Annotated in this window: 100 protein-coding genes, 1 pseudogene and 1 other annotated feature; of the genes and pseudogenes, 25 read left to right on the top strand and 76 right to left on the bottom strand. The window is 41.4% G+C overall.

The genetic code is table 11. The annotated features are described in order from the left end of the window. Positions 1–60: 60 nt before the first annotated feature. The 6 genes from BUB77_RS10180 to BUB77_RS10155 all read right to left on the bottom strand — a co-directional run bounded on the left by BUB77_RS10180 (position 61) and on the right by BUB77_RS10155 (position 10,942). A complete protein-coding gene (locus BUB77_RS10180) occupies positions 61–1,605 on the bottom strand; it encodes an ABC transporter substrate-binding protein (RefSeq protein WP_073275457.1) in 1,545 nt (514 codons plus the stop codon). 38 nt (positions 1,606–1,643) lie between these two features. After that, positions 1,644–2,555, bottom strand: coding sequence for a carbohydrate ABC transporter permease (locus tag BUB77_RS10175; protein ID WP_073275455.1), 912 nt, complete (start codon positions 2,553–2,555; stop codon positions 1,644–1,646). A gap of 18 nt (positions 2,556–2,573) precedes the next feature. After that, the gene (locus tag BUB77_RS10170) at positions 2,574–3,500 is read right to left on the bottom strand and encodes an ABC transporter permease (protein WP_073275453.1); all 927 of its coding nucleotides are present in this window, start codon (positions 3,498–3,500) and stop codon (positions 2,574–2,576) included. 669 nt (positions 3,501–4,169) lie between these two features. Beyond that, positions 4,170–6,005 (bottom strand): cache domain-containing sensor histidine kinase, encoded by a 1,836-nt coding sequence (locus BUB77_RS10165; protein ID WP_073275451.1) that lies wholly within the window; start codon positions 6,003–6,005, stop codon positions 4,170–4,172. Then, entirely contained in the window at positions 6,002–7,546 is a 1,545-nt protein-coding gene (locus BUB77_RS10160; RefSeq protein ID WP_073275449.1) for a response regulator transcription factor, read from the bottom strand. Before BUB77_RS10160 ends, BUB77_RS10165 begins: the two co-directional genes overlap by 4 nt. 300 nt (positions 7,547–7,846) lie before the next feature. After that, positions 7,847–10,942 carry a glycoside hydrolase family 2 TIM barrel-domain containing protein gene (locus BUB77_RS10155; protein WP_073275447.1) on the bottom strand — a complete coding sequence of 1,032 codons (3,096 nt, stop codon included), beginning with the start codon at positions 10,940–10,942 and terminating at the stop codon, positions 7,847–7,849. A gap of 464 nt (positions 10,943–11,406) precedes the next feature. On the opposite strand from BUB77_RS10155, the gene BUB77_RS10145 reads away from it, so the two are divergent. Next, positions 11,407–12,237 (top strand): helix-turn-helix domain-containing protein, encoded by an 831-nt coding sequence (locus BUB77_RS10145; protein WP_073275444.1) that lies wholly within the window; start codon positions 11,407–11,409, stop codon positions 12,235–12,237. 8 nt (positions 12,238–12,245) lie between these two features. Here the strand turns inward: BUB77_RS10145 and BUB77_RS10140 are convergent, their stop codons facing one another. Both BUB77_RS10140 and BUB77_RS10135 read right to left on the bottom strand, forming a co-directional pair. Next, positions 12,246–13,061, bottom strand: coding sequence for an amidohydrolase family protein (locus BUB77_RS10140; protein ID WP_073275442.1), 816 nt, complete (start codon positions 13,059–13,061; stop codon positions 12,246–12,248). Between the two features lie 42 nt (positions 13,062–13,103). Continuing rightward, entirely contained in the window at positions 13,104–13,712 is a 609-nt protein-coding gene (locus BUB77_RS10135; RefSeq protein ID WP_073275440.1) for a TetR/AcrR family transcriptional regulator, read from the bottom strand. A gap of 162 nt (positions 13,713–13,874) precedes the next feature. Between BUB77_RS10135 and BUB77_RS10130 the strand changes: the two genes are divergently transcribed. The 3 genes from BUB77_RS10130 to BUB77_RS10120 all read left to right on the top strand — a co-directional run bounded on the left by BUB77_RS10130 (position 13,875) and on the right by BUB77_RS10120 (position 14,975). Next, positions 13,875–14,087 carry a helix-turn-helix transcriptional regulator gene (locus BUB77_RS10130; protein ID WP_073275438.1) on the top strand — a complete coding sequence of 71 codons (213 nt, stop codon included), beginning with the start codon at positions 13,875–13,877 and terminating at the stop codon, positions 14,085–14,087. After that, positions 14,080–14,403 (top strand): hypothetical protein, encoded by a 324-nt coding sequence (locus BUB77_RS10125; RefSeq protein WP_073275436.1) that lies wholly within the window; start codon positions 14,080–14,082, stop codon positions 14,401–14,403. The genes BUB77_RS10130 and BUB77_RS10125 overlap by 8 nt, the downstream gene beginning before the upstream one ends. Positions 14,404–14,534: 131 nt before the next feature. Further along, the gene (locus tag BUB77_RS10120) at positions 14,535–14,975 is read left to right on the top strand and encodes a hypothetical protein (protein WP_073275433.1); all 441 of its coding nucleotides are present in this window, start codon (positions 14,535–14,537) and stop codon (positions 14,973–14,975) included. 237 nt (positions 14,976–15,212) lie between these two features. Here the strand turns inward: BUB77_RS10120 and BUB77_RS10115 are convergent, their stop codons facing one another. From BUB77_RS10115 to BUB77_RS10070, 9 genes are all read right to left on the bottom strand, one after another. Further along, complete coding sequence (locus tag BUB77_RS10115) at positions 15,213–15,662, bottom strand: CPCC family cysteine-rich protein (RefSeq protein ID WP_073275431.1); 450 nt, start codon at positions 15,660–15,662, stop codon at positions 15,213–15,215. Positions 15,663–15,767: 105 nt separating this feature from the next. Next, positions 15,768–16,631 carry a hypothetical protein gene (locus tag BUB77_RS10110; RefSeq protein WP_073275429.1) on the bottom strand — a complete coding sequence of 288 codons (864 nt, stop codon included), beginning with the start codon at positions 16,629–16,631 and terminating at the stop codon, positions 15,768–15,770. After that, positions 16,618–17,175, bottom strand: coding sequence for an RNA polymerase sigma factor (locus BUB77_RS10105; protein ID WP_073275427.1), 558 nt, complete (start codon positions 17,173–17,175; stop codon positions 16,618–16,620). The genes BUB77_RS10110 and BUB77_RS10105 overlap by 14 nt, the downstream gene beginning before the upstream one ends. A 473-nt stretch (positions 17,176–17,648) precedes the next feature. Beyond that, the gene (locus tag BUB77_RS10095) at positions 17,649–18,401 is read right to left on the bottom strand and encodes a hypothetical protein (RefSeq protein ID WP_073275423.1); all 753 of its coding nucleotides are present in this window, start codon (positions 18,399–18,401) and stop codon (positions 17,649–17,651) included. Between the two features lie 59 nt (positions 18,402–18,460). Continuing rightward, positions 18,461–19,759, bottom strand: a complete 1,299-nt coding sequence (locus BUB77_RS10090) for a M56 family metallopeptidase (RefSeq protein ID WP_073275421.1) — start codon at positions 19,757–19,759, stop codon at positions 18,461–18,463. 10 nt (positions 19,760–19,769) lie between these two features. Next, positions 19,770–20,123 carry a BlaI/MecI/CopY family transcriptional regulator gene (locus BUB77_RS10085; protein ID WP_073275419.1) on the bottom strand — a complete coding sequence of 118 codons (354 nt, stop codon included), beginning with the start codon at positions 20,121–20,123 and terminating at the stop codon, positions 19,770–19,772. A gap of 147 nt (positions 20,124–20,270) precedes the next feature. Continuing rightward, complete coding sequence (locus BUB77_RS10080; RefSeq protein WP_073275417.1) at positions 20,271–21,044, bottom strand: ABC transporter ATP-binding protein; 774 nt, start codon at positions 21,042–21,044, stop codon at positions 20,271–20,273. Further along, positions 21,037–21,960 (bottom strand): ABC transporter permease, encoded by a 924-nt coding sequence (locus BUB77_RS10075; protein ID WP_170866628.1) that lies wholly within the window; start codon positions 21,958–21,960, stop codon positions 21,037–21,039. Before BUB77_RS10075 ends, BUB77_RS10080 begins: the two co-directional genes overlap by 8 nt. A gap of 40 nt (positions 21,961–22,000) precedes the next feature. Further along, positions 22,001–22,954, bottom strand: coding sequence for an ABC transporter substrate-binding protein (locus tag BUB77_RS10070; protein ID WP_408606392.1), 954 nt, complete (start codon positions 22,952–22,954; stop codon positions 22,001–22,003). A 173-nt stretch (positions 22,955–23,127) separates the two neighbouring features. After that, positions 23,128–23,356, bottom strand: a binding site (T-box leader). Between the two features lie 1,193 nt (positions 23,357–24,549). Between BUB77_RS10070 and BUB77_RS10065 the strand changes: the two genes are divergently transcribed. Further along, positions 24,550–26,706, top strand: a complete 2,157-nt coding sequence (locus BUB77_RS10065; protein ID WP_073275413.1) for a penicillin-binding transpeptidase domain-containing protein — start codon at positions 24,550–24,552, stop codon at positions 26,704–26,706. Positions 26,707–26,740: 34 nt separating this feature from the next. Next, positions 26,741–29,551 (top strand): penicillin-binding transpeptidase domain-containing protein, encoded by a 2,811-nt coding sequence (locus tag BUB77_RS10060; RefSeq protein ID WP_073275411.1) that lies wholly within the window; start codon positions 26,741–26,743, stop codon positions 29,549–29,551. A gap of 3 nt (positions 29,552–29,554) precedes the next feature. Here BUB77_RS10060 and BUB77_RS10055 read toward each other — a convergent pair whose 3' ends face one another. Together BUB77_RS10055 and BUB77_RS10050 are read right to left on the bottom strand one after the other, a co-directional pair. Further along, a complete protein-coding gene (locus BUB77_RS10055; RefSeq protein WP_084124086.1) occupies positions 29,555–31,351 on the bottom strand; it encodes a BlaR1 family beta-lactam sensor/signal transducer in 1,797 nt (598 codons plus the stop codon). Further along, complete coding sequence (locus tag BUB77_RS10050) at positions 31,348–31,731, bottom strand: BlaI/MecI/CopY family transcriptional regulator (protein WP_073275409.1); 384 nt, start codon at positions 31,729–31,731, stop codon at positions 31,348–31,350. The genes BUB77_RS10055 and BUB77_RS10050 overlap by 4 nt, the downstream gene beginning before the upstream one ends. Positions 31,732–32,014: 283 nt before the next feature. On the opposite strand from BUB77_RS10050, the gene BUB77_RS10045 reads away from it, so the two are divergent. Next, a complete protein-coding gene (locus tag BUB77_RS10045) occupies positions 32,015–32,383 on the top strand; it encodes a VOC family protein (protein ID WP_073275407.1) in 369 nt (122 codons plus the stop codon). Positions 32,384–32,450: 67 nt separating this feature from the next. On the opposite strand, the gene BUB77_RS10040 is transcribed toward BUB77_RS10045, so the two are convergent. The 3 genes from BUB77_RS10040 to trxA all read right to left on the bottom strand — a co-directional run bounded on the left by BUB77_RS10040 (position 32,451) and on the right by trxA (position 35,241). Then, positions 32,451–34,151, bottom strand: a complete 1,701-nt coding sequence (locus BUB77_RS10040) for a S8 family peptidase (RefSeq protein ID WP_073275782.1) — start codon at positions 34,149–34,151, stop codon at positions 32,451–32,453. 89 nt (positions 34,152–34,240) lie between these two features. Further along, positions 34,241–34,735 (bottom strand): cytochrome b5 domain-containing protein, encoded by a 495-nt coding sequence (locus BUB77_RS10035; RefSeq protein WP_242962448.1) that lies wholly within the window; start codon positions 34,733–34,735, stop codon positions 34,241–34,243. 191 nt (positions 34,736–34,926) lie between these two features. Further along, positions 34,927–35,241, bottom strand: a complete 315-nt coding sequence (gene trxA, locus BUB77_RS10030) for a thioredoxin (RefSeq protein ID WP_073275405.1) — start codon at positions 35,239–35,241, stop codon at positions 34,927–34,929. 215 nt (positions 35,242–35,456) lie between these two features. On the opposite strand from trxA, the gene BUB77_RS10025 reads away from it, so the two are divergent. After that, the gene (locus BUB77_RS10025; RefSeq protein ID WP_073275403.1) at positions 35,457–35,777 is read left to right on the top strand and encodes a hypothetical protein; all 321 of its coding nucleotides are present in this window, start codon (positions 35,457–35,459) and stop codon (positions 35,775–35,777) included. Positions 35,778–35,803: 26 nt separating this feature from the next. Further along, a complete protein-coding gene (locus BUB77_RS29865; RefSeq protein WP_170866627.1) occupies positions 35,804–36,316 on the top strand; it encodes a hypothetical protein in 513 nt (170 codons plus the stop codon). A 94-nt stretch (positions 36,317–36,410) separates the two neighbouring features. On the opposite strand, the gene BUB77_RS10015 is transcribed toward BUB77_RS29865, so the two are convergent. The 5 genes from BUB77_RS10015 to BUB77_RS09995 form a co-directional block, all read right to left on the bottom strand. After that, positions 36,411–37,235, bottom strand: a complete 825-nt coding sequence (locus BUB77_RS10015) for a response regulator transcription factor (protein WP_073275399.1) — start codon at positions 37,233–37,235, stop codon at positions 36,411–36,413. Positions 37,236–37,272: 37 nt separating this feature from the next. Further along, entirely contained in the window at positions 37,273–38,127 is an 855-nt protein-coding gene (locus BUB77_RS10010) for a carbohydrate ABC transporter permease (RefSeq protein WP_084124082.1), read from the bottom strand. A gap of 12 nt (positions 38,128–38,139) precedes the next feature. Further along, positions 38,140–39,021 (bottom strand): carbohydrate ABC transporter permease, encoded by an 882-nt coding sequence (locus BUB77_RS10005; protein WP_073275397.1) that lies wholly within the window; start codon positions 39,019–39,021, stop codon positions 38,140–38,142. Positions 39,022–39,176: 155 nt separating this feature from the next. Further along, entirely contained in the window at positions 39,177–40,484 is a 1,308-nt protein-coding gene (locus BUB77_RS10000) for an ABC transporter substrate-binding protein (RefSeq protein ID WP_073275395.1), read from the bottom strand. Positions 40,485–40,604: 120 nt separating this feature from the next. Continuing rightward, on the bottom strand, positions 40,605–42,449 hold the full coding sequence (locus BUB77_RS09995) for a sensor histidine kinase (RefSeq protein WP_073275393.1): 1,845 nt from the start codon (positions 42,447–42,449) through the stop codon (positions 40,605–40,607). A gap of 398 nt (positions 42,450–42,847) precedes the next feature. Here BUB77_RS09995 and BUB77_RS09990 point away from each other — a divergent pair, with 398 nt between their 5' ends. The 3 genes from BUB77_RS09990 (at position 42,848) to BUB77_RS09980 (ending at position 45,586) form a co-directional block, all read left to right on the top strand. Continuing rightward, a complete protein-coding gene (locus BUB77_RS09990) occupies positions 42,848–43,105 on the top strand; it encodes an HPr family phosphocarrier protein (protein WP_073275391.1) in 258 nt (85 codons plus the stop codon). 21 nt (positions 43,106–43,126) lie between these two features. Beyond that, on the top strand, positions 43,127–44,779 hold the full coding sequence (gene ptsP, locus BUB77_RS09985) for a phosphoenolpyruvate--protein phosphotransferase (RefSeq protein WP_073275389.1): 1,653 nt from the start codon (positions 43,127–43,129) through the stop codon (positions 44,777–44,779). A gap of 174 nt (positions 44,780–44,953) precedes the next feature. Beyond that, on the top strand, positions 44,954–45,586 hold the full coding sequence (locus BUB77_RS09980; protein WP_073275387.1) for a histidine phosphatase family protein: 633 nt from the start codon (positions 44,954–44,956) through the stop codon (positions 45,584–45,586). On the opposite strand, the gene BUB77_RS09975 is transcribed toward BUB77_RS09980, so the two are convergent. From BUB77_RS09975 to BUB77_RS09965, 3 genes are all read right to left on the bottom strand, one after another. After that, entirely contained in the window at positions 45,569–47,065 is a 1,497-nt protein-coding gene (locus tag BUB77_RS09975; RefSeq protein WP_073275386.1) for a methyl-accepting chemotaxis protein, read from the bottom strand. The two genes, BUB77_RS09980 and BUB77_RS09975, sit on opposite strands and share 18 nt — an antisense overlap. Positions 47,066–47,247: 182 nt before the next feature. Continuing rightward, entirely contained in the window at positions 47,248–47,829 is a 582-nt protein-coding gene (locus BUB77_RS09970) for a nitroreductase family protein (RefSeq protein ID WP_073275384.1), read from the bottom strand. Positions 47,830–48,013: 184 nt separating this feature from the next. Beyond that, the gene (locus BUB77_RS09965) at positions 48,014–49,048 is read right to left on the bottom strand and encodes a lactonase family protein (RefSeq protein WP_073275382.1); all 1,035 of its coding nucleotides are present in this window, start codon (positions 49,046–49,048) and stop codon (positions 48,014–48,016) included. Positions 49,049–49,629: 581 nt separating this feature from the next. On the opposite strand from BUB77_RS09965, the gene BUB77_RS09960 reads away from it, so the two are divergent. Continuing rightward, positions 49,630–50,034 carry a hypothetical protein gene (locus tag BUB77_RS09960; protein WP_073275380.1) on the top strand — a complete coding sequence of 135 codons (405 nt, stop codon included), beginning with the start codon at positions 49,630–49,632 and terminating at the stop codon, positions 50,032–50,034. Between the two features lie 7 nt (positions 50,035–50,041). Here BUB77_RS09960 and pfkB read toward each other — a convergent pair whose 3' ends face one another. From pfkB to BUB77_RS09925, 7 genes are all read right to left on the bottom strand, one after another. Next, positions 50,042–50,971: a 1-phosphofructokinase gene (gene pfkB, locus BUB77_RS09955; RefSeq protein WP_073275378.1), complete on the bottom strand. Its 930-nt coding sequence runs from the start codon at positions 50,969–50,971 to the stop codon at positions 50,042–50,044. 78 nt (positions 50,972–51,049) lie between these two features. Beyond that, positions 51,050–51,454 (bottom strand): DUF1284 domain-containing protein, encoded by a 405-nt coding sequence (locus BUB77_RS09950; RefSeq protein ID WP_073275376.1) that lies wholly within the window; start codon positions 51,452–51,454, stop codon positions 51,050–51,052. A 4-nt stretch (positions 51,455–51,458) separates the two neighbouring features. Then, entirely contained in the window at positions 51,459–51,962 is a 504-nt protein-coding gene (locus BUB77_RS09945) for an HD domain-containing protein (RefSeq protein ID WP_073275374.1), read from the bottom strand. Between the two features lie 86 nt (positions 51,963–52,048). Continuing rightward, positions 52,049–52,816, bottom strand: coding sequence for a lytic transglycosylase domain-containing protein (locus BUB77_RS09940; protein WP_073275372.1), 768 nt, complete (start codon positions 52,814–52,816; stop codon positions 52,049–52,051). Between the two features lie 132 nt (positions 52,817–52,948). Continuing rightward, complete coding sequence (locus BUB77_RS09935; RefSeq protein ID WP_073275370.1) at positions 52,949–54,277, bottom strand: glycoside hydrolase family 30 protein; 1,329 nt, start codon at positions 54,275–54,277, stop codon at positions 52,949–52,951. A gap of 250 nt (positions 54,278–54,527) precedes the next feature. Further along, positions 54,528–57,710, bottom strand: a complete 3,183-nt coding sequence (locus tag BUB77_RS09930) for a hypothetical protein (RefSeq protein ID WP_073275368.1) — start codon at positions 57,708–57,710, stop codon at positions 54,528–54,530. Positions 57,711–58,382: 672 nt separating this feature from the next. Beyond that, the gene (locus BUB77_RS09925) at positions 58,383–59,609 is read right to left on the bottom strand and encodes an FprA family A-type flavoprotein (protein WP_073275366.1); all 1,227 of its coding nucleotides are present in this window, start codon (positions 59,607–59,609) and stop codon (positions 58,383–58,385) included. Positions 59,610–59,817: 208 nt separating this feature from the next. Between BUB77_RS09925 and BUB77_RS09920 the strand changes: the two genes are divergently transcribed. Next, positions 59,818–60,081 carry a thioredoxin family protein gene (locus BUB77_RS09920; protein WP_073275364.1) on the top strand — a complete coding sequence of 88 codons (264 nt, stop codon included), beginning with the start codon at positions 59,818–59,820 and terminating at the stop codon, positions 60,079–60,081. Positions 60,082–60,183: 102 nt separating this feature from the next. Here BUB77_RS09920 and BUB77_RS09915 read toward each other — a convergent pair whose 3' ends face one another. The 6 genes from BUB77_RS09915 to BUB77_RS09890 form a co-directional block, all read right to left on the bottom strand. Continuing rightward, entirely contained in the window at positions 60,184–60,861 is a 678-nt protein-coding gene (locus BUB77_RS09915) for a Crp/Fnr family transcriptional regulator (protein ID WP_073275776.1), read from the bottom strand. Between the two features lie 129 nt (positions 60,862–60,990). Then, positions 60,991–61,374: a desulfoferrodoxin family protein gene (locus BUB77_RS09910; RefSeq protein WP_073275362.1), complete on the bottom strand. Its 384-nt coding sequence runs from the start codon at positions 61,372–61,374 to the stop codon at positions 60,991–60,993. A gap of 39 nt (positions 61,375–61,413) precedes the next feature. Then, positions 61,414–61,953, bottom strand: coding sequence for a rubrerythrin (gene rbr / locus BUB77_RS09905; RefSeq protein WP_073275360.1), 540 nt, complete (start codon positions 61,951–61,953; stop codon positions 61,414–61,416). Between the two features lie 77 nt (positions 61,954–62,030). Continuing rightward, positions 62,031–62,186, bottom strand: coding sequence for a rubredoxin (rd, locus tag BUB77_RS09900; RefSeq protein ID WP_073275358.1), 156 nt, complete (start codon positions 62,184–62,186; stop codon positions 62,031–62,033). A 97-nt stretch (positions 62,187–62,283) separates the two neighbouring features. Continuing rightward, positions 62,284–63,318 carry a 2-hydroxyacid dehydrogenase gene (locus BUB77_RS09895; protein WP_073275356.1) on the bottom strand — a complete coding sequence of 345 codons (1,035 nt, stop codon included), beginning with the start codon at positions 63,316–63,318 and terminating at the stop codon, positions 62,284–62,286. An 89-nt stretch (positions 63,319–63,407) separates the two neighbouring features. Continuing rightward, positions 63,408–63,893, bottom strand: coding sequence for a methylglyoxal synthase (locus BUB77_RS09890; protein ID WP_073275354.1), 486 nt, complete (start codon positions 63,891–63,893; stop codon positions 63,408–63,410). Positions 63,894–64,175: 282 nt separating this feature from the next. Here BUB77_RS09890 and BUB77_RS09885 point away from each other — a divergent pair, with 282 nt between their 5' ends. The 3 genes from BUB77_RS09885 (at position 64,176) to BUB77_RS09875 (ending at position 67,821) form a co-directional block, all read left to right on the top strand. Next, positions 64,176–64,622 (top strand): MerR family transcriptional regulator, encoded by a 447-nt coding sequence (locus BUB77_RS09885; protein WP_073275352.1) that lies wholly within the window; start codon positions 64,176–64,178, stop codon positions 64,620–64,622. A gap of 69 nt (positions 64,623–64,691) precedes the next feature. After that, positions 64,692–66,320: a MutS-related protein gene (locus BUB77_RS09880; RefSeq protein WP_073275350.1), complete on the top strand. Its 1,629-nt coding sequence runs from the start codon at positions 64,692–64,694 to the stop codon at positions 66,318–66,320. Then, positions 66,310–67,821, top strand: a complete 1,512-nt coding sequence (locus BUB77_RS09875; protein ID WP_073275348.1) for a MutS-related protein — start codon at positions 66,310–66,312, stop codon at positions 67,819–67,821. Before BUB77_RS09880 ends, BUB77_RS09875 begins: the two co-directional genes overlap by 11 nt. 194 nt (positions 67,822–68,015) lie before the next feature. On the opposite strand, the gene BUB77_RS09870 is transcribed toward BUB77_RS09875, so the two are convergent. After that, positions 68,016–68,378 (bottom strand): helix-turn-helix domain-containing protein, encoded by a 363-nt coding sequence (locus tag BUB77_RS09870; protein ID WP_170866626.1) that lies wholly within the window; start codon positions 68,376–68,378, stop codon positions 68,016–68,018. A 253-nt stretch (positions 68,379–68,631) separates the two neighbouring features. Here BUB77_RS09870 and BUB77_RS29860 point away from each other — a divergent pair, with 253 nt between their 5' ends. After that, positions 68,632–68,799 carry a hypothetical protein gene (locus tag BUB77_RS29860; protein ID WP_170866625.1) on the top strand — a complete coding sequence of 56 codons (168 nt, stop codon included), beginning with the start codon at positions 68,632–68,634 and terminating at the stop codon, positions 68,797–68,799. A gap of 343 nt (positions 68,800–69,142) precedes the next feature. Further along, positions 69,143–70,510, top strand: a complete 1,368-nt coding sequence (locus tag BUB77_RS09865) for a citrate/2-methylcitrate synthase (RefSeq protein ID WP_073275344.1) — start codon at positions 69,143–69,145, stop codon at positions 70,508–70,510. A gap of 194 nt (positions 70,511–70,704) precedes the next feature. Here BUB77_RS09865 and BUB77_RS09860 read toward each other — a convergent pair whose 3' ends face one another. The 16 genes and pseudogenes from BUB77_RS09860 to BUB77_RS09780 all read right to left on the bottom strand — a co-directional run bounded on the left by BUB77_RS09860 (position 70,705) and on the right by BUB77_RS09780 (position 83,585). Continuing rightward, on the bottom strand, positions 70,705–70,971 hold the full coding sequence (locus BUB77_RS09860) for a GlsB/YeaQ/YmgE family stress response membrane protein (protein ID WP_073275342.1): 267 nt from the start codon (positions 70,969–70,971) through the stop codon (positions 70,705–70,707). Positions 70,972–70,975: 4 nt separating this feature from the next. Further along, on the bottom strand, positions 70,976–71,188 hold the full coding sequence (locus BUB77_RS09855; protein WP_073275340.1) for a CsbD family protein: 213 nt from the start codon (positions 71,186–71,188) through the stop codon (positions 70,976–70,978). A gap of 116 nt (positions 71,189–71,304) precedes the next feature. Next, positions 71,305–71,958 (bottom strand): 4'-phosphopantetheinyl transferase family protein, encoded by a 654-nt coding sequence (locus BUB77_RS09850; protein ID WP_073275338.1) that lies wholly within the window; start codon positions 71,956–71,958, stop codon positions 71,305–71,307. Between the two features lie 125 nt (positions 71,959–72,083). Continuing rightward, the gene (locus tag BUB77_RS09845; RefSeq protein WP_073275336.1) at positions 72,084–72,263 is read right to left on the bottom strand and encodes a hypothetical protein; all 180 of its coding nucleotides are present in this window, start codon (positions 72,261–72,263) and stop codon (positions 72,084–72,086) included. 59 nt (positions 72,264–72,322) lie between these two features. Continuing rightward, positions 72,323–74,052 (bottom strand): annotated as a pseudogene (locus BUB77_RS30995) (acetyl-CoA carboxylase carboxyltransferase subunit alpha). Between the two features lie 113 nt (positions 74,053–74,165). Beyond that, positions 74,166–75,545: an acetyl-CoA carboxylase biotin carboxylase subunit gene (locus BUB77_RS09830; RefSeq protein ID WP_073275330.1), complete on the bottom strand. Its 1,380-nt coding sequence runs from the start codon at positions 75,543–75,545 to the stop codon at positions 74,166–74,168. Positions 75,546–75,567: 22 nt separating this feature from the next. Then, positions 75,568–75,990 carry a 3-hydroxyacyl-ACP dehydratase FabZ gene (fabZ, locus tag BUB77_RS09825; RefSeq protein WP_073275328.1) on the bottom strand — a complete coding sequence of 141 codons (423 nt, stop codon included), beginning with the start codon at positions 75,988–75,990 and terminating at the stop codon, positions 75,568–75,570. Positions 75,991–76,060: 70 nt separating this feature from the next. Next, on the bottom strand, positions 76,061–76,483 hold the full coding sequence (accB, locus tag BUB77_RS09820) for an acetyl-CoA carboxylase biotin carboxyl carrier protein (protein WP_073275326.1): 423 nt from the start codon (positions 76,481–76,483) through the stop codon (positions 76,061–76,063). A 57-nt stretch (positions 76,484–76,540) separates the two neighbouring features. Beyond that, positions 76,541–77,779: a beta-ketoacyl-ACP synthase II gene (fabF, locus tag BUB77_RS09815; protein ID WP_073275324.1), complete on the bottom strand. Its 1,239-nt coding sequence runs from the start codon at positions 77,777–77,779 to the stop codon at positions 76,541–76,543. A gap of 217 nt (positions 77,780–77,996) precedes the next feature. After that, complete coding sequence (fabG, locus tag BUB77_RS09810) at positions 77,997–78,737, bottom strand: 3-oxoacyl-[acyl-carrier-protein] reductase (RefSeq protein WP_073275322.1); 741 nt, start codon at positions 78,735–78,737, stop codon at positions 77,997–77,999. After that, positions 78,724–79,656, bottom strand: coding sequence for an ACP S-malonyltransferase (gene fabD / locus BUB77_RS09805; RefSeq protein WP_073275320.1), 933 nt, complete (start codon positions 79,654–79,656; stop codon positions 78,724–78,726). Before fabD ends, fabG begins: the two co-directional genes overlap by 14 nt. 6 nt (positions 79,657–79,662) lie before the next feature. Next, positions 79,663–80,592: an enoyl-[acyl-carrier-protein] reductase FabK gene (gene fabK / locus BUB77_RS09800; RefSeq protein ID WP_073275774.1), complete on the bottom strand. Its 930-nt coding sequence runs from the start codon at positions 80,590–80,592 to the stop codon at positions 79,663–79,665. 17 nt (positions 80,593–80,609) lie between these two features. Continuing rightward, positions 80,610–80,840, bottom strand: coding sequence for an acyl carrier protein (gene acpP / locus BUB77_RS09795; RefSeq protein WP_073275771.1), 231 nt, complete (start codon positions 80,838–80,840; stop codon positions 80,610–80,612). Positions 80,841–81,080: 240 nt separating this feature from the next. Next, the gene (locus BUB77_RS09790; protein ID WP_073275318.1) at positions 81,081–81,524 is read right to left on the bottom strand and encodes a hypothetical protein; all 444 of its coding nucleotides are present in this window, start codon (positions 81,522–81,524) and stop codon (positions 81,081–81,083) included. Beyond that, entirely contained in the window at positions 81,521–82,126 is a 606-nt protein-coding gene (locus tag BUB77_RS09785) for an RNA polymerase sigma factor (protein ID WP_073275315.1), read from the bottom strand. The genes BUB77_RS09790 and BUB77_RS09785 overlap by 4 nt, the downstream gene beginning before the upstream one ends. Positions 82,127–82,208: 82 nt before the next feature. Then, positions 82,209–83,585 carry a putative glycoside hydrolase gene (locus tag BUB77_RS09780; RefSeq protein ID WP_073275313.1) on the bottom strand — a complete coding sequence of 459 codons (1,377 nt, stop codon included), beginning with the start codon at positions 83,583–83,585 and terminating at the stop codon, positions 82,209–82,211. Positions 83,586–84,041: 456 nt separating this feature from the next. On the opposite strand from BUB77_RS09780, the gene BUB77_RS09775 reads away from it, so the two are divergent. Beyond that, positions 84,042–84,389: a helix-turn-helix domain-containing protein gene (locus tag BUB77_RS09775; protein ID WP_073275311.1), complete on the top strand. Its 348-nt coding sequence runs from the start codon at positions 84,042–84,044 to the stop codon at positions 84,387–84,389. A gap of 250 nt (positions 84,390–84,639) precedes the next feature. Here BUB77_RS09775 and BUB77_RS09770 read toward each other — a convergent pair whose 3' ends face one another. From BUB77_RS09770 to BUB77_RS09725, 10 genes are all read right to left on the bottom strand, one after another. After that, entirely contained in the window at positions 84,640–85,578 is a 939-nt protein-coding gene (locus tag BUB77_RS09770; RefSeq protein ID WP_073275309.1) for an ATP-dependent DNA ligase, read from the bottom strand. Next, positions 85,578–86,348 carry a non-homologous end joining protein Ku gene (gene ku / locus BUB77_RS09765; protein ID WP_073275307.1) on the bottom strand — a complete coding sequence of 257 codons (771 nt, stop codon included), beginning with the start codon at positions 86,346–86,348 and terminating at the stop codon, positions 85,578–85,580. Before ku ends, BUB77_RS09770 begins: the two co-directional genes overlap by 1 nt. Positions 86,349–86,414: 66 nt before the next feature. Then, a complete protein-coding gene (locus BUB77_RS09760) occupies positions 86,415–87,632 on the bottom strand; it encodes an ABC-2 family transporter permease (RefSeq protein WP_073275305.1) in 1,218 nt (405 codons plus the stop codon). After that, positions 87,629–88,495 carry an ABC transporter ATP-binding protein gene (locus BUB77_RS09755; RefSeq protein WP_073275303.1) on the bottom strand — a complete coding sequence of 289 codons (867 nt, stop codon included), beginning with the start codon at positions 88,493–88,495 and terminating at the stop codon, positions 87,629–87,631. The genes BUB77_RS09760 and BUB77_RS09755 overlap by 4 nt, the downstream gene beginning before the upstream one ends. After that, positions 88,471–89,220 (bottom strand): hypothetical protein, encoded by a 750-nt coding sequence (locus BUB77_RS09750; protein ID WP_073275300.1) that lies wholly within the window; start codon positions 89,218–89,220, stop codon positions 88,471–88,473. The genes BUB77_RS09755 and BUB77_RS09750 overlap by 25 nt, the downstream gene beginning before the upstream one ends. Further along, on the bottom strand, positions 89,217–89,678 hold the full coding sequence (locus tag BUB77_RS09745) for an RNA polymerase sigma factor (protein ID WP_073275298.1): 462 nt from the start codon (positions 89,676–89,678) through the stop codon (positions 89,217–89,219). Before BUB77_RS09745 ends, BUB77_RS09750 begins: the two co-directional genes overlap by 4 nt. Before the next feature lie 280 nt (positions 89,679–89,958). Next, positions 89,959–95,943, bottom strand: a complete 5,985-nt coding sequence (locus tag BUB77_RS09740; protein WP_073275296.1) for a X2-like carbohydrate binding domain-containing protein — start codon at positions 95,941–95,943, stop codon at positions 89,959–89,961. A gap of 249 nt (positions 95,944–96,192) precedes the next feature. Next, complete coding sequence (locus BUB77_RS09735) at positions 96,193–98,145, bottom strand: sensor histidine kinase (protein ID WP_073275294.1); 1,953 nt, start codon at positions 98,143–98,145, stop codon at positions 96,193–96,195. Continuing rightward, positions 98,142–98,870 carry a LytR/AlgR family response regulator transcription factor gene (locus BUB77_RS09730; protein WP_073275292.1) on the bottom strand — a complete coding sequence of 243 codons (729 nt, stop codon included), beginning with the start codon at positions 98,868–98,870 and terminating at the stop codon, positions 98,142–98,144. The genes BUB77_RS09735 and BUB77_RS09730 overlap by 4 nt, the downstream gene beginning before the upstream one ends. A 325-nt stretch (positions 98,871–99,195) precedes the next feature. Continuing rightward, entirely contained in the window at positions 99,196–99,702 is a 507-nt protein-coding gene (locus BUB77_RS09725; RefSeq protein ID WP_073275291.1) for a GNAT family N-acetyltransferase, read from the bottom strand. A 354-nt stretch (positions 99,703–100,056) separates the two neighbouring features. Here BUB77_RS09725 and BUB77_RS09720 point away from each other — a divergent pair, with 354 nt between their 5' ends. Further along, positions 100,057–102,537 carry a hypothetical protein gene (locus BUB77_RS09720; protein ID WP_073275288.1) on the top strand — a complete coding sequence of 827 codons (2,481 nt, stop codon included), beginning with the start codon at positions 100,057–100,059 and terminating at the stop codon, positions 102,535–102,537. 160 nt (positions 102,538–102,697) lie between these two features. Here BUB77_RS09720 and BUB77_RS09715 read toward each other — a convergent pair whose 3' ends face one another. From BUB77_RS09715 to BUB77_RS09690, 6 genes are all read right to left on the bottom strand, one after another. Next, entirely contained in the window at positions 102,698–103,201 is a 504-nt protein-coding gene (locus tag BUB77_RS09715; RefSeq protein ID WP_073275286.1) for an SEC-C metal-binding domain-containing protein, read from the bottom strand. A 590-nt stretch (positions 103,202–103,791) separates the two neighbouring features. Further along, positions 103,792–105,282, bottom strand: a complete 1,491-nt coding sequence (locus BUB77_RS09710; RefSeq protein WP_073275284.1) for an alpha/beta hydrolase domain-containing protein — start codon at positions 105,280–105,282, stop codon at positions 103,792–103,794. Positions 105,283–105,349: 67 nt separating this feature from the next. Further along, positions 105,350–106,285, bottom strand: coding sequence for a nucleoside hydrolase (locus BUB77_RS09705; protein ID WP_073275282.1), 936 nt, complete (start codon positions 106,283–106,285; stop codon positions 105,350–105,352). Positions 106,286–106,326: 41 nt separating this feature from the next. Next, entirely contained in the window at positions 106,327–107,223 is an 897-nt protein-coding gene (locus tag BUB77_RS09700; RefSeq protein ID WP_242962447.1) for a carbohydrate ABC transporter permease, read from the bottom strand. Between the two features lie 16 nt (positions 107,224–107,239). Beyond that, positions 107,240–108,187: an ABC transporter permease gene (locus BUB77_RS09695; RefSeq protein ID WP_073275278.1), complete on the bottom strand. Its 948-nt coding sequence runs from the start codon at positions 108,185–108,187 to the stop codon at positions 107,240–107,242. 76 nt (positions 108,188–108,263) lie between these two features. After that, on the bottom strand, positions 108,264–109,796 hold the full coding sequence (locus tag BUB77_RS09690) for an ABC transporter substrate-binding protein (RefSeq protein ID WP_073275276.1): 1,533 nt from the start codon (positions 109,794–109,796) through the stop codon (positions 108,264–108,266). A 239-nt stretch (positions 109,797–110,035) separates the two neighbouring features. On the opposite strand from BUB77_RS09690, the gene BUB77_RS09685 reads away from it, so the two are divergent. The 4 genes from BUB77_RS09685 to BUB77_RS09670 all read left to right on the top strand — a co-directional run bounded on the left by BUB77_RS09685 (position 110,036) and on the right by BUB77_RS09670 (position 115,046). Further along, a complete protein-coding gene (locus tag BUB77_RS09685) occupies positions 110,036–111,751 on the top strand; it encodes a sensor histidine kinase (RefSeq protein WP_073275274.1) in 1,716 nt (571 codons plus the stop codon). Positions 111,752–111,764: 13 nt separating this feature from the next. Then, positions 111,765–113,387: a response regulator transcription factor gene (locus BUB77_RS09680; RefSeq protein ID WP_073275272.1), complete on the top strand. Its 1,623-nt coding sequence runs from the start codon at positions 111,765–111,767 to the stop codon at positions 113,385–113,387. Positions 113,388–113,559: 172 nt separating this feature from the next. Continuing rightward, positions 113,560–113,838 carry a hypothetical protein gene (locus BUB77_RS09675; protein WP_073275270.1) on the top strand — a complete coding sequence of 93 codons (279 nt, stop codon included), beginning with the start codon at positions 113,560–113,562 and terminating at the stop codon, positions 113,836–113,838. A gap of 254 nt (positions 113,839–114,092) precedes the next feature. After that, positions 114,093–115,046: an alpha-helical endospore appendage domain-containing protein gene (locus tag BUB77_RS09670; protein ID WP_073275268.1), complete on the top strand. Its 954-nt coding sequence runs from the start codon at positions 114,093–114,095 to the stop codon at positions 115,044–115,046. The last annotated feature ends 297 nt before the right edge of the window (positions 115,047–115,343 follow it).

The following is a 115,343-nucleotide window of genomic DNA, read 5'->3' as shown; positions in this document are numbered from 1 at the left end:
TTTCATTCTTTACTCCTGTTACATACCCCAGACGAGTCTGCGCTACTGCCACGGTTATCTCTACTTCTTCAGACCGGCAATATACTCATCCAGCTGCCTCTGAACTTCCTTCCGTACATTTTCAATGCCGGCTGCTTCCATCTTCTTCTGGTAATCTGCAAGTCCGGTTTTGGCATCCGTATATCCTAATTCTAGCGGCCACCAATACTGCTGGTGCACACTCTGGCATGCCGCATATTCTGTTTCTATGGAGGATATATCAATGGTAAATGCGGAGAACTTTTCGGCGCCTACACCCTCTTTGATGCCAGCTTCAAAGCCTTCCTTTATTGTCTTATAATCCTCCGGAGTTCCGGCAATGCTCCTGTTAAATTCAGTGGTACGGACTGCCCACATATTGGAGGCCGCATAATTATTAGCGTCTGTTATTTTAAATTCCCCTTTATCATTCAGATTATAGGTCTTGTCTAATACTCCATAGAAAAAGGCATCATAAACAGCCTGGTCATTGGTGAGCAGATCCCATAAAGCCATGGCTCTTTCCGGATTCTTAGAGGTATTTGAAATAACCATTGCATCCTGTGTATAAGGCAGGTGGCTTACATTTTTATTGTAATTGGAATATTGGAAGCCCCATTCAGGATGTAACGTATAATAATTTGCATAGGTATCGATATTATGCACTCTCAGGGCTGCTTTTCCATTCTGGGTCTTGGTGGAATCCGTATCTGACAAGGCAGATTTGGAGAAGAAGCCTTTTTTATTCCAGCTTGCCATCATATCCAGAAAGGCCGGTATTTCCTTTGCTTCATAATAAGTAAACAGCTTTGGATTTTCCTCATTGGGATTATAGAAGAGGAAATCATTTGTAGCACCTTTGCTGGGCTGATATCCTGAATTCCACATCCAGACGTCATCCAATTCGGAACCTGCCGAATAAATATCAATGGGCTCCATTTCCGGATTATTTTTCTTTACTATGTCACAGTACTTTTCCAAATCCTCGAAGGTTTCCAGCTTCCCATTCCAATCGGTACCTTTCATAATATCCGTACGATAGATAGGGCCATAGGCTCCGTAAGTAGAAAGAAGGGTCGGTACACAATAATAGTGACCGTCCAGGGAAGCCTCCATTAAAGCAGTTTTTGACTGTCTTCCGTAATTTTTCGGCGCATAAGCCGGCCAAAGCTCATCCAGACTCATAAAGGCACCTTTTCTGGCTAAGGAAGAGAAATTCAGCCAGCCTGACGTATATGCCATGTCAAACACCTCTCCGGAAGAGAACAGCAGAGGATATTTATTCGCATAATCTGCCCAGGGAATCCAGTTAATTTTCAGAGTACAATTCAATTTTTCTTTTAGAATCTTGTTTAAATTTTCATCCACTGCATCCTGTCCGGCTGGCCTGTCCCCAATAATATACATTACAAGCTCAACTTCCTCGGATGTATCCAGTTTACCGTCACTTTTTCCTTCCGTTTTTCCAGTCCCGTCACCGCCCGGGGTATTGGACTTTGTAGAGCTGCTTTTGCCGCATCCCCCCAATAAGCTTCCAATCATAACCAGGATCAGAACCACACATAGCAAGCTTTTTCTTTTTCCCATAAAAACCTCCTTCTTAGAATTGATTTATATCTGACCGGTCAGCCTTTTACTGAACCGATTGTGATACCCTTTACAAAATATTTCTGCACAAAGGGATAGACCAGAATAATGGGTCCCGTTGCTACGACAGCCATAGCCATCTTTAAACTGCTGGAAGGCAGATTCTGTACCAGAATTCCTGCCTGGCTGGCGATTTTTGCAAGTGCCTGTGTCTGCTGCAGCATATTGTAAAGCATATACTGCAATGGATATTTTTCTTCGGAATTAATATAAAGCATGGCATTGTACCAGTCATTCCAATATCCCAGTGCCAGGAACAGACCAATGGTCGCAAGCCCGGATTTTAACAGGGGAATTATTATCTGAAAGAAAATCCGGTATTCTCCGGCACCGTCAATTTTTGCAGATTCGATTAAAGCTGACGGAATGGCAGCTACAAAGCTTCTCATAATCAACAGATAGAATACATTAAACATGCCTGGCAATATCAATGCCCAGATATTATCCTTTAAATGCAGGTATTGAATATAAAATATATAGGTACATACCATACCGCCGTTGAACAAGGTCGTAAAATAAAAGTAAAAGGAAAAGGCATTCCGGTATCTGAAATCCTTACGGCTGATAACATAGGAGGTCATTGTAATCAGCAGCAAGCCTAGCACCGTACCTATGATTGAAATATAAATGGATACTCCATAGGCATGCAGAATCGTCATGGGGTTCTTAAAAATCAATTCATAAGCCTCCCATGTAAACTGCTTTGGCAGCAAGCCATATCCGCTAAAACGGATAGCCTGCTCTGAAGTAAAGGAGCCTGAGACCATCATAATAAAAGGAAGCAGGCACAGCAATGCCATAAACCCGATAAAGATATAGCTTATCATATAAAATAATCTGGTAGAAGAACTCATTCTAATTTTACCAGCTCTTGCAGCAGCCTTGACCATGTTTACACCTCTCTTTCCCTAAAATAATGCATAGTCTTCATCAATGTGCTTCACAACGGCATTTACCACCATGATAATGGCAAAACACAGAACAGATTGATAAAAGGACGCTGCTGCCGTCATACCAAGATTCGAATTCTGAATAAGAGAGCGGAACACATAGGTATCAACCACATCCGTCTTATTAAACAGCTGCCCGTTATTACCGACGATCTGGTAAAACATTTCAAAATCCCCCCTGAGAATTCTTCCAACCTGTAAAAGCAGCATAGTAATAACAGTGGGCTTAATGCACGGCAGTGTAATATGCCTTATTCTCTGGAAAATAGTCGCTCCGTCAACAGCTGCCGCTTCATAGGTTTCCGTGTCGACACCTGTAATAGCCGCAATATAAATAACCGAATTGTAGCCGCACCATTTCCATGCATTAAAGATACAGATAATCCAGGGCCATACCCCCGGCATCGAGTAAACATTAACCGTCTTAAAACCCAGTGAATTCAGTACATTGTTCAAAACGCCGGTTTCATAGTTAAAGATATTATAGATAAAAGTACCAACAATTACCCAGGAAATAAAATAGGGCAGAAAAATAATAGACTGCGTCACTTTCTTAAATATTCTGGCATTGATATCTGTGATAAAAATAGCTACCAGAATAGCCAGTGCCTGTGACGTAAACAAATTCAGCAAGTTATAAACAATGGTATTCCGCGTAATCAGCCACCCGGTTCCGGACTGAAATAAATACCGGAAATTATCCAGCCCATTAAAATCGCTTCCAAAGACCCCCTTATCAAAGCGATAATTCTTAAATGCCAGCACCAGTCCTGACATAGGCATATATGCAAAGACCAGTACAAGCAGTACCGCAGGTGCCAGCATTACAAACAACGGACGGTTCCTTTTAAATTCATGTCCAAAAGCACTTAAATGTTTTCTCATTTACTTTCTCTCTTTCTTTCATTTATGTAAGTAACTGATGAACATATTGTAAGTTATTTAAAGTTCCATTCATAGATAATAAGACTAAGATAATAAGGAAAATCTTACGTTTTTTACTCATATTGCACAAATTTTCTACTGAATCCTATTGTTTTTATAAATACAGCTATACTTTGTGTAAAAAATCCTGTGCTTTTATACAATTTCCTCAAAGCATAAGCAATGTCAATATTCCACTAAATATCTATAAAAATACCTGATTACATTTCCTCCATGCCCATCCATTCACGAAAATTTTAAAGCAAAGTTCAGATGGTTTCTGGTTCCGTTCAGGCATTTTCTATTGAGCGGTTCCTTATGACACTTAAATGGCAGCCGTTATGACTAGGATAAATTACACCAGTGTCTGAGCTCACAGAGTTAATATAACCAGTAATTGTGAAGCGAGTTTGGTGCAATTTATCCTTCCAGGAATAACGGCTGGCATTTTAGTGGAATTGGAACCGTGAATAGAAAATGCCTGAACGGAACCAGAAACCATCGTCCGTTTCCCAAAGACTTAAATACAAGCAAGTCTCAACTGTTTCAAATACACTAAGTTATTTCTAAAATGCAAAAAACAGCTTTAAATTTATTAATAAAATTTAAAGCTGTCCACAAACAGTTTATTTACTTTAAAATTTCCTCTAACTCCTCATATTCCATAAGCGGTATCCGTATATGAACCGTAGTACCTGTCCCAGGTATACTGTCATAGGAAATACCATATTTATCACCATAACAGAGCTTAATTCTAAAATTAATATTCTTGACCCCATACCCGTTGTATCCATTGGAAGAACTATTGTCTAAAATCTGTGCCACCTGCTCCTCCTCCATGCCGTATCCATCATCTTCAATATGGAATATAAGCTCCTGAGCTTCTTTCACCGCACTGATTTTTATATTGCATTCCTTAATTTCCGGATGCTTTGCAATACCATGAAGGATGGCATTTTCAACAAAGGGCTGTAAAATAATACTTAGGCAGGCTTTCGAGCGGATTTCCTCGGACACCTCTATTTTCAGGCGGATAGCTCCGTCAAAATGCACATTTTCGATTTTTACATATGCTTCTACATGCTTTAGCTCGTTCTCAATCAGGATGGCATTTTTCCCGTGGTTCAGGCTGAGGCGGTAAAACTGTCCCAGGTTCTGAGCAATCTCCGCTATTTGCTGTGCTCCATAGTCCATGGCCCCCCAGTTAATCAAATCGAGGGTATTATATAAGAAATGGGGATTAATCTGCGCCTGTAATGCTTTTAGCTCAGCTGACATAACATTCTTGCCCAGCTTATAATGCTCTCGCATTAACCGCCTTACTTCCTCTGTCATGTAATTAAAATTAACAAATATCTCATCAATTTCATCCCCCGGCAGTTCCGGCTGCATGGGAAAGCCCACATTAAGGTCCCCGCTCTTAAGGGTCTTCATCTTATGGTTCAGCTTGGCCAGCCGCCCGACATAATAACGGGAAAGCAGAAAGGAAATAATAATTACCGCAATTGATATGACAACTATGATGATAAGTATAATCAACCAGATAAAGCTGATCTGCTGATGGAATTTGCTGACCGGTATCATGGAGAACATCTGCCAGCTGGATTCATCGACTGTTTGCCATACCACGTAGTAGTCAGTTCCTCCTGCCTTCCACTCTGACCAGGATTTAACCTTGGAGTCTGGTAATACGCCGGCATCATACATTTCCTTTATGGAATTTTCATCGGAGGATACCAGTAAATTTCCCCCTGCATCCAAAATATATGCCAGGCCGCTTTGAGTATTTTTTGACTTTTGAAGTATTTTTTCTAAATCGGTGACCGGTATCTCGACCTTACAGATATAAGCTTTCTCTTTTCCCTGTTCATCCAATATATTGATTGCCTTAAAAAGAGCAACATTGGTTTCCAGCCGGCTTGGATTGGAAGGCACCGTTTCATCAATCAAAGAAAAATACGCCTTTTCCTTCGCAACTTTTTTCATCAGCTCCTTATAATCCTTCCGGCTCTTGAGAGACGATTCGGGATAAAAATAATAATTATTGCTGGAGTAAATTAAGCTGTCCGGTACATACAAGCCGATTCGGAAAGAAGGGTTTGACAATGCAATTGCCTGAAAGATATCATTGAGCTTCCAGAACTCCCTGTACTGCTCATCCAGCTCCCGCTCTGCTCCAAAATCACTTGAGGAAAGCACATCCTCTACCTTGTTGTTATTTGATATTAAAGCAGAGGTATAATACATGTTTTCAATGTAATTCAAGACAAAGGCTCCGGCCTGTTCGCAGGATTGGTTAACGGAATACCGCAGGCGCTCTTCATAATTCCTGGATATGATATGATAGCAGACCAGGTTGATCATGATACATATGATAATGACCGGAATAGAAAAAGCATAGATCATTTTTTTCTGCATGGATAAATTCTTGAAAACCAATAGCATATCAGCTGCCCATTTCTTCATCCCAGTTTATTCTCCCTGTATTCTGATGGTATCATTCCGGTTTTCTTTTTAAACAGCTTTGCAAAATAATTGGCATCCTCATAACCTACCATATCTGCAATCTGGTACAGTTTAAGCTTAGGGTCACCCAATAGCTCCCCGGCTTTTTTCAGCCTGTATTCCGTCAGATATCCGCCAATTGTCATTCCGGTCTTTTCTTTAAAAAGGTTGCTCAGATAGGTGGGAGTCAAATAAACCACCTCAGCCAGTACCTGTATTGTGAGCCCCTTGTCTCCGTAATTTTCCCATATATATTCAATAACATGCTTTACAATAAAATTATTCTTACGCTCCTTGTCATTTTCCTCCAGCACCTCCGTCACATGCCTGCTTACAAAAGCATGCATCTCCCACAGGGTCTTCACGCCGTCCAGGAATTTAGCATTCTCTGTCTTTCTTTTTTCCTCCTTTGAGAAAATACCCAGATAAAGCTCCCTGTCAGACTGGACTATAACACTGTCAAGGGTATAATAAATATTCCTTACATTAAAATTTAATACTGCATGGTTGTCAATCAGCATCTGATAGGTGTCATTTAATATATCTGTGGCTGCCTTCAAGTCCTTATGAAGCAGCGCTTTATGAAATTCATTCTGCAGTGCTTCCGGCAGCTTGTCCTGATAATAGGAATAGGGTTCATCATAAGCTGCCCAATGGTTCCATCCTTTAAAAGAAAGAAACTGCAGGCTGGATAATGCACTTTGATAAGAATCGGGAAGCATTTTAAGAGACTCCACCTCTTTTCCGATTCCCCAAAAACAGTCCTCGTCTTCCCTGGGCATGGCTGAAACAGCAGACCATAAGGCGGACATGACCTCTTCATTACCGGAAATGGTTTCCTTCTGTCCATACAATAATAATACAAATAAATCTTTCTCCACAAAATCTGTTAAAAAATGAATTCCTGCCGAAGCCAGCATCCCGGAAATGCTGCCCTGGCACCGGTTACTGAATTCTGCTGCATTGGAAATACTTTTCCTGGTATGCAGGATAAAAATGCAGAAAACCGAAGCTTGCTTTAAGATTTTTCCCTCTTGGGATAATTCAATGGTATTGAGAAGGTTGCCTGTTTCTTCTCCTGACATCCCTAGCAGTGAGTGCAGTAAATAGGTGCTCTGCCTTTTTGATTTTTCCACGGACTGTATTGCCCTTATAATTGCTTCCTTTAATTCAGGAATGGATATTGGCTTCTCCACATAGCTAACCGCTCTCAGCTCAATGGCAGCTTTCAGATATTCTTTATCCGAGTAACCGCTGATAAAAATTATCTGGCACTCAGGCAATACTTCCTTAAATTTTTGGCAGAGCTGGATGCCATTCATTCCGGGCATCATAATATCCGAAATAATGATATCCGGCTTAAATGCTTCGCAGATTTTAAATGCTTCATCCGCATTTTCTGCTGTACGTACCAAATCTACACCTAGCTCTTCAAAAGGAACATGCTTTTCAATCCCTTGCCTTATCACTCTTTCATCTTCTACGATAATCAGACGAATCATGGTATTCCCCCTGTATAATTTTTGCTGGTTTAATTATAATGCTATTTCATGTAAACGTACAAGCCTTTACTGCTTCTATTCTTCAAAAGCTGCCATTCTTCTAACGTTATCCTGCTTTAGAAACTTCTCTTTTCAAAACTGCCATTCTTCAAAGCTTCCCATCTTCCAAACTTTCTAGTCATAAAAAGCTTCTCTTCTACAAAGCTGCTATTCTCAAAACTTCCTCGCCTTTAAAGCTTCCCATCTTCAAAAGCTGCTATTCATCAAAAGTTTCTCTGCTATTCTTCAAAGATACTACTCTTAAAGGATTTCAATAGCTATCTGATAATGATAATGTCCCTTTCCGATGAAATATTCCGGATGAATTGTTTTCGTCCATCCGTTATCACCGCCCACGCCAGCATGAATAAAGTCAACATTCAGATAAACATTCTTATCCCTTCTTAATTCCTCCTCATAATCGGCCTTATCACAGGACAGGACCGAATAATCATGAATATCAAAATGGAAGGGCACGGCTCCGGTAATACGAATTCCCTGTTCTGCTCCATCCTTTATTATAAGGTATCTTACCTCCTCTTTTCCGCCGCATTCCACCGGCTTGATATAAGGTGTATACTGCTCTGCAACGGTGCTGCTGTAACAACCGATATGGGCTGCCATTTTCCTGTCACTGTAATTTTCCCATGGACCTCTTCCATACCAGGTGATTTTATTTTTATCCTCAGGAAGTAGAAGGGACATTCCGATTCTGGGGATGGTCTTTGAATTGCAATTATTTATGACAGTCTTACTAATCGTAAGCCCTCTGCTGCCAATGCGGTACTGAGTAGCCACCTTAATCTTTCCCTTGTTATAGGCTACTTCCGTGAAAATAAATATCTGCGTATCCGATACGGCCGAACTGACGCTCACCACCTGCTTCTCCAGGTTATTTAACCCTTCTTCCTTCCACTCTCCAGCATAATTTCTGCCCGGCTCTCCCGTTCCTTCATCAATACCAGTCACCGGCCGGTAAAAATTATCACTGCCGCCGATAAACATTTCCTCTGAGGCCAGAACCACCTTAGTGAAAAGGCATTCATCCTTATCAAACTGAATATCGGTATCCTTACCCTCTATGATTATCCTGTTCCCTGTCTCACGAAGTGACAGCTTCTCTCCGGAAATCATTACCTCTTTCCCATATAATTCGGACTGCTCCAACGGAAGCTGGTAAGTATAGATTACATGTCCGGCTTCTGCATAAGCTGTTTTTTCCCGTAAAGAAAACCGGAATGTCACAAAGGCTTCTCCTTCGATTTTTCCTTCATCAAGCTGAAAATCCAGTACTTCAGACTGCCCCGGCAGCGTAAAATACTGCCTTAATTCTCCGGCATCAGCTATCCTGCCATCGCATTGAAGCTCCCAGGTGATGCTAAGATGGCTAAGGTCCCTGTATTGATAGTAATTCTGTATCCTATATACTGCTTTATCAAAATACGGCGGCACATCATAGCATACCTTCACAGGCGCCTGGCTATTCCGCACTTCGTAAGCTGCGGGCTTCCAGCTCAAGTCCGGAAATACAATTCCGTTCAGGCACATATCCTTTACCGGGTCCAGCACCGGCTCCTCAAAGGCGCCGCCGTAAACATATTTAACCGAACCGTCCTCCCGTACTTTTGTCAGGGCTTTATCCTGGAAATCCCAGAGAAACCCTCCCTGAAAACGGGGATACTTCTCTACCAAATCCCAGTACTCCGCAAAGTTCCCGTTGCTGTTACTCTTAGCATAGGCATACTCGCACATAATAAAGGGCCTGATATCCTGTAAATCTGCCATTTTATTTTCTATCCAGGCTCTGGTGGGATACATGGGGGCAATAATATCCGTAATATTGCCTTTTGGGTCACAGGATTCATACTGGACGTATCTGGTCTTATCATATTCCTTTATCCAGCCGTACATGGCTGCGTGGTTCATACCCGCCCCGGACTCATTTCCCAACGACCACAGGATAACGGAGGGATGGTTTTTATCCCGGAGGACCATTCTGGAGGCACGCTCTATGTAAGCCGCTGTCCACTCCGCAGATGAGCTTAACTGGCCGCCGTAGCCATGGGTTTCAAGATTTGTTTCATCCACCAGATAAACTCCCAGCTCATCACACAAATCATACCAGTCATTTCCATGAGGATAGTGGCTGGTCCGTACAGCATTAAAATTCAGCTGCTTGATGCACTCAAGCTGCTTTCTCATATATTCCGTTGTAACGCACCTGCCCGTTTCCGGACAGAATTCATGCAGATTAACTCCCCGGACAATCAGGCGTTTTCCATTGAGATAAAGTATCCCGTCTGATTTTATTTCAACCTTGCGAAAGCCCACCCTTGTACTTTCAATGTCCGTGATATTTCCTGCTCCATCCATGGTTTCCAATACTAGGGTATACAGATAAGGGTCTTCAGCCGACCATAAATGGGGACGTAATACCTTTACCGACGGAAATGCCGTAAATTTAGGCAGCAGATAATAACCGCAGACCGCATAGGGCTCACTGTTAAAAGTAGTTATAAGCTCTTCATTGCTATCATAAAGGCTTAACCTTACCTTGCTTTCCCCATATCCTTCCACTGTGTTATTGGGAAGAAGCATTACCTTTAATTCCGCTTCCTCAAAATTATCTCCCTGGAACAGAGTTTCCACCTTATAATCTAAAAGTCTTTGCTTTTCCTTCGCATAAAGCCGCACCTCCCGATGGATGCCGGATAAATGCCAGTAGTCCTGATCTTCCAGGTAAGTTCCGTCACAGAATTGGAGAACTTTAACGGCAAGTTCATTTTTTCCCCTTCTGACTGCATGGGTAATATCAAAGGCTGCCTCCAGCTTACTGTCCTGGGAATAGCCAATTTCCACGCCATTTACCCAGAGATAGAAGCAGGCTTCAACGCCGCCGAACTCGATAAAGATATCCCTTCCTTCATAATAGTCCGGTATCTCAAAGGCCGTATGGTAATAACCGGTCAGATTTTTTTCCGGCACATTGGGGGCATTAAGCTCCACCTGGCCTTTGGCTGTCTCCAGTTCAAAATGGGAAGTCTTATTCCCTCTTTGAAAGGGATAAAGCATATTGGTATAAACAGGCTTTCCATAGCCCTGCAGTTCCCAATTGGACGGCACTGGAATATCTGCCCAGTCTTCCTCCTTAAAATTAAAAGTTTCAAAGCCCTCCGGCACTTTCTCAGGACTGTCTGTCATACGGAATTTCCAGCTTCCACTGATATTTTGTACATATCGGGATGCGTTACGGTCACCTGCTAAGGCTTGGGGGATTGATTCATAAGCCCCGTAAACAGCATGCATGGGGTAACGGTTCCTCTGTGTTACATATTGATTTTCCCATAGGTTTTTCATATAAATACTCCTTTCCTTCTACGGCAAACGCATAAAGGAATTAATTGTAATTAACCAGATGAGTTTGGCTTACATTTAAGAATTTTCCATTGAAGGGTTCTTAATGACACTTAACTGGCAGCAGTTGTTCCTAGCAGAAAGGATACCATTGTTTGAGCGTATTTCAGCGAGTTTGGTATCCTTTCTGCTGCCAGGAACAACCGCTGCCGGTTTAGTGGATTTTAGAACCCTGAACAGGAAAATTCTTAAATGTAAGCCAAACTCATCGGAAGCTTCCATAATTACCTTTCATGCGTTTGCCGTGCTTTCCTTCTAACCGCTATTGACAATTTTCCTTTTTATATTGTATTAATTTTATACATATTATACAATGAATTAGAAGGCCGCCTAAATGGTTTAGTTGGTCGAATTTTTATCCGTTTTGGTAGTAATATGAGAGTTCTAAAAAGTGATAAGGGGATATTATGAAGGTTGAAATGAAGAAAGATGTCATTTACCGTTGTATCGGTTCTGACTTTGATAACGGAATAATTGCATGTGGTTTTATGACCAAGCCCACCGCCAGCCATTCCCAATATAATTTCCGCATTGATTATTACAGCTGCTTTTTACTTCTCTCCGGCAGTGGAATTTATCATACAGCCGATAACAAAAAAATACCAATAAATCCGGGAGCCTTTGTACAGCGCCTGCCAGGGGTCTGTCACTCAACGGAAATTATTCCTGACGGAAACTGGCTGGAATTCTTTATCAGTTTCGGGCACTCGACCTATGATTATCTGTGCAGCCTGAGCCTGCTTCCCGTTGATACTCCTGTCCTGAATATACCTTATGATGAAATTACAATCCAGACCCTCTCCCGGCTTTTAAGAAAGCTGAAAGAAGCGAATGACGGCAGCCTGCCCCATATATTATTGCAGGCGCAGGAAATTGTACTGTCCCTGAGTTCTTCCGCAGAAAAAACTTCCTTTCAGGATCCCAGGAATAAAATAATGGAAGAAGCCTGCCATTTATTATCCTCTGACGCCAATCAAAGCAGAAGCCTGGAAGAACTCGCGGATAGCCTGAATATAAGCTATGAGAACTTCCGAAAACAATTTCTGAAATACACCGGTGTTTCCCCTAACAGATACCGTATCGAACAGAGGATGAAGCATGCGAAGCTCATGCTTTTATCCGGCATTTCCATTAAGGAAACTGCTTTGCTTACTGGTTACAGCGATACCTATTCCTTTACCAGGCAATTCACCAATACAGTTGGAATTCCGCCGGGACGTTATATAAAAGAAAGATAGTATTTATATTAATTTATCCCTAATATTTTCTGGATATTTTTACTGCTGACAAGTTCAATTTCCTTATCATTCATACCAATTTCACGCAATTGGCTTATCCCCAGATTAATATTATCTGCTCCATAAGGACTGTCGCTGCCAAGTAATATTCTCTCTGCGCCGAAGTTATCTTTTGCCCTTTTTAACATTTTAATAGAATGCAGCAAAGGACATGAAATGTCAAAATAAACATTTTTTCCAATGGTATTGTCAAACTCTTCAATGCCAATCAAATGTGCAAGTATAAAGGTAACTCCCGGATATTCTTTTGTAAGTTTTATAAACTTTTTTACCTGGTCTTTCGATTTTAAATGGATAAATATAGGTGTTTTATTTTTTTCCGCCCATTCGACAATAAACTTTATATTGTCCATGTCAAATTTTGTCCAGCACTGATGCATTTTTAACATATAAAATGAATGCTTTTTCAGAAAGTCATTCATTTTCTGAAGGCAATTCTCTTCTAATGGATTTATCCAATATGTATTCAAAATATATTCAGGGCATTCTTCCGCCATCAATGCTACCTTTTCATTTCCTTGATCTAAATACCTATTCATTTTACTTACACTAATCACGATTGTTGTCAATAAATTATTTGAGTAGATTAACCTTGAGCTTTTAAATATTTTTGCTAAATATGGCAATTTATATATCTTTTTACTATTTGGTTCGCCTGCTGAAAGTATTATTTTATAAATATTATTTCTCTTCATATAATCAATAACATTATTCGTATTTAAAAACATTCCGCAAGCATGAGCATGCCCATCTATAATTATCATTATTATTTCTCCCATAAACTGAATTTATATATAAAGTCGAATTTAATCCTTTATAAATAGCTTATCAAAAGCAGCTTTCATCATAAACTCTAATGCATTATCTCCTGATTCACCAACCATACTTTGATTTATGTATATCATAAAAAAACTTAATAAGGCCGCATTGAATACAGATGATGATTCTGTTAGCTTATATCCCTTTTTTTTCGCAATCTCAACAAAATCCTGCACTCTGCTTTGATCTTGACAGATGCCTCGCTGCCTTTCATTTTCATTCATCTTTGACCATATTTCATTAAGTAATTGCGGATTGTTAAGAACATGCAGCAGAGGTTCCTCATCCATATAATTTAGAGATTTCCAAACAGTATACTTTAATGCCTCAGGATATTCAAATTTTTGCAAAAAGCTATGTAAGTTCTTCATTTCTTCATCATGCATTTTTACCTCAATATCCAGAATAAGATCATATGCCATAGATTCTTTCGATTCATAAAAAGTATAAAATGAACCTTTGGCTATACCGACACTTTCAACAATTTTATCAATACTTGTTTTCTTTATTCCATATTTTTCAAATAGTTTTTTACCTTCTTTTAGCATATTTAATTTTATTATTTGCTTTTCATATTCAGAAAAATGTTTTGCCATATCTCCCTCTATCAATGACTATTATTTTGTTTTAGTCATTGTAACACTTCTATAAATTACTGTCAATTATAAAAAATAGTAATTCTCTCTTGACAAAATGTAACTAGTAAATTACAATGAAAATGTAACCAACAGATTACATTTTGTAAAGGAGATAATACCTTGATACAGAATCGGATTAAAGTTCTGAGGGCAGAGCGTGATTGGACACAGGCTGATTTAGCTGAAAAGGCAGGTATTTCCCGCCAAGCGGTTATATCAATTGAGAAGTATAAATACATTCCCTCATTGGAATTAGCTTTTAAAATTGCAGAAGTTTTTAATGTTTCAATCAACGAAGTTTTTGAACACAAGGAGGGCAAAGGCGATGAATGAACAAACTATTATTCTATTTTTCCTTATTATTGCTACTAGCGTTACTCTTTTTCTTTATATTTGGAAGGCTAAAAAGACGGTCGAATACAAAAATGATGAACGTTGGCAGCTGCTCCAGAACAAAGCAAATAATGCGGCAAATTATTCAAACTCTATCTTGATAATATTATTAGCTATTGGAAGTACGGTAACGCTATTTTCCGATATTCAAATAACCTTTACCTTTGATCGTGTCTTAATATATGGTATACTTTTCATAGGTTTGCGCAACGTTATAGAATTGTGTGCATTAGGATATTTCGATAAACGGCTTTAACTTCTGGAAACAACGAATAGAGCTTCCGCCAGGAGAAAAGGACCTTGATGAATTTTGATGTTTTGAAGAAATAAACTGAGCAGCTGGAAAATTATTAAATAGAGGGATAATGCACAGCTATGGAGGACGGTATGGAATTTGAAAAACTATATAAAAAACTTGAAGCAACAGATATAAGTGATTTTTACCGGGTCGATACTGATTTCATGTTAGAGATAATAAGTATGACTGATATTCCTGACACTCTTCGAATATACAGCACAATCTCTCAGTGGCTGGGGAACTCCTTGCGAAGTGGGGTCTGGACTTATTATGAAATTGCAGATACACAAGATCTAAAGGTAACAGCTCAATATTTATCACGCAGTTCATGGAAAGAGTTCCATAATATGTTCTGTCTGGGGATGCATGATTACCAGTCCCCTCAATTTATTGAGAATTTCGATTATCCGCAGGAATGGATTGATGAATCTGAATCCATTGATAAATGGATTTGGGACAATGAGCAAAAACTATATGAGTGGCAAAGAGAATTTTTACTAACTCACCGGGATGAAGTATGTTCCCTATAAAATACGGTTAAACCTTTCAAAATATCATTACATTGGATAATTCTCTCCGAAAAAAGATATCCAAAAAGGAGATGCATTTTTATATCAGCATGGATTTCTTGAAATTTATTTTAACGCTCTAATATATGTCAAAAGCACAGTCGTATAAATTTGATTGTGCTTTTAGCCCTCTGATTAGATATTAGATATCATCAGCCCTGCTGATATAATTTTTGCAGCCAACAATTTCAAAGATCGTTATTTAATAAACCATTTATTTATATAATATTTATTTAAATTTGCCTGAATATTATTACGATAATCTTGTAAAGACCCTTTATTAATAGGCCTATACATATTTATTTCAGTAGTTCCATCATCTTCCCATTTACAATATGGGCAAATATCATAACCTGTTCCTTCATTTAAATCATATAATTCTGTTAAGGTTTTAAATCCACAACAAGGACAAGGAAATAATTCTTCCACCTCACCAATAACTTCAACTTCATATCCTATAATAGCATGAACTATTTCTGATAAAAATCCATTACTAATGCCTTGAGAATACGCTTCCAACTCAGTTTGTTCTATATTGTTCTCTAAAAAACTCTCTTCTAAATATTTTGATAAATCTATTTCCTTTTCAACAGTACTGCGTATTTCATCAATCAATTTTAATGCATTTTCTCTAGATATATTCTTCATTTTAATTTCCCAAGTCTTTTTAATGTTTCAATTACTAAATCATCAGGACGACCATCTCATTTATAAAAAGACTTCATACTTCCTCCTTTCACTGTTCACTTACCTTTATCGGAAAGATTCTATAATCTTCTTTAATTCTGATAATTCAATTGTTCCTTCTAAAATATACTTTATATTATCCTTATAAAATATTGCCGTATAATTATTTAATCTGGCAGAATTCTTCCCGATAATCTGTGCTTCGATTCCGTTAGAGCCCTTAAATTTTTCATGGTATGCGTATGCTAGCCCCGAATAATCCGCATTGGCTTCGTTTATTTTCTTTTTTGTGCCTGTGATATAAAACTCAAGTCTTAGACTTACCGGTGAATTATATTTATCATCCTCGGATTGAGGTCCTTTATAAAATGCTCCTGTGCCCTGCCTCTCAAAATCCTTCAGGTCTCCAATAATATACATGTTATCGTATATTGACACCAAATTCATTCCAAACTTCTCGTCACCATCAAGGGGATAAAGCAGTGATATCTTCTCCTCATATTTCTCATTATATTCCAAATCACTGGTCAATACATGTATCCCAAGCTCGTCGGTACAATCTTTTAAGGATGTATAATACTTAGTGCCGCTATACACACCATAATGATCCAATTTTTCCGGCTTGTTTACTGTAATAAGCTCCATTTTAACGTCAGGCAGTTTAAAATCCTGTATTTTAGCCGTATCTTTTGTAAAAAAGCCTGCTGCAATTGTATAAATACCTTGCCAGTTAAATGCGATAATCAACATTGCACATACTGCCACAGCAAAAGAGAAGCCTCTTTTTCTCACAGATTTTTTCTTTTCAGTAATTATTTTATCATTGAATATTTTCCATATGTTATCTGTCGATAGCTGAAGCTGGTCCTCCAATAAATTAATTTGCGGTGACTCATCCCTTTTAATTTGATCAAGCTCATAAGTTTTCATAAGAGTATCCCCTTTCTAATAGACTTTTTTTTAACTTCTTTCTGGCTCTTAGAAGCTTAGCTTTTACTGTATTCGGATTCAACTGCATATCCTCTGCTATCTTTTTCACGGTCTCTCCTTCCATATAATATTTTGTGATTATTTCCTTATCCAAAGATTTCAAAGTGTTAACTTCATGCAGGAGAATATCTCTGGTTTCTCTGTTCATCACTTCATATTCCGGAGAAACATCACCGGTTATTTCCATGTCGTCATCAATGGATAATAAATTATAGTTCCCGCGGATTTTATTAATTGCTAAATTTCTTGCAATTATCCCAATATAATTTTTCAAATTTCCCTTCTTTGCATCCAGCCTGTCACTCTGTTTCCAAAGAGCAACGAATACATCGGCAACTACCTCCTCAATATCCTCATTCCTCATGGATACCGATATTCTACTTTTCACGATTGCTCCAACATAATTCTTATAAGTGTCAATAACCTCCTCATAAGCCTTCATATCGCGTTGCTTTAACCTTTTTATCAGAACTTCATCCTGCACTTATCTCCCTCCCGTAAATTATTTACTAAGTAAATTCATTTATTTGAGCTTATATTAATACAATCACATTTTTACAGCTTTGGGTTGCTTATTAGAGAGTTTTTTTATTTAATAATTTGATTTTATCAAAATCTTCTATTATTAACAATTTATATTAATGCCCTGGCATATCATTTCAATGACATCAAGCACTATATGGAAGAATGACTATAAGTTCGGTAAGAAATCCTGTTTAAATGGGAAATTTTAAAGAAATTAAGAATCCTTTAATACTTTGGATGATAGAAGAAAAAACAAGAAGGAAGAATCGGGGAATAGAGTCTCTATTGCTCTTCCTTAACAAATACAGAAAGGCTGCTATTCCTAGCAGCCTTATTCTGTACATGTATTTTAACTATTCCCCTCAGTTAAAATTATGATTTATTCTAATGATATAAATTTTTTGTTTCCCCGTTCAATACTTATTATTTATTTTACTTGGATACGATTTCTGTTGTAAACTGGAAGGTTCCTACAATTGTAGTTCCATCAACAGCATAAACAGGTATCGTTGGATTAGTGGCAGCCTGTGCGTTCAAAGCAAGAGCTTCCTCTGGATTAGAGGGTGTAGCAAACTGTAAGTCCTCTGAATAAACATATCCCAGTGTACCATCTGTCGCAACAGCGCTTACTAATTCAGGCATATTTCCTGTAACTTGAGCCACATAAGCACTGCCATAGGTCTGGTCATTCACATTCTCCTGTAATAAAGATTCAGGTACCTGTAATGCTGCAAAGTAAGGGGAACTGAGATATACCGTAGGAGATGCCTTCGTAAAATAATTATCATAACCACTTCCGTTATAATATGTTGCAATACCTACGCTATAATAGCCTACAGAGCCAGTTTGTCTATCCGTGCTAACGCTCAATGTTGATGACGAGCTACTGTTATAGAGCATAGCAGAGGATTTACATAAAGCTCCATCTGCCCTGAATAGTTGTGATGCTGCTCCCATATGACCAGCTGGAACATTAGCATAACCTGATGTATAGATATCCGTATTTCCCCATCCTGCAGAAGTATCTGTATAGGCAGTTGCCCTATCATAATAGCCACGTGAATTGGCAACTCTATATGTATAGCTTCCAGATGCTTGTCCTGCCTGGGCGTAAGGTACATTAACAAAAACAAGAGCCATAACCGCAATTATAGAAAAACATAATCTGAACTTTTTATTAAACATAAAGTCTCCTTTCTCTATGCCGAGAAGTTATTAACCATTATTAAGCCATTACCCACTTTTTAATTATAAGTCCCTATCATTGTTTCTCCATCACTCAGGTAAATATTACATACTCTATTAGCTTCTTGCTGTTGCTTATTATAGCTATCTAAATCCTGTGTATTCAAATCTGGCCTATTATTTAGGATAGTGTTAAGATATTCATCAGCATATACATAACCATCTTTGCCCTTTATTACTTCAATATAAACCAAATCAGGCATCACACCAAGATTACTATCATATTTACCATAAGTATATCCATTTTTATTCACCGGAAAATAGTTTACAGATTCCGGATTCTTCGTATGTACAGTACCGTTCTCCCCAACGGTACCTTTTGCAATATTAAATCCACCAAAATTATTGCCAGCTGACACTGTCGTAAAGAAAACCATAGTAGATAATAAAAGAACCATCCCGGAAGCAAAGAAACTCTTCTTTGTTGTCTTACCCAGTTTCATAATAGAAACGATTCTTTCCTCTACCGGTTTTTCTCCAAAACCGCTGTACATAAATGCAACCTGCGGTTTCTTTTCCATAAGCTGGATGATTGCGTAGGCATAATCCGGCTTGGCATCCGTACCGAAAAGCTTTATTACCTTTTCATCACAGGCGGTCTCAATATCCTGATTGAATTGCTTATACATAAGCCATATCAGAGGATTGAACCAGTATAAGCACACCATGACCATAGATAACAGCTTCCATACAATATCAAGACGTCTTATGTGTACCATTTCATGGCATAGTACATATTCCAGACGCTTGCCTCTGTCCATTTCCATATTCTTTGGAAGTATTATCTTAGGTTTTAGTACCCCGACTGTTACCGGTGACATAATTCTATCAAAGGTAAGAATTCTGACCGAACGCCTAATGCGCTGGCTGCTAACCCAGTTCTTTGCATAATCATTTGCGGAAGGCATTGCTTCGTTGACCTTCCTTCGGCTCATTATATACTTGAACAGGAATAAGCATAGTAAAATGGATGCTACTGTAATCCAAATAATGAATAATATGTACGCTCCTGAAATTTTATAAGAACCGGACTCTGCCGGGTTTACCACACCCTCTGTTCCTCCTGTCAAAGCAAGGTTCAAAAGAGCTTCCCCTGTCAGATTCACTTTTTTCTTGGCTGTTATCCATAAGTCCGGTATCGGAACCTTTATGGTAACTGGTACCAGGAGCCTGATTAATACAATCTTCCACAATAATGTAAAAGTCTTTCTGGGCAGTCTATATCCACTAAAGGCTTTTAGAATCAGAATGAAGATAATAAGTATGGAAGACGAAAATGATATATGGTATAGATCCATGCCTACTACCTCATTTAGCTTCGTCGACTATTTTCTTTAGTTTCTCAACTTCTTCCTGAGATAAATACCCTTCATTTAAAAAGGCAGCAAAAAACTTCTCATAAGACCCTTCGAACATCTTCTCCACCAGCTCATTTGTTTCATTCTGCTGGGCTTCTTCACGGCTTACAAGCGCTTTGCACATAAACTTGGTACCGTATCGGGAAATTGCTCCCTTATCTATACATTTCTTAATTACTGTATAGGTCGTATTACGGTTCCATCCGGTTTCCTCTTTCAGTATCTTGGCCATCTGCCCTGCTGATAAGTCCCCCCTCTTCCATAAAGCATCCATAACCTTTAATTCTGAATCAAAAAGCTTCATTAAATTTCCATCTCCTATAATAACTATTGCAATAGTTTACAAGAAAAACATTATCATAAATGCTATTAATTGTCAACAATTTTTTTAGTAATATGGTAGTATTTTTGACATTTTTGTCATATAAACTTAATATTTGTCTAAAATCAATTAGTTCCCGCATTCTATGCTTATTTGATTGAATTTGCCAAGAATATCTTCTATTTTTAAGATTTCTTTCTCCGGTCCTTTTTTATCCAGGACAGCTTCCCCTTTATGAAGCATTAAAAGCCTGTTGCCATATTCAATGGCATACCTGAGGTTATGAGTAACCATTATGGTTGTCAATGCCTTTTCCTTTACAATACGGCCCGTCAGCTCCATGATGGTCTCAGCGGTTTTCGGATCAAGGGCGGCGGTATGCTCATCCAGTATCAGAAATTCAATCGGTGTCATAGTTGTCATCAGCAGTGCCAGTGCCTGTCTCTGTCCGCCTGAAAGGGAGCCCACTGTTATATTCAGCTTATCCTCCAAGCCAAGATTCAGCACTTTTAAGCTTTCTTTGTAATAATCAATTCTTCTTTTATCCGTTCCTTTTCCAAGGTGAAAGCTCTTCCCTTTGTTGTCAGCCAGTGAAAGATTCTCCAGGATGGTCATGGAAGGACAGGTACCCATTGCCGGATTCTGAAATACCCTGCCGATGTTCCTGATGCGCTTGTATTCCGGTTTCTTCGTGATATTCGTTCCATTTATTAGTATGGTCCCACTATCTAAAGGTATACTTCCGCAGATAAGATTTAGCAGAGAGGTCTTGCCGGAGCCATTGCTGCCCACAATGGAAAGGAATTCTCCCTTTTCCACTTTCAGGTTAAAATTGTGAAAAAGGCACATTTCGTTAATGGTCCCGGGATTATAGTATTTTGAAATATCATTTAGTTCAAGCACGGGAATTCACCTTCCTTTTCCTGTCATTGCTCAGTATTAAAATAATAAGAAACAACGCTGCCGTTATGAGCTTCATGTCCGTAGGAGAGAGTCCTAAGGCAATTGCCAATGAGACGCAGGCCTTATAGATTATGGTACCGATTATCACGGCTGTGGTAGCCTTTACCTTTACCATTCTCTTAAACAGGTTAATTCCAATGATAACGCTGGCAAGGCCGATTACGATGGAGCCGGTGCCTGTCGATATCTCAAAGAAGCCGCTTTTCTGGGTATAAATGCACCCTGAAAGTGCTACAAAGCCATTTGCCAGGGCAAGGCCGATTATTTTGACAATACCCTTATCCTTTGCCAAGGAGGTTACAAGTACATCATTATCCCCTACTGCCCGAAGCAGATAGCCCGATTTCGTTTTCAGATAGAAGTCCAGCAGCAGCTTCATGAACAGGGTAATAAGAAGCAGAATAATGACTGTTTCATAGCGCTTTATTATATCATAATACTTTGCTGTTTCCGGTATCAGTTTACTTAAAAATGCATTTTCAAAGATGGTGTCCTTATCAAATATTGCCACATTGGATCTTCCGGCTATTCTTAAGTTTATGGAATACAGGGCAGTCATCATAATAATACCGGACAGCAAATCCCTTACTTTGAATTTTACATGGATGATTCCGGTCAAGGTTCCGGCCAGCGTTCCTGCTATAAAGGCTAAAACAAGAGTTAAGACCGGATTTACTCCCTTTAATATCAGAACTGCCGCTACAGCACCTCCCAAAGGGAAAGTGCCGTCCACGGATAAATCGGGAAAGTCCAGTATTCGATAGGTGATATAAACACCAAAGGCCAATATTGCATATACCAGGCCTTCTTCTATAACGCCGGTGGCAAGGTCCAGAAGGATATTTAAATATGCCATTTTCATTTCCTTTCTATGGCTTTTTCTATTGTGATATTTCTTATTCTGCTATGGAATCATACATTTCCTTTGCGGAATCGGTAAGGTCCTTGGGCAATTCGATTCCAAGGTCCTTCGCAGCGGCGGTATTGCCATAGAAAGCTGCCTGATCTATTACTTCAAAGTTCATCTCGGAGGCTTTTTTCTCACCCTTTAGAACCTTGGCTGCCATCTTGCCGGTCTTAACTCCCAGGTCATAATAGTCAATTCCAACCGTTGCAAGACAACCTTTTTTCACCTGTTCCACCTCACTGCCAAAGACAGGAATCTTCTTTTCTCCTGCTTTTTTTAAGATTACAGGCAGGGAGCTTACGACGGTATTGTCGGTAAGGTTGCTGATACAATCTACTTTGCTTAAGAGATTATCCGTTGCCAGGGGAATATCTGCTGCCGCGGTAATTCCGCTTTCTACGATTTCAAAGCCGTAACCGCCTGCTATTGCTTTATATTCTTCTATGGCGGACAGGGAATTGGCCTCGCTGGTATTATAAAGGATTCCTATTTTCTTAGCCTGAGGAAGTACTTCCCTTATCATTTTTAACTGCTGTTCTACCGGCAGCTTATCACTGGTTCCGGTCACATTGCCAACGGGAGTCTTATCTTCGTTTGCAAGCTTTGCCAGTACCGGGTCTGTTACGGCGGTAAAGATTACCGGTATTTTTGAATTCTTAGTGGCACCGTAAGCATTTTGTGCCATGGGTGTTGCAATGGCACAGATCAGGTCTACCTTCTTTGACGCAAAGCCGTCTGCTATCTGTCCTGACAGGGAATTATCCGCCTGGGCATTCTCATAATCTACCTTTAAATTCTTTCCTTCTTCATATCCCTCACTCTTTAATCCTGCCAGGAAGCCTTCCCTGCAATTGTCAAGGGAGGGGTGTTCCGCATACTGGCCGATACCGATGGTCACCGTATCCCCCTTTCCTGCACTGCATCCGTACAGCAAGGTCATCATAAGCACAAATACCATCATTCCAGCAATTCTTTTTTTCATAAAAATCCTCCTTCATATGCTTTCGACTATATCAGGCTGTGTTGGCAGGCCTTCTTTTCAGTAACTGATTCTTTTGGCGGCTATGTCTTTTATTATTTGCATTTTTGCATAAAAAAAAGCCCCAAGTTATATTAACTTGAGACGAATATTATCCGCGGTACCACTCAATTTGACAAAAGTCCACTTTATCATATACCAACATATATGCCATACTGATAACGGCTATGGTCGCCGTCAGCGCCTACTATTAGTTCGGGCTGCCCTCAAAAGTCCATTCAGCAGATGTATTCATACCCTCTTCCACCAGTAAGGGCTCTCTGTTATGAATTCCAATTGCTTACTTCTCTTTTTCAACGGTTTTGCTTATTTGTAATTTTATAGTAATATGCGCGGGGGGATTTGTCAAGAAGATTTTTTCTTTCCGCACGCAATATGTTAGCTGTTCGATTTCTTTTTTTTCTTTGGTAGGTAAAGGAGGATATTATGGAATTGAAAGACATTTTTTCCGATATATGCAGCCAAATGGAATAGGATAAATCCCAGGCCTAAATAATAAAGTATCAGTAACATTGTTTTAATTTCCTCCTAAGAGATTACTATTCGCAATTACACTAATAACATTTTAAATATTTACTTCTTATATAAAACACACTATAGCATACACGTTTTGCAAAAGCAAGATTACCATATTAATAAATTATGGCAAATATTACAGTTTAAACTTCCTTGGATTTTAGTCTTTGGAAACGGACGATAGTTTCTGGTTCCGTTCAGGCATTTTCTGTTCGGAGCTGCTAGCTCCTGTTCCAATTCCACTAAAATGCCAGCCGTTATTCCTGGAAGGTTAAATTGCACCAAACTCGCTTCATATATATTGGGTATATTTACACTGTGCGCTCAGACACTGGTGTAATTTAACCTAGTCATAACGGCTGCCATTTAAGTGTCATAGGGAACCCCTCAATAGAAAATGCCTGAACGGAACCAGAAACCATCTGTACATTGACTTAAGATTACAGTGAATCGATGTGTAAGGCTGAATTATTACCAGTAAATATATGAGACCATTTAATGGAAGGGCGTAAGGACGAGAGAATTGGGTTGTGATTTACTGTTCGAGGTTCTTTATGACGCTAAAGCTGCAAAAAAACAGCTTAAGCGACATATAGCGCTTCTTAATGCAAACTCCAAATAATCCTCCAGTCCTTTGGTATCTATAATTTGATTTCATGCATTTGCCGTGATTAATAAATCTCCTTGACTTTTTAATCCTACAAGTGTAATATTTAAAAATCGGAACAAACTCTTACAGATGTAAGTTTTAATTTACTCTCAACTCTTACATCTGTAAGAGTTAATTTAGAACGGATTCCGATAAGGTATGTAAAATCTAATACACCCATTTTACATACTGCAAGCATTTTTACAGTATCCACGCAAATTAAATGGAAATAAAACTCATACAGTGAAACTGAATCTGAATTGAGAGCCGACATTTCCAGCTACATATTTAGGAATAGCAAATCACCGATTTGCTATTCAAGGAAGGAGCTTATGTGAAGAAAAGAAGAAAAAGCAGCATTATACCTGTTTGCGCAGCTGTCCTTGGCTTGTTATCTCTTTTGACAATAGGATTAATCTGCTTTCCCTATTTTGCACATTTAAAGAGTGATATAACTGATAAGACTAAGCCGCATAAATCCAGAGTGGCACAAACTCCGGAAGAACTGCTTACTGAGTATATAAGACTTCTAAACCGGCATGAATACAAAAAAATGTATTCTCTGCTTCAGGATGACAGTAAGAATGCCATTACGGAAGCGGATTTTATTTTACGGAATCAAAATATCTATGAAGGCATAGAAGCCCGGAATATACATGCAGAAATTACCGGTACAACGGCAGAAGAACCTTCCGATGTCAATGTTTCTTATAAAATCAGCTTTGACAGTGTGGCGGGCAGCATTCAGTTTGAAAATCTGGCACGTTTTACCAGGACTGATACGGCGGGGTATGCCTTAGAGTGGGATGACAGCCAGATTTTTCCGGAGCTGACCTCTGAAGATAAGGTTAAGGTTTTTGTGAAAAAAGCAAAGAGGGGCGAAATTTTCGACAGGAACGGCATTCTGCTGGCCGGGGAAGGCGTTGCTTCTTCCATAGGCCTGGTCCCTGGTAAAATGAGCGAAGAGCCAGCTAATGATATCAAAAAAATGGCTAAGCTCCTGAAACTGTCCCCGGAGGATATCAATAAAAGGCGAAAAGCCAGCTGGGTTAGGGACGATTCCCTTGTCCCTGTTAAAACAATAAGGAAATATGAGGAAGCGGACCTGCTTGCACAAGCACCGGATTCCGGTGCTCTGGAAACAGAGAAATTGAAAAAAGCACTTTTGAAAATTCCGGGTGTTATGATATCGGACGTAAAAGTCCGGTATTATCCCCTTGGTGAAAAGGCCTCCCATCTGACGGGGTATGTACAATCCATCACAGCAGAGGACTTAAAAAAGCACCCCAATGAAGGTTATACCAGCTCCAGCGTAATCGGCAGGACCGGCCTGGAATCCCTTTATGAAAAAGAATTAAAGGGTCAGAACGGCTATGACATTGTAATCACAGACTCGGAGGGTAATACCAAAAGCACCCTTGCTTCTTCCCCTCAGGAAAACGGAAAAGATATCTATATAACAATTGACAGTGCTTTACAGGCAAAGCTGTACGACCAGTTCAAAGAGGATAAGAGCTGTTCTGTGGCAATGAATCCCTTAACCGGAGAAGTGCTGGCTCTGGTCAGTACTCCTTCCTTTGACAGCAATGACTTTATTCTTGGAATTTCAAATGATAAGTGGAACCAGCTGAATAAGGACAAGGCAAAACCCCTGTATAACCGCTTTCGCCAGGTCTGGTGCCCCGGTTCTTCCTTTAAACCGGTTATTGCCGCCATCGGCCTGACGGCAGGCGCAATCGACCCGGAAGAGGATTTTGGAAACGTAGGGCTCCGGTGGCAAAAGGATTCAAGCTGGGGAAATTATTTTGTAACGACCCTCCATTCATACAACAATGTCAATTTGGAAAATGCCCTGATACATTCCGACAATATTTATTTTGCCAAGGCTGCCTTGAAAATAGGAGCCCCAAAACTGGAAGAAGGGCTTTCCCAGCTGGGCTTTTCAGAAACCCTTCCTTTTGATATCACAATGTCGTCCTCCCAGTATTCCAATACTAAGACCATTGATACTGAGATACAGCTGGCAGATACGGGCTACGGCCAGGGGCAGGTTCTTGTTAACCCGTTGCATCTGGCATGTCTTTACAGCGCATTCCTGAATCAGGGCAATATCCTAAAGCCCTGCCTCCTTTACCAGGAGAAGCCAAAGACAGAAATGTGGCTTCCTGATGCCTTTTCCCGGGAAACTGCCGAAAGGATAAAGAATGCCTTAATTAAGACCGTGGACAATTCCGCTGGAACTGCCCATGCCGCCCACCGAAAGGATATTGTCCTTGGTGCCAAAACCGGCACCGCAGAAATCAAGCTTTCAAAGTCCGATACTACCGGAACCGAGCTTGGCTGGTTGGCTGTCTTTACGGCGGACTCCCAGGCAGAAAAGCCCCTTTTGTTAATAAGCATGGCAGAGGACGTAAAATTAAGGGGCGGAAGCTCCTATGTCATAAAAAAGGTAAATCCGGTACTGGACAGCTATCTGTCCGACCTTCCATGAGCCACCTTGTAAATCCTTAAGAAAGGAGCAGTAAATGAAACAAAAATCCGACAGTATACGGTTAGTAGTAATCGGTGCCATCTTCCTGGTGCTGATTCTCTGGCTTGTGGTAGACCTTTATAAAATACAAATTACCGGCAGCGGACAGTCGGCAGGATATTCGGATTTAAAATCCAAAAAGGATATCCTGCTGGAAAGTACAAGGGGAAATATCTATGACCGGAACGGTAAGATTCTTGCCACCAACCGGGCCTCTTACCGTATCACCATAGAAGACAGCGGGAATTATGACAGCAATAAGGAGCATCAGAATTCCCTGAACCAGATTTCAGAAAAATTAGCAAAGGTATTAAATGAAAACGGAGAAACGATACGCAATGCGTTAATGATAACCCTGGATTCCCGGAATAATTACTCCTTTACTGCCAGCGGCACCAGACTAAGCAGATTAAAGTCAGATGTCTTCGGCAGGGCAAGGGCTTCCGATATGAGCCAGGAAGAGGCCTCCTCCTCTGCAGAAGATATTATCAATTATTTATGCGACAGATTTGCTGTTTCCAAATCAGAAAAGGAATATACGAAAGCAGCGCTGCTGGCGGCCCTGACCATTCGATATATGCTGTGGCTGAACAGCTACCAAAAATACCTGCCCGTAACAGTAGCGACGGATGTAACGGAGCAGACCGCAGCGGAGGTCCTGGAGAATTCCGATATCTTAAAAGGAGTCAAGGTGGAAACCGGCAGTGTCCGGGTCTATGAGGGCGGGGAGGCCTTTTCCCATATACTCGGATATACCGGCGCAATCTCTACGGAGGAGCTTGAAGCCGCACAAAAGGCAGGCAAAAACTACAGCATTGATACTGTGGTAGGAAAGGACGGCATAGAGAAGTACATGGACGAGGCCTTACAGGGAAGCAACGGCCTTAAGGAGGTGGCAGTAAACCAGACCGGCCGCATTAAAAATGTCCTTTCCGTCACCGACCCTGTTCCAGGCAAAGATTTGTATCTCAGTATTGATAAAGATCTGCAGATTGCTGCCTATCAGATACTGGAGCAGCATATAGCCGGAGTTCTGCTTTCCAATATCATCAACGCCAAGGAATTCAATAAATCTTCCCTGAAGGATTCCTCCGATATCCGGATTCCTGTTTATGACGTATACTGTGCCCTGGTTAAAAATAACATTTTGAATATCTCCCCTGCAGCTTCCTCTAAAAGCTCAGACCTGGAAAAGAGTATTTCCCAAAGATTCCAGGCTGAAAAGAAAGCCGTACTTCATACCCTGGAAGAGGATTTGACAGTAAATGCCCGCAGCTATAATGACCTGCCAAAGGAAACCCGGGAATACGAGAGCTATATCGTAAATGAACTGCTCCAAAGCGGAAAGGGTATTCTCTCTGCCGACGCTCCTTATAAGGAGGATGCGGAATATGCCCAGTGGACCGCCGGTAAAATATCCTTGAAGGAATATGTGATGTATGCCCTTGAAAAGAACTGGATTGACATGAGCAGTATCTCCTCCTCCCGGAAATATGTTGATATCCAGGAAGCCTGCACCCTTGTTGCGGAAGAAATTCTGAAAAGACTGAAAGAAGACAAAGAGTTTGATAAGCTTATTTTTACCAGCATGATTAAAAATGACATGATATCCGGAAAAGAAATTTGCGAGCTTTTATATGTCCAGGGAATTCTCTCCCAAAAAGACAGCGACTATCAGCTGCTAAAAGGCGGCCAATTATCTCCCTATGAATTTATCCGGAAGAAAATCAGGAATCTGGAAATAACCCCGGCCCAGCTGGCCCTGGAGCCCTGTTCCGGCTCTGTTGTTCTAGCCGAAGCATCCACCGGCAAGCTATTGGCCTGTGTAAGCTACCCCGGCTATGACAATAACCGGCTGGCCAACCAGGCGGACGGCAACTATTACAGCCAGCTGTTAACGGACCTGTCCCTGCCCCTTTACAACCGGGCAACCCAGCAGCTGACCGCTCCCGGCTCGACTTTTAAACCGGTGACCATTGCCGCAGGCATTGAGGAAAGTGTTATCTCCCCTAATACCTCTATCTACTGTGACGGTGTCTTTGACAAGCTAAGCCCGCCTTTAAGGTGCTGGAAGCGAAGCGGCCACGGTGAAATTCCCAATGCCGCAGCCGCCATCCAAAATTCCTGCAACGACTATTTATGCGATATCTCCTATCGTCTGGGCAGCAAGGGGAACAGCCATTATGTTGAAAACCAGGCTCTTACCCTTCTGCAGAAGTATGCAAAGCTGTTTCATCTGGACCAAAAAACCGGGATTGAGATTACCGAGAGCCAGCCCCATATAACGGATACCCTTGCCATCCCCTCCGCCATCGGCCAGGGTACACATAATTACACGGCCCTTCAGCTGGAAGCCTATGTAAACATCATTGCCAACAGCGGCACCAGCTGCTCCCTGTCCCTTCTGGATAAAATACAGGACCCTGTCTCCAAAGCAGCGGAGAAAGTGCCCTCCTCCAAGAAGGGGGAAGTGAACCTCTCCGATGCCGCCTGGGATACCATTCATCAGGGAATGCTCTTATTTGCCCAAAATAACAATATATTAAAGGACATGAAAGTCAGTATCGCAGGAAAAACCGGCACTGCCCAGGAAGCTAAAACCAGGCCCAACCATGCTTTGTTCATCGGCTATACTCCAAGTGAAAATCCAAAATACTCCATAACTGTCCGCATTGCCAATGGTTATTATTCCAGCAATGCAGTCAGTACCGGTAAGGATATTTTAAATTACTATCTGGGACTTGAGGATAAAAAGACTCTTCTGAACGGCAAGGCTTCCGAAGCCTCCAGCCAGCGTACGGATTAAAGCCTACCGGGGTACATCAATACCCATGCTCGTTAAGATGGTTAATGCAATCTTTGCTGCCGTACTGCCCTTGCAGGAATCCTCTTTGTTTATATTCAAAGCAAAAGTATAGGTGTTATCCCCGGTTTCAATAAAGCCAATGAACCAGCCGTTAACGTTCTTCCCATCCACGGCTCCGGTTCCGGTCTTGCCATAGAGGGCATTTGTACCGCTGCCGGAGAGCCAGAGGGATTTTTTTACCGCTTCTACATTCTTTTCATCAAAGTGAAAATCATTTTGGCAGAAGCTGTTTAGCAGCCGCACCTGCTCCAGCGGGGATATTTTCAGGGAGGATTCCATCCAATAGTTGGATATTCCACCGGACAAGTCCTCATTTCCATAACCGATTTTATGAAAATCCTTCTCCAGGGAAGCTAATCCGCTTTTGGCATCCAGTGTTTTAAAATACCAGTTAACGGAGTTTTCCATGGCAGAATCCAAATCCTGGTCCCGGTTCCAGGCAGCAAAGGAATATTGGGTCTTATCCCAGTCCAGATGGGAGGAATCCGGTGTTATTACCTTGTTTTCCAAGGCAAATAAGGCACTGTAGATTTTATAGGTGGAATCCGGAGATACCCGCTTTGCAGAGCCCTTTTCATTATATATGGTATATGCCTGCCGCTTCCGGTCATACAGGACAAAGCTTCCCTTATAATCCCCAAAATAAGTGCCAAGGTCTTCCCTTGTCTCATAAGCAACAGGAATCGGAGCTTCCCCGCCTTTTGCATTTGCCATCAGTCCCGGCAGAAATAAAAGAACGATCAACACGGCAGCCAAAAGCACCAGTCCGCTCTTAAGCTTCAGCCAGCCGCCTTCCGGGCGGAAACCGGCAATGCTTATGATGCGCTTTTTTAATTGTTTCTTCGTCCCTCCCATAGCGGAGGCAGCGGAAAAGGAAGCGACGGACAGCTTCTCGGCAAATTGAATCAAGGTATTCCCATAATCCGTATAATCCTCCTGCCGAAGCACGGCAAGAACAGCTGCATCACAGGCAATCTCCCTGTCCGTGCGCATTTCCTTTAAGGCATACCACACAAAGGGATGGAACCAGTAAAGTATTCTGGTAAGGCATACCCAGTAGTTTACCGGGATGTCCCAGTACCGGTAATGCATCAGCTCATGAAGGAGAATATAGCGTATATCTTTTCGTTCAAACTCTCTAATCACCCGGATGGGCAGCAGGATGGAAGGCCGGAAAAGCCCAAAGGCAACGGGGCTTCTGACATAGGCACTGCTGTAGATTTTGACCTTACGGCCTAAACCAAGCTCCTTCTTGCATTCCTCAAACAGGGCATTTATCTCCTGGTCCTGTACCGGCAGGGCTGACCTGGCCAGCTGCCTCATCTTCCTGCCGGAGGAAAGGGTGACTCCTGCTGTCACGGCCATTCCGCCAAGCCAAAGAACGAATAATACCATACTGAAAAAGGGAATCCTTTCTCCCTTTACGGAAACGCTGAAATCCTGCATCCAGCCTGTCCCGGCTGCACCGGAGATGTCCTTCCCTGCTCCCACCTCCGCATTTCCTTTCGCCGGCAGGGCTTCTTTTAACACCCCCGCCAGATTTACGGCATGGAGAAAGCCCTCCTGCCTGACCGGAAGAAAGGGAACTGCCAGTGCAAGCAAAAGAAGGAACCAGATATTATACTGGATTCTCTTGGAGATATGAGCCTTCAAGGCTTTTTTCAGGAACAGAATTATAACTATCAGCACGGCAATTACTGCATCCGCCAGCAGAAAGCCCATGGTAAAGTCAGAAATCATCTGCTTCCTCCCTCTCTTTGCTTCAGCAATTCACGGAGTTCGTCCAGTTCTTTTTCGGTAAAGCTGTCATTGTCCAGGTAGCTTGTGAGCATGGAGGCAAAGTTCCCGTTATAAAAGCGCTGTAAGAAATGACTGTTTTCATGTTCCAGATACTCCGTTTGCTTCACCAGCGGCGTATATACAAATACTCTGCTCTCCTTCCGGTAACTGACAGCCCCCTTTTGCACCAGACGCTTTAACAGGGTTTGTATGGTTTTGGGGCTCCAGTCGGTGCTCTGAACCAATTTATCCGTCACTTCATTTGTACTCACCGGAGCAGCTTCCCATATAACCTTCATTACTTCATATTCTGCTTCTGATATTTGGGGTAATTTTTTCATTCTGGCGCCTCCCGAAATCTTACATTTGTAATACACTGATTATAGCGCCGCCTGCTTTTTTTGTCAATGATTCCGAAAGCAGCCGCTGCAATCCTTTTTTCCATTTTTCTGTGGAATCGCTGACATCTTTTCTGACTTGCTGCCAAATTGTACACTCTACCTTTTTTCTTAATTACAACTCTCTTGCAAAGACTTTTAGTTGGATTTATAATATTACTAACTTTCAGGCAAACTATCGTTTTAAGCGAAGGAAAGCAAAATTTTGTAGGAAAAGAGGTAGCATATGCATTTTAGCTGGTGTACTGTTAATGTAAATAACCTGGAGGAGTCTTTGAAATTCTATCAGGATATCGCTGGTCTTCCTTTGGTAAGGCGTTTTTTCGCAGGCCCTGGCCAGGAAATAGCTTTTTTAGGTTCCGATGATACGAAATTGGAATTAATCTGCCGCAAGGACACCAAGGCGGTTGAATTCGGCAAAGACATATCCATTGGCTTTATGACAGAGTCTCTGGAGGACTTTATGAAGAAACTGAAGGAAAAAAATATTCCCATTGCAGCAGGACCGATTTCGCCTGAGCCTTCAACACGCTTTCTTTTTGTAAAAGATCCTAACGGGCTTACCGTACAGTTCAGTGAGCATTTGAATCCATAGCAGGAAAGGGAAAAGGAAGTAATGATGCTCTTCCTTTTCCCTTCTTTGTTTTTATGCTTACCATTCTTTAATCATCCTCATAGTATCTTCGAATGGCCCTGTATATGTCAATGGTGCCAAACCCCCAGCCCTGGTCCGGATATGATACTGTGGGAGAGCGCCTTGCTCCATTTATAACGATACGCCTTATCAGAATATTATTTAACTTTGTGCTATTGCCGCGGATTATTCCCCATTCCAACAGCAGCGCAATTGCCCCTGTTGCATGGGCCGTCGATTCACTGCTTCCCGTAGAGCTGTAAAATCCGCCGCTAAGAGAGGGTGCCGTTATGTTTACTCCCGGAGCTGCAACATCCGGCTTCAACCCGCCATTTTTTGTAAATCCCCTTCCACTGTAATAATAAAGGCTTTGGTTCTGGTGATTATAGTTGGCTATGGCTATGGTATTGATGGCGTTGGCCGGAATTGACAGTGTAGTATCCATGTTTCCATTTATAAAATAGGTATTTGCGGTAAGAAAGTTGCTGATAGGAAGCCATATATGATACCGAAGCAGTAAATCTCCGCTTCCAGATACTACAAACCTCCACACACCCGAAAACGGTTTTTTAAACCGGAACATTATCAGCTGATTCCCTGTCCGTTCTTCACTAAACTGATTATCTATAAATATGGCAGTACCTCTGTGATTGACTATCTGAGTACTTCTTTGCAGAAATATTCCTGACACCCTTGCTACCAGACCGCCGTCCGGCGCGTATACCTCCACCGCTACTATGTTTGGTGCAAAGCCCCATAATTCCATGGTAAAACCCGATTCATTTTCCCCCACATTCAGACTCACCACATCAAAACCCACACTTGGATTTATTTCCCCATAATAATGGTGGTTTGTATTTCCTTCATTGCCTCCTGCTACTACTATGGACTTCCCTGCAATCCTTCCTATATCATTTAAGAAATTGCAAAATACCCCTTCCCCTTCATGGGCCCCCTGGGAGGAGCCGATTCCAATACATATGGCAATGGGACGTTCTAATTTATCAGCAACATTGATCAGATACTGGATGCCAAACATAATATCATTTTCCTGATAGCATGGCACATTGGGAGGAATGCAGAAAAAATCCTTGATATTCTGCTTGGCCTCTTTTAGCTTTACTACTACAATTTCCGCATCCGGCGCGACACCTGAAAAAAAGGCGGATAAGTCCTCCCCGCCGGCAGCTATTCCTGCCAATGCCGTACCATGTCCATTCTCATCCCTGCTGGGCACTACCCTATAGGGGTCCTCCGCTATCAGTGCGGTATTGATATCCCACTGGCTGTATTCTGTCCCAAAATAAAAATCCTCCTGATATTTACCACTTTCTATACTCTGGTCCCAGATATACGCTATTCTGGAGGTATTATCTGCATACCGGAATATTGGATTCGTATAATCTATCCCCGTGTCAATAAATCCAAGCAGTACCCCCTGTCCTCTTAATTCCAGAGACGGATCCATACGGACTCTCGTTATTCCTGACACTTCATTACTGGATAAATTCATAAGTCCATAGCATTTCGGGATATACTGATAGCCGAATTTCTGTGTGCTGTCTATCGTTAACTCCGATGCCGGCGGATGATATACTGCATAGTCATTATTTATCCTGTTTACAGTATAGTCTTTCGAATTAAACATGCCATTGATTCTTTCAAAGCCTTCTGCCAGAATATCCGTATAATCATTACTGGTGATTTTATACCTTTCCGCCTCCGTCATACAATCCCCTATGGGCATCACAAGCCTGCCTGTGATACTGCTACTATTGTTATTAATTTATATGTAGACCATGCGTAATCTATTAACACTTATTCTTCCGGTGCTGCCATAACCCCTACAACCGGAAGCTGTTCAAGTATCCCTTCCATCCCCCTGTGACAGCTTGCAAATTGACCGGATAAATCATTTCCTGCCCGCAGCCCTGCAAAATGTGTCCCGCCTGCCCAGGCTGCCTTACCGCTGACATCATATACCCTTCCGTTAACTGCCACATAAGCAGGCTTTCCCTGGCTGCCGTCAAAAGCAGCAAGCTCACTTAAGGTGAATACCCTTTGCTGATTTTCCGGTTCTTCTGTCTCTTCACTTTGTACTTCCCGGATATTCTCGGTCCTGTTCTCCTGTACATAGGCTGCAGTAACAAATATTTCTTCCAGCTCCGCCGCCAGATTATCCGTACTGTTCTGTATAAGGCTTTGGTAATAGTTCTTTTCATAGAGATTTCTGCTGAAGGTCTGCATCTGGCTGTATTGAACGATTTCTCTCTGATATTCGTTTAGCTTATTCTTTATTTCATGGGTTTCCAAATGATATGCAACCTTTCTGATATGCTTTTTAGCTTGATTCATTATATTAGGCGCAGATATAGAATATTCTAAGAAGTCGGCGGTTAAACTCTCAAACCTGCTGCGGGTATGCACACAAGGTTATATATTTAAATAAACACTGCGGTTTCCATGAGCTTCCTCATATGCCGCAGTGTTTCATTTTGGGGATTTTATTCCGACAACAGGGAAAGAATTGCATTTTTGGGTTTCACTCCTGCTGTACTCTCTACTATCTTTCCATCCTTTATTACAACCAGTGTAGGTATGCTCATGATACGGAATTGTGCTGCTAATTCTGCCTCTTCATCTATATTGATCTTTCCGACCTTTATCATGCCTTTCTTCTCTTCTGCTACCTGGTCAATAATGGGTGATACCATCTTACAGGGGCCGCACCAGGATGCCCAGAAATCCAATAATACCGGTTTTTCCGATTCTAAAACCTCTCTCTTAAAATTTTCTCTTGTTATCTTTAATACGCTCATACTATACACTCCTTTTTTGTTTATACCCTTATTATAATCAATTTATTTTTTAAGTCTGTGATGAAGTTACATATTATGGAAAAAATAATATAAAATAATTTGTAATTTTATCGCTAAAAAGGTCACATTATCTGTTCGAGGCCATATTATAAAGTATGGTTATAAACGATCGATTTACAATCGGATGACCTAATATATTTAAAGGAGGAAATCATATGGCATGTGGAGGTTTTAACTCAAACCAATCCTTAGTTCACAGTCTTTGCAGGTTTGTCGGCGAAACAGTTACAGTATTTACGAAAAGCGGCGGTGTTTCCGGATGTGGCTTTACAGGTGTTCTTTTCGGAATCAACAATGACTTTATACAATTGGTAACAGATTTCGGCAGTTCACCGGCTCATCCAATCGGCGGTCCTAACAGTTCCTGTTGCAGGGATATCGATTTTGATAATCGCCGTCGCGAACCCTTCAGCTTAGGTTCCGTATGTGATATCCCAATCGATAAGATTGCAGCTTTCTGTCATAATGCCGTATAATCTTATAGAATATAAGGAGGCTTTTTATGTCATTTAATAATTTTAATGATTTTGATGGTTTTAACAATGAACAGAGTTTTGCCAGACATCTTTGCAGATTCGTTGGACAGACGGTTATTATTTTTACGACCAGTGGTGGTGTTTCCGGATGCGGCTTTACAGGTGTGCTTCTTTCCGTAGGCTGTGATACCGTCCGTATTGATTCCAGACAGGGCTTTGCTCCCGCCTGTCCTCTAGATCCTTCTTGCAGCGCCGAATTTAATGAAAATGACAGAGACCGCGACAGAGATTGCGATTTTGACAGAGATTTCTGCAGAGATCGCGACAGAGATCGTGACAGAGATCGTGACAGAGATCGCGACAGAGATTGCGATTGCGACAGAGATCGTGATAGAGATCGCGACAGAGATTGTGATAGAGATCGTGATAGAGATCGTGATAGAGATCGCGACAGAGATCGTAACAGAAGGCGTTCTGTAGGTTCAGTTTGTGACATTCCCCTTTGCAGTATTGTAGCTTTTTGCCATAATGCTATTTAAATGAATGAATAATAATATACGTAAGATAGAAAAAAGACTGCTTTAACACTTAAAAAGGGCTTCTGATCAGTCCGGGTGCTTAAAGCAGTCTTTTTTATTCTCTGTTTTTATCGGCATCCATTAATTCCTTTACCAGGACGCTGTTACGGTATTCATTGGCGGATAAGCCGGTCAGCTTTTTAAATACCTTGGAAAAATGTGCAATATCCGTAAATCCTACTTCCCAGGCAATATCCCCGATACGCATAGCGGAATTCATAAGCAGTTTCTTGGCTTCCTTTACCCGGATATTATTTAATATTTCCGAAAAATTAAGGCCCATGTGCCTGTTAAGAAGCTTACTCAGATGCCACTGGCTGATATAGGTCTTTTCTGCCACTTCAGACAGTGTAATCTTCCTGTTATAATTCTCTTCCATATACTGAACGGCATTATATACGATAAAGCTTCCTGCTGCCTTGCTCTCGGGATCTTCCTGTCTTTCCTCTTTCTCATCCCGGCTATCTTCCTTCTCTTCCCTGCCCCCGGCTTCCTCTTCCTCCGTGCTTGTCAGCCCTGCTGTCATAACCGCAATGGCTTCTTCAATTTCCGAAAGGTTGGAGGGCTTTAACAGATATCTGCTGACCCCAAGACTGATTGCCTTCTGGGCATAATCAAAATCCCTGTATCCGGTCAATATACAGATTTTTATACGGGGGAATTCCGAGCGCAGCCCTGCCACCATAGTAAGTCCGTCTATTCCGGGCATTGAAATATCGGAAAACAAGATATCCGGTTTAAGCTCTCTGATCAACCTGCTTCCTTCAATACCGTCATTGGCAGTTTCTATGATACAACACCCATATTTTTCCCAGGGTACAATTCGTTTGATCCCTTCCACGATAATGGGTTCATCATCTATAATCATGACCTTAAACATAGTATATCTCCATTTCAGGCATTTGTTAATTATTATTTTATCCCTTAAGAGCTCCTGCTGTCAATCCTTTCATAATGTATTTCTGCAAGAATACATATACTATGAGAACAGGGACTATTATCAGTGTGACACTTGCTGCCATAAGGCCGTAATCCGTTCCGTATTTTGAGCTGATTTCATTTAACAGGACACCAATGGGATATCTGCTGCGTTTCCTTATCATAATAAGCTGGGTAAGCAAGTCATTGTATGACCATAGGAAGCAAAAGATGGAGGCAGTTGCTATGGAAGGTCTGGAAAGAGGGATAATAATATGTGCAAACACCCTCCCCACACCTGCTCCCTCCATATAAGCCGCCTCTTCCAGTGCGGAAGGAATCCCCCTCATAAAGCCCATCATTACTACCGTTGCAAAGCTTAGGTTTCCTGCCACCTGGGGGAGAATCACACTGATGGGGAGGTTTAAAAGCCCAAACTCACCCATTCTTTTAAAAACAGGGATGACGGTAGAAAATGCCGGAATCATAAGGCTTGACAGGATGACGGCATTTACAGCTGCCTTCCCCTTAAACTGATACCGGGTCATGGCAAATGCCATCATAGAGGCCAGAAACATTGTAACTATCATTACTGTTCCTGAAATCAGCAGGCTGTTTTTATAGGACTCTAAAATATTTTGTTTGCCAAAGGCATTGGTATAGTTTTTAAGAGTAAATTCCCTGGGCAGGGAAAAGGAGGTATTTACTACTTCCGAGGAAGGCTTGAAGGAATTACCGATGACCCAGACAAAGGGAAAGACTGTTGTAACTGTCCATAGAACCAGTATAAAATAAACCGCAGCCTTCCCCGGGTGATATTCCTTATGCCGCTTTATTCCAGTGCTGCTTATCAAGTTGAATCCTCCTTATGAATTTACATCGGGATTTAGAAATTTATGTACCAGCTGTGACATCAGAAATCCGAAGATTACAATAACAAAAGCAATGGCAGACCCGTAATCAATATTTCCGATTGAAAAGGTCTGTTCATACATTAAGGTTCCAAGAATATAGGTTTTTCCCTGGGGTGCTCCCTTGGGCGCAATGACCCAGGGCAGGTCAAATACCTTTAATGCCCCGGTTACAGCCAGTATAGTGCAGGTACATAGCACTCCTCTCAGCAGGGGAAGGGTAATATGGAAGACTCGTTCCAATTTAGAAAAGCCATCCACTTTTGCTGCCTCATATAAATCCTCCGGAATGTCATTTAATCCCGTTAACATAATTACGAAATAGAAGCCCACATAGCTCCAGAGGGTAGGAATTGCTATCATGATAAATGCCCTCCCCGGAGCCAGCCAGTTTACCGGTGCCCTCCCAAAGGCAGCCAGTATCTGGTTCAGCATTCCGCCGTTATAATTATAAAAAAGCTTAAATAGTAAGCCAATGGCGGTAGCTGAAATCACAATGGGAAAAAAATATACCGTCCGGAAGAAGCTCTGCCCTTTTTTTAACCAGCTTACCAGTATGGCAAAAACAAGAGCGGTTCCCACCTGAAATATAATAGTAAGTCCCATCATCTTTATGGAATTTATCAGAGCCGTTCTTACATTCTCGTCCCGAAGCAGCTTCCTGTAATTCTCCGTGCCGATAAATCTCCATTTCCTGCCCGGAATTTCCACAAAGGATGTCATATCATAAAAGCTGTTTATAATATTTTCGATAAAGGGCTCATATAAAAATACAAGCATCAGGATAAGTCCCGGTACCAGAAAGACGACCAGGGGGAATTTCTTTTTGTAAAGCATCTTGCCTCCTATGAAAGCTGCGAATCCATTTGGCGGGAGGCTTACCGGCATCCTTTGCTCCCTTGCTCCGGATTTTATTGAAAAAGGGGAACGCTGCACCAGCCTGAAATGATAAATCAGGCTGCCTGCAACACTCCCCTTCCGTACATGCTGTTTTATTGTTTTGCATTGATAGCTAATACTTCTTTTAACAGTTCTTCCGGTGTCTTTGCTCCGGTTGAGACATCCACAATGCCTGCGATCAGTGTGTTGTATGCTTCCTGAGATATTCTGGCATCGGTAGGTGTTGAAACGCTGGCTGCCTTGCTGCTGTAGTCAAATCCCGAACGTGCCAGGGGTGTCATGTTCTTAACCGGGTCAGCCACCGCTACTGCTCGGCCATTGCCGCCCCAATACTTTGCTACCGCTTCTTTATTGGTGTTTGCCATAACAAATTTTACGGCTGCCTCTCTCTTATCCGGATCCTTCCAGGCTTTTTTGGTTATATAAAAGCCGGAAGAAATACCTCCGACCATAGCTCCTTCCGGTGCCTTACCACCGGGTATTACTGGAAAAGCTACCACCACCGTATTCTGCTGGTCCGGGATACCGCTCAGATACCAGGAGCCGTCAAGCTTCATGGCTGCCCGCTTTGTTTTAAAGAGCTCACTTGCAAGTTCATTGTCAATGGTATCCGTATCCTTTGGAAAGGCACCCATATCCCTTAGAGTCTTAAACATGGCAAGTCCTTCGCACCACTCCGCCGGAACTGTCTTTGGAATCTGTTTATAGCCTTTTGTACCCGCTGCAGACAGCAATAAGTACTCCACCCAATAGTGGGGAACATTATTCAGGGAAACTGCTATCGGTACAATATTGTTCTTCTTAAAGGTTTCAATAGCCTGAATCAGCTGGTACCAGGTGGATGGTATTGTAAGTCCGTATTTTTTAAATAAATCTTTGTTGCAGTATAAGCCTTCCCAGTACCCATTTGTAGGAACTGCTCTTTCCACGCCATCCGGATTGGCTGCCGCCTTTAAGGCACTTGCCAGGGTATCCCTGGCATAATCAGGATATTCTGCTTTAATTTCCTCTATTGTCACAAATTTATCCGCTGCCAATACATCGCTTGCATTGGCATCCGTAAAATATTGAATAACATCCGGTTCATTGCCCACCGCAAAGTCGGCTGCGATCCTGGTCTTCCAGTCCTGATCGGATACCTGGGAATCGTCCTCTATTGTTATGTAAGAATAATCTTTCATAAATTGGCTGATAATTGCCTGGTAATTCGGAGCGTTAGGATCCGTTCCCCCATACATGGATACGGTAGTAAGTGTTACTGGATTTTTCCCGTCAGCAGGTGTATCCTTCCCCTCCCCATTACTACCAGACGTACTGCCGCTTCTGCTATCACAAGCTGTAAACGAAAGAGCTAAAACTATAGTTAAAAATAACAATAGCCACTTAGCCTTTTTATTCATAATTTCCCTCCCTGATAAAGCAAGCCTTACAATTTACAAATATATAAAACTTTCTTTACAAAATGTAATTATACCCTTTCCAGTATCGTATTTCCTTCTACCATCTTGACATTATTTGTTCTATCTTGCCTGATTCCATCCCTCCGGCTTTTCACTTATTTGAGCCGTTTTTCCGTTATCATCCTCCTCCCAGTTGCAGGGCATTGTGATAGCCGAAATGACCACTCCCTTTTCCGTGTGAATACTCAGTCCATAATTATCTCCGAAAATCAGCTTGATACGTTCATTCACATTCCGTATTCCCAGAGAATTATGCCTTTCTTTGGTCTCCGGAAGCTTTGTATTATTATTTTCCAGTAACGCTTTAATCTTTCTTTCTTCTTCATCGGACAAATTACCTGTATTTGTTATCTTTAATATGACCTTTTCTTCCTCCTGATACACAGACAGGTTGATTGCTCCTCCCTTTACGGTATAAGCACCATGCACTACGGCATTTTCAAGGAGAGGCTGCAATATCAGCTGTGGGAGCTGTATCTGCATCAGACTCTCGTCGATATCCTTATCAAAATGGATACGGTCGCCAAACCTCATGGAGGTGATGTAAATATAGGCGTCCGCTCCTTTTAATTCCTCCGCCAGGGAAATTAATTTCCGGTTTTCCCTTCCCATACTTTGATTCAGAAGGACAGCCAGGGCTTCAATCATTTTGGATACGGCATCATCCCCTGCCATTCTGGCCTGCCAGTTCATCATTTCCAGGGTGTTATTGAGAAAATGAGGATTAATCTGGGACTGAAGGGCAAGAATCTTGGCTTCCTTTCTCGCCAGCTGTTCCTTGTAGGCATAGTCAAAGAGATACTTAACCTCCGAGGACATCCGGTTAAAAGCATCCGAGAGATAGGTAAATTCCTGGTTCGGCATTGCATTGCCCTTTATCTGCCATCCGAACCTGCCTCCCTCAATGTTCTTTGCCGCCTTTACCATGCGTTCCATGGGCTTTGTAATATTATGGGATATGAAATAGAGCATGTAGATAAAAACCGGTACAATAATAAGGATATTAAAAAGAATCAGGCTGTTCATCACACGTATCTCGCTAAAGATTACATCCTTGTTGGCTATTAAGACCGCCCCGTAATAATAGTCATCAAATTTCTGCTGATAAAGGATGCCCTGATATATTTTATCCTCTGTCTTTACCATTTTCCGGTTGTTTTTCCAGTTGAATTTACTCTTCAGCTCTTTCAGAACTGTCTTTTCATCCTTCTCCTTTAACTCATCGTTGTATAGGACCATTTCACCGGGATCATCCACAAAGAAACCCAAATCGTACTCTTTCATGATATTGATGCCATCAAACAGCTTCTCCTTGTTAAGCTCCAGGACCAGGGTTCCGAATTTGGTATAGTTCCTGGTCGTATAAAGATTTCTGATAATATAAATCCTGCCGTTTATGATCTTTACATTGGCATCGGAGCTGTTCTCATTGGTTATGGCCTCCGCATAACGCTTTACATCCCTTGTATAGATCTGTATGTAGCTTGCCTGCTCTCTTGTGGCATAATAGAGCTTATCCGTATTTTCACTTAAATAAAAGGTGGTCATTAAAAAGCGGTTGTCATTAATATATTTACTCTTTAAATTTCCGATTACCTCTTTGTAAAAGCCTGCATCTGAAATTTCTCCATTTTTATATCTCCGCCATGCCTTTTCCAAAACCAGGTCATAGGATATCTTCTTTGAGCTTTCGATTGCTTCATTTAACTTCTGGCTGTGAAAGGATGTATAATTCTTCAGGCTTTCCTCCATCAGGGCTTCTGTTTTCTGTATGACATTATTTCTGTAATAGGAGAACAAAAAGATCATAAAGACAATAATCGGAACGGTCCAGCATATGACTGTCACTACAAGAAGCGCTTTTTTCAATGAAATGGGTTGACCTTTTTTTATTGGCAATAGCATGGCTTATATCCTCCTGAATGTGTCTCTTCCCTCCCATTTTAGCATAGTGAAATTTAGGGTGCAATGAAAGATTTCAAACTCCAAACCAGTCCCTTAATCCTCTGGTATCATAATTTGCTTCCCTGGGTTTACCGTGCCATTAATCAAATAAAACGTTGACTTTTCCGCATATATAAGGTAGAATATTTACAAAGTTAATAGGAAGGATTGTTACTGTTAACGCAGGCAAGACCGGCTTAGTATTTGTATATCTTACTGGTTGGGTCTTTTTATTTTGCTTCGCAGCTGAATAATAAATGTTGAAGATGGATTGTGACTGGCAAGGCAGGCAAGACCTGATTAGGAATAATTGGGTCTTTTTTTATTGCCATAATAATGAATAAATTGGAGGAAAAAAAATGAAAACATTTAATTATACTATTAAAGATGAATTGGGAATTCACGCAAGACCAGCCGGATTATTAGTAAAGGAGGCTACTAAATTCAAGTCTTCCCTTACACTGAAAAAAGGAGAAAAGGAAGCTGACTTAAAGCGCCTCTTTGCAGTAATGGGGCTGGCAGTAAAAAATACAGACACCGTAACCGTTCTTATAAACGGTGAGGACGAAGAAGAGGCTTACGAAGCAATCAGGCAGTTTTTTGAAGGCAATCTGTAAATCCAGAGAGGAGAATTACTTATGATAGTTATAAAGGGGAAAAGTGTATTTGGCGGTATTGCAATTGGAAGAATAAGCTATCTTAAAAAATCCAGGGAAATTGTGAAACGTACAATAATATCTGATACCAGAAAGGAATTGGCACGTTTCGAGGCCGCCAGGCAGGCTGCCATCCTCCAGCTGGAAGAGCTTTATGAACAGGCGGCCGCAAAGGTCGGAGAAGCCAATGCTATGATAATCCAGATACACCAGATGATGCTGGAGGACCTGGATTATCTGGAAGCTGTCAACAATATGATTGAAAATCAGGGAGTTACAGCAGAATATGCCACAAGCGTTACAGGAGATTCTTTTTCCCTGAAGTTCTCTTCCATGGAGGACGAATATATGAGGGAACGGGCGGCGGATGTTCTGGATATCTCAGAGCGCGTTATAAAAATACTTCGCAAGGAAAAGCAGACTGCTCCTTCCCCAAAGGGACCTGTCATTATTGCATCCGATGATCTGGCTCCCAGTGAGACCATACAGCTGGACAAGGAGATGGTCCTCTCCTTTCTCACAAAATACGGTTCCCTTAATTCCCATACCGCAATTCTTGCCCGTACCATGAACATCCCGGCGGTTATCGGCTTACAGGATGGCCTAACGGAGGATTGGGACGGAAAGACGGCTGTGGTGGACGGCTTCACTGGTACGGTCTATCTGGACCCCGATGAAAAGACCCTGGAAGAGATGGAGGAAAAAAAGCGCAGGGAGGAGGAGAAAAAAGAGCTTTTATTCTCCTTAAAGGGAAAAGAGAACATTACAAAAGACGGCAAAGCCATACAGCTTTACGCCAACATCGGCAATTCCTCTGATATTGGTGCCGTGCTTGAAAACGACGCCGGAGGAATCGGGCTTTTCCGCAGTGAATTCCTTTATCTGGAGAAATCGGACTATCCCACGGAAGAAGAGCAGTTCTCCGTATATAAATATGTGGCGGAAAGCCTTGCAGGCAAAAAGGTCATAATCCGCACCCTTGACATCGGTGCCGATAAACAGGTTCCCTATTTTGACCTGCCCAAAGAGGAAAACCCGGCCTTGGGATACCGTGCTATCAGAATCTGCCTGACCAGAAAGGAACTCTTTAAGACCCAGCTCCGGGCTCTTTACAGAGCTTCTGCCTTTGGTAATATCTCTATTATGTTTCCCATGATTACCTCTCTGAAGGAGGTATTGGAAATCAAGGAAGTGGCAGCTGAGGTTAAAGCTGAGCTGAAAAAGGCCGGAATACCCTATAAGGAGAATCTTGAGCTTGGCATTATGTTAGAGACTCCCGCTGCCGTGCTTATCAGTGACCTTTTAGCCCAGGAGGTGGATTTCTTCAGTGTTGGCACCAATGACCTGACCCAGTATACCACTGCTGTTGACAGGCAGAACCCCATGCTTGATAAGTTTTACGACCCTCATCACCTATCCATCTTAAGGATGCTAAAGCTTGCGGCAGACAATGCACACAAAAATGGGAAATGGATTGGCATCTGCGGAGAGCTTGCAGGGGATTTATCCCTGACAGAAGCCTTCCTAAGCATAGGAATTGACGAGCTGTCCGTCTCCCCTGCCCTCATTCTCCCTCTTCGGCAGAAAGTAAGGGAAAGCAGTGTCGGCCCGGTAAATCCGGACTGGTTTTTGTAAAGATTCTTCCAAAGATATTTTTCTGCCTTAGATATATTACAAGTAAAAATCAATACCAGGTAAATCCTCCTGCTTTATTTGATATTTTCTGCCTTTTATGCTACAATTAGCAAAGCCAAATTACCCAGTTTGGGCAATTTCGCAAGTAAACTTACGAAAGGCATGGAGGTTAAAATGAGTACGGAGATTATACTGATAAGACATGGGGAAACCCTTTGGAATAAGCTTGGAAAATTTCAGGGCAGCGTAGATATTGAATTATCGGAAGATGGAAGAAAACAGGCCCAGGCCTTGAAGAAAGTCCTTAAGAATGATTTTCAGGCAGTTTATGCAAGTCCTCTGACAAGGGCAATGGAAACGGCGCACATCCTCTGTGAAGGCACAAGCCTTCAGGCAATTCCCTGCGAAGGCATGAAGGAGATTAACTTCGGTGCCTGGGAGGGTCTTACCTTCAATGAAATTAAGAACAACTATCCGGAGGAATTTAACGCCTGGAGGACGGATGAAAAGGAAGGTCCTTTAGTCGGCGGAGATTTATCCCTCCTGAATGCCAGTCTGCGGGCTGCGGAAGCAATACGTACCGTTGCAGAAAACCACCAGGGTGAAAAAGTATTAATCATTGCCCACGGCGGTATCATAAAGGCAGGACTTATCGGCCTCTTTGAATGGAAAATGACGATGTACCACCATTTCTACGTTGGTAACACCGCCATTTCAAAGCTTAATTTTCGCAGTACAGACGATCCTGTTCTGGAATCCTTTAATGATACCAATCATTTAAAGGATGCATCATTTTTCATAGTTTAAAAGTTCCTTTAATGCGTTACTCAGCTTATTTAAATCATTTACTGAAGAATTCATCTCTGAAATCAGACTGTTTTCATTTTCAAGGGTTGCAAGTATCTCTTCCGCTGAGGCTGAATTGTCCTCAGCAATCCCGGTAACCCCTTTGATTTCATCCTGAATACCCAGGAAATTGCCCGTTGCCTGGCTTATCATTTCCATATTTTCTTCAAGTACTTTATTAGACTTTCCATAAGAATCCATAAATTCTTTGAAGCTGTCATTTACCTTCTTTAAAGTAGCCTGAATCTTCCTGACAGCCTCTCCTCCCTCCAGGGATTGCTCATCAGCCGTCTTGGCTTTGATAAACAGGGATTTTGTAACCTCCGAGATATTTCCTGCAATTTCCGCACTTTGCTCCGCAAGCTTTCTGATCTCATCTGCAACAACCGCAAAACCCTTTCCCTGCTCCCCGGCACGTGCCGATTCGATAGCGGCATTAAGGGCCAGAAGATTTGTCTGCCCTGCAATCTGCTTAATCCCCTCCAACAGAGAATTAACGACTTCCAGGTTATTTCTCAGGTCTGAAACGGTATCTGTAGTCGTCCCCATAACATCGTTTACCGTTAATGCATAATCCGCAGCCTTACTGATATGGTTGTAGTTATCATTGACCTTATCATTCATTTCCTTCGTGCTGGCTACAATATTTTGGGATACGGACAATGCATTGTCAATTTCCTGTAAGGATTTATCCATGGTTGACCTTATCTGGCTGACACTAACCGCTTCCTCCTGAATGGATTGGGACATCTGCTTAACCGTTTCCACAATCAGATTACTGGATTCATTGATGATTCCCGTATTTCTGGAGAAATTCGTTAAGTTCTGGTCCAAGGTAACAACGCTGTTCTCCATGGAGGAAAAGGTTGTCTCTAATTTCCCTACCAAAGCAGTCGCTGTTTCTTCTTTTTTGACGGATTCTTTGATTAAACTGCCGCCCCATTTTGTAAGAAGATATAAAAGCAGTAAAATGGCATTTAAAACTGTCATTACAATGAAGTATTCACCTGTTCTTGTTTTATCCCCAATCACAATTTCAGGCTTGAAGCAATAGGAGGCTATCATTCCGATATCGACAAACACCCAATATGCCTGAAGTACTTCCTTCTTAAAATAAATAGCAGCCATCATAATAGTCATCATGATAAGATAGTGCTTATTCAAAGCATATTTATCGATAAAGAACAAAAAGAACATAACAAATCCCGGTATAGCAGCAAAAATAAAACCCTTTACATAATCATTGATAGGTATAAAATAATTTATGGCAGCCAGTGAAATTATCGCAAGTCCGATAACGATAAATAGCTCATGTCCCTTAACCCCCCGATAAATCACAATTTGTCCGACCAAAATCAAAACAAGGGCAATTGTAATACCTAGATTGATTTTGTTAATTTTCTTTAAGCTGAATACGGATTCATCTTTTGTCCTGTTCATTAAGAACCTCTCTTTCGCAGTAATTTGAATGAATTGATGCAATTATTATTTTGCTCTGCTATCCATTTCATGCCCCATCTGCTTGCAGATGGGCACTGCCAAAAATAGCGGCAAAAATTGCATTTTAACTGTCACATATCTATTATAATGAAACTGCTGCAAAAATCTATCGTAATAACGGCCTAAAAAGCTTTCACTATTACCTCCTGCAAGGACCTTTTGGGTACGTGATGGACTCCTTTTTCATCCCTCCAGTATTTCACATCCCCTTCTTTTATTTCTTCTATGATTACCTCTTCCTTCGGATATCCAAGAGCAATGACCAGCTCTATCTCATACCCTTCCTCAATCCCAAGCTTCTCCGCTAATTCTGCCTTCTTTATATTTCCGATAAAGCATCCCTTAATTCCCATAGCGGCCGCTCCAAGGAAGATGCTTTGAGCCGCAATTCCTTCGTCAGTTCCAGGCTTAGCGGCAATACCCTTATCTCTTAGCAGAATAATATAGCCTGCCGGCCTCTCTCCCTTTACCGGTCCGTCCCAATCCTTCAGATATCCGGCCCAGCCCAGGCAGCTAAAAACCATTTCCCTTACCTCTTCCTTGCTCACCAGTATGTACTTTAAAGGCTGTAGATTGGCCCCGCTTGGAGAAAGCCTTCCTAAATCCGCCAACTCCTTTAACTGCTCAACGGTAATTTCCTTCTCTTCTTCAAAGCGTCTGAATGACCTGGCTCCTGTAACCAGGCTCTTAAATTGTTCATCCATATTTTTCCTCATTTCCGGGCTGTCTTATATCTCAGCCCCAAGGCATTGTTGTACACATCGTTGTTCGCAGCACTGGTAAAGCTTACCGCCTGCGGGTACGTTTTCGCTATTGTAACAGTAACAGATTCTAAGCAGCCCTATGATTCTAATAGTAATATGATTACAGTAGTAATAGGCTTCTTCCCTACACCTCTTCTACATAAGAAGGATTGTTAAAGTCTATTTTTTGTATGATATCCTTTAATTTACCTGTCATTTCATCCACTGCGTACAATACCACCTGATTGGATTTCTGATTGGCAATCATAAGGCATCTGTCATCCTTTGTAAGTGCAATATGTCTCGGATATTCTCCCTTACAGCTTATATCCTGCTTCTTTGTAAGCAGTCCGTCCGGATTTATGTCAAAGATTCCGATGCTATCTGCTCCTCTGTTGGCTGCATAGAGGAATCTTCCATCTCCTGATATGGCAAGGCTTGAGCCATAGCTCACACCCTTAAACAGCTCCGGAAGAGTGCTGATAACCTGGATACAGGTAAAGGAAGGTTTGTCGTCCTTCTTCTCAACAAGATAAACAAAAATCTCGTTGGAATATTCCGTTATGACATAGAGATAATTTAAAATGGGATGGAACTTCAGGTGTCTGGGCCCTGCTCCTTTGTTTAACAGGATTTCACCAGCCGGCTCCTTCGATGTAATCCTTCCCTCATCCGTCTCAAAAAGAAACACCTTATCCTGTGCAATCCCTGCAAATAAAAGCATGGAGCCCTGAGGCACTTTCTCACAGCAATGAGCTCTTGCCACACCAGTCTCCGGATTAGAAGGCAGCTTGATAAAATTAAGGACCTCCGTAAAATGGTAATCCTCCACCTTTACAGCAGCTATGTGACCTGTACCATAAAAAGAACAATACAGAACGCCAAAGGAAGGCTCATATAGTAAATGGCAGAGATCTCCGCCCTGTAAGTCTATTTCATGGCGCAGTACATAAGTCTCTCCAATTCTTTGGTAGCACAAAATGCTTCCGCTTTCATTCTCTTCCCTGATTCCAAAGCACATATCCTTCCAGGTACAAAGAAAGGATGGTTCCTTTGCATAATCCTCCCAGACGACCTTTTCAACCTTGAAATCTTCTTCCAGTTCATACATAGCTATAGACGGTTCCCTATTAGAAGGCCCATAGCCGGATATTAATATTTCCTTTTGCTTTTTGCTCATGATATTCTCCGTTCCTTTGCATGGTTTCTGCACTTGGCAGAGGGGGGTTGGATGTGTTGTGAATTTGATATGGTCGATGTTTTATTTTATTGTTATTGTAATACTGGATAGTGGAGATGGCAAGGATTTCTTAAGGGATTGGAATGGGAATCTACCTAAATTCCCAAAGCTGCTCCAATACCCCAGAAAACTTGTCTGCCATTTCCTCTGCCTTTGTCTTGGAAAGGTTCCTTATGACACTTAAGCCGCAGAAAATGCGCCAAGGCCAGGATAAGCCACTGTCTGAGCCGCAAAAACCACCCACCCTCAAAACCTCACAGGCGAGTTTGGCTTATCCTGGCCTGTCCTAAGCATTTCCTGCAGCTTTAGTGGAATAAGGGTCCTTCTCCAAACAAAGGCAGAGGAAATGGCAGGCAAGTTTTCGTAAATTGCCCCAGCCCCCCTTAAAAAAATATCTTATAATTAAAATCATCACACCTATGGAAAATTCAAGAAATTTAGTATAATATAAAAGACAGATAGAAACCTCCCGTTTACTCCGTACCCTACCGAAATAAAAAGAAGAAAAGGAAGTGAGCCATATGAAGGCTAAAAGGCCAGCCTTGGTAAGCTATATTGCAGATTTGAATTATTTAAACGCATTTTTATTACTAGCATCCCTATTCCCAGCACTCGTCAGGAAAATAGGGGTTATTGTACCTTCACTTACTGTTTTCAACGTTATAGTAAGATTATTCGTAATAGTAAGCCTTCTGGTAATATCCTACGGCTTATTGAGCCTCAAACGCTGGGGATATTGGCTGATGATTGCCTATAACATGCTGTTTTTAGTAATTTCAATTATTAGTTTATTTAGACTTACAAAACACCCCTTCTTTTACAATCCCGGCTTAATAGTATCTGTTTTAGGCCTGTCTCTTTCCTTTTCAGCACAACGGTATTTTAAGAAAGGATATGCAGAGTCTTCTCCTTTATACAAAAATTAGCCTCTGCCTATAAAGGGATTATCTCCACTTTATTTTTCAATTCATCAATTAATTGCCGGCTTGGCGGATTTGTGCCCTGTGTGGTAACGGCTCCGGCAGAAACGGCCATAGCAAGCCTTACTGCCTCCGTAAAATCGGCTTTTTGGTCCAGACTATAGGAAAGAGCTGCTACCATGGCGTCTCCTGCTCCTACTGTAGAATGGGCTTCCACTATCATTCCGGGACATTTTACGGTATGCTCATTTGTAAGGAATATGGCTCCCCTATGACCCAGTGAGACAGCAACGAGACTGCTGCCCTTAGCCAGCAGGTCCTTTCCCATGGCAAGAAGGTCTTCTTCTGTTAAGTCATTCTTCCTCTTATAGTAACCTTCCAGTTCACTTCTGTTGGGCTTGATATAATCCGGCCTGCCTTCCAGTCCACGGGCAAAAAGCTCTCCGTCGGCATCCAGAAACACCTTTGCTCCCCTTTCCTTAACCAGAGTTATTATATCGAAATAAATGTCCTTTTCGATTCCCTTGGGAATGCTGCCAGATAATACAAATAACGTATTTTCTGAAGCATAGGACATTAATTTATCTGTCAGTTTATTCAGCTCTTCTTTTGTAACAAAGGGGCCGGGTTCATTAAGCTCTGTTACAGTACCCTTACGCTCTACAATTTTTTGATTTACCCTTGTTTCATTGCTGATATGGATAAAATCGCTTTTGATTCCAAGGTTCTCCAAGGTCTCTTCTATAAGCTTTCCCGTACTTCCGCCGCAAAAGCCTGTGGCTATGGATTCGCCGCCCATGGCCTTTATTGCTTTGGATACATTGATTCCCTTGCCTCCGATATCGGTCAGGCAGTTCTCCAGCCTGTTTAAGCTTCCTCTTTCCAGCTGTTCCAGCTCCGCTGTTCTATCAATTGCCGGATTCATTGTTACTGTTACTATCATACTCTATTGTAAGCCGCCTTTGCAAATTTGATTTTATTCCAAATAAATCCTGGACTACAGCTTAGTCCCATGAATCTATCATTTTTCTATTTTTCCATACCGAAAGCCCTGACATTCAAGGCAAAGAGAGAGCCAGCTGCAATTACAGCACACTTCAGATAATTTATTTGCAGACAGAATGTTCTGCATTACAAGGTTCCTGAATTCCCGCCAGCTAAGGACCTCATTCTCCTTCAGACCGCAAAGCATCAGCGCTTTCCTGTCATACTCCACGACTTTCTGTCCGGAGGTACAGCCTTCTTCCTGAAAATGAGGACAGCTTGTACAGATACTGTCACCGCCTGCTACCAGTTTGATTTCGGTATCCGGGAATTTCTCCAATTCAGCGACAATCTCTGTCATATTTTTCACAAATTCTTCGCTGTAGCCAAAGCCTTTAAACTGACCGATGCATATGCCATGATGAGGTCTTAAGTGTATCATTTTCTTATACCTGAGGCTTTAAACGAAAGACGTTCTGAAGGATTGATTTTCCGGCTGCTGTACGGAAGATATTGCGGTAAACATTCTGGATGGTCTCCCCGGATGCCTTATCTTCATCAAGGTTGACAAGAAAATCCGCTTCCACTAATATCTGATAATCCTTTTCTGTGATATTGGTATAGGTATGGTGATGAGCAATCAGATAACATACCCTTTTGATAAAGGGTCTTTCATATCCTAGCTTTGTAAGCATGGGGTCCGCTACAAGGGGTCCTTCTATCTGCTGGTAATTTCCCGCACTGCTGTTATATTTTCTTTCGCTTACCTTAATACCGATATCGTGAACAACTGCCGTAACTTCCAATATCTCTCTGGTCTCTTTGTCAAGTCCCTCTAGTTCGCCAATGGTCTTGGCATAGGAATACACCTTAAGAAAATGATTGATTCTTCTTACATCTCCTGAATAGTACTCAATCATTTCATTGATAACATCGCCAATTTGCTTCATAAATTCTCCTTTTTACTTCAAAATAATGCAATAAATGCCCATTCCCTTTCTATTGCAGCGCAAGCTAAAGGAACAGGCATTTGGTATTAATTATTAAACAGGTTTAAAATCGGAGCATTGTAACTGATTGCCTTGGAAAAATAGTTGTCAGGATCTTCTTTCTTTTCATCCTTATCGTCTTCCATGAAAATCTCCATGAATTTCAAATAATTATCATAAGTAAAGAATTCATCCAGGATACTATTCCCTGATGTGTCTTCTGTTTCCGTTTCCGTTCTTACCAAATTATTCTTTATTTGGGCAATATCAGGAAGACTTGCCGGAGCAGTTACACTTGATTTCACCGTTACGGTACCCTTGGCGCTTACCCCTTCCTGCATATAGCCCATAACCTTTTTCACATAGTTCTGTGTTTCTTTAAAGGGGGGTATTCCGCCATATTTTGCCACATTATTACTGCCTGCATTGTAGGCTGCCAAAGCCAGTGAAGCATCCCCGTCATACTTATCAAGAAGCTGGGATATATACTTGGCTCCGCCCATGATATTTTGCTTAGGGTCAAAGGAATCCGTTACACCAAGTGAAGCGGCAGTTCTTGGCATTAGCTGCATAATTCCCTGTGCTCCGCATCTTGAAACTGCATCCGATTTAAAATTGGATTCCTGCTTGCCGATGGCCTTCAGCAAATTCACCGGTACATTATATTTTTCTGCTGCTTCATTAAAAATCTCATCCAGACTTACAGTTTCTCCAAGATAGGAAGAAAAGCTCTTTGAGGAATTTACTTTCTTTTCTTTGGAAGCTGCAACGTCTGATGTAGTTTTTAGACGATTAATTCCTTGAATTTCTGACATAAGGTTCTCCTGCTTTCCTATGTAAAACGACAAAATATACATTAACTTCCTGTCCATTATAACGTAATACACTATAAAAAAGCAAGTGCTTTTCGATGGGAAATGTGTAGGAAAAAAGCACTTGCTTTCTATTTATTTTATTACAGCGGTGACAATGGAGCTCCCCGGAACAGTAAACTCTGCATTCCTTCCGTTAACCCGTAAGGATAACGGCATATCTTCCGTCTGTTTATTAAGTACTACCAAAACGATGGATTTGTCCGGATTCATAAAGGCGGTCATTTCCAATTTATCGGTATATTTTGTAAGGGCAATTCTTTTCGCTTCTCTATCAATATAACGGCTGAAATGCCTGATATAGTGGAAGGAAAGCTTTTCTTCATAGGTGCCGTCTTCCGTATCTACCATAACAGGGGCATCACAGAAATTATTTACATGATTGGGTCCGCCCTTTTCGTCTAACAGTATGTTCCAGTCGATAAAGACTGTCATACCTGCATTCAGGTTACCGATGATATCATGAGCATACATCTGCGCATTCTTCAGCTGCCCGGCATCAAATCTGCTGTATTCCACACAGCCTTCGGTAAAGATCAGCTCTTTTCCCGGATATGCATCCCCTGTCAGCCTGATTGCTTCAAAATGGTCTCCCGTATACCAATGGAAGGCCACACCGTCAATCATCCTGTCCGTTTCCTTATCGATTATGGCCTTTGCTCTTTCAAACAGCCTTTCCTTGTTATGGTCCCAGATATTAATCTTAATATGGGAAAGTCCGTTCTTAACAAGTGCCTTGTAAAGGTAATCCCTTAGGAAATCCTTTTCCTCCTCCGGATTAAAGCTGCAGGAATCCCATGTCTGGACGGCATCCGGCTCATTCTGGACCGTAATCCGGCTGACGGGAAAGCCCAGTGCTTCATATTCCCTGATATAGCGGCAGATATAATCTGCCCAGAATTCCCTGTATTCTTTCTTTAATTTTCCCCCATTATTTCTGTCATTATTAGTCTTCATAAAGGCCGGCGGTGACCAGGGAGTTAACATCAGGTCAAAGTCCTCACCTTTAACAGCTCTTGCTCTTCTTAGCAAAGGAAGGATATATTTTTCCTCTCTTTTTAAGGAAAAGGATTTCATTTCCCTATCCTCCGGGTCCTCCATAGCCGTATAGTTATCCAGGGAGAAATCGCAGCTGTCAATATGGGTACGTATAAAGTGATAACGCAGACCGTCCTCGCCAAAATACTTCTTTAAGACTTCTTCCTGCTTTTCCTTCCCAAGCTTTAAAAAGGAGTAACCTGCCGCCTCTGTTACCGCTCCTCCAAAGCCATGAAAGGTCTGGTATGCAATGTCAGGATACAGATTCACCACATTCATTGCAGCACCCTTATCCTCAGCCAGTTCACATTCAGAAACTTTTGTATTCCTTTCCTGATTCTCATAAGTAGTAACGATTAACTCCATCTGTTGTGTCCTCCTTTATACAAAGCTTTTGCCTGGTAAATCTTTTGTCAGGCAAATTTCCTGCTAATCAGGTATTTTGCTATGCAGATAATTTGCTATGCAAGTATTTTGCTATTCAAGTTTTTTTCTATTCAAGTATTTTGCTATTCAAGATTTTATATGCAAGTTTTTAATATGCAAGTTTTTAATATGCAAGTTTTTTGCTATTCAAGTATTTTGCTATTCAAGTGCTTTGCTATTCAAGTGTTTACTATGCAAAATAGGCAATTAGCTTTTTAATGCTGCCTTCTCTGATTCTTCCGGCAGTCTCTCCGGTAATGGAATCCCCTTCTATTCTTTCCCCATCCTCTGTTACAATATGGGATATCACCGCTCTGTCCCTGCCATAGGTAGGCTTTCCGGTAGGATTCTTATAAGTAATCATACAATTGGACAAGAAGGTGAAGGTGCATTCCTTTTCCTCATTAAAGAACCAGGCAGGAAGCTTGGGTTCCAGATGCAGTGTCAGGCCTTCTTTTTCCTGTGTAAATACCTTTCCCCCGATGAACATCTGACTCCACATGGATAAAAGCTCCGTAGTAGATCCGCTTAGCCTTGCCACATATCCTCTTCCATGGATTTCTTTATTGGGGTTCTCGGAAGACGCCAGGAAGGAGGAGTTCTCCAGAATACTTCTTCCATACATTTCAGGAGGCAGGAAGGGAATTAAGGTATCCCTTATTTCGTCGTAGAAATTCTCCCACAGCCCTGCCTTTTGCATTCCATACAGATATTTGTATTCCATATGCAGGAAAATGCTCTCCCTTTCCAGCCAGCCGGGAGTAAAGGCTCTGATTCTTCCGTTTTCCATTGAGATATTCTCTAAGGATTCACTGGTCTTATACATCTTAAGCTCTTTATCATATATACCGCTCTCCTGCACCTTTTTATGAAGGGCCAGAGCTGCTTCTTCACATTCTTCCGATGCCAGATATCTTGCCGGACCCTCTAAGAAGAAAGGAAGCATTACTCTCTTAAAGCTATTGACCTTTCCGGCAGGAAGGCCATAAGGGGTAATAAGCTCTTTTCCATCCTGGGTTAAGGGTGTAAAGGCTTCTGCCTGATAAGTAAAATAGGTAGGCATCAATCCGTCTCCGGCTTTTTTTGCCTTCTCGATTCCCTTTTTTACTACTTTTAAGAAGCTGTCTATGAGATTCGCCGCTTCCTTTGAATCCATAAGAACTTCTCCGCCATCCAATTCAAAACGGACTGTTTCCCTGAAGTCTTCCCGCAAGGAAGTAACCTTATCCCAGTATTCGAACTGGCTCAGGGCTCCTTCCGCAAGCTTGCTGACCATTTCCCCGGTCTTAAGGAAAAGGCTGTAGACCTCTTCCGGCAGTGTTACCTGGCTTTTTAAAGGCAGCGCTTCCAAAACAAATTCCAGCACTCTTTTTAATTCAAGCGTTTCTGGCATACCGCTTCCAAAGAGACCGGGCAGTCCGTTCATGGCATCATTCCAGCCCGGCTTGCCTCCCTCCATCTCAATACCCATGCCTTCCGGGTCAAGGGTCGTGAACTTAATCAGGGAAAGGTTTATAAGCTTTGCCATAAGGGTAGCGGTTACATAATCGCCCTTTTTATTCTTTAACCAATTAGTACCTTTCTTCACAAAACCGGCCTTACTCTCTTTTTCCGTATCATGGACCAGTGCCCCGTATTGCCTTAAACCGCCTTTTGACAGGATTACGTATTTTTCGCTGCGGGGAAGAACCCTTGCAGGACTGTCATAGTAACGGTAGGTCTTATCCTCAAACAAAAGGGCTTCCTTCTTCTCCGGATATACCTTTAAGTAATTCTCAATTAAATCCAAGTTGTAATCCCAGTGGTCGCTCCAATAACCTTCACCAAAGCCAGCCTCGATATTCTGTGTGGAAAATGCCAGAAGCTTTGTCAGGAAATCATCTTCCGATATGGTAAGACTAACTGCATAACGTGCCAGTGTACCTGCTATCTTTCCGGGTGTAAAGGGCTTCCTGGCAGTATCGAAGAGCACCTGCCATTCCTTGGGTGCTGCCTTCTTCAGGAATTCCTCTGCCGCACCTTCCTCCTCCTTCTTAATCCGGAAGGTCGACGGTCTTACCTCCAGGGGGTTATAGCCGTCTATCTGGATCAACTGATAGAAGGTCTTTATATTAAAATCTCCTACTTCCTTGTGAAAGAGCAGGTCATTTCTCCTGTTCTGGTTCACATCCCTGAAGTTTCCATTTCCCTGGGAATAATATTCTCCGTTAATGGAAAAGAAATTGTAATCCCTCTCCGGGTCTCCATGCTTTCTGCTAAAGAGATGGATAACGGATTTCTTATCTCCCTGGCCAAAGACAAAGGGATAACCGCCCCTTAGGAAATTATCCATATAGCTGTATTCCACATAGCTGTCAAATAAGGGAACCCCAGTTACAGTCCTAACATCCTTTGTAAGCTCTTCACAGCATTCTGCCGCCAGAACTTCTTTCCTGTCAAAGAAGCCCTCTTCCTTTATTTTATCAAGCTTCTCATTTATCTGCTCCGTTGTCTGTGAAAAGCCTATCATGGTATGGAAGGTAAAGTTCCCCTCAGAAGCAAGCTTTAATTTGAAGGGTGTAAAACCGCAGGGAACCTTATTTGCAAAGCACTGTTCCTTCTGTAATATTCCCTCCAGCCCCTCTTCTTCCAGACGGATCGGCTGTACAAAGGTGGTGTCATAGGAAAAGACAGCTTCCGGGTCATAAATGACCGGCTGGATCTCCCCTCCGGCTACTGTCAGATAGTAATAACCGCCTTCCACCTCGGAAACTTCCGCAGAATCATCACTGGAGGAACGCATGGAATAATAAGGCACGTTATTCTCAATATTCTTAATATCCGCCCAGCTCTTTAACAGGTTGGACATTTCCTTGTATTCACTGTTCTTTATTCCATATGGTATGATTTTAGGCAGTCCGTCTACAACCTCCAATTCCTGCTCTTTCTTTGAGAGGTTTGTAATTTCCACCTTTCTTACCAGTGCTCCGATATTCTCTAAAGGAAGGACGTAATACTTCACACGTATTTTTAATTCCTGTTCCTTCTCTATTTCCTCTATTTCAAAGCTATTCTGTTGAATGGAGAATTTCCGCTTTGCTTTTGTCATACTGGAAAAGAAAGGTTCATAGACGGTCCCTTCTTTGCGTATAAAGGTACGAAAGCCCTTTATTGCGGTGTTTTCATAAGCTGTGTTGGCAGGGTTGAACTCCATAATGGCATTATTCTTGTGATGTATTCCAAAGCTGTTTACTCCCTGTCCCCTGTTGGTATAATAGACCCACATGGGGATACCCTTGATACCGGCAAGTCCGGGAAGAAAGCTTGAAAATGGAGGAAGCCTGTGATAATCTTCCAGGATATAAGCTTTACCGTCTAAATAATAGTTTTTCATGTAAGTATCCTATCCTTTCCCTCAATGGTGTTTTATGTTTTCAATGCTACTATGATTATAATATCCTTTTCTGAGAAAGGCAATAATAAAAACATTTTTATTTCGAGGTTTGCAGGATTTCATTGTATTATTTGTACATTTTTTCATATTGTTTTATTATTTTTTATGCAATAGTTTTATAATCATAATTTCAAAGCAGGGAATATAAGCAAAAGCAGAATGTATGTTCCCTATATGCTTATGTTTTGCTTTTAAAAACGTTTTTAAATCTGTTTGATGCTCTCTCATAAGCAAGATTGAACGAACAAAAGAATTGAATGAATAAAAGGATTAAATAAACAAAAGGGTTGAATGAGCAAAAGGGTTGAACGAACAAAAGGATTAAATGAGCAAAAGGATTAAATGAGCAAAAGGATTAAATGAGCAAAAGGATTAAATGAGCAAAAGGATTAAATGAGCAAAAGAATTAAATGAGCAAAAGAATTAAATGAGCAAAAGGATTAAATGAGCAAAAAAAGAAGCAGTCATCAACTGGATAACTTAACACCAGCTTGGGCCGCTCCCTTTTTCTATTTATTTTTAATATTTTTTAAACTTCGGTTTACTACTTATTTTGATAGTATTTTTTTTAATATCTATTATCAATATTTTTATTCCTGATTATATTGACTGCTACTTATTCTTAACAGCTTCCTTCACCTGCTTTACAAGCTCCTTAATCTGGGATTCGATTTTCTGTAAATTTTCTTCCCCTGGTACTCCTGCGAATTCAACCGGCTCTAGAAATTCCCAGCCCATGTTAAGCCTTGTATTGATATCTGCAAGTTCTCTTTCTGCTCCGCCTGACCAGCCGTAGGAACCAAAACGGAAGACTTTACGGTTCAACGCCTTCTTCTTGCCAATTTCCTCTAAAACAGCACTCATTGGCGGAAACATCTTGAATTCATAGGTGGGCATAGCCAGAATCACACCTGTTGAAGTCCAGACTGAGGTTAATACCGTGCCCCAGGAGTCCTCCGGCACTCTGTGAACATGCAGGGTAATGTCTTCTTTTTCCAAGACCTTAAGAGCATGCTTTACGGCAGTCTCTGTCATTCCATACATGGAGCCCCAGATCAGGGTTATCTCTTCTCTGGCAGGGCCTTTCTGATAATCTGCATAGTCATCATAGGCATCAATAATCGTCTTGGTATCCTTCCACATAAGTCCATGCCCCGGCGCGATAAGCTTTGCCGGAATCTCTCTTATTTTCCTGATGGCTGACTTGACCTGAGGAGAGAAGGTAGCCACGATATTGGAATAATACCTCAGGGTTTCTTCCTCATATTCCTTTAGCTCTTCCTTGCTGAATTCTTCTGCATAGATTCTTCCGTCACATTTTCCAAAGGAACCAAAAGCATCACAGGTGAACAGTACTTCCGTTCCATGGTCAAAGGTTCCGATGGTATCCGGCCAATGAACATTTGGTATTTCTGCAAAGCTTAATACATGTCCCTTTCCCAGATCAAAAGAATCCTTATCTCCTACTACGGTAATATTCTCTGTTAAACCATAGAAGGCTCCTAAGAGCTCCTTTCCCTTCTTGCTGCATAGAATCTGAAAATCATTGTTTATTTTCTTAAAGGCCTCTATCCAGCCGGAATGGTCCGGTTCTACGTGATTTACAATAAGATATTTAATGGAAGCAGGTTCAATATCAAGCTCCTTTAACAGGGAAAAAAGGCTCTCCGGAACTCCGTCCCAGCCGCATACACCATCCACTATGGCTGTCTTTTCACCCTTTATGATATATGAATTCAATGTAACGCCTTTTGGTATATCCCATAAGCCTTCAAATAATATATTTTCCACATCAATGGATAATTGATAGGTACCTTCTGCTATATCTGTAATTTTCATTATTCGTCCTCCTTGTAACATCCTAGGAACATTTTATCTTTAAAATTTCACTTAGTCAACCACCAAACTATCCTAAGTTTACAATAAATTATACCCGGATTTTCACTTCTGTGAAAAAGCTTGCATATTAAAAGAAAAACTGTTAAATTCTATAGTATCACATAAATAATTCTTAAACATTTGAACTTATACGAAAGAAGGGATTAATATGAGAAAAGTCATTATGTTTGAGACCAGCTGGTGCCCCCATTGCCTTAGAACTCACTTAATTTTAAATGAATTAATGCAGGAAAATCCTGCATATGAGGATATTCGCATAGAGTTCATTGACGAAGAGCTGCACCCTGATATTGCTAAAAAGTATGATTATTATTATGTACCGACGTTTTACGTGGGTACGGACAAGCTTCATGAAGGAGTTCCTTCAAAGGATATTGTGAAAAATGTCCTTGATGCAGCCCTTGCTTCATAAAAGTACAAAAAAGTTCTATGCCTTTTCCTTAAATGCCTCGGGTTTATGCGGCAGGAAGGCATAGAACTTCTTCTTTGTTCTCATTTATCAATATCATTTATTTTAAGGAATCAGCTCTCTTAATTTCTTCTTATTGATTACTTTAACACCGCCTCTGTACAATTCCACGATTCCCTCCTGTGCAAAATACTTCATCATGCGGGAAACCACTTCCCTGGCACTTCCCACATATTTTGCAATCTGCTCATGGGTCAGTTCTATGGTATCCGACCCGCTTCTCACCGTCTCATCCAATAAGAAAATGGCAAGCCGTTTATCAAAGCTCATAAAGAGAATCTGCTCCATTGCCCACATAACCTCGGAAAAGGCGTCAATAGTCAGCTTGTTAATAAAATTGTCGGCATAAATATTATTTAAGCATAGCTGCTGATAAGAAGCAGCATCAACCAAAAGTACTTCACTATCACATTCCGCATCGATGTGCACGTCAAAGGTGATATTATCCAAGATGCAGGAGGCTGATAAAATACAGATATTATCCTCTCTCAGTCGGAATAAGGTTACTTCTTTTCCTTCCTCCGAAAGAATGTAAACCCTTAATTCCCCCTTTTTAATTAGCAGGATTCCAATGCAGTCATTACTGCCGCTGTGTATCCTGGTCCCCTTTTCATACTGTACCGGTAGGGTACTGTTCAATAAGCGGTTTTTTTCTCCTTCGTTTAACTTATCCCAAAAGGTAAAGGCGTGGGATATGTAATTTACATCCTGTTCCTTTAGCATAATTACCTCATTTCCTGCTTCCATTTTATAAAACTAATTTCTGTCATTACTATTTTCATTATACTACAAAGCTATATATAAAATACCGGCCGTTTCGAATTTTACGAAAGGCCGGCGTTTGAAAGCTTATTACAGTTCTGTTTTCCAAAGTCCATGAAGATTGCAATATTCATAAGCTGCAACGGGTTCTTCATCTGACAGTACAAAAACTGCCTTCGGTTTCTCACCAGGATTTAAGAAACGTGCCTGTAAGCCTTTTGATGTCTCCAGATAAATCCACTGGATGGAGTGCTCTTCTGTCATAGGATGCTCTACGCTTCCAATACAGACTGTTACTGTATTGCCTTCTCTTTCTACTACCGGAAGATGCTTTTCAGTAGCTGCTTCTGTTGTATTCGCAACTAATTCCTCCATCTTATCACCACAGCAGGTCAAAGGTGCACCTGATTCGTAGAAAAATGTTACTATATTTCCGCAATGCTTACATTTAAAAAATCTGGGTTCCTTTTTCATATTATCTACCTTTCCGTGCATTAGGCACATAAAACATTATTAATAATTTGTTGCCAGTACCTTGAAGTAAGCCTGAGGATGATCGCAGACAGGACATTTCTCCGGTGCTTTTTTACCAATATGGATATGTCCGCAATTAGCGCACTGCCAGATGGTATCTCCATCCTTTGAAAACACCAGTCCATCCTCCAGATTGGAAAGAAGCTTTTTGTATCTTTCTTCATGCTCTTTTTCAATTTTGGCTACACTTTCAAATAACCAGGCAATACGGTCGAAGCCTTCTTCTTTTGCTTCTTTGGCAAAATCCGCATACATCTGGGTCCATTCATAATTCTCCCCGGATGCGGCATCTGCAAGGTTTTCCCTGGTATCCGGCATACCGTCATGAAGGAGCTTAAACCATATCTTTGCATGCTCTTTTTCATTGTTGGCTGTTTCAAGGAAAAGCTCGGCAATCTGCTCATAGCCTTCTTTTTTTGCCTTGGAGGCATAATATGTATATTTGTTTCTTGCCTGGGACTCGCCTGCAAAGGCTGCCATTAAATTTGCTTCTGTCTTACTGCCTTTTAATTCTTTCATTTGTACCTCCCATCGTACACATTGAAAAAAAAGAGCGCATACTTATAATAAGCAAGAGCTCTTTTTATTATGTCAACTTAGTCAATCGGTGTAAAGGAATCTTTGCTCAAACCGCAAACAGGGCATACCCAATCCTCGGGAATATCCTCCCATGCAGTTCCGGGTGCAATACCGCCATCTGGATCACCTGTCTCAGGATCATAAATATAACCGCAAGGACACTCGTACTTCATGTAAAACACCTCCTTATGTTTGTTAAATTTTATAATTTTTGTACTTGATTAATACTTTTAAATTATAGCATAAAATGAAATTGATTACAACCTTGATTTAGAAGCATCTGTTTTTTTCATTCTTATCGCAATGGTCCAGTTTTGTACAGCGATAGCAGATTTCATTGGGAAGTCCTGCACCCTCCGCATAATCCTTGATATTTTGTAAGGTTATTTCCGCAATATTATTCAATGCTTCCTTTGTCAGAAATGCCTGATGAGAGGTTACTATGACATTTGGCATGGAGATTAATCCCGAAAGGATATCATCCTTTATAATTTCTCCGGATAAGTCCTCATAAAAGAACTCCGTTTCCTCTTCATATACATCAAGCACTGCACCGCCTATCTGTTCTTCCTTTATGGCATGGAGCAGGTCCTCGCTGTTTATCAGGGCTCCTCTTGAAGTATTTATAATATAAGTACCCTTCTTCATCAGCTGTAAGGTATCTTTATTGATCAAATGCCAGGTATCCTTGGTAAGGGGACAATGAAGGGAAATAACATCCGAACGCCTGCATAACTCTTCCACGGATACATAATGAAGTCCTGCGTCCTTTGCCGGATAGGGGTCATAGGCCAGAACCTCCATTCCGAAGCCCTTGCAGATATCGATAAATATCCTTCCTATCTTTCCTGTACCGATTACCCCCATGGTCTTTCCATGCAAATCAAAGCCGGTCAATCCATTGAGGCTGAAATTGTGCTCCCTGGTTCTGTTATAGGCCCGGTGTATCTTACGGTTTAAGGTAAGCAAAAGAGCCATGGCATGCTCTGCCACTGCATAAGGGGAGTAAGCCGGCACTCTGACAACATGGATTTTTCCGTAAGCTGCCTTGAAATCAATATTATTATATCCTGCACAGCGCATGGCAATAAGCCTTACGCCTTCTTCATAGAGGATATCTATGGTCTTTGCATCTATGGTGTCATTCACAAAGGCGACTACTACCTCATAGCCCCTTGCCATAATTGCCGTATCTGCATTTAATTTTGGCTCAAAATAATCAATCTCAAAGCCGAACTGCTCTTTGTAACTATCAAAGTATGTCCTGTCGTAGGGCTTTGTATCAAAAAAACAAATTTTACTCATTATCACCACACCTTTCTGTCAAGCTGAAGAAAATGGTACAGTAAGTGCTATCTTATAGGATGCATGAAAAATGAAGTTTCTATTCTTCTTTATTTCTCTTCCGAGAACTTTTCAAGCCTGTCCTTCATGGTTTTATTAAAATTCTCAACCTTCCTGTCGTATTCGTCATTCATCAGTGACGATGCCAGCAGGAAATCTGCCGTAGCCAGGTTATTTGCAATGGGAATATCATAAACAACTGCAATACGAAGAAGTGCCTTTACATCCGGGTCATGAGGCTGGGATTCCAGCGGGTCCCATAAAAACACTACAAAATCAACACCGCCTTCCACAATTCTGGAGCCTATCTGCAGATCACCGCCTAAAGGACCGCTGTTGTAGCCTTTTACCGGCAATCCGGTCTGCTCGGATATCAGCCTTGCCGTTGTTCCGGTACCGCAAAGAAAATGATTCTTTAAAATCTCCTTGTTCTTTTCGGCCCACTTTACAAGCTCCTGTTTCTTGCCGTCATGGGCAATTAAAGCAATATGTTTTGTCTTGCCTATTTTAAAATAAATGTAATCATCTAATAGCATATTACCTCCTGTTAAACCTTTTATCGATCATAATTGTTTATTGACTTACATTCCTTTGTAAACTTGTCCGGTCTGCGGCTTTATACCACTCCTACAGCATTCCATGTTTACACCTCTATCATACTTGCTTTACCATAAAAATGCAATGTAAAAATGTTGTTTGCAGACGTCAAATATTCTCAAATCCGGTATTGAAAACCCATTTGGAATGATTTACTATTTAGATAAAGAAAACTTGAAATATTACCGCGTCCATACCATACATAAGGAGGTACTGTATCCATGCTGTTAAAAATAAAAGAATTTGCTGATTTCTGTGAAGTTTCTGTCCGGGCGCTCCATCTGTACGACAGGCTCAACCTTCTGACCCCGGCAGAGGTCAACAAATCCAATGGATACCGCTATTACGATTCCGGGCAGCTAAAAGAGCTGAATACTATCATCAGCTTTAAAAAATTGGGTTTTTCCTTAGCCGATATCAAAGATATGAAAGCAGAAGGTTATTCCATGGATTCTGTTAAAAGAAAACTGCAGGAGAAAAAGGTGGAAAATGACAGAAGCATCCATATTCTAAGCTATAATAACGAAAATATCGATTCCATGCTTGCACATCTTAAGGCAGAGCCGGAAAAAGAAACGGCGGAAGGAGAAGCAGTCAGCATCTCCCGAATCTATTGCCTTGAGAACGAAAAGCTGGAGCATGATTTTTCGGATATTTTATGGCTGTAAAATGTCTTTAAATTTTGAATTGACTCTACCTATGCGTCATAGTTTATACTTCCCTCAGGAGGTGCAGCTATGGCGTATTTTAGTTTATTTTATGAGAATCTGGAACAGGAAGCGGAGGCAGAAAAGCAGGCTCAGAACCAGATTTATTACCGTGGAGAGCAAAAAACAGAAAAGAAGACTTATTTTGTAGGCGCCAGAATGGTCGTAGAGGAAACGGCCGTGGACGCAGCCAATGAGCTTCCCTGTTTCTTTCGGGATTTGAATCTGGAGGCCGTCCTTCTTTCCAGATATGAAGGAACACTGCCGGAGGGCATAAAGGAGCTTTTATTAAGCTTTCCAAAGGACATCCATACCATTACTTACCGGCAGGAAATCTATAAGGAGCTTGACAATCCGGTTATTTTTCAAGGGATGGAAAATTTCAGAAATGACTTTTCCCAGGTACTCCGTCTGCTTACGTACAGTACCCAATCGGATACTCCCCTGCAGCAAAGCAAGTATTACCTGGATGCTGCGGTACTTTATTATCACTGCATCAATGGGTTATACAACACGTTAAAGGAACAGGCCAGGTCGGCAGCCCTGAATTCATTGCTCTCCCTATTAAAGGCCCAGCTGGACAGGGAAGGCTATTATGACTTCTTCCTTCAGGCCGGACGCTTAAATGAGCAGCTGGAAAATATCCATTGTACTTTGACCATGGCAGAAAATGCAGTAAGAGTAAGCTTTGCAAAAGACCCTGAGGATTTTGGAAGAGCCGTACAGAAAGTATTCCGCCTGGAGGATTCCCCCAATAATTCCATCCGCCTTTTTAACCAGCCGGGTCTGAATCCCTTTGAAAGTAAGCTGATATCCCTGGTCGAAAAGGAATATCCTAAACTATGCCGGGAATGTCTGGAATTCACGGCGGAAAGACAGCCGCTGGCAGATGAGACGCTGGTGAAGCTTTACCGGGAGTCTGAATTTTACCTGTCGGGCCATCTGCTTGCTGCCGGCCTGAGGGAGAAGGGCTTTCCTCTGACCTATCCGGTATTAAAGGAACAGAGCAGCTTTTATCTCCAGGGAATATGCGATATTAACCTTGCCTTATCCGCTGGGTCAGTAAAGGAGGTAACTCTGAATGACCTGCTGTTACAGGAGGGTGAGGGAGGAGCCTTTGTAACCGGAGTAAATCAGGGCGGTAAGACCACTTATGCCAGAAGTATCGGCCAGACAGCCTTTCTTGCTGTTCTTGGAATGCCCGTAATTGCAAAGAAAGCTTTGCTCCCTCACCTTAACGGCATATATACCCACTTCACCACGGAGGAAAACTGCCAGGTTAACAATGGCAAATTGCTGGAGGAATTGCATCATTTGAAAGAAGTCCTGGAAAAAGCTCCGGCGAACTGCCTTTATATTCTCAATGAAATGTTTTCTTCCACCACAGCGGCTGATGCCTGTGATTTAACAAAATTACTCCTTCCTCAGCTTTTTGAGAAGTCCGGCACGGTAATCTGCGTTACCCACGTTCCGGAGCTGGCAAGCCGGAGGGAGGGAATGATCAGTCTGGTTGCTGCCGTCAAGGAAGAAGATGGTTATCAAAGGACCTACCGAATATGTAACGGAGAAGCAGCTTTAAGTGCCCGGGCCATTGATATTGCCTTAAAGTATCATTTATCAGGAAATCAGATAAAGGAGCGTATCGCCAATGGAAATTGAACTGATAACGAAAGATAACACCTATCAAAGGCCCAGGACGGACAGTAAAACTCTCCTGCGGGATTTAAAGCTTGACCCGCTTCTTGCCGTAATGGCAGAGGAAGATACAGAGCTTCTTAGGATATGCCGCCAGATGCTCCTTCAGCCTTCCACCAGAAAGAAAGAAATCATGAAACGGCAGACAGTCTTACAGGATGGAATAACCCACGCAGAATTATTTCATACCATATACCAATCTGCCCTGGAGGCACTTAAAAGGATAAAAGCCTTTGATGACAGTGCAAGCCAAAAATATAACTACGTCATCTCCGTCCCCAAAAAGATACTCAATCAGTCCGAAATAGCCTTCACTGCATTGGAGTACCTGGAAATAATCCAGGGCAGCATAAGAAAAGAAAATAATTTTACTTCCGAGGCTTTTTCTTCCTTTTGCGGGGAATTTACAGCTTATTATACCGAAAGTTTTATCAGGGAGGTCAGAACGCTTCTGCACTCTCTTACTGTCTTAAAGAAAACCGATGCAATCTCTATAGGTATACACCTTGGAAAGGGCCTTAAAATGACGGATTTGACCCTTCACCGCATTCTTTCCGATGAAAACCCGACGGAAGAAAAAAAGAGAGTTTTGCCCTTTATTCATAAAGCGGAAGGCATCTATGAAATAAAAATAGAAAACACTACTATTGAAAATAAAGTACGGGAAATAGTTGATGCCAGCCTTACCTGGATTTTAAAAACTATAAGTGACTTCAATCATTCCGCGATACACCTGCTGGAACAGCTAAAATTCCAATTTGGTTTTTATTGCGGCGGAATAAACCTTTACAAGTATCTTTCAGACCGGAAAATCAATATCTGCTTCCCGGAATTTGTGGATACTCAAAAAGTTTTAATGACCTCCGGGCTGTCGGATCTTTTTCTGGTAATAAAAGATAATTCCGCAACAACCAACAGCATTTCTTATAAGGATAAGCAGAATTGGATTATTACCGGAGTCAACCAAGGCGGTAAAACTACCTTCCTCAGAAGCATCGGCACTGCCCAGCTCCTGGCACAGAGCGGTTATTTTACAGCTGCCGGCCAGTATGCCTGCAATATTTACCAAAGCATCTTCACCCATTTTCCAGATGATGAAGATACTTCCCTGAAGTACGGCCTCCTGGAGCAGGAACTGTTAAAACTGCAGGATATTATTGAGAGAATCGTACCTGACAGCCTGTTATTGCTCAATGAGACCTTCTCAACTACAACCGATTATGACGGGGCTTATTTAGCCAAAGAGCTGCTCGAAGGCATTGGAAAATCCGGAATTACCTGCTTTTATGTTACCCATAATTATGAATTCAGCCACAGCCTTTACCTGGAGGGCCATTCAGAAGATGTATTTCTGCGGGCTGACAGAGAAGCGGACGGCAGAAGAAGCTTCCGGCTGAGCGAAGGCGGGCCGGTAAAGACAGGCTTTGCTTTGGATTTGTATACTGATGTAATGCATGCTCTATAATACAAAAATCCTGTGTAGAAGTAGTTTATTTCTTCTACACAGGATTCTTTTTCATTTTTATTATCCATGAGTATCGTAAGCCTGCTTGTGATACTGCTTAAATAAAGGTTAAAAATTCATTGCATTTTTCAATCCAGCTCCTATTACATGCGCATCTGCTCGCAGATGTTTACTGCATAAATCAGCGGCCCTTTTCACTTATTGTTTGCCAGCTTATCTATAAAATCAGATATCACTGTACGATTCTCTTTCGATAGATTCCAATATGCAATTAAGAACCGCTTTGCGAAAACATCCTCACTTTTTACGATTTCATTTACAACTCTTGTTAATTCATCTATTTCAGGAGGCTTCCTGTACATTTCACCGGTACCGTTTCGCAGCCAGTTTTCATTTATCTGAAATGCCCCGCAAATCATCTTTATGTTTTGTTCTGTCAAAGTATTCTTACCTGTTTCTATGGAACTAATTGTATTTGGTCTAAGTCCAAGGACGTCCCCAAAGTCTTTTTGTGACAGGTTAAGTACTTTCCTCAAATGCTTAACACGGTTTTCCAATATCACACCTCCCGGATTAAAAATATCACTAAATGACATAAATGTCAATTAATGTAGATTAGATTCTTGACTTTAATCATCCAATGATGTATTATACCTTTTGAAAAGTCATTTAATGATAATGTCTTTTCCCATCCCCTCCCAAAATATAATTTATATATTCCCCTCAGGGAGGGGAATACTTTTCTTTCACAAATTTCTGAATAAGCTGCGTAATTACTTTTAATCCTTTTCTATAGACGGGGGTACTTTTATGCATAGGATAAATTCGAAAAAACAGTTGACCGAACAAGAAACAAAAGAACTTATTAAGCTGTATGATAAGTATATAACTCTGAACGAAAGTGACAGGTTAAAGGTTATCCGTGAAGCAGAAGTGCTCCTTATGAAAGGAAAAAATAATAAAAACCAAACCTTATAATTCTTAAAAGACTTTGTATTCTAAGCTTATACCCCATCTTATTCTCCAAAAATAACACCTCTTTCCTTTTATGAAATTCAAAAGGCCTGGAGTATTTTGAGTATTTCAGATAGTATTTTATTACTGAACGTTCATCCTATTAATGTATAATTATAAATAACAGGTTTTTAGTTTTTATCTGTTACTGCTTGTGGTCTTCTTTTATTTATGCTAATATATTAATTATTATTTATCTGTTATATTTTAGTATTGACGAAAGCTAACATGCATCAGCTTGAAATTATACTTTATCATGCAAAATAATTCATACTATTACAAAAAATATAACCCAAAGGAGGCTGTTATGAGTAATATGAACTTTTCCGGTATTACACCTGAGATTTCGACACTTTCCGATCTATGCATCAAGAACAGTGTAATTAACCCCTCTCTTTATACGAAATATGAAGTAAAAAGAGGGCTTAGGGATGTAAGCGGTGCGGGCGTATTGACCGGTCTGACGGAAATTGCGGAAGTGCGTTCCCATTCCATTATTGAATCCGAATATGTCCCTTGTGAAGGACAGCTCTTTTACAGGGGTATTGATGTAAAACAAATTGTTCAGGGTTTTATTGAAGATAACCGTTTTGGCTTTGAGGAGGTTACCTACCTTCTGCTCTTTGGTGTACTCCCAAAGGCGGAAGAGCTTAAAAACTTTCAGCAGCTTCTTTCCGAATACCGTTCTCTGCCCACCTCTTTTGTAAGGGATATTATTATGAAAGCTCCCAGTAAGGATATGATGAATACACTGGCAAGAAGTGTCCTTACCCTGTATTCCTATGACGAATCCGCAGATGACATAACCTTACCTAATGTACTTAGACAATCCTTGCAGCTTATATCCTTATTCCCGTTATTGTCCGTATACGGCTATCAGGCATACCGCCACTATCATGACGGTCAAAGCTTGTATATCCACACTCCTGACCCCAACTTATCCACTGCGGAATTAATTCTTCACCTCTTAAGGCCGGACAGCAAATATACCCCTTTAGAAGCGAAAATCCTGGATGTGGCTCTGGTACTTCATGCTGAACACGGAGGCGGTAACAATTCCACCTTTACGACCCATGTGGTAACCTCAACGGGAACGGATACTTATTCTTCCGTTGCTGCTTCCCTGGGCTCACTAAAGGGTCCCAAGCATGGCGGTGCTAACATCAAGGTCATACAGATGTTTGATGATATGAAAAAGGTACTAACGGATTGGGAGGATGAAGACGCAGTTCGCGGTTACCTGACTTCCCTGATTAATAAAAATGCCTTTGACAAATCCGGCCTGATCTACGGTATGGGCCATGCAGTTTATTCCATCTCAGACCCCAGAGCTGAAATTTTCAAAAGCTTCGTGGAGAAGCTTTCCGAAGAAAAGGGCCGCAAGAGCGAATTTAAGCTTTACAATATGGTTGAAAGACTGGCTCCTGAGGTCATTGCAAAGGAACGTCAGATATATAAAGGTGTCAGTGCCAATGTGGATTTTTACAGCGGTTTTGTATACAGCATGCTGGACCTTCCTATTGAACTCTATACACCAATCTTTGCAATCGCAAGGATCTCCGGCTGGAGCGCCCATAGAATGGAAGAGCTTATTAATGCCGGCAAGATTATTCGTCCTGCCTATAAGAGTGTATCGAAATTAAAGAGCTATAGCAAATTGAAGGATAGAACTTGAAATTTAAGAATAATACTTAAAGAGCCAAAAGGAGCATTTCACAAACTCATCTGTGAAATGCTCCTTTTATTATTTCAGAACTACATCCCATGCATACCGCAGGCCTGCTTGCGGTACTGCCTAAATAAGAACTATTATAACTTTTACATATCTTTGGCTGGATTGGGATGCCTTTTGTTTCCTGCATCTGCCTGCTAATCCTTTTGCTTGAACAGGCTTATGATAAAGAGCAATATTACCGCACCAACAATGGATACGATAAAACTCCAGATATTTAAACCTGTTGCAGGACCCCATCCGAATACACCGGCGAGCCAGCCTCCAATGAAGGCACCTACTACACCTACCAGAATATTCATACCAACACCCATCTGGCTGTCTTTTTTCATTATCTTACTGGCAATCCAACCGGATATACCACCAAGTATAATCCATATTATAATATTACTGATTTCCGGCATATCATCACCTTCCTCTCTCGTTTTTAATTTTATCAAGGATCGTATTGGCCTTATGAGCGGCCTTTTCCTTTATTTCTTCCCCTTTTTCACTAATTTCACTTCCCATTCCCTGAAGCTTGCCTTTAAGCTCCAGCTGGTCGGAGTGAACCATCTTACCGGCAGTTTCTTTCACCTTACCGGATAATTGGTTTATTTGATTATTTAATTTATTATCCATTTCTACTTCTCCTTCCTTATCTTTAGTATGCAATAAGAACATACAAAAAATTCAGGAAAAGAAAGGATGATAAATTATTTTTTAGAGGAAAACAGTTAAGGTCTTCTGACAATCAATCATGATAATTTCTGCAGACAATCGAGAACTGAGTCTTCTGTAAGTTCCATGCACCAGGTTCCGCTAAAATCCTGCCTGCTGCAGATAGAAATAATATAATCGTGTATTGTAATTGTATGAAGAATTTTATCTATTGTTGATTCTGTCACATCAAAGGAATCCAATGGGATGGATAATCCTCTTCCGTCCCACTTTATATAAGCCTCTTTTTTTGTCCAGATTTCATAAAAAAAACGGTCTTGTTTATTTGATTGTATATACTCCAATTCATTACTGCAAAAAAAACGCTCTGCTATTTTTAGGTCAGCACATTTAATTTTTTCTATATCCACACCAATTGGATTACTGGAAATGCCTATGGCAATCGCATTTCTGGTATGAGATATGTTAAAATGAAATTCTGCATTTCCCATTAGATAGGGTTTCCCAAAAGAATTTTTTTCAAAAGAGATTTCTTTATTGTGAAGATTCAGATTTTGGCATATCAAAAAGCGGATAAACAAATCTGCGATTAAACTTAATTTTTTATCTATATCATATCGAAACTTATCTATTTGCTGCTGTTTTGCTAAAGGCAGAAGAGAAAAATATTGTTTATATTCTTCATATTTCTTATCCTCATTTAATTCAATGAAATATATCTTATCCTTCATATCCTTTTTCCTATTCTTTCATTATGTACTTTATTTGAATCATCTTATAAACCATATAATCTATTTTACATTCTTTCCAGTATTTAATCTACATTTTATAGGATATATTATCTTATATCAACATTTTATAGCATTAATACGATATCATAGTAATAAATTAGTGCCTGCAAAATCCTCGGCCCAATCTTACCGCGCGTTTGGGAAGACATGGCGGTTAGTATGAAAAATGGCAGAAGCCCTGCTATCAGGCTCTGCCATTTATCATTATCAGTCTTCTTAAATTTCCATTCTGCATTTTGAATCAACTATTTCCTTCTGCCATCCAATAATTACTATTAAAATTTAAACTAAAATTTTAGCCGTCTTACATATTACGAAATCTTTCATAACGTTGTACCATGATTTCTTCACTGCTTTTTTCTTTATAAGAATGAAGGAAGGATATGATATCTGCCTTTAATACTTCGGTAACATTCATTAGATTAATAAGATTTACCGGTTCTTCCTCCGGAATAATTCTTTCAATAATTTTTAAATTCAACAGATCCTGTGCCGTTATTTTCATGACCTCTGCCGCTTCTGCTGCCTTTTTGCTGTCCTTCCACAAAATAGAAGCAAAGCCCTCCGGTGAAAGAATGGAATATACTGCATTTTCAAGCATCCACACTTCATTGGCAACTGCAAGCGCCAGTGCTCCGCCGCTTCCCCCTTCTCCTGTTATGATGCTGAGAATGGGGACATTTAAACCGGACATTTCAAACAGGTTTCTGGCAATTGCCTCTCCCTGACCCTTTTCTTCTGCCTCTATCCCCGGATATGCTCCGGAAGTATCTACAAAGCAGATAACGGGCCTGTGAAACTTTTCCGCCTGCTTCATCAGCCTTAACGCCTTCCGGTAACCGGAAGGGTTCGCCATTCCATAGTTTCTTCTAATATTTTCCTTTATGGTGCGTCCTTTTTGCAGGCCGATAACTGTGACAAATTCTCCTTCTATTACGGCGATACCGCCGGTAACAGCTCCGTCATCCTTTCCCTGTCTGTCTCCATGAAGCTCTATAAATTTATTAAAAATACCGCTGATAAAATCAAGGCTGGTAGGTCTTTCAATTCCTCTGGCTATTTCAACACGTTCCCATGCTGTCAATTCTGCTGGCATACTATCTCTCCTTATCTTTTTCTTCACTATTTCTAACTTTCACTCTGGTATGGCAGCTCTTTTGACGCATCCACACTTCTGATAAGAAGAGACAATGTCTGCTTCAATTTATTCCGTTTTACTACCTTATCGATAAATCCATGCTCCAATAAGAACTCCGCACTTTGAAATCCTTCCGGAAGCTTCTGTCCTATGGTCTGTTCAATTACTCTTGGTCCCGCAAAGCCGATTAAAGCCCCCGGTTCCGCCAGAATGATATCTCCCAGCATGGCAAAGCTTGCCATAACCCCTCCTGTTGTAGGGTCTGTCAGTATTGTGATATATAAAAGCCCAGCTTCGTCATGCTTTTTGATAGCTCCTGCGGTCTTTGCCATCTGCATCAGGGATATGATGCCCTCCTGCATCCTGGCACCGCCGGAACAGCAAAAGAGAATTACCGGAAGCCTTTTTTCCGTGGCTGTTTCTATCAGACGGGTTATCTTTTCTCCAACTGTTTCTCCCATACTGCCCATAAGGAAGGTGGAAGCCATCACTCCGATTGCTACTTCCATCCCTTCTATGGTACCTTTTCCTGTCACCACAGCATCCTCCAGGCCTGTAGCCATACGGAGATGATTTAATTTTTCCTGATAGCCCGGAAAGCAAAGAGGGTCACTTACCGGAAGATTTGTATCCCATTCTGTAAAGCTTCCCGTATCCAGCACCATGCTAAGTCTGATTCTTGGACTGATACGGAAATAGCTGCCGCATACGGGACAAATATATAAGTTTTGTACCACATCCTCCAGATAAACTATTTCGTTGCATTTATCACATTTATCAAAAAGCCCTTCCGGTACCTGAGCATCGTAAAGGGAGTCCTTTCGCTTTTTATCCTGGGTAAGCTTTTTTTGCTCACCACCTGCAGCAAGATTCTTCTTAAACATATCATTAAGCATGATGACCTCTTTTCTTAGATAGCTCCTATTGCATATGATTTACTGCCTTAAATCAGAGTGTGAATTATCCCATTCGATAATTCACACTAACAGCAAAGCCTTCCCACAATTTTTCAAACCGCAGCCTTAGATATTGCTTTTCTGTCCTTTAACAAATTTTCTACAAAGGATGTATCCGTATTACCCTTTATAAATTCCTCATGACTAATGAGCATATACTGGAAATCCAGATTTGTATCGATTCCTTCAATCACAAGCTCTCCCAGCACTCCCCGCATTTTCTGTATAGCCTGTTCTCTGTCGGTATCGTGAACCATAAGCTTTACAAGGAGGGAATCATAGGCTGCGGGAATCTTATACCCGGCATATAGAGCAGAATCAATCCGCACTCCGTTGCCTCCGGGAAAATGAAGGGATGTAACCGTACCCGGACAGGGCATAAAGTCTTTCATGGGGTTTTCTGCATTGATTCTGCATTCAATAGCATGCCCATTCATTACTACATCCTCCTGGGATAAGTTAAGAGGTCTGCCTCCCGCAATTTTAATCTGTTCCTTTATCAGGTCAATCCCTGTTACCAGCTCGGTAATACCGTGCTCTACCTGGATTCTTGTATTCATTTCTATAAAATAGAACCGGTTATCCTTATCCAAAATAAATTCTATGGTTCCTGCATTCTGATAGCCTACTGTTTTCGCAGCCTTTACAGCTGCTTCTCCCATGGCCTTTCTGATTTCCGGGGGCATATGATGGGCCGGAGATTCCTCTATCAGCTTTTGATGTCTTCTCTGAAGAGAGCAATCCCTCTCACCAAGGTGTATTACATGCCCATAATTATCTGCCAGAATCTGAAATTCAATGTGTCTGGCACCTTCCACGTATTTTTCAATATAGAGTGTATCATCACCAAAGGAATTCTTTGCCTCCTGTCCGGCAGTTTCAAAGAGCTTTGCAAATTCTTCTTCCCGCCTAACAATACGCATTCCTTTTCCGCCGCCTCCGGCGCTTGCCTTTATAATAACCGGATAACCAATATCCGATGCAATCTTTAAGCCTTCCTCTGCAGACGCTACTGCTTCTTTCGTTCCCGGTACAACCGGAACGCCTGCTTCTATCATGGTCCTTCTGGCTTCTGATTTATTTCCCATCTTATCGATTACATCTCCCGTGGGCCCAATGAAGATGATTCCGCATTTTTTGCAAAGGTCGGAAAATCTGGCATTCTCCGAAAGAAAGCCAAAGCCGGGATGTATGGCATCCACTTCTGCCGCACAGGCTGCGCTTATGATTCTGTCCATTTTCAGATAACTGTCCTTTGAGGATACCGGTCCTATACAGATGGTTTCATCCGCTAACTGGGCATGCAGGGCATCCTTATCCACATCCGAGCAAATGGCTACGGAGGTAATTCCCATTTCCCTGCAGGCCCGTATGATTCGCACTGCAATTTCTCCTCTGTTGGCAATTAATATCTTATTAATCTTATTAATCATATTGATAATGGCTACCTCTTTTCTAGCTGATGGCAAAAATGAGCTCTGCTTCGGCAAATACCTTATTTCCGTCGTATGCTCTGGCAGAGGCTACTCCTATACTTCCCTTCCCCTTAATCAGCTCAACCTCAAGTGTCAATACATCCCCCGGAATTACTTTGTTACGGAATCTGGCCTTATTAATGCCTCCGAAATAAGCATTTTTTCCTTTATTCTCTTCTGTTGAAAGACAGACAACCGCCCCAACCTGTGCCAATGCTTCAATTACCAGGACACCCGGCATGACCGGTTCATCCGGGAAATGGCCTTCAAAATAAGACTCATTATAACTTACGCATTTCCTTCCCACCGCACGTTTTCCCGGCTCCAGTTCATCGATTCTGTCTATCATTAAAAAAGGACTTCTCTGAGGTATGATTTTCTTAATTTCATTAATATCCAACATAAATATAACCTTTCCCTTATCCTGCGCTTATTAGTGTCCGCTGTTTCGTGCCTGCCCTTTTTATTGTGTATTACAACGTCCGGATGTAAATCAGAGGCTGCCCGTATTCTACCATGTCCTTGTTCTGTACGGATATTTTCTCAATAATACCGTCGTAATCCGATTCTATTTCGTTCATAAGCTTCATCGCTTCGATAATACCGACTACCTGCCCTATTTTCACCCTGTCTCCGACCTGTACAAAGGGTTCGCCTTTTTCGGACTTTGCCGCATAAAAGGTACCCACCATGGGGGATTGGATTACTGACAGGTTTTCATCCTTTTCAGCCGTTCCAGCTTCTTTCGAAGGAACCATAACCTTAGCCGGGCCTTCACCTGAGAAACCCGCCATACACTCCAGTTCCAAGGAAACATCCCCGTCCTTATAACGGAAAGCTGTCAGATTACTGGATGAAACAGCATTTATTAATTGAAGAATCTCTTCCTGATTCAACCTTTTTCCCTCCTTTCCTGCTTATACTCTTTTTTATTTTTAATCCAGGAATCTAACTTAACCGATATATTTTTTTACCAATAGACTGCCGTTATGTCCGCCAAATCCCAGGGAATTAGAGATAGCATAGGTAATCTCCCTGTCTGTTACAGGTGTCTTAACATAATTTAAGTCAAGCTCTTCATCGGGGATTTCATAGCCTGCAGTCGCATGCACATAATTCTCCATAACGGATTTTACACATACTATAAATTCAACTGCTCCCGCTGCACCCAGCATATGTCCTGTCATGGATTTGGTGGAATTTACAAGCAGGTTGTAAGCATGCTCTTTAAAGGCCATCTTGATGGACCTGGTTTCGAATAAATCATTGTGGTGGGTACTGGTTCCGTGAGCATTGACATAATCCACTTCTTCCGGGCTGATGCCTGCTTCCTTTACGGCATTCAGCATAGCTCTTGCTGCTCCCTCTCCGTCTTCCGAAGGGGATGTAATATGAAAGGCATCACAGGTAGCTCCATAGCCAGCTATTTCCGCCAATATGACGGCACCTCTGTTAACCGCATGTTCGTAGGATTCCAATACTACAATACCAGCTCCCTCTCCCATAATAAAACCGTTTCTCTCCTTGTCAAAGGGGATGGAGGCTCTCTTCGGGTCGGTTGACGTGGTCATGGCTGTCAGTGCGGAAAAACCGGATACACCGATGGGGCTGATGGCTGCTTCCGTACCGCCTGCTATCATAACATCCGCCTCGTCACACTGGATATAGCGGCAGGCATCTCCGATGGAATGGGTTCCGGTGGCACAGGCTGTCACTACATTGGTACATTTACCCTTCAGGCCATAACAAATCGCCACATTGCCGGCAGCCATATTGGAGATCATCAAAGGCACCAGTAAGGGTGCGATTTTCTTCGGTCCCTTTTCCAGCAGCTTTGTGTGTTCTCTTTCTACTGCCTGCAGGCTTCCGATACCGGAGCCGACACATACACCGATTCTGGTTGTATCCTCTGTGGATAAATCCAGCCCTGCATTCTTAATGGCTTCTCCTGCTGCTGCCACGGCAAACTGACAGAAGCTTTCCATCCTTTTGGCTGACTTGGCTTCCATATAATCCTCTGCCTTAAAATCCTTTACCTGTGCAGCCAGCTTTGCCTTATATTCCGTAGTATCAAAATAGGTAATGGGTGCAAAGGGTATTCTCTGCTCCTTTATCCCATTCCAGAAATCTTCTATATTATTACCGATGGGTGAAATAACCCCCATACCGGTTACAACTACTCGTTTATTCATTTTAACCTCTTTCCTGAATATCTAATTTACAATTAGATATTCGATAATCCGTAGTTGAAAAAACTGCTTTTTGCTTTTTTCAACCAGCTCCCATCTGTGCGCTTTGGGCACGTATTAGTCAGGAGGTCGAAAAACAGTTTCGTTTTTCAGCCTTATACCCATGCATATTATAGGCAAGCCTGCAGCAATGCTATCATAAAAAGTGAAAGCTACGAACTTAAATCCCCATACCGCCGTCTACCGACAGTACCTGGCCGGTAATATAGGAGGCTTTATCCGATGCAAGGAATACTACCGCTTCCGCAATATCCTCCCCTTCACCGAATCTTCTTAGGGGTATGGTCTCTATGGCCTTTGCTTTAATTTCATCCTTCAGGTTCACGGTCATATCCGTGTTAATATACCCCGGTGCAATGGCATTGACGTTAATACTTCTGGAGGCCAGCTCCCTTGCAAGGGTCTTGGTCATACCGATGACACCTGCCTTGGCTGCACTGTAATTAATCTGTCCAGGATTTCCGTGAATTCCGGAAATAGAAGAAATATTTATAATCTTACCGTATCTTTGCTTTAACATCATACGGGAGGCCTGCTTTAAGCAATAGAATACGCCCTTCAGATTCGTATCGATTACCCGGTTGTATTCCTCTTCGCTCATCTTAAGAATCAGGTTATCTCTGGTGATTCCGGCGTTATTAACAAGAATGTCAAGCCTTTTGACATTTTCAGCGATCCAGGCAAACATCCTTTCCACATCCGCCGCTTCTGCCACATCTGCCTGAAGCAGAAAGGCATTGCCTCCATCCTTCTTGATTATTTCTGCCGTTTCATTGGCAGCTTCAAAGGAACCGCAGTAATTTATAATAACAGTGGCACCGTTTTTGGCCAGTGCAATGGCTATTGCCCTGCCAATACCCCTGCTTCCTCCGGTGACTAATGCTGTTTTACCCTCTAGCATGAAGTACCTCCTTTAGCTTCTCTAAGTCCTCTGCCTTTTCTACATTGACGGCAGTTACATTCTTATCAATCTTTTTCAGAAAGGCAGATAAGGTTTTACCGGGGCCAATTTCCACAAATAAATCCACACCTTCTGCCAGCAGAGTTCTGACACAGTCCTCCCATCTGACGGAGGAGTATACCTGCCTTGAAAGGCTTTCCCTGATACCTTCAGCTTCTGTTACCATGCTGCCGTCAACATTTGCTGCATAAGGAATAGCAGGTTTCCTGACAGTTATGGAATTAAGCTCTGTTAGAAGCTTCTCCCCTGCTTCTTTCAGCATGGGAGAATGGAAGGGTCCGCTGACATTCAGGGGAATTACCTTTTTTGCTCCTGCTTCCGATAATTTCACAGAAGCTGCCTTTACCGCTTCTTTCTCTCCCGATATTACAATCTGGCCCGGGCAGTTATAATTTGCGATTACAACCACACCTTCCATCTCCTTTAAGATATCCTCTATTATGGTACTGTCAAGGCCCAGAACTGCGGCCATTCCGCCAATTCCTTCCGGTACGGCAGTCTCCATAAGCTCTCCCCGTATCTTTACAAGCTTAAGCCCTTCTTCTATGGTAATGGCTCCCGAAGCAATAACCGCCGGGTATTCTCCCAGACTGAGTCCCGCAAAATAATCCGGCTGCAATCCAAGCTCCTTTACTCTCTCATAAATAGCCAGGCAGGTCACGGCAAGGGCCGGCTGGGTATATCTTGTAACTGAAAGCTTTGCATTCTCTTCAAAGCAAAGCTCCCTGATATTCATGGACAGAAGTTCTTCCGCTCTGTCGTAAATCTCTTTTGACACCTTATAGCTATCATAAAAATCTTTTCCCATGCCAGTATACTGGGCTCCCTGGCCTGGGAATAGAAATGCTGTTTTTCCCATAGGTTATTACCATCCTTTTTGGATTACGCGGCATGCCTCGTCTGTCATTTCTTCCATTATCTCTTTGCAGGACTGTTCCCTGGATATAAGACCGGCTATCTGGCCCGCCATAACAGAACCTTCTGTTATATCTCCTTCCACTACAGCTCTCCTTAAAGAACCAAGGGTCAATAACTCCAATTCTTCAAAGCTCTTGCCTTCCTCTTCCAATTTCAGGTAATTTCTGGTCATATTATTGCGAAGGGACCTTACCGGATGCCCTGTAGAGCGTCCTGTTACAGTGGAATCGATATCCTTGGCACTGATAACCCTCTTCTTATAATTATCATGTACAATGGATTCATTGGCTACCACGAATCTGGTTCCCACCTGGGCCCCCCTGGCACCTAGCATTATTACCGCAGCCAGGCCTCTTCCGTCTCCAATACCTCCTGCTGCTATTACAGGAATCGATACGGCATCCACAATCTGGGGAATCAATGCCATTGTTGTGAGTTCCCCTATATGTCCTCCTGCTTCGCACCCTTCCGCTATCAGGGCATCCGCACCGCTTCTCTCCATTCTCTTTGCCAGTGCTACGGAAGCTACTACCGGTATTATCGTAACCCCTGCTGCCTTCCAGTCCTTCAGGAATTTCTCCGGGTTTCCCGCTCCGGTTGTTACCACCGGCACCTTTTCTTCAATGATTACCTGTGCTACCTCCGGTGCATGGGGGTTTAGGAGCATGATATTTACACCAAAGGGCTTATCCGTTAATTCCTTTACTTTTCTGACTTCATTTCTTACGATTTCTGCCGTGGCACTGGCAGAGGCTATTATTCCAAGGCCTCCTGCTTCAGAAACCGCAGCAGCCAGGTGATGCTCTGCTACCCAGGCCATGCCTCCCTGTATTATGGGATATTTTATATGAAGCAGGTCACATATTTCAGTGTGCAATGCCTTTTGCCCTTCCATTATTCCACACCTTTATTCTTCAAATAAGTTATTAAGTCCCCTACTGATTTCAAAGAATTCAAGTCCTCAGAGGGTATTTCGATATCATATTCCTCTTCCATTGCCATAATTAATTCAAAAAGTTCAAGGGAATCTGCTCCCAGGTCTTCCTTAAAGGTTGAATCCTCTGTAATTGTACTTGCATCAACGGCAAGCTGCTCTGCGATAATTTCTTTGATTTTCTCTAACATATTTACACCCATAATATATCCCAGGCCGGCAACAGGCCAATCTGAGCTACAGCCACTAATAAAATCAAGTGAAAGAATCTGTGCGTGGCATCCTTTTCTTTTTATTTTTTCTTTCACTCATGTTCTCATTGTTACCGCTGATGAGCCTGCGGTACTATTAATAATGGAGTGTGAAAGGTTCTTCTTCCACACTTTTTCTTTCATTCTGCCCCATAGGGCTGTATAAATAATTATTTTCTATTAATAACTAATCTGTATCTTCTTAGCCCGGAACTTGATACCCTGTTTTCGTTTAAAGATTACAATTATAAGGCCCAGGATTACAAATAATGCTGCCACAATGGCAGTTATCATTCTTACTATATTCTTAATACTGCGTTTAAATACGTGTATGGAAAATCCCCGCTGGGAGGTGCTTTCTTCTTCCTCTTCTATATTTTCCGCCGCTTTCAGCTTTGACGCTTCAGAAAAGGGGGCTTCTTCCGCCTCTTCCCGGTATTCTTCCAGATGGTTCATCAGGATACTGTTGTCAGCCTCTTCTTTCCAGCTCTGGGATTTTATATAGAAGTAGGCTCTCTTAAAGATATTTCCTTCTCTGCTTCTTAAATCCTTTTCGGTGAAATTTTCCTTTAGCGAACCGGCATCCAGTTCACTCAGCATATTTATTAGAGTTTGTTCATTCATTCTATTACCTCCTGCATTAAGGTCTTTCGATTACTTTCGTCAGTCTTGGTTTTTTGGTCAAAGGTAAGCTTCATTTTGTTGCGAAGTCTTGACAACCTGCTATCCACTGCCGTAACGGACATTTTCATGGCACAGGCAATATCCTTGGAGGATTGCAGATAGTAATATCTGCGTAGTACAAGTTCCCTATCTTTTTTGTTCAGTTCTTTGATAATTTCATTTAAAAGCAGTATATCCTCTTTTCGAAATACCTGATTTTCTACATTCTGGCTTTGATCAATGTAGTACTGAGCAATGTCTGAAAAGTCTTCTTTGTATACCATTCCCTCTCTGCGGCTTAAGTCCCGAAGCTTATTTATGGCAGTGTTTCTGACAATCACCTTTAGATATGTTTTTAAGGAGGCTCTTTCCATATCATAACGCTCAATATGTTTCCAAAGCTTCATATAGGTGTCATTTACACATTCTTCAATATCTTCCTTACGTTCGCCAAGGATTGTGCCGGCAATGTGGATTAAAAGCTTTTCATACTTTTCAGCCAACTTAAATAAACCTATTTCATTCTTTTCAAAAAGCAGGTTTACTATTGCCTCATCCTTCAAGTCATTAGCCTCCTTTCGCATGCTCTCATACTATTACACTTCTTTTTAAAATATCTTGCAGTATTTTTTTAAATTTTTTATTTTACTTTTGCTTTAGAGCTGCCTTCGTATAATGATTGCTGCTATTCCAAAGTATCCATTCCTTATAGCCCGCATCCTTGACTGCCTGTATCTGTGCTTTTATTTCTGCTTTTCCGTATTTTATATGATGGCTCACCCAGGTTGCAGTAAAATCCTGGAGCCAGGGCCTTACCGTGGCAAGGTTACCGCTGTCTGTATTTTTATTCTTATTTAAGACCTCCTTGGATTCCTTTAAAGCTGCCAGTATGGTATCATAGGGCTTCTTATCGGGATAATCGATTCCATAGGAGCCTTCCGCATAATGGGAGGGATAGATCATAGGGCAGATATAATCAAGATATCGGGCCATTGCAGCATAGTCCTGTCCTACAATTCTGGCATCTACCTTGCTGCGTATTATGGTTCCGTATACATCTGCTGATACTTTTACGCCCAGGGGCTTCAGATTATCGCAGGCATATTTCGTAAATTCCGTAATGACCTTCATCTTACTCTTCCCCTTTGCCTCCTCTCCGTAATTGACATCCTTCATCCCGGAATCCGTGGAGAACCGGATATAATCAAACTGTACTTCGTCAAAGCCTAAGGCGGCAGCTTCTTTTCCGATGTCCACCAGATAGTTCCATACCTGCTTCTTGTAGGGATTTACCCAGCTGTCTCCGTTCTTATCCTTAAATACCCTGCCGTTTTTTTTCTTCAGGCTCAAATCCTCCCGTTTCTTTGCCAAAAGAGGGTCCTTAAAGGCTACTATTCTTGCTATAACGTAAATATTCTTCTCCTTTAATTTCTTTACCAGTTCCTTCATGTCCTTGATATAGCCGGTTCCTGCTCCGATTTCAACCGCCAGGGGAAGGTCCGTCTTATAGGTAATCTCACCGGTATCATTCTTGATGTCGATTACCATGGCATTAACTTCTGTCTCCTCCGTTAAGGAAATAAGCTCGTCCATATAGCTGCTGATTCCGGCTCTTGCACCAGAAATATAAATACCCCTCACAGGCTCTGTGTCTTTCTTTAATACCTCGCTTTCCAAGGGCTGCCGGCCATTTCCGAAGGTCTCTGTTATTCCGGTATCTTCTTCCTCCGGCTCCTTTACGGGGGTATTATCTTCTGTTCTCTGGGATTTTTCACTGCCCTCTGCTGTTATCTGGGGAGTCAGCGCCGGTAGTTTCCCTGTACCGGCATCTGCAGATAATTTGGGGCTGCTCTTATTTTCTTTGAAAAAGCTGTCCGGTGTTATAATACGGAACTGCCACAGCAGTATCACTGCAACCACTGCCACCGTGACTGGGATCAGTACCAGCTTCCTAAGTCGTTTCCTTCTGTAATTCCTATTCTTAATCCTGCCGGGTTTTATATACCAATCACGCTTTTTCATAGCTTTTATACATCCTTTCCAATCGTAGCTTATGCCTGTCCTCTGTCAGAGCATGGGGCATTCCTGTGTGTAAAAGTTTCGCTTAGCCTGCGTATAAATGTACTTCTTCCTTTATTATACAATTATATAGGAAATTACGCAGTATATTTTTTACTTTTGTAATTATTATCATACAAACCGGGTGAAATTAATATATAAAATAGCAATTTTCACTTTTTATTTGAGCAGTAACGTTAGCAGGCCTGCGGTACTAAGGCTTGCATTGTGCTAAGCATAATATAACATTCAAGTTTAGAATTGACACACCCTTTTTATGGATATATAATTTTTTATTGTAAAGGTAACTATCGCTCGGGCCTGTCATAGTATTATTTTACAGCGGAAATTGACAGACATCTTCCGCTTATTATTTTATTACACAGGGATTATTAAAAATGCAGTAAGGGGGGAAATATAATGGATTTTAGTATCCGATTAAGATTTTTAAGACAGAAGTATAAGCTGACTCAGGGGGATTTAGCTGCTGTTATTGGTATTAAATCAAGCGCTATTGCGAATTATGAAGCCAAAAGGAATGAGCCTTGTTTTGATAAACTGATTGCTTTATCCAATTATTTTAAGGTTTCCTGTGATTATATGCTTGGCGTATCCGATAATACCCTTCGGATTGGTTATGGGGATTTCGTAAAAGAAACTGCTGAATTTATCAAGTTATACAACATGCTTACTCCTGCAGGCAAAGAGGATGTTCTTAGCTATGTGAATTATCTTCTTTATAAGCAGGAACAGAATATGACCGTATAGGAAGTATCCCAAAGAAACTTGTGATATGCAGCGCAAGTAGTACAAACAATTTCCTTAATATCTGTCCAGGCAATGCCGATTTTCTGCTCCGCTCCGCCGCAGCTTTATCATCTTAACTTTCATCACAATACCTCCGGTTGCAAAAAGACATGGACACAGGAAATTATAACAAATTAAACCTGAAATATAGAAATATGGATTCGTCTGCCCGAAAAGGGGACTTTGCAGTATTGCTGCAAAGTCCCCTCTATTAGTTGTCTTCCCTGTTAACCGTACATTCCTTTGGCGCCTTATCATCCCGAAAGCCCTTAAACACCGGCTGGCGAAAGTATTCCTTTTCCGTTGGCATGGACTCCACAATCCCTACAATATCCGGAACTATCCACTTTGCTTCTTCATTCCCCTTTGGTATAAATCCAAAGGGAGAGCTGCTGCACTCTTTCAATCCCTGCTCTTTGAGCCTGTGGAGGCTTACTCCCATGGTTACATGCCCTTTATAGGTCAGCTTATTTTCATCGTATTGTCCCAGTACCAGACTGATAAAGTTCTTATCCTTCAGGATGTAGCCGCATATGACATAGTCATCTGCTGTCAGCACCTTACACTTAATCCAGTCCTTCGTGCGTTTACCCGGCCAATAAAGGCTGTTTTTCTTCTTTGCCACAATCCCTTCAAGATTTTTCTGCTTCACCAGCTCATAAAGCTTGATTCCATTGGTTTCTATAAATCTTGAAACAGATACCAGATTATTTTCAATAACCGCCTCTTCCAGATACTTTTTCCGCTCTGTCAGAGGCAGCATGGTAAGCTCCCTGTCCTTATAATATAAAATATCAAAGGCTATGATACTTGCCGGATATTTCTTTAAGGCAAGCTGGATCTTAAAGGGATTGCTCATTAATGCCCTGCTTTGCACTTCAAAGAAATCCGGTATCCCGTTTTTCAGCACAACCAGCTCATGGTCCAGTATACAACTGGCCTTCACCTGCCTGTGCAATTCAGCCAGCTCCGGGAATAGGGGAACCATCAGCTTATTTCGCTTGTTCCGCATATCCGTATCCTTTCCAATGTAAGAAAGGCACCTGATACCATCCCATTTGATTTCATAGAGATACTCCTCCGAATCAAAGGCTTCCCTGATTTCCTGAATAAGCATGGGAGAGACATCCCTGGTATCAAAAATATCCATCAGGCTGTTCCTCTCCTGGACATTTCAACCGTTTTCTTCATCGCTTCCATCAAATCGATGACATTATCAGGACGGCTTGTATCGGCGGAAACAATTTCCTTACCGGTAATCTTGGCTTCTATAGCTGCCCGGAGCCTTTCCTGGTATTCATCATGATACAGGCCCGGCTCGAATTCCGAGGTCATGGTATCAATGAGGGTCTTTGCCATCTCAAGCTCGGCCGTCTCCGCCTGGGGTTTTGCTGATGCAACAGGCACCGCCTGTATCTCTGCCTGATAAAAGAGGGTTTTTGCAATGATTCCTGTCTCCGTCGGATATAGGACAATCAGGTTTTCCGTTGTACCAATTACTGTTTTGGCAATACCCACCTTCTGATTGGAAAGCATAGCCTGCCTTAGCAGCTCATAAGCCTTTTCCGCTCCCGTTTCCGGTACAGCATAATAGTTCTTCTCATAATAAATCTGATTCACATCGGTTAATTTGGCAAAATGAAGAATATGGATGGTCTTATCCTTCTTGGTTTTTATCTTCTCCAGCTCATCTTCCGTAAAGGTTACATACTTGCCTTTCTCATACTCGTACCCTTTTATGATTTCATCACCGGACACTTCCTTGTTGCAGGACGGGCATATTTTCTTGTAGCGGATTCTTTCATTGGTATCCCTGCATAACTGATTGAAGGAGACCGAAATGTCCCGGGTTGTTTTATACAAATCAACGGGTATATAAAGCAATCCTACACTGATAGCACTTTTATGGGCAACTGCCATACAAATCACCTACTTTTTTTGATTAGTATGGCATATTGGATGGATTATTATTTATACTTTATTTTCTTATACAATCTGATGATTTTTGAACGAACGATAGGCAAAGGGTGCCAGGAATACACATATCAAAACTGCAAACAACGGAAAAAATACATAAGGCCTTAATACCAGCCCGAACAGTTCATATTGAATACCATCTGTTACAGCCCATAAAGGCATCATATTAGCCGGCAGAAGATGAAACAGGTTATACAGCACTATATTTGATTCAGGTACATTAAGGAACATTGGCACAATCAGCAGCAAACCAACCAGTATAATCACACCAAATGGCGATTTGAGCTTTGCAGACAGCAGCATGGTAACAGCCGCTGTCATTAAACAGGCAAAAAAAGTACTGGCTGCAAGAAGCCACGCCGTTTGTCCCATAGTCAGCGGATAAGGCGATAGTGGCATAAAAAGCTGCAGCGGGGCTCCTCCGCCGTCTAAACCGAAGATGCACATTGAAAGTATATAGTCAACGACAATGAACACAAGGGCTATGGACGCTGCAATGGAAAAGCCCGTAAATAATTTAGCCGTAATCAGCTTATTTTTCCCATACTTTGAAGCCAGAATGAGCTGGTCGGCTCCGGAGGTGTATTCTCCGGCAAATATTGGCGCGGTACAAACCGCCATAACAAATGCTGCCGTCAATCCAAAGGTATATAGCATGACAAAGAAACGCGTATAACCATCCGTATAAGAGAAAGTAAAGGGTATCTTCAGTTCTGCATCCAATGCCAGTACCTGTTCCTTCGCCTTACTGCTCATACCTGTTTCATTCACAAGCTGCACCTGCTCCTTGCGCCGCATGGAATAAAACTGTTCCGCCTTGTCCCCGGACAGCACCTGAAAATCTTCCATATTAAAACGGCTGGATTCCGTATTGTAAATGGTACGGATGATAGAATAGACCGGGCTGTAAGGCCGGGCAAAGGTCTGATATTCTACGGTATCCTGATACCTGCCGGATGGAGGAATTTTGGAGTAAGCCTTCACTGCTTCCCGGATCAGCTTTCCGTCAAGCTTCCTTCCGGCAAGGCCCCGGGCATATTCCCTGTCTTTGACCATAGCAGCATAATTGGACTCATATACTTTACCATTGATATAATTACTGCCAAACAAGGTGCCGCCAACACTGACAGCGCTGATGAGAATCGACAGCAGCAGTACAATCCGTACACTTTTTTTATGTAATATTTTCTTATATTCAAAACCCACCAGACTCCAGAAACTGTTCATACTATTTTCACCTCACTAAAATAATACAGATAAAGATCCTCTAATACAGCCTGGGCATTCACTGCCGGCTCACATGGCTTTTCTTCACAGACAAGGCGCAGAAATACCCCTTTTTCCTCCTGCCGCAGATTGAGTACAGGATACTTTTCACACAGAATATCCGCCTCTGTCTGGGAAACTACACACTCCCACACCTTTCCTTCTATTGCCTGAATGATATCCTCCCTTGTGCCCTGATGGACAAGCTGTCCGTCCTTCATTATAAGGATGGTATCGGCAATATACTCAATATCAGAAACAATATGAGTGGAAAGAAGGACTATCCGCTCGGCGCCAAGGCGGGAAATCAGATTCCGAAAACGTACCCGCTCCTTGGGATCAAGCCCGGCAGTCGGTTCATCCAAAATCAGTATTTTGGGGTCATTCAGCATGGACTGGGCAATTCCAAGCCGCTGTTTCATACCACCGGAAAAGGTCTTAATCTTCTTTCGGGATTCTTTTTCAAGGGAGACCAGCTCCAGCAGCTTCTTTGATTTTTCCATTGCCCTGGCCTTCGGCAGCCCCTTTAGCGCGGCTAGGTAGAGCATAAAGTCCAGCGCGGAAAACTCGGGATAATAACCGAAATTCTGCGGAAGATAGCCTAATGCGTCGCGGTACTCCTCCTGCTTCACATCTATTTTGTTAAAAGTAACAGTTCCGGAAGTGGGGGCCAACACACCGCACATCATGCGCATCAGCGTTGTTTTACCTGCACCATTTGCCCCCAAAAGCCCGTACACGCCTTTCTGGAGAACAAGAGAAATGCTGTCACAGGCTATTTTATTACCAAATTCTTTTGTCACTCGGTCAAGAGTAAGTTCCATGTATTCCCCTCCGTTCGTTTAAGTAATTTATATGTCTGGACACCAATCAGCAGGATGGCGGCGGCTGACAGGAACAGCCAGGAAACCAGGTGTGTATTGGTATAAAGAAGGGGTATCATATTACTGAGAACCAGGTTTATCATAGATACGATACAAGCCGCGGCAGCGCAGACATATATACTTTCCTTTCCGTGCACCTGATTCAGTATCAGCAGGCATGTTCCGCAGGTAATGAGATACGGAAGGCCCAGATACAGAAGAATCCGCAGTAGGCCATAGGGCGATACCCGGTTCATAAAAAATAAAAGCAGAGCTAAAACGCTAATATTCCCTCCGCCCAATATACTGATCCGTGCCATGATAATCTGCTGCAAGCTGAAACGGCAGCTCCCTTCCAGTTCTGCCATCCGGCAGAATGCGGAGCGGTATATTTCCGTGACCGTGAGCAAAGCCAGAAAGGGCAGAACAGCAGAGACAATCCAGACTTTCCCCGCTTCAACATGCCAATTTAGTATCCCAGGGGACAAAAAAGCAACAGCCCAGCCAGCTAAGACAAACACTGCGGAAAGTATCCAGACTCGTTTGCGGATATAGCCAAGCTGACTGAAAAAGAAATCCCGGTACCTGCTCTTGGGATAAGGAAGATTTTTTAAAAACCTCTCTTTATCCACAGGCGGCGGTACCTCAAAGGCTTCCTGCAAACCGTTTATCAGTTTTTTATTCATAAGAAATCCTCCTCTTTGAGCAATGCTTTCAGAGATGCAAGGGCTGAGTTCGTTCTACGGTAGACCGCAAAACGTGAAATTCCTGTAACTACTGCAATTTCACCTACCGAAAGCTCATTAACATACCGAAAAAGCAGCAGCTCCCGTTCTTGTTCCGGAAGTGTTTTAAGGACCTGCCGGATGGCTATATTAAGCTCCAGCCGCTCAAAGGAATTTTCGGCATCAGGTATTACATCGGTTAATTCTTCCGGCTGTTTTTTACGGAAGGCATCCAGACAAAGGTTTCTTGCAATTGTGTAAAGATAGGCAAGTTTCTTGCCATGTTCTATGTAGGAATTCTGCGCAAAATATTTGAGAAAGGTTTCCTGGGCCAGGTCTTCTGCCAAAGTGGAATTGCCTACCTTAAAATAACAGTATCGATAGATTTTATCGTATTCTTCTTGAATGTCGGCCGACACCTAAAAACCTCCTCTCTGATTGTTTAACGGTTTATAGCACACAAATGTGCGGATTAATTTTAATATTTGATACTTTATTGTATCATTCTCATAGGAATATTACATGTTTAACTTAAATTACCGGTCTGGGTGTCAGAAGCAGTGATTAAATTGGCTTTTTCAAGTGATAAAATCAGCTTTTTCTGAAACAAATTTAAGCAAATGAATTTTTTAGAAAATAAAAAAGCAGGCCCACAGTTTTTATAATACTGTAGGCTTGCTCTATTTTAAGAAGGAGGTATTATTTTGTCTTTCTCACACCGTCCGCACCGACCTCCCAGCCGTCGATTTTAGCGCTGACAGCCAGGGAACCGTCCCCTTGGAAGTAATACCAATTACCGCCAATCAGGAACCATTTTCCGGCTGCCATCACGGCGTTGGTGTCAAAGTAGTAGCGTTTGGTATTTCCGCCTGTCTCAATATCCTGCCAGCCGGTGAGGGCTTTGCCGTTCCGAAAATACATTTTCTCTCCGCTGTCATTTATTGCCCATCCCTGTGCCGTGCCGGAATCCAGGTTCAGTTTGATATACCGGTACAGTATGGCGGAAACTTCAGCGCGGGTAATACTGTCCCCCGGTTGGAAATTATTATTGCTTTCTCCCATCATGATACCGGCCTGCAGCATGGCTTTGACTGCTTCCTGGCAGGTGCCGGAGATAGCACTGCTGTCCCCAAAGGTATTGGCCTGGCGGGTAGCCGGCAGGGTGTAACCGGTGACCTTAGCGTAGTTTTGCATAATGACTGCGGTTTCTTCACGGGTTACAGCCTTGTCCGGAGCAAACTGGCTGCCGCTCACACCCTCTATGATACCTTTCCTATAAGCCCACTCAATATAGGGCTGGAAGGTGCTTCCGGCCTTCACATCCGTGAAGCTGCTGGTCTTGCAGCCTTTTACGTCTGCACCGGACAGTTTGCCAAGGACAGCTGCCAGCATTCCCCGGGTCATGACAGCATCCGGGGAGAAGGTGGTTTTAGCTGTTCCGGAAATTAATCCGCGGCTTACTGTATAATCAATGGAATCCTTAGCCCAATGCCTGGATATGTCTGAAAATTTTGTAGTTGGTGCGGTATAGCCTATACCGTAAACTGAAAAATGGCTGGTGGTAAAGATAAGGCAGCCGCTGTTTGCATCATATGCAGATGCACCTATGGGGATTGTTCTGCCATTTCCGTCAACATACACAACGTACAGACAGCCTGCTGCTTCACTCCTTGCCGGGGTGTAGGGGATGGATACCGTTGCCGTGCCGCCGCCCAGGTTCCTTACGGCGGAAGAACTGCTGCCTGCACCATAGCCTATGGTGATATTGTAAACCGGCCTTGTGCCTATTCTGGCTTTGGCTTCGTCCGAGAGCTTCTGCCCGGAAACTGCGGTAATGGTTACATTGCCATTGCTCTGAGACCGGATTGTATGAAGCGCCGTCTGGTCAAAGCGAATGCTGACAGGCAGTCCGTTTATTTCCAGACTGGAAACCTCTGTATCTGTAAGAGCTTTCAATGCGTCCTGGGACAGGATTACAAATAGAGCTGCTCTCCCCTCTGGTGCGTCGATATTCAGCACCATGGAAATCCTGGTTTCGGTTCCATCCTGGGATTTTGCAGCGGCCCGGGCCTGTTCGATGGCATCGCTTATGGCTTTATCCGGGATGGCTGCGCCAAAGGTGCCCTTTGAACCCGCCGCAGCTGTCACAGAGACTTCTGCTGTTACCGGCTGGTCCGGTCTCTTATTTTCCGGAGTTGGTGCCGGTACTGTAGTGCCGTTCCCGGAAGAAGTGCCTGAGCCTTCTCCGCTGTTTCCGCCTTCCCCTGAGCCGGCTGCTTTAAAGATAGCTTTCACCGTCACCGCTTCATCCGGCATAATGAAGGTATTTCCGGTAATGGACAAGCCTGCCGGACTGATTACCTGCCACTCCTTAAACTGATAACCTCTGTTCGGGCTGCCGTTCAATGTAACGGTCTGTCCTGCCGCAGCAAAGGTCAGGTCAGCGCTGGCGGTGCCGCTGCCATCATTCTGAACGGTAATGCGGTGAACGGGTACCGGGTTTTCGAGAGTGAAATTGATGGTATAAGTTTTTGTGGCTGCCGAATCCTCTGCAGTTACCCCTACGACCGCAGTGCCGGGCAGTGTACCCGCCTGTGTGATATTCACAGTGGCATGGGGGTCCTCCGCCGCCGCACCTACCATTACCAATGCGGTGCCATAAGGCAGCTTCACCTCATAACCGGTTTTATCCGGTTCAAAGTCCCCTACCGGTTTTCCATTCACCGTCAATCCGCTCAGCCGGGCATTGGTACCCGGAGTATAGTTATCTACGAAATCAACGGTAAAAGTAACCGGGTTTCCGGTATCAAAAGAAACTGTAAACTTTGCCGAAGCACCGGCAGAAAGATTCAGGGACTTTAAGCAGCTGCTCTTAATGGTCAGCGCACTTCCTGTGACCACATAATCTTTTGTTTCTGTCAGGCGGACGGAACCCGCCTGATATACCACATCCGTCACAGTGCCGGCGCTGTTCCAGGTAATACCGGTGCTGACATCGCCGGGAGCAGCAAGGTCATAGCTTCTTGCGGCAGGGCTGATAGCTGCGTCAACAATTGCAGAGCCTTGGTCTACGGAAATGGTTTTGGTATCTGCCGCATTGCCAGCGTTGTCGGCAGCATTTATTACCACGTCATACCGGCCGTCCGGCAGGCCGCTGATAGTGAAATCCTTCCGGGTGGAAATATCCTGTGTTTCGGAAGGCTCCAGATTGATAGTTTGTTCCGTACCGGAGCCGGCCTGATAGGAAATCTTTTCAATTCCTGCACCATCATCCTTTATACTGACGGTTATGGAAGCGGAGGAAGCATCGTAAGCTGCCGTTATTTCCGGCTTGGTAGAATCCACCACCAGTGCTTTTACAGCTGCAACGGATACGGTTCCTCCGCCGTAGACAGCCCGGGCATAAACCCAGCCTTTAAAATCCGGGCTTATACTGAAGGAATCTCCTATTGTCCAGGTACCGTCCTTGTCAAAAGGACTGCCGTCCTTCACAAGCTGATATTCATAGTGATCAGTCTTACTGCTTGCTGATGTGATTGACACATCAACAGTATCCTTGAAGAACAATCCAAAGGTGATGGCATGGAGAATGGATTTTACAGGGCTTTGGGCAATAGCAATTTTCACTGTGGAATCTTCTCCGGTGATAGTTATGGTTTTCTCACCATAAACACCGGAGCCATCCTGCGCAGTGGCTCGAACAATAACTATGCCCGCTGCGGTCGCTCTTAGCAGTCCGGCTGCGTCAATGGACGCTCCGTTTCCACTTTCGAAGCTCCATACAACAGCCTTGTTGGCAGCGTTATCCGGAGCTATTACTGCCTGCATTTGCAGGGTATCCCCGGCCTTTATGCTGTCCGCTCCGCCTGCACCGGTAACTGTGATACCTGTTACCGGTATGGCAGGCGGCGTGGTATCAATGACGCTTATAGTCAGCGCAGAGGGATTACCCTGATCGAATACCACCGTCAGCACAAGCGTGCCCGGAGCCTGCAATGTCAGATAGCCCTTTTTAATGGTAAGCGTATTACCCGAAACACTGTAATTTTCTGCACCGATGGAGACTCCGCCTGATTTTACATCCATGATAGCAACTGCGCTGTTCCACGTAATTGCAGCCTGTATGTCGGCCTGGTTGGCAGTCTTCCTGTCAAAGCTGCCGGTGTTGGGAGAAATTACCCCGTCGACTATCACAAGGGGTGTCACGGATAGCTTTACTCCTGTGACAAAGGTAATGTCGTAGTTGGCATTATTTTCGTTTGTCACAGTGCCCTGCTTAATCTCATATTCACCAACAGCTTCTCCTGCTTCTCTGGTCAGGCTCCCTGCCAGAACATCCGAACCTTCCAAAGCTCCGCTTGTAATCAGGTAGTCCAATACCGGATCGGCAGTTCCATAGACTTTTGAAGCCGGGTTCGGCTTAAGGGTTAACGCTTTCCTGTCAATGTTCATACTATATCCGCTGCCAGTCAGTCCGTTAAAATAAAAATCAGAGCCGCTGGGTATGAACTCTGCGGTTATGGAAGCTGCTCCCGCAGCAAGTGCGGCTTCCGTAGTTTCATAGGAAGCCATGTTTCCGCTGATGGCAACAGGATTTCCAAGATTGATACCATTGGCTTTAAACTGAATGGCACCTGTCAAGGACTCCGCACAGCTCAGCGTTGCGGTAAAGGTTACCTTGGTACCATAGGCCGAGCTGCCGCCCAAGGCTGTACTTGTTACCTGCGGTGCCGGCACCAGCACAATACCCAGTGCACCGGTATTGATTTCCACCTCTGCGTCATATCCGGCCGTATCGACAATGGGTGAGCTTGTATCATCAATTTTCATTCCGGCAGCAACCACGCCGGAACTGCCTATGACGGCGGTATAGCGGTAAGTAATGCTGTCGGCAGTGCTGGTGAGATAGGATGCGGCAGCCGGTATGCCTCCAATGGTCAGGGGCAGTCTGGAGTCAGTTCCGCCGGTGACAGGATAGTTAAAATGCACGGTAAAGTCCAGATTATTACCAGCGCCATAGAACCCCTGTGCCGGTGCTGAAACACTAATGACCTTGGCAGGCTCGTGGACTGTAACGGCAAAGCTGGAGTTTACTGTTTTACTGCCGTCATTCAGGGCCAGTGAGATGGTGATGTTTCCGTTTTTCAGAGGGGTAAAGCTGATACTCCGTTTAAAACCGGAGCCTCCTATTGAGATGCCCTCATTGGGAACAACCTTCTGATCACTGGAGCTTGCCATAAGTACGGCGCTTGACGTGGTATAATATGTATAAACTGGTACAGTCAATGTGCTCAAATCCGTCATCTTTGCGCTGATAGAGGATATTTTGGGAAAGTTATTTACAATTTGAAAGCTGATATTCTCCACCTCTACATCAACATAATACTTACTTGTATCGCTGAAGGTGATTTTTACGCCTTTTGCGCTTGCCGGTATCTTTTGCTGCAGTAAACTAGAATCAACTACCGCAAAGGAAGAACCCACGGGATTGGTACATGCAATGTCCGTGTAGAATTGTGCGCTTACTTTTCCATTTGCCAGTGGAAAAGCTGCTGACATCAAAAATTCTGTCTCACCCCCATCAATGAAGGAAGAGAATTTAGAAATATCGATATTCTGGCTCATAGAGCTGTTCGGATCATTCGTAGTAAAACCGCTGCCCGTTGGTGTAATGTTGACCGTATTCCCCGACCACCCCGCCAGTCCATTAGTGCCATCTCCATTCTCTACCAAATTCGTATTCATGGAAATGACCTTATGCACAATAAAGTGAAAGGTTTTATCAGCACTTTTGGCCCCATCGGAGGCAACCACCGTGATATCCGCTTCCCCGGACAGATTCCCCGCCGGCAGGATTTTCAAAGTCCGGCTGGCACCGCTGCCGCTAACAGTGATGTTTGCCGCAGGAACCAGATTGACATTGGTAGAGGATGCGCTGAATGTCAGATGGTCAATGTCTCCGACATCGGCATCACTTATGGTAAAGTTCGCAGTATAGGGAACCCCGGCGTCCGTTTCCGCCGCTAAGGGGAAATCACTTCCAAAAACAGGCGCACTTCCGGCAGGAGTATCCACAAGCTTTAAGGATACCTGGTCAAATTGTGCATAACCGCCTTTTGTCAGTGTTGCAGATAGAATTATCTTAAACTTTCTGGTACCGGGGTTGATCTGGGTGTTGATTTGATACTGCCCCATGGCGGTTCCTGATGAGGTGGTGTTGACTACCTGGGAGGTTTTCAGCAAGGAGCCGTTGGCGGCATATTCCTCCAAAACTGCCTTGGCTTCATTATCCGAGCTGATTCCCTGAAATAGGCTGACACTGAACCGAATGGATATGCTTCCGTTGGAAATAGCGGAAAACACCCCGCTTCCTTCGGTCCCTGTCAAGGTGATTTCCTGTGACATCGTTCCCGACAGGGGGGTATCCATGCTGGGATTATAAAGGTAGAAATAACGACTGCCTGCAGCAGGCTTTGCCCATGTGGAATAAGCTGTACTCGAGCTCCAGCGGCCCGCCCCGGTGTCATCGGTCCAGCCTGAAATATTTCCTGATTCCGCACCACCGTTTGCCACCAGCTCCGTATCAAGTCCCGTGGCAGCATATGCGGCAGTGAGCGGCATCATGGTAAGCACCATCGCCACCGCCAGCAGCAGGCTCCAAAATCGTTTGTGTACCAGTTTCATAATCTTATATCCTCCTTGGAATGTTTTCTTTCCAGAAATAATTTTTAATGAGTTTCCCTCTCTATTCTTTGCCAACTTGCCACACCGCAAAATGAGGGGAGCAGACTCCAATCACCTCCCATGTACCAAGCATTATACCTGAAATTTTTTCCTTTAACGCAAAATAGTGAAATTGACGCCTTTAATGTCGAAATCAGCATAAAAATACCCTGCCAGACTACTTGGCAGGGTAAAAACAGTCCTTTTAATTTATTGCAAGCCCTCTGCAGAAAAATCAGCCCGGAGTTCGGGGAAAGCCGCCATGAGAGTGAACGTTGTCTTGCTGTGCTCCGTTTTCAGGAAGCCATTATAGGTGTTGACCACCTTTTGGATATTCTGAAGGCCTATACCGTGGTACCGGCCGCTTTTTGCAGTGAGATAACGGCCGTCCCCCTGATATAAAATACCGTTATAGGCATTTGTAATCTTAATCAGCAGCTGCCCGTTTACATTTCCTGCCTCCACGCTAATGTACCTGATATCCGGGTTTTCAAGCTTTTTGCAGGCCTCCATGGCGTTTTCCAGTGCGTTACCCAAAACAACGCAAAGGTCACTGTCACTGACGGAAAGCTCTCTGGGAATCCGGCAGGCACATTGAAAGGAAATGCTGTGCTCCTTAACCCGCAAGGAATAATAGCCGAGAATGGAATTTGCCACAGCGTTTTCACAAAACACCGGAAGGGGTGCAGGATCGGCTATCTTTGCATATTCGCTTAAGAAGCGGTTCAGCTCCTCATACCTTCCTTCATCGGACAGGCCTTTGAGGGCATTTACAAAATGACGGATATCATGCCGAACGGCACGGACTTCATTTATCTGTGCACTAAGCCCATCATAGTACTCCGTCTGCATGGCGATCTGCTCCCTTGCCTGGGCCAGACTCGCCGAGGATACTGCAAAATCACGGTATACATTGGCAGCACGGATAGCCGAAATCAAACTGAGTACCATCAAATATGCCGTAAACAGAAGAAGCAGGGACAGGGAAAGGTTAAGGTAGCTGTTACCGTTAATGTAATAACAATCGGTAATCAGTCCCGTAATGGCAAGAATTGCACCCCAGTAAACCAGCATTCCGTACTTTTTCATCCTCTGCCGGTTGCGATAGACCTTAAAAAAACCATAAACCTCTAAGGCAAAGACCAGAAGCGGCAGTAAAACCGTCAGATGCCGGTTATAAAATCCGTGAGGGATGAAAAGGTACAAAAGAAACAATACAGCATAGTAAATTAAAAACACCAGCTTCTCCCGCTGTGTAAACAATATCCCCAGCAGCTCCTGAATGAGAAAAATCAGAAAATAATTAAAGGTAAAGGTAAGGAAAAACATCAGGGGATTTGTAGCTTCGTAGGATAGCCCGAAGAATACTGTATTCTGCCAAAAGCTGTAGAACTCTGTTGTCATCATGATACGAACCAGCACCAAAAAGCCCATAACCGGAAGCCAGATGGAGCGTTTGTTCTCCCGGAAGGACAAAATGTAGATGACAATCAGGACTAAGAAGGAAAACAGGGCCGTTCCGAACAGAATCAGCCGCAGATTGTTCCGGCTGCTGTTTTCTTTCATTACGCTGCCGTAAGCTTTCAGGACGGGAGCCATGTATAGCCCGGAGAAACGGGTGGTCGCCGTCTCAATGATTACCTCATGTTCCTCTCCTTTCGAGAGAGTTTGCGGGTAGAGCTTTGCACTTGTTGTAGTGAATACCTTTTGAGCGGACTTCGAAACGCTCCCGCTTTCAGCAGTAAGTTTACCGTCCAGGAATACCCGGTAGGCACTGCCGAAATCCGGCAGATAAACCGTGACCAGGCAGGAAGCCTTCAATCCTTTCAGTATAAGGCGGTAGCTTGCAGACCCGCCCGCCGGTAGATAGCTTCCATTTATCTGATACCGGGACCAGTAATCCGGCACCCGGATGAGAAAATCCGGTGCGGCCTCCTCCGGTTCGGTGACTAGCAGGCGGTTCCAGTAAAACTCCCATTCCCCGTCCAGAACAAGGCCTTTGCCTAATGAGCCGCGGGCAAGGTCAAGACTGCCCTTCTCCGCCAAAGGAGCGTCGGTCAGATTATGATAAAACAAGGTGTACACCACCGGAAGATGGGAAACTACAATAACAAACAGCAATCCTATCATTAAAAGGGGGCCTGTGCGTCCCGGTTTTTTCATTGCAGCTGTCCTCCGCCCATATGGGAAAACAGGCAGGCATAATACCGTTCCTTTGCTGCCTTCCCGTATTTTCTCGATATGCTGATTACCGTCTGACCGACGCGAAAGTAAGCATCTCCAACCTCCGTTACATAAGACAGGTTTACAAGAAAGCTCTGATGGCATCGGAAAAAGAATTTCTCCGGCAGCTCTCCCAGGATTTCATCCAGTTTTCCATAGCACTGGAGAACAGTTTCGTCTGCCAGATGGAACAGAAGAAGTTTATCCCTGCTTTCGATATACAAAATATCACGGCAGTCCCTATGATATACAGTACCTTTGTACCGAATGCCAAGCTTATATCCGCTCTCCTTCCGAAGCTCATTCAGGGCGCGGCTCAGTACAGCGTAAAGGCGCTCCCTGTCAAATGGTTTGACAATATAATTGAAAGCAAATACCTCGTATGCCTGCTGGTAATGCTCCTTGCTTGACGAAAGAAATATAATTTTAAGTTCCTTCTGTATTCCACGTATCTCCTGAGCTGTCTGAATACCATCAATTCCCGGCATATAGATGTCCAGAAACAGAAGGTCGGCCGTGAAGCTGCCATCCCTTAATTCATCCATCAGCCTTTCCCCCCTGGTAAAGGAGGTTATTTCAAATGAATTATCATAGGCCGAGAGGGCATTTGACAATTGTTCAATATCCTCTGCCGCATCGTCGCAAATCGCAATTTTCACTGGCATACCGCCACCTCTCCTTCGCAGACAAATATCCGTACACCACTGTGACCTCTGCCGGCCCGGTAAAGGATTGATTAACCTTACCTCAGTCTCCGACTACGCCCAGCTTCAGTTACACAGGCTCATTTCATATGTATCACGCTCAATACTTTTTCCTTATTATACTTCCTGGTCCATTAATTTTCAAGTTATGTAAATTTACCCACATTTACTATAACTATAATATTTATCTGACAGTAGTGGTTATCCTTCTTCATTGGATTGTGCGGCATCTTAAGCTGCCAGGGAGAAGATTTTACAGACCGTATAGACTGAGCAGTCATAGGTACTATTTATATTTATAGGACGGATGATAAAGTCCGGTGGGCGGATAAAATTCGTCGGATATGTAATGAAATCCAAGGCGCTCCAAGGCTTTCCCTGAATTTACATTGTGAGGGTTATGCCCTGCAAAAATATCCGTTGCCTGTAACTGCTCAAAAGCATATTGGATAACAGCTTTAGCCCCCTCGTTGGCAAAGCCTTTTCCCCAAAATCTTTCCTTTAAATGAAATCCAATTTCAAATATTCCTTCTTCCAGTTTATAAGGACGCAAGCCGCAGCAGCCAATAAAATCTCCTGTTGCCAATTCGAATACAGGCCAGTATTGGACGCCAAATTTCTTTTGATTTTCGATTTCCAGACCTAATCTCGTCTTAATCTCTTCCTCCGTAAAGGTACCTGATGCACATAGGTACCTTGTTACATTCTTCTCTCCCCATAAGGACCTTGCCAGCTCAATATCCTTTTCTGTCCATTTCGAAAAGCCAATTCTCTCTGATTTTAAAAAGTACATTTCACCACTTCCTTTCCATTATGATTTGCTATAAACTTACCTTTATTATAGGCTATAGCGTGCCAGGTATCAATATCCTGGTATTTTAAAGATACACAGAAAGAAACAGCTCAAAAAATGCCATTGATAATTACGCGGACTGTAACTGTGAAACAGTTAACGAAGGCGTTTTAAAAAGGATAAAAATGGACTATAGGAACGAAACATGCTACAATAAAGCTTACAAAATATGAAATTGAGAGTGGGCTGCCGCAATATATTTTGGTAAAATGTTGAATTATAATAGAATCGAAAATCTATGAAATCTATAATTAGTAGTATAATTATCACAAGGGTTAATACCGGGGGACAAGTATGAAAACAATATCAAACTGTTACAAAGAAAATGGAATAGGCGGACTTTATGATTTCATTCAAGACCAGATTTACGAAATGTATGAAATGTATGATGAACTCTATGCCGAACAGAGTGAAGAGGATGAAGCAGAAATAAATGTGGATATTCCAGATTACCTTACAGATTTTGAAGCGTTTCTGGCGGAAAATTATAATGCATTGTCAAATTATCCACAGACCTTAATTAATGCACTTTACCATAGCTCACTTTTAAAATACCCTGAAATCATCGATTGGTTTGAAGAATTAAAAAAGGAAAGTATGAGTAAACCAATTGAATTATTATGGAGTTTTCCAAAGGAATTTAATTCATATTATATTCGAAAAGGGCATGATGATTTTGCTAAAGGACTAATATATATTGGAGAAAATAGATTTGCTACATCTTCAGAAGACGGTAAGTTAAAAGTATGGGCATTTCAACCAACAGAATGGAAAAACTTTTCACTTAGGCTAGTAAGAGAAATGAAAGCACATGAGGGTTATCCCGTGAATAATCTGGCCTATCATACTGAGAAGAAATGGATTGCAAGCTGCGGAGATGATAATACGGTTAGACTATGGGACAGCGAAACATTTGAAATGATAACTGAATTTTCAGGACATACTGATTATGTCAGCAACGTAATTTTTCGGGACAATTTGCTGTTTTCTGCTTCCAGAGATAAGCGCATTGGTGTTTGGGATATAAACACATTACAAAATATAACTTTTTTAGAAGGACATAGCGACTGGATAGACGCTATGTCAATTTCTCCGGATAAAAAAAGCTTATTTTCTGTCGCTTTGAATAATCAGCTGATAGAATGGGATATTGAACACTTCACCATAAAACACCTGGTGAATGAAGGCGGAAAAAATGTTTATCTTGATATGCCTGGCGAGACTATATCTATTACATTAGAAGCTGATAATTGCATTGGACATAGAAGCAGTCCCCATTGTGCGAATTGGGCATCGGGTAATAAATTATATACTTCTTTATATGAAGTAATTGAGTGGGATTGCAAAAATTGGGATATTCTTCGAACTTTCGCTTATGATACAAATAATATCAATTGTTCTATCATAAAGGATTCTCTTTTAATAACTTTTTCAAAACTGATAAAAATTTACCACTTAGAGACAGGTGAACTGATAAAAGAATATAGGAATCCGGAAGGAAGAGAAATAAGAAAGGCTGTTATTTCAGATGATGAACAGTTTATGATAAGCAGCGATGATAACGGTTATATTACGATTTGGGACTGGAAGGAAATGTTAGAGGGAGAATACAGTTACGGTATAGGTGCCGACATGCATTCTTTTGAAGTTTTCTATAAAGATAAGGAGGACGACTCAGGTGTTGCAGTAAGCGGAGGGTTTGTTTCGGAAGCCGGAATTTGGGATTTAAAGTCCGGAATACTGACAGGTAAAATAGAAGGTTTTAAGGATGCCTTGTCCGGTGCGGTACGCATTGCTAAATTACATAACCGTAGCAGTCAAGTACTCTGTATGCATCAAAAAATAGTGGAGATGCAGTCACCATTTAATCCATTGGATAGAATCGAAATAGAACTTCCTAATGCTATATTCCATCCTGATATTGTGGTAGGAACTAAAAATGGAATTATCTTTGGTACTCAATGCTATCAGCCTTATTACTTTAACCTAAACAATAAGGAAGTTCGTGTTTTTGATGAAAATTACTCCTATGCCAATAAGTTCTCTATTTCACCTGATCAAAGATATGCGTTAGCCCATACTTATCCTCAAAGTTTTGATCACGATGGAATGCCATTTCAAAATCCTTGGAAACCAGTTAGTTCACCCATTGTTCTAATTGATCTGGAAAAAGAGGAACCAATAGGTTTATTTTGGTGTTTATCATTATCATCACTGATTAAGTTACATGAGAAATGGGAAAAAATACAAGATAAACTAAAGAAATTTAAATTGAACTTATTTAATTTAAGAATATTTCGATTAACGTATCCAAGAACTTCAGCCTGGTCCGCTGATAGCAAACTTTTTGCTGCGGGTTTCAACAATGGACAAATCATTATTTGTGATGCAGAAACCAAAAAAAGAGTAAAGAAAATTAAACTGTCGAAAGAAAATTGTATAGTATATTTAGCCTGGCAGAAGAATGGATTACTTATAGCAATGCTATATGATGAAGATAGGATAGTCGAAATTGATCCTAAAAGCGGTAAGATTTTAAAATCTGTTAAAATTCAAGGAAATAAGGTGGTATTTGAAGAATCCCATCAACAAGGAAGATATATCATATGGTCAGATAATAAAATGTTAGGAATTTTTGATACATTAAAATTTGAAATAATATTTGTTATAACTACAAAAGTAATAATTCGCTCTGTTCGAATTGAAAATAATAAACTGCTGATAGGGGGAGATGACGGCTTCTTGTATGGGTATAACATTGAAGGGATCTTATAAAAATTAACGCATGGACAATTCTTTTTCACTATGTCATCTTTTGAAGCACTTATCATTTTTGTAAATAAAATTCCCATAATAATAATGTCCACGCACAGGAACATGCGTGGACAAAACGGGGACATTTTCACCCTATAAGAGTATTTATTTATTAATTAAATCAAGCTTTTCCGCAGCAGAATTTATATTTCTTACCGCTGCCGCAGGGACATGGATCATTTCTTCCAATTTTTTTATCTTTTACAACTGTCTTGGACCTTTTCTGCTCCTGGTAGAGTTCTTTTCTTCTTTCCGGGGATAATAAACTATCCCATACAGGAAGTTCGTAAAGCCATTCTGCCTTTGCTTCAATCATATTGCAGTACAGCTTCTCTTTATCATATCCAAGGTTAACTACAGTTGTTTCTTCCATTTCTTCAATGGGATTTTCCTTAACAAGGCTTTCATTGATGCCATCCAAAAAGCCTGTCATAAGGGATAGGGTAGTACCGTATTTTTCGGCAAGCTCAGCCACTGTTCCCTCTACAACTATCTCAGGTTCTGCAAGGATTTTTTCGTATATTCCCTGTTCCACATTAAAATAATTAGCCCAAAAAAGCTGGCCTTCTTTTTTGTTTGTGTCAAGGGCATAGGCAAAGTCCCTCCACTCTGTTAATAAACTCATTGTTCTACCTTCCTTTAATCATCTTTTGATTCTCTATAGATTTTTTACATAATATTTTTTATTTATGTATAATCTTAGAAATACTGCATCATACTATAGTTAATCTACTTCATAAATGAATTAGATTAACCGGTGCCATCTGAACCGCTGGATCCCCCCTCCAGCAAAAGGATGACCGACTGAGCAGTTCTCTGCCCAGCCAATACCAAAGAAAAGTTAAATACTTATCCTCCCCTTTTTTAAAAGTAAGTCTGCTGCAAAGGCGTAGCAGGCTTACTTTTTTTCCTCATGGCAATGGCGTCATGGGGGTTATATTTTTTCTGAAACCTACATACTCCAAGGTTTTCAGGACTTTGCACGATTTATGGCACAAGGACTATTTTAACATAGAATTTGTTTATACGCAACTTATACGATAGTTTTAATTTTTTATCTGGCTGGTATTCCCTATAACTCGTTGAAGATTTCACAGAAACGCTATGGGAGCGGCAATTCATATGGAGCTGTAAATAATTAAGGAGTCTGCATTTACAGACTCCTATCGTAATTAATTTGCAATATGGTCCTAATACTTTTTAAATTGGAGGCTTTTAATCATTCAACCCTAATTTTTCAGCAAGCCTAACTGTCCTGTCAACATATTCTTCCTTATCTTCCTTTAAAAGAAATCCTAAAGCGATTGTCTCTTCTGCACTTTGATTGACCAAATCCTTATAATGAGAAAGTGTTCCATAAAGACCTTTTAATTTATCAAGTGAAAAGGGATACAATGTACCAAACATTGCGTCATAACTATTATTTTCTCTCACACTATAACTTTTATAGACTCCAACAGGATAATCAAGTGCCGCCATTCGTATCCCGCCTGTCGTATTTCCAAAAGCATCCTTATGGTTCTCATATTTCATTTTTCCACTGGATAACATAACGGTAAGTGCATCAAAATCCTGTGGCTTTGCTGGTACTACATCTATTTTCGGAGCATGTGGCGCAGGTACTCCATCCCTTACCCAACTATACAAATTACGAAATGCTGCGTTGAAAACAAATTCATAGGGTGTATTGAGCGGCTCTCCATCACATCCGCCAAATTTCAGCTCACAGGATGCCTTTTTCGCATCTTCAAAAAGATGCCCTTCATAATACTCAACTATATTATAATAGGAATCATGACTGGTTCCTGCTATCTGGTATGTCCGGAATTTATAATCCGGAAGATCACTGTCTCCTATCCAGTTAGCTCCTCGGTTTTCACTCTCGGTATTGATACATATATATGGTTCTCTTGACATTATAACCCCTCCCTTTGGAATTGTACCATTTCCAAAGAAACCTTCCTGGGTCATTTCATAAGCATTGGTTGGGGCAAGCGCCGAAGCGGCGCCTGCTTCCAGGTACCCATCAAATAATGGTCCATCTACCATATTCTCCTGTCGATAAGAAAATGAATGAATGGTTCTGGACATATAGCTTCCTGATTGCGACCAGCCTGTAAGGTACAGATAGCATTTTCCATAGTGCCTTATTGGATTCAATTCACTAATAGATCGAAGAAGCTTTGCTAAATCTGTTTGCATATCCCAATAAAGTCCTGATTCATACTGTTCCAGAAAGCCAAAAGGACTACTCTCCTCGGGAATCTTTCTTTCAGGCATTGGATTATCCCAATTAATAGCAGCGTACCTTTTTTCATCAAAACGCTTTAAAGCATCTACCACATGTCCTTTACTTGTAATTCCTATGTAGATATCACCATTTCTGGTAAAATACTTCCATGAATTTACCCACATGCGGTCAATATCCATCATAGCAGATGCGTTCAGTATCTCAATAACTACATTTCCGCTGAATTTAATAACATTTCTGGGACGTCGGACAAGCAATCTGGTAGTATACGGAGCATTCTTATAAACAGCCTCTACCTTATGGTCTGCATCTGTTTCGCTGTAAATATCTGCAGTTCCACTCATAAAATATTCATCTTCAATGTATCCTATTTGGTCAAAGTTACATTTTTTTGCAGCTGTTTGAAATGGATAGGAATCCATTGTAACGGGTATCAGCTTCATTGTTTTTATCATATCAAAACTCTCCTTTTTATTGTTATGAATTTCTTTGATACCATACGTAAGTACTTCTCCCTGGATTCTATGAAGAAACATCTGCTGGAAAGTTCAAAGCAAGCTTTGCATAGAAATCCTCCATCGTAAATCTGGAATCTAACGTATGGTAAACACGTATCGGACGATTGTTCTGCTCATGCAGATAATGCATATCCTGCGCAAAAACAGGAGCAGGCTTCCAATCATAATTCATTCGTTCCAATTCTTCCAATAAAACCGTTACTGTCCCCTGGTCGCCTAATCCCCAACTCTCGCCATGGGGCCAGTTCTTATATGCGGCAAGCTTTTTATTGAATTCAACCATTTGTGTAAACAAATAATTGCCAATTTCACCATGGGGCTGAACCCGGTACTGCAGCTCCGCTAAGCTAACCGCAATTTGCTTATAAACATTTATGGGAATTTGCCATAAATGCATCTTTGATTTAAATACAACATTAGCTGCATTGATATCCTGCATAAGATTAAATTCAAAGCCGCCTACCGGCCACTTTCCGCCGCCTATCCATACGGCTGTCATACGGCTGCAAATCTCTGGTTCCTTTAAAATAGCCGATGCGAGGTCAGTTAAGCACCCCTGAAACACAGCAAATAAGGGTTGTTCACTTTCCTTCATCGCTTCTTGAATGATAAAGTCAGCACCTTCAGAAGGGCTTTGGGTATCCTCATCAGCAATAGGGCCTTTTGACCCACGCAATACTTTCAATTTGTATTCCGATTCTAATCCCATTAACCCAAGGACTTTAGATATCTCATCATAACTGGCATCAACGGTATTCCCTTTTCCATATTCCTGTGGATTCAGCTCAAAATGTCCTGCTATTATACCTCTTATGTTAAATTTAGTTGTCATTAGATGATGGGCTAATGCAAATTGGTCGTCTGCTTCATTCTTACAATCCGTATGTATAATCACCCTATATTTTTTATTTTCCGGTACTTCAAATGCATATTGAAACATCTTTGACTTCCTTTCATCCGATACTATTTTTACTATTTACTTTAACCCTTTACTGCTCCAAGCATAATTCCTTTTGAATAATATTTTTGCAGAAACGGAAATAAAACCAAAATTGGTAAAATCGCTATAAAAGCAATTGCCATCTGTATTCCTGTTGACGGAACCTTTGCTATTTCCTGTGCTGCCTGACTGGTGAGGTTGCTATTACTTGTTAAAAATTGCAAATCTGATACCATTTTATTCAGTAAATTCTGAATCGTATAATAGTCTGTTCTCTTGCTGATATAATATAATCCGTTCGTCCAGTCATTCCAGTAAGCCAAGCCTGCAAAGGTCCCCATTGTGACTAAAATCGGCTTGCCCAGTGGAATAACAATTTTTCTGAATACTTGCAGCTGAGAAGCCCCATCAATCTGTGCAGCTTCAAACAAGGTACTTGGAATACTGTTAGCAAAATAAGTTCTAATCATCAGTACACTCATTGCATTCATCAAAAGGTTTGGAAACATCAATCCCCAGACGGTATCCTTTATATGAAATATATTGGTCCACATTATATAAGATGGGATTAACCCTCCATTAAATAACATGGTAAAAAATACAAAAAAATTAAAAACTTTTTTAAAAGGCAAATTACTAAGGGATAAGGGATATGCGAATAAAGCAGCAATTAATATACTTACCGTGGTTCCAACTGCCGTTACCAGGATTGTCATGCTGTAAGCCCGAAGTATCTTTGTTCCGGATTGCAGAATATACGTGTAGGCTTCTAAACTAATCTTCCTTGGAAAGAAGGAATATCCATAGTTCAAGAGGACATCTTCCGAAGTAATGGAGGACATAAATAACAGCAGAAAAGGCAGAATTACACTGATGGTCACCATGATCATTACAACATGGGCAATTATTTGATATGCATTTATTTTTTTCTTTCTCAATTTACGATTCCTCCTTCTAAAATAATGCATTTTCTTTACTGATTCTGCCAACCACAAAATTCGCTACCAGGACCAAAACAAATCCAACGATTGACTGATAGAAGCCTGCTGCACTGGACATTCCAATATTACCCAGTTCCATAAGCCCCCGGTACACATAGGTATCTATTACATTCGTTGTACTATAAAGCATTCCTGAATTTCTTGGTACCTGATAAAACAGTCCAAAATCAGAATAAAAGATGCGTCCCACACTGAGCAGAGTCAGGGTAATAATAGAAGGTGTTAATGACGGCAATGTAATGTATTTTATTTGCTTCCATTTGGATGCTCCATCCAGTTGAGATGCTTCATAATAAGAAGGATCAATGCCGTTAATGGATGATATATAGATTAAGCAGCCATATCCCACACCTTTCCATGTATTTACAAAGACAAGGATAGGCGGCCAATACTTTGGCTCATTGTACCAAAAAATATCTTCTATGCCCAGCATAGGGAGTATGGTTTTATTCACTATTCCATTTTTCATGCTAAAAAATGCAAATACTATGTAGCCTACCACTACCATTGACATTAAAAACGGAAACAGTATTGCACTTTGATATACCTTTTTCGCTTTTTTATTAACAATATCACATATGAAAATAGCAAAGATAATTCCTAATACTGTGTTAATTATAATAAAAGTAAAATTATATAATAAGGTATTTCTGGTAATTATAAAAGCATCCTTGGTGGTAAACAAAAATTTAAAATTACTTAGTCCTGCCCAATTACTTGCCAAAATACCCTTTGAAAAGTCCACTTTTTTAAATGCTATTATTAGCCCAAACATAGGAAGATAGTTATTTATTATTAAATAAATTGTTCCTGGTAACATCATCAAAAAAAGAGGCAGCCACCTTTTTATTTTTGTTATCCTGCTTCTTCTTATCTTATTGGAATATTCCTTCTCATTCATCCTCATGACTCCTTAATTCAATTACTGTGGGCGCCCTTACATAAGACACCCACAGATGTTTACAATCTTAATCTCATTATTTTTTAGAAGCCAGCCATGTATCCAACTGCTCTTGCTTTGTATCCATAACCTTCTGTAAACCGGCATCATACAGAGCTTTATTAAATTGAGGCAGTACTTCATCCGGATCTACAGAGCCTGTATCAAGCGCTTTCAAGAACTGGTTCTTTACATTACTAAGAGCTGTAAGTTCATTAGCAACACTAGCGGAATCATAAATGAAACCAAAGGCAGGGGATTTTGTTGCTGCATTATTAAACTCCTTATATTGCTCCCAAATATCCTCAGGATTACCGTTCCAAATATGCGCAATATACTGGTTTGGTAATTCCCATCCGATATTTAGGTTATATCTTGCATTCGTAGCATCTATTCCATCAGGGAAATCAATTACAGTCTTTGCATCGTTGACAAACTTATAATGTTCCCCTTCAATACCCCAATTTAATAAATTCATGAACTCAGAACTGGTGTAGGCATAATTAAGAAACTGAAATGCCTTCTCTGGGTCCTTGGAATTATGTGCAATACCCCAATTGAATAAATTAACACCACTACTGTATAAATACTCTGCATCTTCAATATAAGCGACCGTCATTTCATGCCCACAATTAATATTTTCCTGTGTCAAAAATCCAGGTTTAATTGGTGAAAAATAGCTAAAAGCGTTTCCAGCCTTTACAAGATTAGCCGATGTTTCAGTTGAAGTTGCGGCGTCTGGCATGATATATCCTGCTTTGTACCAATCTCTCATTAATTGGACTCTCTTCTTATACTCCTCGGTTTCAAAATAGTTCACTACCTTGGTTGGATCTCCCTCACGCATCATTAATACGCCAAAGCCATCAAATAAGGGATCTTTCGTCTCAATCTGGTAAATCATATTATAACCGACCAGCAGATCCATGTTCGGCTCACCTTTATGTATCTTATCATATACAGCCGACATATCATCGTAGGTTTTAAGAGAATTAACATCTATTTTATATTTGTCTGCAATATCCTTTCTCATAACCAAACCAGCTCTTGTCTGGCTCTCTTTATTTGCAGGGAAACCATATAAGAATCCGTTTATCTGCCCACCCATTGCAACATCCTCACCTAGTTGTTTAATGATACCTTGTCCATATTTCTGCACGTAATCATTTAAATTAACTAACTGGCCTGCATCAATATAACTGGCAGCATTTTGGGCATATATAGGAAGTATATCCAAGGTATCACCACCAGCCAGCATAAGCTTTAGCTTATCAGCATAATCGCCGAAGCTAAGCTGTATAATATCGACGGTCATATTCAAATCTCTTAAGGTTATTTTATTAATTTCAGCCTCTACCTTATCCATATCCGGTTGTTCATTACCGATATATGCAAATGTCACATTATAAGGCTTTTCCTGTGATGTTGAAGTAGTTCCTTGATCCGAGGCATCACCGGTGCTGCTTGCTTTGTTGCTCTTCCCCTCATTAGCATTCTGTTTACTGCATGCCCCAAACATGCTAATAACCAAAATCAGTACGATGGTTAACGATAACAATCTTTTCTTCATAAATAACAAATCCTCCTTTATTTTTTTATCAGTATACCCTTACAGCGTTTATTATATAGTAATATGATTTTTGATTCTTTAAATAAATAGATATTCTTTTAATAAAACAAGACATCCTTTACCCTGGCTCTTGTTGTTTTTGTGTTATACTTATATAATGAAGAAAGAGTCAAACAGGTCTTGTCGTCTACGTCAGCATATTATAAGCTAAAGAAAATAGGAGGAAATTTTAAGTACGCATGAAACGCCGTAATACAATTTATCACAAATTAATTGCACTCGTATTAACTGTAGCCCTGCCACTTACATCATTACTTGTAAGCAATTTTTTCTACTCTATTTATCAAGTGCGTGACAAGATTATAGAATCCAACCAAAGTGCCGTAACCTTTTACACTCAGCAGCTTGACTCCACTTTGAATAATACTACCAAATACTTGCTTACCTTAAGTACTACCAATGAGAATTTTGCCAACGTTAATCACTCCAATTTAAATTACCGTTTTCTTGCCTACTACCGCCTCAAGACGGAATTACAAAATCATTTATCCCTTTATAATGTTGATTACTTTTTTTTATATACCCCCAGGTATTCAGAATTTTCATATGTATATGATCCTGCTAAATTAAACTATAAAACTTCTAAAGACATTAAAAATAGTTTATGCAGCATTTATTTCGAACAGGATTCCTCCTATAAATGGAAAATGATAAATATAGACGGCAGGGATTACTTAATTTTTGCCTATCGGACGAAGAATTACTATATAGGCGCCTTGCTAAAGACTGATACACTTGTCTCCTATTTAGAAAGTTTAAAGAATGATGAACAGTATTCCTTTTATATTACTGATCAGGGCGGAAATTCTGATCAATATAAAGATTACTTAAAAGACCAAAATCTTCAACTTATCCCAATCCATAAAAAATATTACATGACAGGAACAAAGAAACAGTTTATAACCATATCACAATGTTCCGGTACCGGTTCCTTTATTCTTTGGGAATTAATACCTAACCGGAACGTACTAGGGTTGCTTGATCAAAAACAAATATTTATATTTCTGCTAACAATGTTTGTACTATTGATACTTCCTGTCACAATGTATTTAATTTTTCATTGGATTTTAACACCTTTGCGATTTCTTTTAATTGGGATTCGGGAACTGGAAGGCGGAAATCTGGACTACAGAATTAAGGCTGATAAGGTATCCGTAGAATTCGATGAAGTGAATCAGGCTTTTAATTCCATGTCGGCTCAGATCACTCATCTCCAGATTCAAGTGTATGAGGAAATGATTGATAAACAGCGAGCGGAATTGAATTTTCTTCAGATGCAAATGAAACCACATTTTTTCCTGAATGCCTTAACCACCGTATCGAATTATGCACATTTAGGCCAGATGGATAATATGTATCAGTTTTTAGCTTATTTTAGTGAACATACCCGATACATGTTCCAAAAAAGTATTTCTACTGTAAGTGTTTGTGAGGAAATTCATCATATTGAAAACTATATATCCATGCAGAATTTACAATATAAGGGCAACATTGTACTCTTCACTTATGTGGAGAATGATTTGGATGACTTTTTCATTCCATGTTTTGCTTTGTCCACACCCGTAGAAAATTGTATCAAGCATGGGATGGCCCCGGGCCGGCCGCTTACTATACTAATAAATGTAAAAGCAATTATGATAAATGGTACAAAAAAAGTGAAAATTACGATTGAAGATGACGGAAAAGGATTTACGGAAGAATATCTCATACATTTTTCTAATCCGGGCTTTGCTGATTCAAATAATCCCAAACATTTAGGTATCCGTAATGTATTGAAAACAATTCAATTAATATATGGAAATGAAGCCTCTCTAAATCTGTCCAACTCAGAGCTGAATGGCGGAAAAGTCACCATACTTATACCACTTCACAATAACTCAATCAGTAAAATATAGTAGGAGGTTATTTATGAATGTTATTTTAATTGATGATGATCACAGTACGGTAGAGATGCTCCAAACTACCATTTCCTGGAATACATTAGGTATAGATAAAATATTAACTGCATATAACATCCAACAAGCAAAGTCTTTGTTTCAGGAAATCGCAATTGACATTATGATATGTGATATAGAAATGCCAAATGGAACTGGAATTGAATTATTAGAATGGCTTCGAAACAGAAACAGTAATGTGAAAACAATATTTCTTACCAATCATGCTGAATTCAATTTTTCTCAACAGGCGATAAAATTAGAAAGTATAGACTTTATACTAAAAATGTCTTCTATAGAAGTAATAGAAGCTGCCCTTCGCCGGGCTGTGAACATTGTAAAAACTATCGAGATAACGAATCGCTATCTGGATTATGGGCATCAATGGGAAAACAGCAGGGGGCTGTTTAGCAATAAATTCTGGCATGATTTATGTATTGGAAAAAAATATACGGAAAAAGCAAAAATCTTATTAGATGCTAAAAAATATGGAATTAATATCGATTTCCATATAAAATCTATAATCATATATATAACAGCCTCCCGGAGTCAGGAAGCATTACAAGATTGGAATCATACAGAGACAGACTTTTGTATGGCAAATATTTCATCTGAAGTTTTGTTTAATGATTCCAACAGTTCCTATATAATCAATCTGGAAAAAGACAATAAAGTGGCTTTAGCTGCAATCTGTCATCCAGGCGTTATTTCTTTCCAAATGGCAGATATCAAAAACATGTGCCAGGAATTATCTGATTTATATAGAAAAATCATGAATTGTCATGTCCATTTTTATATATCAGAGCCTTGTTATTGTGAGCAATTTCCAGATACCTTAATAAAGCTGGAAGAACTAGATAATAACAATGTTGATTCAACACAAATTATTATGTGGAATATGGAGGAATCCTCTAACTACAATTTAATCGAAAAAAATACCAACATAGATTTTGAAGAGCTCTATCCTCTATTATTAACCGGTCAGACTGTCCTTCTTATTTCAAAAGTAAAAGAATTTTTTATGATAGCGCAAGAACAAAAGCTTGGGTCACAATTCACATGTCGTCTTTCCCAGCATTACAATCAGATACTCTATACCGCTATAAAAGAAAAAAATCTGGAATTTAACTGTATTCTTGAAGGTGAGCGAGAACTATTATTGTATAACCATTCGACGAAATCCGTCTATGATTTATTAAAATGGATTACCATATCCGCAACACGTTTTTCAAATGAACTGCAAAATCAAAAGCAGCCTCCATCCGTTATAACGGAAGTAGAAAAGTATATTGATGAGAACTTTCAAAATCGTATAACAAAATCTGAAATTGCTCATTTTGTTTACTTAAACCCAGACTATCTGGCAAAATTTTTTAAAAAAGAAACCGGTATATTATTGTCTGATTATATCAACCAAGTACGAATTGAAAAATCCAAACCTTTACTGAATGATCTGTCAATTTCTCTATCAGATGTATCAGCCATGGTGGGCTTTGATTATTATTCCTATTACTCTACAATTTTTAAAAAAAATGAAGGAATTACCCCAAAGGAATACCGAGCCGGTAATTTATCCAAAATGCCAAGGTATTCCTAGGTTCATGTAGCTGCCATTATTAATTCCAAATACTGCGTATTTGAGCCTGCAGTAAGCTGCTTTGTCGAATTTTATCATATTTTGTAACTTTCGAAAGATTGTTTCATATTATATAATACAATGAACAACAAAAGATGTTCATTGTGTTATATAAATTAGAAAGGTGAAAATTATGGAAGAGAGAAAGTTTGAGCAAATAACACGTTGTGAAGCTATTACAAACCTTATAGATTCCATTGCAAAGGAGGAAGAGGCCATAGCAAAGGTATTAAAAGCAATCGATGAAAAACACCCACACCCTTGTGAAAAAGAGAAAGATGATGACGAACTTAAATTAATAAATGCACTTGCGCGTTTAGAATTTTTAATAACATCTAAGTTATACCTCTTCATCGACTGTGCATGTCCAAAAGATGGATGTGAAGATAAAGAAAGACCATGGCCTAGATAAGAAATAGAGATGCTTTATTATGTATAAAAGAGAATACAAGGATGTAAACACAATTTTGCCAGAGTGAATGCAATACAAAGGTTTGGGGTAACATGTTGTATTCCATTAGTCAAAATGATTTCTTCCCATATTTTTTAAATACGGGAAGAAATCATATATTTAGAAAGCAAATTATTAAACGAATCCATCCGCATAAGGCAATCTGATTAGAATCATTACCAGAGGATAAAGTCGTGATAGGAGTTCGAGATATTATGAAAGGGGGAGAGCTTATGATTAAAATAGAAGCAGCGCAAACATTAACGCTTGAAGACTTGCCTAGTTCTAATGGAATTGTATACGATGGATACTGGTTTTATTTAACTGCTATAGATGAATATAAAATAATAAAATGCGATAAATCCTTTCATCAGATAGATTGTTTTGAGACGTGTAGAAATTATTCTAATCTTTGTTATGATTCAAGTGAACATTGCTTTTGGGCAGCTCAAACTGGTGTTTCATCATTTGTATTCAAGTTAAATCAATTTTTCGAAGAAATAGATACAATTTACATTTCAATACCTAATGTAAAGGAAGATATAATCACAGGGATTTCTTATAATTATTATTCCGATATGCTTTTGCTTACTTATGCTAAATTGGTTGTGACTGTCAAGAAATGTTCTTTAGAGAAGAATATTATCTTTTACAGTAAAAGTCAAGAAATAATAAAAGGTGCAGTTGATATATTGGGAAGCTTTACTGGCTATTGCACTTCAAGTCTCCAGGATAAAATTGAGGTCTACTCTAATTCCAGGAAATTTATTACAGAGGTTATCATTCCTTGTGATCTTAGAGTTGTATCTTTATGTTTAGGCTGCACACAAAAGAATGATAATATTCACATATATATTCTCGCAATTAGAGAGAATGGAGAACAATGTATCTTAAATTACATTGCAACTACTGAGCAAATATCGCACCATGAAAAATGCTGTTCTAATAGATTAAACGCTATTGCTTCAGATGGAGCTAGAATCGCACATATTCTTAACAAAGAAGGTGAAAAATTCAGAGAAGTGATGTCTTCTTCAAATGACAGGGACGAAATCATTTCTGCAAACAGAGCGATTTTAAAAACGATCCATAAAGCAGCAGATATTGAGTTCGATTTATATAATGAATTATTAGAAATAAGAGAATGTTGTACTTTTTGTGATGATTAGGATGTCAGAATGAGTGCTATATTATCCGAGTGGAGGATGCGGACGAAAAGTTGAACTCTAAGAGGAGTCACAAAAATGTATTTAAAATACAAAAGAGAAAAGGCATTGCAACCTTATGACCAGTGTAAATCTGTAAGCAAAGTCATCCAGCAACTGGGATATCCAACTCGAAAAAGGCTGTATGGCTGGATTGCTGATCGCGAGAGAGAGTTTCAGGTTTTGTGTAAACTGTAAAAACTGATATAAAATATGTTGATAGTTATGCAAGGACAGAACGGTTATTTCAAGGTTCTGTCC

It is taken from the genome of Anaerocolumna jejuensis DSM 15929 (genome assembly GCF_900142215.1).
GTDB classification, from domain to species: Bacteria; Bacillota; Clostridia; order Lachnospirales; family Lachnospiraceae; genus Anaerocolumna; species Anaerocolumna jejuensis.
Note: the sequence above shows the minus strand (reverse complement) of the source record. Positions and strands in the feature narration are given on the sequence as shown.

Excerpts from the sequence above, each read along its gene's own strand:
- BUB77_RS09960 (WP_073275380.1), top strand. The coding sequence starts at position 49,630 with ATGAAGGCTAAAAGGCCAGCCTTGGTAAGCTATATTGCAGATTTGAAT.
- BUB77_RS09715 (WP_073275286.1), bottom strand. The coding sequence starts at position 103,201 with ATGAGTTTATTAACAGAGTGGAGGGACTTTGCCTATGCCCTTGACACA.
- BUB77_RS09995 (WP_073275393.1), bottom strand. The coding sequence starts at position 42,449 with ATGCTATTGCCAATAAAAAAAGGTCAACCCATTTCATTGAAAAAAGCG.
- BUB77_RS09935 (WP_073275370.1), bottom strand. The coding sequence starts at position 54,277 with ATGGAGTTAATCGTTACTACTTATGAGAATCAGGAAAGGAATACAAAA.
- ptsP (WP_073275389.1), top strand. The coding sequence starts at position 43,127 with ATGATAGTTATAAAGGGGAAAAGTGTATTTGGCGGTATTGCAATTGGA.
- BUB77_RS09690 (WP_073275276.1), bottom strand. The coding sequence starts at position 109,796 with ATGAAGAAAAGATTGTTATCGTTAACCATCGTACTGATTTTGGTTATT.
- BUB77_RS09980 (WP_073275387.1), top strand. The coding sequence starts at position 44,954 with ATGAGTACGGAGATTATACTGATAAGACATGGGGAAACCCTTTGGAAT.
- BUB77_RS09735 (WP_073275294.1), bottom strand. The coding sequence starts at position 98,145 with ATGAAAAAACCGGGACGCACAGGCCCCCTTTTAATGATAGGATTGCTG.
- BUB77_RS10170 (WP_073275453.1), bottom strand. The coding sequence starts at position 3,500 with ATGAGAAAACATTTAAGTGCTTTTGGACATGAATTTAAAAGGAACCGT.
- BUB77_RS10015 (WP_073275399.1), bottom strand. The coding sequence starts at position 37,235 with ATGTTTAAGGTCATGATTATAGATGATGAACCCATTATCGTGGAAGGG.
- BUB77_RS10040 (WP_073275782.1), bottom strand. The coding sequence starts at position 34,151 with ATGACGGAGGCGGAAAGGTATAAAATCACCAGTAATGATTATACGGAT.
- BUB77_RS10165 (WP_073275451.1), bottom strand. The coding sequence starts at position 6,005 with ATGAAGAAATGGGCAGCTGATATGCTATTGGTTTTCAAGAATTTATCC.
- pfkB (WP_073275378.1), bottom strand. The coding sequence starts at position 50,971 with ATGATAGTAACAGTAACAATGAATCCGGCAATTGATAGAACAGCGGAG.
- acpP (WP_073275771.1), bottom strand. The coding sequence starts at position 80,840 with ATGTTAGAGAAAATCAAAGAAATTATCGCAGAGCAGCTTGCCGTTGAT.
- BUB77_RS09770 (WP_073275309.1), bottom strand. The coding sequence starts at position 85,578 with ATGGATATTTTTGATACCAGGGATGTCTCTCCCATGCTTATTCAGGAA.
- BUB77_RS09695 (WP_073275278.1), bottom strand. The coding sequence starts at position 108,187 with ATGAATGAGAAGGAATATTCCAATAAGATAAGAAGAAGCAGGATAACA.
- fabF (WP_073275324.1), bottom strand. The coding sequence starts at position 77,779 with ATGAATAAACGAGTAGTTGTAACCGGTATGGGGGTTATTTCACCCATC.
- BUB77_RS10140 (WP_073275442.1), bottom strand. The coding sequence starts at position 13,061 with ATGATAATTATAGATGGGCATGCTCATGCTTGCGGAATGTTTTTAAAT.
- BUB77_RS09730 (WP_073275292.1), bottom strand. The coding sequence starts at position 98,870 with ATGCCAGTGAAAATTGCGATTTGCGACGATGCGGCAGAGGATATTGAA.
- BUB77_RS10180 (WP_073275457.1), bottom strand. The coding sequence starts at position 1,605 with ATGGGAAAAAGAAAAAGCTTGCTATGTGTGGTTCTGATCCTGGTTATG.
- BUB77_RS10075 (WP_170866628.1), bottom strand. The coding sequence starts at position 21,960 with ATGGCATATTTAAATATCCTTCTGGACCTTGCCACCGGCGTTATAGAA.
- BUB77_RS10005 (WP_073275397.1), bottom strand. The coding sequence starts at position 39,021 with ATGCTTTACAAAAAGAAATTCCCCCTGGTCGTCTTTCTGGTACCGGGA.
- BUB77_RS10160 (WP_073275449.1), bottom strand. The coding sequence starts at position 7,546 with ATGATTCGTCTGATTATCGTAGAAGATGAAAGAGTGATAAGGCAAGGG.
- BUB77_RS09880 (WP_073275350.1), top strand. The coding sequence starts at position 64,692 with ATGGCGTATTTTAGTTTATTTTATGAGAATCTGGAACAGGAAGCGGAG.
- BUB77_RS10095 (WP_073275423.1), bottom strand. The coding sequence starts at position 18,401 with ATGTTTAATAAAAAGTTCAGATTATGTTTTTCTATAATTGCGGTTATG.
- BUB77_RS29860 (WP_170866625.1), top strand. The coding sequence starts at position 68,632 with ATGCATAGGATAAATTCGAAAAAACAGTTGACCGAACAAGAAACAAAA.
- BUB77_RS09965 (WP_073275382.1), bottom strand. The coding sequence starts at position 49,048 with ATGAGCAAAAAGCAAAAGGAAATATTAATATCCGGCTATGGGCCTTCT.
- BUB77_RS09975 (WP_073275386.1), bottom strand. The coding sequence starts at position 47,065 with ATGAACAGGACAAAAGATGAATCCGTATTCAGCTTAAAGAAAATTAAC.
- BUB77_RS29865 (WP_170866627.1), top strand. The coding sequence starts at position 35,804 with ATGTCATTTAATAATTTTAATGATTTTGATGGTTTTAACAATGAACAG.
- fabZ (WP_073275328.1), bottom strand. The coding sequence starts at position 75,990 with ATGTTGGATATTAATGAAATTAAGAAAATCATACCTCAGAGAAGTCCT.
- BUB77_RS10045 (WP_073275407.1), top strand. The coding sequence starts at position 32,015 with ATGCATTTTAGCTGGTGTACTGTTAATGTAAATAACCTGGAGGAGTCT.
- BUB77_RS09925 (WP_073275366.1), bottom strand. The coding sequence starts at position 59,609 with ATGAAAATTACAGATATAGCAGAAGGTACCTATCAATTATCCATTGAT.
- BUB77_RS10175 (WP_073275455.1), bottom strand. The coding sequence starts at position 2,555 with ATGGTCAAGGCTGCTGCAAGAGCTGGTAAAATTAGAATGAGTTCTTCT.
- BUB77_RS09755 (WP_073275303.1), bottom strand. The coding sequence starts at position 88,495 with ATGGAACTTACTCTTGACCGAGTGACAAAAGAATTTGGTAATAAAATA.
- BUB77_RS09910 (WP_073275362.1), bottom strand. The coding sequence starts at position 61,374 with ATGAAAAAGGAACCCAGATTTTTTAAATGTAAGCATTGCGGAAATATA.
- BUB77_RS09860 (WP_073275342.1), bottom strand. The coding sequence starts at position 70,971 with ATGCCGGAAATCAGTAATATTATAATATGGATTATACTTGGTGGTATA.
- fabG (WP_073275322.1), bottom strand. The coding sequence starts at position 78,737 with ATGCTAGAGGGTAAAACAGCATTAGTCACCGGAGGAAGCAGGGGTATT.
- ku (WP_073275307.1), bottom strand. The coding sequence starts at position 86,348 with ATGGCAGTTGCCCATAAAAGTGCTATCAGTGTAGGATTGCTTTATATA.
- BUB77_RS09970 (WP_073275384.1), bottom strand. The coding sequence starts at position 47,829 with ATGGATGAACAATTTAAGAGCCTGGTTACAGGAGCCAGGTCATTCAGA.
- BUB77_RS09760 (WP_073275305.1), bottom strand. The coding sequence starts at position 87,632 with ATGAACAGTTTCTGGAGTCTGGTGGGTTTTGAATATAAGAAAATATTA.
- BUB77_RS09850 (WP_073275338.1), bottom strand. The coding sequence starts at position 71,958 with ATGAAGGATAAGATATATTTCATTGAATTAAATGAGGATAAGAAATAT.
- BUB77_RS09830 (WP_073275330.1), bottom strand. The coding sequence starts at position 75,545 with ATGATTAATAAGATTAATAAGATATTAATTGCCAACAGAGGAGAAATT.
- BUB77_RS09890 (WP_073275354.1), bottom strand. The coding sequence starts at position 63,893 with ATGCTATTAGATGATTACATTTATTTTAAAATAGGCAAGACAAAACAT.
- BUB77_RS09705 (WP_073275282.1), bottom strand. The coding sequence starts at position 106,285 with ATGTTTCAATATGCATTTGAAGTACCGGAAAATAAAAAATATAGGGTG.
- BUB77_RS10155 (WP_073275447.1), bottom strand. The coding sequence starts at position 10,942 with ATGAAAAACCTATGGGAAAATCAATATGTAACACAGAGGAACCGTTAC.
- BUB77_RS09775 (WP_073275311.1), top strand. The coding sequence starts at position 84,042 with ATGGATTTTAGTATCCGATTAAGATTTTTAAGACAGAAGTATAAGCTG.
- BUB77_RS09915 (WP_073275776.1), bottom strand. The coding sequence starts at position 60,861 with ATGCTAAAGGAACAGGATGTAAATTACATATCCCACGCCTTTACCTTT.
- BUB77_RS10125 (WP_073275436.1), top strand. The coding sequence starts at position 14,080 with ATGAATGAACAAACTATTATTCTATTTTTCCTTATTATTGCTACTAGC.
- BUB77_RS09990 (WP_073275391.1), top strand. The coding sequence starts at position 42,848 with ATGAAAACATTTAATTATACTATTAAAGATGAATTGGGAATTCACGCA.
- BUB77_RS10025 (WP_073275403.1), top strand. The coding sequence starts at position 35,457 with ATGGCATGTGGAGGTTTTAACTCAAACCAATCCTTAGTTCACAGTCTT.
- BUB77_RS09685 (WP_073275274.1), top strand. The coding sequence starts at position 110,036 with ATGAAACGCCGTAATACAATTTATCACAAATTAATTGCACTCGTATTA.
- BUB77_RS10115 (WP_073275431.1), bottom strand. The coding sequence starts at position 15,662 with ATGAAGAATATATCTAGAGAAAATGCATTAAAATTGATTGATGAAATA.
- BUB77_RS10120 (WP_073275433.1), top strand. The coding sequence starts at position 14,535 with ATGGAATTTGAAAAACTATATAAAAAACTTGAAGCAACAGATATAAGT.
- BUB77_RS09780 (WP_073275313.1), bottom strand. The coding sequence starts at position 83,585 with ATGAAAAAGCGTGATTGGTATATAAAACCCGGCAGGATTAAGAATAGG.
- trxA (WP_073275405.1), bottom strand. The coding sequence starts at position 35,241 with ATGAGCGTATTAAAGATAACAAGAGAAAATTTTAAGAGAGAGGTTTTA.
- rd (WP_073275358.1), bottom strand. The coding sequence starts at position 62,186 with ATGAAGTACGAGTGTCCTTGCGGTTATATTTATGATCCTGAGACAGGT.
- BUB77_RS10135 (WP_073275440.1), bottom strand. The coding sequence starts at position 13,712 with ATGGCAAAACATTTTTCTGAATATGAAAAGCAAATAATAAAATTAAAT.
- BUB77_RS09675 (WP_073275270.1), top strand. The coding sequence starts at position 113,560 with ATGGAAGAGAGAAAGTTTGAGCAAATAACACGTTGTGAAGCTATTACA.
- BUB77_RS09710 (WP_073275284.1), bottom strand. The coding sequence starts at position 105,282 with ATGATAAAAACAATGAAGCTGATACCCGTTACAATGGATTCCTATCCA.
- BUB77_RS09720 (WP_073275288.1), top strand. The coding sequence starts at position 100,057 with ATGAAAACAATATCAAACTGTTACAAAGAAAATGGAATAGGCGGACTT.
- fabD (WP_073275320.1), bottom strand. The coding sequence starts at position 79,656 with ATGGGAAAAACAGCATTTCTATTCCCAGGCCAGGGAGCCCAGTATACT.
- BUB77_RS09940 (WP_073275372.1), bottom strand. The coding sequence starts at position 52,816 with ATGTCAGAAATTCAAGGAATTAATCGTCTAAAAACTACATCAGACGTT.
- BUB77_RS10110 (WP_073275429.1), bottom strand. The coding sequence starts at position 16,631 with ATGAAAACTTATGAGCTTGATCAAATTAAAAGGGATGAGTCACCGCAA.
- BUB77_RS09725 (WP_073275291.1), bottom strand. The coding sequence starts at position 99,702 with ATGTACTTTTTAAAATCAGAGAGAATTGGCTTTTCGAAATGGACAGAA.
- BUB77_RS10085 (WP_073275419.1), bottom strand. The coding sequence starts at position 20,123 with ATGAAGCTTTTTGATTCAGAATTAAAGGTTATGGATGCTTTATGGAAG.
- BUB77_RS09790 (WP_073275318.1), bottom strand. The coding sequence starts at position 81,524 with ATGAATGAACAAACTCTAATAAATATGCTGAGTGAACTGGATGCCGGT.
- BUB77_RS09865 (WP_073275344.1), top strand. The coding sequence starts at position 69,143 with ATGAGTAATATGAACTTTTCCGGTATTACACCTGAGATTTCGACACTT.
- BUB77_RS10050 (WP_073275409.1), bottom strand. The coding sequence starts at position 31,731 with ATGAAAAAATTACCCCAAATATCAGAAGCAGAATATGAAGTAATGAAG.
- BUB77_RS10070 (WP_408606392.1), bottom strand. The coding sequence starts at position 22,954 with ATGATGACCTTGCTGTACGGATGCAGTGCAGGAAAGGGGGATACGGTG.
- BUB77_RS09855 (WP_073275340.1), bottom strand. The coding sequence starts at position 71,188 with ATGGATAATAAATTAAATAATCAAATAAACCAATTATCCGGTAAGGTG.
- BUB77_RS09950 (WP_073275376.1), bottom strand. The coding sequence starts at position 51,454 with ATGATACACTTAAGACCTCATCATGGCATATGCATCGGTCAGTTTAAA.
- BUB77_RS10145 (WP_073275444.1), top strand. The coding sequence starts at position 11,407 with ATGAAGGTTGAAATGAAGAAAGATGTCATTTACCGTTGTATCGGTTCT.
- BUB77_RS10060 (WP_073275411.1), top strand. The coding sequence starts at position 26,741 with ATGAAACAAAAATCCGACAGTATACGGTTAGTAGTAATCGGTGCCATC.
- BUB77_RS09680 (WP_073275272.1), top strand. The coding sequence starts at position 111,765 with ATGAATGTTATTTTAATTGATGATGATCACAGTACGGTAGAGATGCTC.
- BUB77_RS10000 (WP_073275395.1), bottom strand. The coding sequence starts at position 40,484 with ATGAATAAAAAGGCTAAGTGGCTATTGTTATTTTTAACTATAGTTTTA.
- BUB77_RS09930 (WP_073275368.1), bottom strand. The coding sequence starts at position 57,710 with ATGAAAAACTATTATTTAGACGGTAAAGCTTATATCCTGGAAGATTAT.
- BUB77_RS09740 (WP_073275296.1), bottom strand. The coding sequence starts at position 95,943 with ATGAAACTGGTACACAAACGATTTTGGAGCCTGCTGCTGGCGGTGGCG.
- BUB77_RS09750 (WP_073275300.1), bottom strand. The coding sequence starts at position 89,220 with ATGAATAAAAAACTGATAAACGGTTTGCAGGAAGCCTTTGAGGTACCG.
- BUB77_RS10090 (WP_073275421.1), bottom strand. The coding sequence starts at position 19,759 with ATGGATCTATACCATATATCATTTTCGTCTTCCATACTTATTATCTTC.
- BUB77_RS09945 (WP_073275374.1), bottom strand. The coding sequence starts at position 51,962 with ATGAAGCAAATTGGCGATGTTATCAATGAAATGATTGAGTACTATTCA.
- BUB77_RS09920 (WP_073275364.1), top strand. The coding sequence starts at position 59,818 with ATGAGAAAAGTCATTATGTTTGAGACCAGCTGGTGCCCCCATTGCCTT.
- BUB77_RS10055 (WP_084124086.1), bottom strand. The coding sequence starts at position 31,351 with ATGATTTCTGACTTTACCATGGGCTTTCTGCTGGCGGATGCAGTAATT.
- rbr (WP_073275360.1), bottom strand. The coding sequence starts at position 61,953 with ATGAAAGAATTAAAAGGCAGTAAGACAGAAGCAAATTTAATGGCAGCC.
- BUB77_RS09670 (WP_073275268.1), top strand. The coding sequence starts at position 114,093 with ATGAAAGGGGGAGAGCTTATGATTAAAATAGAAGCAGCGCAAACATTA.
- BUB77_RS09885 (WP_073275352.1), top strand. The coding sequence starts at position 64,176 with ATGCTGTTAAAAATAAAAGAATTTGCTGATTTCTGTGAAGTTTCTGTC.
- BUB77_RS09875 (WP_073275348.1), top strand. The coding sequence starts at position 66,310 with ATGGAAATTGAACTGATAACGAAAGATAACACCTATCAAAGGCCCAGG.
- BUB77_RS09895 (WP_073275356.1), bottom strand. The coding sequence starts at position 63,318 with ATGAGTAAAATTTGTTTTTTTGATACAAAGCCCTACGACAGGACATAC.